Below are 115,343 nucleotides of genomic sequence, written 5' to 3' on the forward strand. Positions count from 1 at the left end.
CTCGGTGGGGCTCTCGGCTAAGTGTTCCTGGAGGTAGATCTGCTTGAGCCGCTCCCGGGCCCGGTACGCCAGCGCGGACACCCCGTTGGGGGTGAGCCCGAGCAGCGGGGCGACCTGAGCGGGGGACTCGCCCTCGACCTCGGTGTGCCAGAGGACCATCCGCCAGCGTTCGGGCAGCTTGGCGAAGGCGCGCGCGGCGTACGTCTGCTCGGCCCGGGTCACCACCGGGTCCTCGAACGTCTCACCGTGGTCGATGACGGCCATGTCGTCGGTGAGGAGCAGTTTCTTGTCGCGGCGGGCACGGTCGTAGCAGACGTGCCGGAGGCTGGTCAGCAGGTACGCCCGGAACGCGTCCTTGGGGCCACCGCCCCGGCGCAGCGCGGCGAGTACCTTCGCGAACGCCTCGGCGACGAGGTCCTCGGCGTCGGCGGTGTCGCGGACGAGCACCCGGGCGAGCCGGCGGGCGGCTCCCACGTGGCGGCTGTAGAGGTTGCTGTAGGCGGCGGCGTCACCCTTGCGGGCCGCGACGATGAGTTCCGCGTCGCTGACCGGAGTATCGACAGTCATGGTTAACTTTCGGCTCGGGGTCCGACCACACAACGCGACACTGGGACTACGGGATATGCCTCTGTCTAATTAGTCCCAAATGTCGACACGGCCGTCCGGGTGCCCCACCGGACGCCCCCCGAACGGCCACCGCCTACGCTGAGCAGCGATGGACGCGCGAACAGGACTCCCCGTGGTCGGCATGGTGGGCGGTGGCCAGTTGGCCCGCATGACCCACCAGGCGGCGATCGCCCTTGGTCAGTCACTCAAGGTGCTGGCGGCGGCACCCGACGACGGGGCCGCCCTCGTCGCCCCCGACACCGAGATCGGCCAGCACACCGACCTCGACGCCCTGCGCCGGTTCGCCAAGGGCTGCGACGTGGTGACGTTCGACCACGAGCACGTGCCCACGGAGTACATCCGGACGCTGGCCGCCGAGGGCGTCAAGGTCTTCCCCGGGGCCGACGCCCTGATCGCCGCCCAGGACAAGCAGGTGATGCGCGAGCGGCTCACCGCCCTGGGCGCGCCGATCCCGCTGTGGGCCCCCGTCGGCACGCTGGCCGACCTGACCGACTTCGCCCAGGGCGAGACCGTGATCGTGAAAACCGCCCGAGGGGGGTACGACGGCCGCGGCGTCTTCGTGGTCTCCGACCCCGCCGAGGTCGCGCCCATGATCGACGCGGGTACCCGGCTGATCGTCGAGGAGAAGGTCGACCTCGTCCGCGAGCTGTCCGCGCTGGTCGCGCGCTCGCCGTTCGGCCAGGTCGCCGCGTACCCCGTCGTGGAGACCGTGCAGCGCGACGGCATCTGCGTGGAGGTCATCGCCCCCGCCCCGGACCTGTCCGCCGAGCGCGCCCTGGAGGCCCAGCAGCTCGCCATCCGGATCGCCACCGAACTGGGCGTCGTCGGCCTGCTCGCCGTCGAACTGTTCGAGACCCCCACCGGCCTCGTCGTCAACGAACTCGCCATGCGCCCGCACAACTCCGGGCACTGGACCATCGAGGGCGCCCGGACCTCCCAGTTCGAACAGCACCTGCGCGCCGTCCTCGACTACCCGATGGGCGACACCACGCTCACCGCGCCGTGGGTCGTGATGGCCAACGTGCTCGGCGGCCCCGACGGCGGGATCTCCGTCGACGAGCGCATCCACCACCTGTTCGCCGAGGACCCCGCCGTCAAGATCCACCTGTACGGCAAGAAGGTCCGGCCCGGCCGCAAGATCGGACACGTGACCGCCTTCGGCTCCGACCTCGCCGACGTACGGGCCCGGGCCCGGCGCGCGGCACAGTGGCTGGAAGAGGGCAGATGAGCCCGGCGGCGGCGCGCGGACCACAGGCCGGCCGGGTAACCCGGCCCCTGACGTCCGCGGCCGTCGCACACCCGAGCGCCTCATGTCCCGCACCGACGCCGCTCCGCGCGGCCGGGACGCGATTCGGCGAGTTCCACGTCGATATGGCCGGCCCGGATCATGCCGTGGCCGTGGATGGGGCGCACGAGCGCTGGGCGGACCTGGGCGGCGCCTACCTGACCGTCGGCATCGCGACCGGGTCGGACCGCGTCGTGATCCGGGCGAGACGCACGAGCACCAGGGGGCAGGTGGATCCGCAACGGCGCGGGGTCCGCTGGCCCTCGCGAAACACCACGGCCCCGGCGGGGCATAGGGGGACACAGTGACTTCTGTTGGCGTGATCATGGGCAGCGACTCCGACTGGCCCACGATGAAGGCGGCCGGTGAGGCTCTCGACGAGTTCGGCGTCGGCTACGAGGTCTCCGTCGTGTCCGCGCACCGGACCCCCGACAAGATGCTCAGCTACGCCCGCGAGGCCGCCGACCGGGGCATCCGGGTCATCATCGCCGGGGCGGGCGGCGCGGCCCACCTGCCGGGCATGGTCGCGTCGCTGACCCCGCTGCCGGTGATCGGCGTACCCGTCCCGCTCCGGCACCTCGACGGCATGGACTCCCTGCTCTCGATCGTGCAGATGCCCGCCGGCATCCCGGTGGCCACCGTGTCGATCGGCAACGCCCGCAACGCCGGCCTGCTCGCGGTGCGGATCCTGGCCGTCGCGGACCCGACCCTGCTGAAGAAGATGCAGGACTTCCAGGTCGAGCTGCGCGAACTCGTGGAACGCAAGGACGCCGCTCTCCGCCAGTCCCTGCTCTAACGGCTCGGGCGGGCCAAGCCCGCCGGGGCTTCGATGCCCGGCCGGGCGGTCTCGCGTTCAACGCCCGGTTCGGCCGTCCCAAGTTCCGAGCCCCGGGGCCCACACATTTCCGCGCTCCTGGCCGGGCGGCGTCGCCACCTGACCGAGCCCGGAACACCGGGAGTCGCCGAACCCGGTGCGGTGGTGCCGGGCCGCACGGTGCGGGCCGGGTCGGGCAGTTCCGTCCGCCGGGTGCGGCACCCTCCGGAGAGAGCGCCGCACCGGGCTCACCGGAACGACGTGTACGTCTCCCGCAGCCTGCGCAGGTCCCGCCGCCGCTTCTCGTACGTCGCCCCGAACGCGATCAGCAGCACCCCGCCCAGCGCGAGCGGGATCCACTTCGGAGCCCAGCCCCAGATCAGGGTCAGCTCGTGCAGCGCGAGGACCAGCAGCGTGCCCGCGCCGATCACCAGTGGCGCGCGCAACCGGGCCCGGGCGCCGAACACGACGACGACCACGGCGGCGGCCCCGAGCGCGACCCGGCGGACCACCGAGGCGTCCGGCGGCAGGGACCAGGCCAGCGAGGGCAGCAGCGCGCCGAGCAGTCCGGGGCCGTACCCGATCCAGCTGCGCAGTTCCGGGCGTTTGCGGGCGGTCCACACGCCGAGGCCGAGGACGGCCAGCGCGGGCGGCAGCGTGTACGCCTCCGGCGTCCCCACCCGGGCGGCCCCCAGCAGCAGCCACCAGGCGAGGGTCTCGCTGAGCACGGCGGCCAGCGCGTACGCCCGGCCCCGGTCCCGGCGGAGCGCCGCCACGCCGAGCGCGGCCCCCCAGACGGCGCACCCGATCGCGGCGGACCGCAGCGTGGGCAGGCCGGCCACGGCGATCACGGCCCCGGCCCAGCCGAACACCTCGGGCAGCACGGCCAACTCCGGCCGCGCCGGCCCGGACAGCCTGGCTGCCAGTGCCGCGATCCCGAACAGTGCCACAGCGGCGCCGAGCAGCGAATACCCCTGCCACAGCCGCCCGGCGTCGGCCGCCGCGCACGCCACCGGCGGCAGCGCCAGGAACGCCACCGACCCGATCACCCACCCGGCGGCCCGACCCGCCACGGACCGCCCGCCGAGCACCGCCACGGCACCGGCCACGAGCAGGGCCCCGAGCGCGGACAACGTCCCGGCCCGGGTCGCCAGCAGGCTCGCCGCCCCGGCCCCGGTCGCGAGTGCCGCGACGACGACCAGTACGGCCGCGACGCCGTCGAACCGTTCGACCCGCAGCGCGGCGTACGACGCGCACCCGAGGCCCAGCGCGAGGGCGACCACCGCCGCGACCGGCCACGGCGTTTCGAGCGCCACCGGGGCCGTCAGGACCACCAGGGCGCCCAAGGGCAGCCCGAGGGCCGTGAGCGCCCGCCTGCCGAGCAGTCCGTACCCGGCCAGGGTCGTCGCCACGGCCACCGCCCCGAGCACGTACAGGTCCCGGGGGCCGACGCCCGTGCCGGGCGACACCGGCCCCTGCCACACCTCGCGCAGCTGCGCCCAGGGCCCGAACAGGGTGAGGGCCAGCGCCGGCAGGGTGCCGCCCGCCGCCCAGACCAGCGGGACGGCCGGCCGGAGGAGCAGCCACGGGTTGCGGACCGGCGGCAGCAGGCTCGCGGCGACGCTGAGGACGGCGGCGTAGGCGGCGTACAGCGTGGTCGGCTCGTCGGTGAAGACGGTGGCGAAGGTGACCGCGGTGCTGCCCACGGCGACGGCGATGGCGGCGGCCCGCACGTGGGGGGTGCCGCGCAGCGCGAACGCCCCGCCCAGGGCCACGGTCGCGGCGGCCAGGCCCGCGAGGCCCGCCCACCGGTCGGAGCTGCCGGCCGCGTGCGCGGTGACGGCGGCGAAACCGGGCAGGGTGCTCAGGGCGACACCGCAGGCCAGGGGCCCGACGAGCGGGGTCTTGAAGCCCAGGGCGGCGACGACCGCGGTGGTCACCACGACCCCGGCGAGGGCGGCGGCGGTCGCGGTCGGGGTACCCAGGCAGACGGCCACGGCGTGCAGGCCCAGCGGGACCGCGCCGAGCAGCCACAGCGGCTGGCGGAGCGCGCGCAGGCCGAGGCCGCCCGCCGCGAGCCCGGTGACGGCCGGCACCGTCCAGTAGGGAGCGCCGAGGACGGCCGGGGCGCACAGGGCCACCAGCGCGCCGCCGACGAGGAGCGAGTCCCGCCACCTGCTGACGACCAGCACGGCCGCCGTGCTGACGGCGAGCGCGGCCGGCAACTGCCAGTCGAGAGTACCCAGATCAAGGACTTTTGCCTGGTACGAGCCTGGAGCGCCCCGCCACACCGGCCACACCCCGACGATGGCGGCGGCGCCGGTGTACAGGGCCGAGGCGACCGTGGCGAGCCCCGCCGCGCCGGCGCCGACCCCGGTCGCGACCAGGGCTCCGGTGCGCGCCGGCCGGGGCAGCCGACCGGCCGCGAGCAGCAGGAGCGCGGCGACGGTGACGACGCCGATCAGCCGGTGGTCGGGCAGCCCGACCCAGATCAGCCGCGCGGCCACGACCACGACGGGTGCGGCCGCCAGCCCGGCGAACACGCCCCGCGCGACCCCCCGCCCGGCGAGGGTCGCGGCGGCGAGCACGGCCGCCACGGCGAGCCCGGCCCCCGCGCCCCGCAGCGTGCCGGTGGTGTCCCCGAACAGCAGCGGCGGCAGCGCGAACAGGCCGCCCAGGGTGAGCGCGAACCCACCGAGCCCGGCGGCGCACCAGCGCACCAGCCCCGGGAACCCACTTGCCCCGACTCCCGCGCTGGGCCCGGCCCCGCTTCCTGTGCCGGCCCCGGATTGTGTGCCAGCAATGGCATCCGTGCCGACTCCGGCGCCCGGTCCGGCCTGTGCCCCTACGCCGACCCGGCCTCCGGCGCCCGGGTCGGCCCCGGCCCCGGCTTGTGCGTTGGCCCCGGCCCTGGTTCCCGTGCCGGCCTCGGCTTGGGTGCTGCCCCCGAATCCGGTTCCAGCGCCGGCTCCAGCTCCCGGGCCGGCCCAGGTTCCGGCTGCTGGGCTGGATCCCTGTGCCCCGGTGGAGCCGAACAGGGGCCAGGCTACGGCCAGGTTGATGGCGGCGGTGAGGGTGAACGCGAGGGACCAGCCGGCGGCCGGCGCGTGCAGCTGGCCGGCGAGGAGCGGCGCGATCGGCTGGACGGCGAGCAGCGTGGCGATGGCGGGGGCGCGGAGCCGGGTGGCCGCCGCGTAGGCACCGGCGGCGCAGGCGGTCAGGGCGAACACTCCGGCCGCGTACCCGGCGGGGGGCCAGGGGGTGAAGCCGGCGATCCGGGCCGCGTACCCGTCGAGGGGTATCAACAGGAGTCCTACCGAGGCCAGGGTCTCAGCGGTGGCGGTGAGCTGGCGGCGGGCCAGCGGGACCGGCGCGATCAGGAACAGGGCCGTGACCCAGGCGAGCAGCAGCGCCCGCCCGGCCAGCCCGAACGTGCTCCACGCGACGACGACGAACACGATCGCCGCGATGCCGAGCAGGACCCCGCCGAGGATGAGCAGCACGTTCTGCGCGGAGACGGCCTTGACGGCGCCGGGCGCGACGGGCTGCGCGCCGGGCGCGCCGGGCCAACCGGGCTGGCCGAGGTGTCCGGGCTGGCCGGGCTGGCCGGGCTGGCCGGGCTGGCCGGGCTGGCCGGGCTGGCCGGGCTGGCCGGGGTGCCCGTGCGGACCGGCCGGTCCGAAGCCGCCGGGCCGACCGGTGACCGGACCCTGCCCGGGACCGCCGGCACCGGGACCGCCGAGGCCGAACGCCGGAGCCGTGCCCGGGCCGGTGACCGGGACCTCTCCGAAGCCGGGAGCCGCACCCGTGCCGGGCACGGTGCCGGAGCCCGGAGCCGTGCCGGAAACGGAGCCCGCACCACTGTCCGGCGCGGTGAAGGGACTGGTGCCCGGCCCGGTCGCGGGCTGAGTGCCAGAACCGGGAACCGGCACGCCGCCCGAACCCGGAACAGGCACGCCACCCGCCCCGGGAACAGGCACAACACCCGACCCGGGAACCGGATACGCCCCCGGCGCCGGCAGCGCCCCGGGCGCCCACGACCGCGCCCCCCGCTGCTCCGCCACCTGTCGGATCTTGAGCTGATGCAACAGCCGGGTATGCCGCTCCACCGCCGCGTTCCGTTCGGCCACCGCCCCGCCCAGCCGCCCCTGGAGATCGGCGATGGTCGCCGCGAGCCCTCGGATCCGGCCCGTCAGCTCGGTCAACTCCACGGCGAGCGGGTCGGCGGGGCGGCCGCAACCGGGGCAGCCGGCCACGCTGTCGGCCTCGGTGCCGCAACCTGGGCAGGGATAGGTACTCACCGGTTCATCGTCGTCTATCGGCGCAACCATTACGTCCACCATTCGGGCGTGGTGAACACAACGGGCACCTTGTTAATTTGAGGCGGTGACTTTAGCCCTCGAACTGCCGTCCGGCGACGTGCTCGCCCTTCTGGGGCTTTTGGTCACCATCGCCGCCGCCTTCATCGCGTACGTGCAGCTGAGGCGCACGCCCGCCGTGCCGAAATCCGCCGAGCAGGCCGACCTCGTGCACGCGTGGTGGGAGTCCTCCGCCGGGGGGGTCGGCGCGCGGGTGTTCGTCGGCAACACGTCCGAGCTGCCGATCTACCTGCCGAACGTCACCGTCAGCCACCGCCTGCACGGCTGGACGGAGAAGCATTCCTGGCCGAGTGTCGCCGGCGGGGCCCGGGTCAGCGCGCCGGTCCGGTCCTCGGTGAACCGGCTGGTGCCCGGCGAGCCCCGGCCCAGGTCCGACGACTACCGGGTCCGGGTGCTGTTCAAGGACGACCGGGACCGGTTCTGGCTGCGGGAGCAGGGCCGGCTGGAGCGGCTGAAGCCCGAGCTGGTGGTGTGGGCGGAGCGGCGCAGGGTGGAGGTGCTCCGGGCGCGGATCGAGCTGGACTTCAGCGGGATGTACGGCATCGAGGTCCGGTTCGAGAGCGGCTCGCCGGGCGGCAGGTTCGACGAGAACGTGGAGCAGTTGGCCGCGCAGTTCGAGGCCGCCGCGAGGGCCGGGCGCACGCCGGACGTGCTGGTCGGGCCGCACGACTGGCTGGGCCGGCTCGCCGGTCGGGGCCTGGTCGAGCCGATCGTGCTGACCGGCGAGCAGCGGAGCCGGTTCTCGGCCACGGCGCTCGCGGCGATGACCCACAACGGCGTGCTGTACGGGGTGCCGACGGACTTCGACACCGCCGTCCTGCTCCGCAACACCGACCTCGCCCCGGACGCGCCGGCCACTGTGGAGGAACTCCTCGCGCACGCCCGGAGCATCAACTCCGAGGTGCCCCTTGCCTTGCAGGTCGGCCCGGACGGCGACCCGTACCACGTGTGGCCGTTGGTCTCCAGCGCCGGCGCGGCCCTGTTCGGCCAGCACCCGGACGGCTCCTGGGACCCGTCGAAGGTGATGCCGGGCGACTGGCGGGGCGCGCTGGCCCGGCTGCGGGCCCTCGGCGACCGGGGCGAGCAGGTGCTGCGCAACACCGTGGACCGGGACCGGGCGATGCGGATGTTCGTGGAACGCCGGACCCCGTACCTGGTCTGCGCGTCCCGCAGCCTCAACGACGTGGACGAGGTCAACCGGGACCTGCCCTCCGACCGGCAGCTCCGGATCGGCGCGTCCCCGGTGCCCGGGTTCGCCAACGGCGCGCCGGCCCGCCCGTTCACCTCGGTGTACGGGGTGTACGTGCCGAAGGCCGCGCCCAACAAGGCACTCGCGGTCGACCTGGTGGGGGAGTACCTGGCCCGGGAGGACGTCGGGCTCACCCTGGCGGCCCTGGAACGCCGCCCGCCGGTGCTGCGCTCGGCCCTGGACACCTTCCGGCCGGACGACCCGGTCCGGGTGTACATCGAGGAGTGCCACCGGGGGCTGGTGATGCCGGCGTTCCCGTTCATGAAGGACGTCTGGCTGGCCGTCGGGGAGGCGGAGCGCAAGGCCATCGCCGGGGCCGCCCCGGTGAAGTTGGCCGACATCCTCCGGCGCGACGTGACCCGCCACGCCCGCCAGGTCCGGCACACGGGCACCAAGTAGCAGAAGAAGCCGCACCGCGCCGGTACCCGTCGAAAAAGGGGTGTCCCCGTGACGGGAACACCCCTTTCCGTGGAAAACTACGGCCGGCCCATGCCCCGGTAGTCCCAGCCCGCGGCCCGCCACTGGGCGGCGTCGAGGCAGTTCTTCCCGTCGATCACCTTGCGGCTCGCGGCGAGCGCGCCCAGGCTCTCCGGGTCGGCGTTGCGGAACTCGGCCCACTCGGTGAGCACGCACACCAGGTCGGCGTCGGTGACGGCCGCGTGCAGGTTCTCCGCGTACTCCACGTCGGGGAGGGCCTTGCGCGCGTTGTCCATGCCCTGCGGGTCGAACACGACGACCCGCGCGCCGGTCTTGTTCAGCATCGCGGCGACGGCCAGCGAGGGCGCGTCGCGGATGTCGTCGGTGTTGGCCTTGAACGTGGCCCCGAGCACCGCGACCTTGAGGCCGGTCAGGTTCGGGCCGGCGGGACCGGCGGGGCGGCCCAGCAGGTCGGCGGCCAGGGCGACGACCCGGGTCCGGCGGCGCAGGTTGATCAGGTCGACCTCGTGCAGGAAGCGCAGCGCCTCGCCGGCCCCCAGCTCCTGGGCGCGGGCCTGGAACGCCCGGATGTCCTTGGGCAGGCAGCCGCCGCCGAAGCCGAGGCCGGCCTGGAGGAACTTGTTCCCGATCCGCGGGTCGTGGCCGATCGCGCGGGCCAGGTGGGTCACGTCGGCCCCGGACACCTCGCAGACCTCGGCCATCGCGTTGATGAACGAGATCTTGGTGGCGAGGAACGCGTTCGCGGCGACCTTGACCAGCTCGGCGGTCGCGAAGTCGGTGGTGACCACCGGCACCTCGCGGTCCTCGGTGGCGGCCAGGTCGAAGACGCCCTTGTGCGCCGCGTACAGCATCGCGTCGGCCCACTCGGTCTTCACGCCGACGACGATCCGGTTCGGCCGGAGCACGTCCTCGACGGCGAAGCCCTCCTGGAGGAACTCCGGGCTCCAGGCGACCTCGACCTCGGAGGTCTCCGGCGCGGACTTGGCGACCAGCTCCTCGACCCAGGTGGCCGTACCGACCGGAACTGTCGACTTACCGACAATCAGCGCCTTACGGTTCAGGAACGGGGCGATTCCGGTCACGGCCGACTCGATGTACGACAGGTCCGCGCCCAGACCGCCCGCGCGCTGCGGGGTGCCGACGCAGATGAAGTGCACGTCACCGAACTCGGCGGTCTCCTCGTAGCTGGTGGAGAAGCGCAGCCGGCCCGAGGCCAGGTTCTTCCGGAGCAGCTCGTCCAGGCCGGGCTCGTGGAACGGCACCTTACCGTCGCTGAGCTTGGCGATCTTGTCCTCGTCGACGTCGAAGCCGATCACCTCGTAGCCGAGTTCGGCGTAGCAGACGGCGTAGGTCGCGCCGAGGTAACCCGTACCGAGGAAGGTCAGGCGGGGGCGCGGGGCGCCCGAAGGTGGTGTTACCTGGGCCTGCGGCGGAACGCTCGGGCTGCTGAGGTAAGGGACAGTCACGCCTTTTCTCCATTTCGCAGGCTGGCTATCCCGGTGAGAATAGTCGGTGAGGATGGGGAGTCGCCTAGCACTGATGGTTACCCGTCAGTATCCTCACATACGACAGGCCCGATCTGAACGGGCGTTCAGGAGGAGGAGCCGCGGTGGCGGACTTTGACGTGTACCAACTTCCCGAGGAGCACCGGGCGATCCGGGACGCCGTGCGCGAGGTCTGCGCCGCGCGGGTCGCCCCGCACGCCGCCTCGGCCGACGCGAACAGCGAGTTCCCCAAGGCCTCCTACGACGCGCTGCGCGCCAGCGACTTCCACGCCCCGCACATCCCCGTCGAGTTCGGCGGCGCGGGCGCGGACGCCCTGGCCACGGCCATCGTGATCGAGGAGGTCGCCCGGGTCTGCGCGTCCTCCTCACTGATCCCGGCCGTCAACAAGCTCGGCACCCTGCCGCTGCTGCTGGCGGGTTCGAAGGAGCTCCAGGCGAAGTACCTGACGCCGGTCGCCGCCGGGGACGCCATGTTCTCCTACTGCCTGTCCGAGCCCGAGGCCGGCAGCGACGCGGTCTCCATGAAGACCCGCGCCGTGCGCGACGGGGACCACTGGGTGCTCAACGGCGCGAAGCGGTGGATCACCAACGCGGGCGTGTCGGAGTACTACACGGTGTTCGCCGTGACCGATCCCACCCAACGCTCGAAGGGCATCTCCGCCTTCGTGGTCGAAAAGAGCGACGAGGGGGTCAGTTTCGGCGCGCCGGAGAAGAAACTCGGCATCAAGGGCTCCCCGACCCGCGAGGTCTATTTCGACAACGTCCGGATCCCGCTCGACCGGATGATCGGCGAGGAGGGCACCGGCTTCGGTACCGCGATGCGCACCCTCGACCACACCCGGGTCACCATCGCCGCCCAGGCCGTGGGGATCGCCCAGGGCGCGCTGGACCACGCGGCGGCGTACGTCAAGGAGCGCAAGCAGTTCGGCAAGGCCATCGCGGAGTTCCAGGGCATCCAGTTCATGCTCGCGGACATGGCGATGAAGCTGACCGCCGCGCGCGAGATGACCTACGTGGCGGCGGCCAAGTCCGAGCGGGGGGACGCCGACCTGACGTTCTTCGGCGCGGCGGCCAAGTGCTTCGCCTCGGACGCGGCCATGGAGATCACGACGGACGCGGTGCAGCTGCTGGGGGGCTACGGGTACACCGTCGACTTCCCGCTGGAGCGGATGATGCGCGACGCGAAGATCACGCAGATCTACGAGGGCACCAACCAGGTGCAGCGGATCGTGATGGCAAGGCAGCTGCTCAAGGGCTTGTAGGGGCATGTTTTCCCAGCTAGATGGCACTATCGAGCCGTTTTGGATCTTGAATTTGCCTTGACTTGATCTTGCCTGGTTTCGGTTGTCATCCTGGGGAAATCCTGGGCTCGTGGATCAATAATGTACATATATCGATTGTTGGGTTGAAGGGCGCGGGCTCGGCCGGGAGGCTGGCTGGATCAGATGTTCGTCCTGGTGAGGTGGCCTGTGGCCGGCCGTGGTGACCGGGATGCCCATCCCGGCGAAGCTGTGCTTGAAGCCCTGTGGACATAGAAAAGCGCCCGGACTGGCAGGCGACGGGAGTTCGTCGCGAGCTGGTCCGGGCGCTGTTTTGCGTTCCGGGGTCGTGCCCTAGTGGGCGGCAGAACTGGGGTTGAGGTGTCGAAGGTAGGCGGTGAGTTCTTCGGCGGTGGCGGAGCTGTGGAGGATCTGCCGGAGTTCGGCGAGTGGCCGGTGTCGGCGGTGGTGGGCCGGCGGGGTGGTGCTCGGCGGGGTCAGGCGGGTGAGGGCGGTGGCGCGTTGGGTGCGGGGTACGCGGGGCGGGGCGACCTTGGTGCACGGATTGGCGGCGATGATCTTGTTGTCTGCCGCCCAGTCGAGAGCTGCTCGTAGGACGCAGAAGTTCCGGCGGATCGTGGCGGGGCTGTAGCGGCGTTCGGTGTCGAGCCAGGTCAACCAGGCTCGGATCTGGCGGGGGCGTAGGTCGTCGGCCAGGATGGGCCCGAGCCGGGGGTCGATGAGTTCGTGGATGAGATGGTCGACGCGCTTGCGGGTGGCGCTGGCCCAGGCCCGCTGTGATGCCCAGTCGTGCAGGACGGTGCTCACGGACGAGGATTTCGGTGCCTGCGGCCGGGTGGCGCGGAAGGCGTCGGCGGTGGTACTGAAGGCGCGTCGGTGTCGGGCGCCGGTCTGGTTCCAGGTGACGTGGAAGCGTTCGGGGCGGGCGGTGGTCGTGAGCGTGCTCATGCGGGGTCTCCTTCGATTGTTCGGTTTGTGAGCGGGGCGTGCGGAAGCTGCCCCGTCGGCGTCATGCCGGGGCGCGGACTGGATCGGGTATGCGGCCTGGGCGGGAGGTCGCGAGGACGTGAGGCGCGTCTACAGCGGGCGGGGGCCGTGGTGTAGGTCAACGGGGCCGAGGATGGTCGGGTACCAGGACCACATCCGTCGTCCGCGATGGGCGCGGTGGCGCAGGGTCTGGAACGCCGACCAGGCGGCGATGTCGGCCATCTGGACCCATTGGTCGGCGGCGGCGTGCCGGAACACGGGCGCTTCGATGAGGTGCCGGCCTGGCGGGAGGGTCTGGTGGGCGGCGCGGTAGGAGGTGTCGCTGCCGTCGCCGTCCATGAACACGATCCCGGTCTGCCCGGTGGCGCGCAGGTCGGCGTCGAGGGCGTGTACGAGCGTCTCGTAGAGGCCCTTCTTGGCCGTAGCGTGCCCCGCGGCGCCGGCCCGGCGGTAGACGGTGGCGACGGCGACCTCGGGGATCGCGGCGACCACTTCGAGAGCTTCGCGGATGACGTCGACGCCGAGTGCTGCGACATCCCAGTTGGGGTCAAGTGAAGGGCTGCGTCGACCCGACGCCAGTTCGGTGGCGTGCAGCCGGGCGTGGGCCGGGATCGCGTGGCGTTCGGCCAGTTCGGCGCGGAATGTCGACCAGGCTTGCTCGGCGTCGACCCAGGCGGCCGGATGGAGCTGGAGCCACGTGAAGCTGGCGATGCCGGAGGCGGCGGAGCCAGAGTCGTCCATGTAGTGCAGGCGGAACCCTGCGACCGTGGTGTTCATCGGTCGGCGCACTGCGACTCAAGCCACGCGTCGACCTCGGCGGGCCGGTAGCGGCAGTACTTGCCGACCTTGTACCGACGGGGGCCGGTGCCCTTGTGGTTGAGGAAGTACAGCGTCTGCGGCTCGACGCCCAGGTAGGTGGCCGTCTCCTCGTGGGTCCACATCCGGTCTCGTGCTAGTTGCCGCATCGCTTACCTCGCTACTTGCCATTTTGATAAACAATTACTTGAATTGCTTACTTGGATGGGAAGTAGCATCGGCGTGGTAGCGTTCGCTCGTCAATGAAACAGCCTTATACTTGCGGAAATGACAAGTAGCCAGGTCGGAGGCGTGCGGTGAGTCGGACAGTGGGAGCGATAACCGGCGAGGCGATCCGCCGCGAGCGACGCCGGCTCAACCTGACCGCGGAAGACGCCGCCGCCCGCTACGACGACCCGGCGCTTAGCCACACCGTGCTGATGAACATCGAGTCAGGCCGGCGCAAGACCCCCACCACCGTGGAGGAGTGGTTACGCCTGGCCTACGTGCTCGGCGTCCCACCCGAGTCCCTCCTCCTGCCCGAGGGCGACGAAGGGATCGAGGTCGCACCCGGCGTCGTGCTCGACCGCAGCGTACTGCTGCGCTGGATCCGAGGTCAGGCCGTCCCTGATGGCATCGACGAACGCCACTTCCGGCAGATCGCCGCCATCACCCTGCCCGCCGAAGCGCAACGGTCCCTCGACGTGAAGCAGGAACTGCTACGCCGGGTCGGCGTCATGGTCGACACCATCGACACCGAGACCGAAGAAGTCGCCCGCAAGACTCGCAAGCAGACCTACGACCTGCTCTCCGAACTCCAAGAACTCGTCACCAGCGAAACCAGCAGGGAAGAGATCGGAGCCAAGATCGAGGGCTACAAGGACCGACTCGCGGGACTGATCTGACCCGGCCGGCCCGGGCGGGACGGCCCAGCACACTCCCGGCACGCGCCAGCGGCCGTCAAGGCGCGCTCACAGACTCCGACAACGGGGCAGACCGGCACCCGCGGGCCTTGACCGACGCCAGCGGGCCGGGAGGATGGGCCCGTCCCAACCGTGGCCGGCTGCAGGAGGGCGGAGCTGGCGAGTGGGTTGAACGCTTGCGGGGCGGCTCTGACTCGCATCCCGCCGTAGATCTGGAAGCGGCGGTTGAAGGCTTCCTCACCGCCTTCGAGAACCTGCCGGACGTGTTTGCGGATGTCGGGGGAGTCGATGGAGCCCTGTGCCAGGGTTTGGATCCGGCTACCGGTGGCGTCGAGGACGACGACGAGTTCGGCATCGCCGAGCACCGGGATGTTCGGGTTGTGAGTGGCGGCGATGATTTGCCGGGTGCCTCCGGGCAGAGTGGCCTTCTGCTCGCGGATCATCTGGACGACTTCATCGAAGATGAACCGGTTGTCGAGGTCGTCTTCAGGCTGGTCAAGAATCATGCACCTGTCGTCTACAGCGAAGATGAGCATAAGGATCGCGGTGGCCCGCTGACCCGCCGAGGCACGGTCCAGAGGGCGGTTTTCACCTTCGACATGGAGGACGATGTCGACCCTGTCGCGAGGCGCGATCAGCTCCAGTTCCGACAGCCGCCCGGTGGTCTCGTCGGCTAGCCACTGGCGGACCTTGGTTGCCTGGGCGAGCGAGATACCGAACCGCTCCATGAGGTCGTCCACGCCCTCGCGGACGGCGTTGGCGATCGAGGCGCCGTCGACCGCAGACTGGGCTATGGCCTCGATAGCCGCGCCCTGGGCACCGCAGCCGTGCAGGAGCTGTTTGAGATCGTCACCGAACTGGGCGATGTCGCCATGTGCGGTGACGACCACCTCCACCCGAGAGGACAGGCGCGCGTTAATTGTCCGGGCGGCCTCCAGCCGGATCTTGCTGGCCCGCCCGCGCTGCTTGACGACGTCGTCCAGCAACCCCTCGCGGGTGGCTTTCAGCGCCTCGAACTGCGGGACCTTGCGGTCGAGTGCATCTTTCTGCCGCTGCAGGGGTGCGAGGCGGCGCGACAACGACAGGGCGTGGTCGGCGTCCAGGCGCTCGGTGTTGAGGCTTTGCTTGATCTTGTTCAGTTCACCGGCTAGTTCCTTCGCGTCCAGATCGTGCTGGCCCACGAGCCCGAGCAGTTCGGCCTCAGCAGGCTGCAATGCGGCCAGGATCTGCTCCTGAGCGGATCGGACCGCCTGGCTGACCGTGGCGAGGATCCCGGCTGCAGCCGAAGCGTGTGCGCTGTCATGTCCTGACAGCGTGGTATGGGATTCGTCGAGCTGCATGGTCAGATGGCCGAGACCCTGCTGCCAATCCGCGTCGCTGTCCTGGGCGTCCCGGGAAAGGTCGTGTGCAGTGGTGAGGCCGTCGCGGAGGCGGAGCAGCGCGGTGTGCTGGGACAGCTTGTCCATCACGCCGTTGCTCTCGTACAGCTTGAGCTCGTGCTCGACCTTGCCGATATCCTGAAGGAGTTCGGGCAGGGATGCCTGGTCGGTCGCGTGTTTGAGGACGTCCAAGCCGTTTTGGCGTAGCGCTGCGCAGGCATCCTCCACCGCCTTCTCCGCCTGATGCACGTCGTCGCCGATGAGCCGGTCCAGCAGTAGGCGCCGGTAGGCCTGATCGCTACTAACCTTGTCGATCTCGCGCTGCAGCAGAATGATCGGCTCGTGGTCCGGGCCGAAGGTCTCTTTCGGCTCCAGGGTGAGGACATCCCCGGTTTCGTGGTCGGTCACAATCGGCGTGTCGCCGAAGATCCGGCTGATCCGGTAGCGCTGCGCCGGGCAGTTGTCGCTATGCCGTTCGACTTCCAGCTCGATCCTGCCGCCGCTACCCAGGGCGTGCTTGACAAGAGCATGGCGGCTCAGTTCATCACAGAATGCTTCGATGCCCAGGCAGTACCTGATGGTCTCGAGTATGGCCGACTTCCCGGTGCCGCGACCGCCGATGAGCGTGTTGAGGTTGGCGTCAAAGCCGTACGTGGTGTTGTGCAGGAACCCGGTGCCCTCGATGGACACCGAGACTATGCGCCCGTTGGACGGAGCCGTCGGCGCGGTGGTGCTCACGCGGGTCTGCGGGTCATGCAGGGCCAGCCGCATGGCGTCGATCTCCAGTGAGCTGAGCTTGAGCCACGTGGCCCGCAACCGCCCGTCGGGCATGGTCCGGGTGCCGATGTCGGCAAGGTTGCGAGGGTCGCTGAACTCCACCAGGGCCAAATGCAGCCAGCGGCCCGGCACCCGGGTGCTGCGGATCTTCTCCATCGAGGCGCTGCCGTGGTCGAGGCCGTCCAGATCCGCTTCCGCGATGACCGCTGCGGCGGGCTGCGGCCCGAGTGACGACACGATGCCTTTGCGGTCATCGGCGTGGGCGGGGATGAGTAGGCAGTCGAACCTGTCGCGCAAGCCCTTGAGCACGTCGACCAGCGGGTCGCGCAGGTTGAGATCGCGGTGCTGACGCCCCTCGAACAAGTTCTCGGCAGGCTTGCGGTCAAGCGAACGCAGGTACTCGTTGATGAGGGCCGGGTCGGTCTCAGGACCGAAGACCACCAGGATGTGTACGCCGTTCTTGCCCTCGGCCACGCTGAGCTCGACTCCCGGAAGCACGACGATGCCGTGCAGCGCGGCCTCCTCGCGGATCATGCTGAACCACGGCTCGCGAATCCCGTTGTAGTCGGTGATCGCAGCGATCTCGATGCCTGCGGCCTTCAGCCGGGCCGCGTAGTCCACGGCAAGCCGACGCTGGTCGGCCGGATCGTCGAAGTTGACGCCATCCAGGCCGGCGAAGCTATCCACCCCAGGAGTGTGCAGGTGAAAGTCCACTCGGTACCAGCGCGATCCACCCAGTGTCATCGCTATACATCCCTCGTCCTGGGCACACAGGTGCCCTACGTCGAAACCCTGCCGTGGCGGGTCGAGGGGTGGCCCCGGGTAACCCGGGAACGCCGTCGCGGCGATGTGGTGACCGTGCGTGAAGACACAGCCGATCGAGAAGCATAGACCCGTTGGTGCCTGTTACGAAAATCCATTCACGAAACGACAACTGGATTGGACCGCCAGGACCGTTGACCTTGTAGTGGAGGTACTCAGGTTCGCAACTGCCACACTGCCTCTCGTCGTGTGCGTGTTCGGCTCCTGCCGTCGAGGTGTAGCTCGGAAGCCGTCTGGAGGACAGGGTCGGCGGACTAGGGGAATTCAAGCGATGGAATCCAGCTACGATTCGGGATCGAGGCGCACCGAAGCCCCGGATCGGTCATCAGGTTTGGCCCATATTTGCGCCGCGTCTTGTGCCTCTGAAGTGGAGAGCTCGGCTCGGCTGGGCTCATAACCCAGAGGTCACAGGTTCAAATCCTGTCCCCGCTACTGATGAAAGTGCAGTTCATGGCCTAGATTCCATTGATTGAGATCTAGGCCCTGACTCGTTCTGGGAGCATTGGGGGAGCAAGCCATGCACCTCGATACGTCACGAGGTGACATGAGCTGGCAGGTGGCGATCCGATCTCTCTTGCGCGTTGAACTCGCGAAGTCCGCCCTGTTCGGCCGGCGGGAGTGGCATGCATGAGGTGAGATGGTGGCCGAATGGACCGCAAAGAGATGGTCCTCGCATGCTCGACACCATCGACACTGAGACCGAAGAGGTGGCTCGCAAGACCCGCAAGCAGATCTATGACCTGCTCGCCGAACTCCACGACCTCGTGACCAGCGAAGCCACTCGGGAAGAGATCGACAGCAAGATCGACAGTTACAAGGATCGACTCGCCGTCCTGATCTAGCCCGTCCATTCCGGCGGGACGGTCCATCAAAGGCCCGGCGCGTGCCAGGGGCTGTCAAGGCGCGCATCCACCCGTTCAGGGTCGGTCTCATTCGCGCGGCGCGGCTTGACGGCCCCCAGCGCGTCGGGACGATGGAGCCGGCCCGCCATGGCGGGCGCAGATCGGCATGGCGGAGCCATGGCCGACCTGAGCTCGGCGCGGACGCGTTCTAGTAGGTTCCGCAGTTCGTCGGGGCCGGTGGTCGCCATGGCCCACAGCGAGCTGATCTTGCGTGCGGCGGTCCAGGCTTGTGCGTCCTCGGGGCCGGGAGTGAGGAAGTGCTGCACCTGAAGTCCGAGCTGGTTGAAAGGCGTCGAGTCGAGGTAGCGGCTGCCGCCCGGCCCGCAGAGATACGTGTGTGCGCCGATCGTGGCGGAGAGGTCGGCCAGCCGTGTGGAGCGTCCGGTTCGCGTGGGTAGGGCACTGGCGTGGTGGACCTCGCCGCTCCAGCCGAGTAGACGGAGCAGGGCGAGGGTGGACACGGCGGAGATGGTCGACAGGTGCCCGGTCGCGCTGATGACGTCGCCGACCTGGCCGGCGAGGTCGCGCACGTGCGGCCAGTGCGGTGCGCTGGCGTAGTGGTGGGCGAGCAGGTTGTGGACCCGTCGCCGGCTGCCGGCCTGGTCGGTGAGCGTGAGGGCGTCGATCGCCGTCGCCCGACCGTCGGGGCGGTGCACCGGCAGCGTCAGCCACTGAGTCTCGGTGCCGTCGAGGTTCGCCAGGCGGGTGCGGTGCTGGTGGTCGCGGGCGGCGTGCTGCACGGTGTCCAGGACGATCCAGGCGTCGGCCGCGTACAGCTTGGCAAGGGTCGACAGACGGGGGAACAGGTTGGGTTGGTGGATCGCGGCCACCTCGGGTTGTCGGTTCATGGCAGCCGGGAGGTGTAGCCGGCGGCGATCAGCCGCAGGTGGGCGTCGAGGACGTCGGCGGGCACGTCCTGCTCGATGGCGTAGCCGAGCGCAGGGTAGTCGATGACCCTTTGTGTGTCCCCGACGAGGTTGGACAGCACGAGCTGGTGATCACCGATGCTGTCGAGGTAGTTCGGCCACGTCATCGTGGCCGACGAGCACAGCACCCGCACCTCGGGCCAGACCTTACGGCAGGTCGCGTACGCCCGTCGCTGCATCGAGGGCATGCACACGATGAGCACGGACCCGATCGACTCCAGTGCGGTGCCAGCGTCGGCGAGGACCTGTCGGGACAAGGTGATGTTGGCTCCCGTGTTCGTGGCGGCCGGCTCCAGCAGGATCGCCGTGCTGGGCACGCCGTTGCGCACGGCGATGTCGCGGAACTTCGCCGCCTCGCCGTTCGGGAATGCGTCCGGGGTGGTCGGGTTGGGGCCGCCGCTGATGACCACGCGGGGGACGAGTCCGCGGTGGTAGAGGTCTGCGGCGTGCTCGGGGACGGTGAGGTCGTGACCGCCGAGCACGATCGCCACAGAGCACGGCTCCAGGTCGTGTCCGAGCTGGTGGTAGTCGAGGAGAGTCGCGCCGTCCTTGAAGTCCTGGTCACTGATCATGATGTTCTCGCCGTCCGCCCACTGCCTGCCCGGATGCCCTGGATGGCCCGGACCTGATGGGATAGACCGTATCGACCCGCCGTGGCCTCGGCCGACGCGAGGACGCAATAGCCATGTTCGGCGGTCGCCGGGTCGGAGAGCAGAATGTGCCCGTGTGCGGTGTCGAGCCTGACCTGTTGGAGGGGCGAGTCGGTGGGCCGGTGTGCCAGGGCGATCTCGATGTGGCGGACGGCGGCACCTGTCTTGCCGGCTGCACGGTAGGCGAGCGCGAGTTTCTGGGTGGCGATCGACCACTCGTCGGGCTCGCCGAGGTCTTCGAGCACCCGGGTGGCGTCCTCGATCGCCGACACGGCTACCGGCAGCAGGTGCGGCTGCGGGTTCTTGGTCAGGGCGGTGCCGACCCATAGCCGGGCGTGCGCCCGGTCGAGCGCCCCGAGCCGGGGGTCGTTGGCCAGCTCCGCGTACCGGCGAGCGGCCAGGGCTAGGTGCCCGGTCATCTCCCGGGTCACCGTCAGGAGGAGATCGGCCTGTGCGACCCGGCGCGGCTGACCGAGCCGTGTGAACAACTCCTTCGCGGTGCGGTAGGCGTGCTCTGCCGACAGGGGGCCGGCGACGCGGCCCTGGTCGCGGCGCATGTGCCCGGACAGCAAAAGTGAGCGGGCGCGCAATTGAACGCCATGCTCTCCGAGGAGGTTCAGGTCGTGGTGGCCCAGCCACCGGTCCAGCAGCAGCCCGGCGCCCGACCAGTCCTGCCGGCCGACAGCGACATGGGCTCGGTCGAGATCATCGGCCCAGTCCTCCAGATCCAGCCCGGCCAGGACCGCTACCCCTGCGGGTCGGGCGGGGTCTCGTAGCAGGATCTCGACCAGCAGCGGATCCAGCAGTTGGCGTTCCAGCGTGCGTTGGATGGTGTCGGGCTCCCGTGCGTACTCGCGGGGGTGAAACGCCTGATCAGCCGCCCGACGCCGGTCGTCCAACGTCGGCGGCGTCGAGTAGTGGGCCGAGTGGAACAATATCTCCGCCGCATTCCGCAGCCGCGCATCCGGCAGTTCGCCCAGCACTGTCGACCACACCGCCGAGCAGTACGCCAGCCCACCGAGGAGATCCGCCGGCAGCGGCCCGGCCCGCCGTTCCAGCGCCGCAAGCAGGCGCGGGTACCGCTGGCGGCGATGCGCGAGATCTGCCAGCCCGACACGCCGCAGCCGCTGCAACTCCACCGTAAGGCTGCCGACCCCGCTATCACCCACTTGATCCTCCTGAGGCCGAACTGTGAAGTGCACCCACGGTAGAGGTCAGCGTCGATCCTCGGGGAAATCTCCGTGTTTTCTCCGTGTTTTACGGCAGTGGCTTGACATGTTGCGCATGACCGGCGAGTCGGCGAAAGGCTGCCTGATGCCGAATCGGGCCGCCCCCAAGCGGGCGTAAGCGTCGTGGGCCGGGTCGTCGCTCACCGACACTTTGGCTTCCCGTCCCGTTGTCAATGCTCAGCTGGTGGGGCGAACACAACTCGCGACGAGTTGGCGAGGTTGCAGGTGATCGGTACATCGGTCATAGAATCGTCCGATGAAGACCAAAGCCGAGCGGGAGGCGCTTCGGCGTGATCTGGTCGGTCGTGGCCATTCAACCGCGGATATCGCGCGGGTGTTCCAGGCCCGAACTCGGGCGCGCTGCCGTCTGGCGGCGCGGTGGGCGACGGGGATGACCTTGCAGGAGGTCGCCGACTCGTGGAATCGGTTGGAGACTTCGGGTCGTGCGCCGATGACGCCGCAGCGGGTCAGCGACTACGAACGCTGGCCTGATGGCGGGCGGCGGCCGACGCCGCATGCTCTGCGGATGCTGTCGCGGATCTACGACGTCGATGTTGACCGGTTGATCGACTCTGCGGACCTGGGGGCGTGTGACGACCGGCAGATGATGGAGATGATGGAGCTGGGCAGCTCGTCCTCCGCTGTCGAGCGTGCTGACGGTGGTGTGGTCGCGGGTGAGTTCGAGGAGTTCGTGGGGTCGGAGATCGCCAAGTTCGGCGCTTCCCTGGTCTACCCGACCTTCCGGTTGACCGATGAGGTACGCACTGCGGTCTCGGGGCTCAACGAACAGTTGCTCTACGAGAAGGAACAGAGCCCGTTCACCCGAATGCACCGGATCGACGTGCCGGTGGCCGCCGCGGTCAACGACATGCGGGCGCTCGTGTACGTGGTGGACCTGTTCCAGTCCCACCTGCGGGTCTCCTGGAGCCTGCAAACCGACACCGACGCGGTCCGCGACCCGGCGCGCAGCATCATCTCCTTCGGCCTGTCGAGCAACGACTGCACGCACATGTACCTGGAGACCGTCGACTCCCCACTGTTCTCCGTCGTGCCCGACGAGCAGGGCAGCGAGTTCCTGAGACTGGCGGACGGTTCGGAGTACCGCTCGACTGCTGGTGAGCAGTTCGGGATCGTGATGCGCGCCCGACCCTTCCCCGACACCCCCGACCGCGTGTGGTTCCTGGTCTCCGGGCTCGGCCCGCTCGGCACGCCGGGTGCGGCCTGGTACCTGGCCACCAACTGGAGCGAGCTGCACCGGCGAGCTGGGGCGGCCGACTTCGTCGCCGTGGTTCGGGTCCGGCGATACTCGGAGAAGAGTGCCCAGCTCCAGCACGTCTACGTCGCCGGACAGCCAAGGAGATCATCGTGACAAAGGGCCTGTTCGTCGGGTTGGCTACCGTCGACCTCGGATACCTGGTCGCCGACTACCCGGGTGAGGACACCAAAGCCACCGCGCTGGACCAGTTCACGGCGGCGGGCGGGCCGGCGACCAACGCGGCGGTCACGTTCGCCTACCTCGGCGGTTCGGCGCGCTTGGCGACGTCGCTCGGGCGGCACTGGCTGACCCGGGTGGTGCGCGAGGACCTGGAGCAGCACGGCGTGGAGGTCACCGACCTGACCCCGGACGCCGAGGGTGCCCCGCCGGCTTCGTCGATCATCGTCGCGCAGTCGACGGCGAGCCGGACCATCGTGTCCCTGGACGCCACCCGCACCCACGCGCCCACGCCCGCTGATCCCGTCGCGCTGCTGGGAGACGCCGGGGTCGTGCTGGTCGACGGGCACCTGACCGAACCCTGCGCGGCCCTTGCCGAGGCCGCCCGCACCGCCGGGGTCGCGGTCGTGTTCGACGGCGGGCGGTGGCGCGACAGCCACGCCGAACTGCTGCGCCACGTGAGCGTGGCGATCTGCTCGAACCGGTTCGCGCCCCCGGACGCCGCCGGTGACGTGCACGCCTACCTGCACGGCCTCGGCGTGCAGCACGTGGCGATCACCAACGGGGAGGCTCCGATCCGCTGGTCATCGGCCTCCGGTGGCTCGGACGTGATCAAGCCGCCGTCGATCCGGGCCGTCGACACGCTTGGGGCCGGCGACATCTTCCACGGCGCGGCGAGCTACTACCTGACGGCCGGGTACGAGTTCCCCGACGCCCTGCAAGCGGCCTCCGTGGTGGCCGCAGCATCGTGCGAGTCGTTCGGCACCAGATCCTGGATGACGACCCAGCGCGACCGGTACCCGGTCTAGCTAGAACTTCACCTGGTCCAACACGAGATCGGCGTTGCGGCGCGTGGCCGCGATCAGCTCGGCGTTGGGCAGGTCCGTACCCGCGATCTTGGCCGTCGCCTCCTCAGCGCTGCGCCCGATCGCCCGGTGCCGGTCGAGGAGCCGGCGCTCGACCAAGGAGACCGGCGCGTCCAGGTACCACACCTGGTTGAGCAGCGACCGAACCTGCGACCACGGCTGATCGTCCAGCAGCAGGTAGTTGCCCTCGGTGATCACGATGCCCGTCTGCGGGCCGATGAGGATCGCGTCCGGCACCGGCTCGTGGACCACCTGCCGGTCATAGACAGGCCACCCGACCTCTGGGACGTCGCGCAGCAACTTGAGCCTGTCTACGTACCCCTCGGCGTCGAAAGTGTGCGGCGCGCCCTTCACGGAACGCAACCCCGCCCGGTCCAACTCGTCGTTGGTCAGATGGAAGCCGTCCATCGGCGCGATCTGCGCGATGTCCTCACCGAGCTTGTTGTTGATCTCGTCGCGTAGCCGCTCGGCCAGGGTCGACTTGCCCGCCGCGGGAGGGCCCGCGATACCGAGCAGGTAGCGCCCACTGCGGGCCTGCCAGGCGTCGATCACCCGCGCCGCCAGACTGGCGACACCGTTGGCGGCGGACATGAAACCTCCTGAAGAGAACCGGCACGCCCAACGCTACAGCCCGATCGACACCAACCCGACCATGGGCGAAAAGCTCACCCATGCGAGGTAAATCACTCATGCGATGCTCGGAAAGTTGCAGCTCAGAGATCTGTCATCACTTTCTGTGTGCGGAAAGAAGCTCGCCCGCACAGGTCACGGAATCGGAAGGAAGTTCCCGGAGACTTCTCTCAGGACCTCACCAGCGCGGCCGGAGCGGTGGCGGTGAGTCCGGGAAATTTCCGTGTTTTCCCACGAGTTCGCTCCGCGTTTTCTGAGTTCTATGAAGACCAGGTTCATCGAGCACTGTCGAGTCACCGTCAGGGAGGTTCACGTGGAGCACACCACGCACTGCCCCTCGGCGGCCTGCGGGATCCTCCCGCCGCCACCGTCCACGCCACCGGCACCCCCCGTTGCCGGCGGCCCGGATGACGGTGATCCCCGGCCGTGGACGCGGCCGGCAATGGGCGGGGGACGGCCCGCCCACAAGCGCTCCGGGGGCCCGGCGGAGTGCACGTCCACGCGGGGTGGCCGCAGTTCCTCACAGACGCCTGCGGCCACCCGGCGTCACCTTCCCTCCCTCGCAGCCCCCGGCTGGCCGAACCTTCGACTATCTCCCCTGTCGGTTTACGGCCAGCCGGGTCTCTCAGCGGTGGTGATGTGGTGAGCGCTGATCTCGCGGTGCGAGCCGTCTACCTCGGCGCGCTGCACACCTACCGCGACCCCGACAGCGGCCTGTACGCGATCGTCGGCCTGTACCTGCAACCACCCAGCGGCGCGCTGGTGCCGGGGTGGCTGGATCCAGCCGCCGGGGCGGTGTGCTGGCAGCGCCTGCACGACTACGGGTGGTGCGCCATCGGCGGCGCGGCACTTGCGCACACCGTGATCGACGCCAGCGCGCCCCGGCTGGTCACGCCTGACGGCGCGGCGGCAACCGTGGTGCCGACCTCGCGCGGGCCGGTGGACCTGCTCGGCGCCCTGCTGTACGAGGCGCGCCCCGAGACCGAGGGCTGGTCGTTGTGGTCGCGGACCACGGCACCATCCTCCCTGCCGACACCTGGGGGGAGGTGATCACCGTGAGGGACCTGCTGCGCCGCTCCATCGGCTACTAGTGCCCGCCGGCCGGAAGGCCGGGCCTCACCCGGCCTTCCCACGCCCCTGTCCAGGAGGACGACATGACGATGACTTCGGCCGAACGGGTCTTGGCGACCGACGACGACCTCGGCGACGTCCTGTATCAGTTGATCATCAACTATCGGTCCGACGCCGACGTGATGGTGGTCGAGGACGCCGGCGGGCATCTGTCGATCGTGCAGGGCACGCAGGTGCCCGCTGACCGGGAGGGCTTGTGTCTGGTGGTCTCCCGCCGCCGGATGCAGGACCTCGCCTACTGTTACCCGTCCAACAATCTCGGGTTCGGCCTGTGGCGGCGCGAGTTGGCCGCGATGGTGCGCCGACAGGGACCGCTGTGACCACCCGGACCGGTCTCCGGCGCGCTCGCCGTACCGCGGCGGTGTCCGGCGTTCCTGCGGTCTCGGCCCGCGAGCTGGTCGTGACGTCGCAGTACCTCGGTTCGCTGTGCACTCGGCAGATCGGCGGGGACCGGTACCGGATCGTCGGGGTGCACCTGGAACCGCCGGGAGTGTCCGCACCCGTGGCGGAGTGGCTGGACCTCGCCGACGGGACGACCCGATTGGTCTGGATTCCGTGGCTGGGCTGGTGCGCCAGGAGCGGATCGGCTGCAAGGTACCCGAGCGGCAGTATCGATGCGCCCCGCCTGGTGACACTCGACGGTCAGCCGGCGCTGCGCCTGCCCACATCCAACGGGTCGATGCGGCTGATGCTCGGCAGGACGTATGAGGTGCGCCCCGACGGCACATGGGGGTGGTCGCTGTGGGCGATGACGTGACCCGCGAGCACCGGGGCCGGCGCGGTGTGCCGACCGATGATCTCGCCAGCCTGCTGTGGACCTTCGCAACCAGGTACGTGCCGAACGCCGACGCGATGATCGTGCAGGACCGGGACGGAGGAATGCGGATCACCCCCGGCACCGTCGTGGCCTCGGGGACGGCGGTGGTGTTGACCCGCCGCCGGTTGGCGGAGTTCATGCACAACACGGCGACCAGCTCGGACTGCCTGCGGGAGTGGGACAACGCGCTGGTGTTGGCCGTGGCGATCTGGTCGATGCGATGAGCAGGGCGATCGGACGCGCCACGGTGCCGGGCCGGCTGACCGTTCCGGGTGAACGTCTTCCTCGGCGGGTACCGCGACGGGTCGGGGCGGAGGAGGATCTGCGCCGACGCCCCGATGGTTCCGTGGTCGAGTGGGCGGCACCGCCGGCTGAGCGGCCCCGGTGTGTGCATCCGGACGTGGTGTCGGTGCCGGCGAGTTGGGCGGCGGTGCGGGCCGGGCGCCACACCCGCCTGGAGGACCGGGCCTGCCTGGGATGCGGGCGGCACTTCCTCGTGCAGATCGCCAGCCATCGGAGCCGGACATGACACGGTCCGGGACCAGCTGGGGCACGAACGGCTCACGGCACGTGTTGACGGTCGTGCTGGCCGTCTCGGTGATCTTGATGGCCGTCGCCTGCCGGCTGTCTGACCTGTGGGACCTGTTCGGGTGGGTGTTGACCGCGCACTAGCTCCGCCTGCCGCGTTCGGCCATGCACATCCGGCCGTCGAGAGCCGGGCGGGTTGAAGTTCGATGACGAAGGAAGGACGGGAGATGTCGAGAAGTATCACCACCGATTCCCAGCGGCGCTGGCGGGCGTTCTTCGTGGCGGTGTTCCTCCTCTTGCTGTGCGCCGCCTGCGTGGCGGCGGTTTACTGGGCGGTCACGAGCCGGGCGCACATCGGGGCACTGCGGTGAACGCCGGGCACGCGGCGAGGATCGCGGCGACCATCACGGTGCTGACCAACCCGGTGGATCTGGGCCGCCCGGCCAGCCGGCTCCGACTTCTCACCGACGGCGACCGCGAACCGCCGAACCACCGTCCGGGCGCACAGACTTCGACACCTCGGGCTCCGGCATGAAGCGCCTCAAGTCGGTGGTGCTCACCGATGCCGAGCGGCACAGGAACGCGCAGATCGCCGCGACCGGACTGCACCAGATCGCACGGCAGACCGATCACGCCCGGCACGGCCCGGGGCCTGGCGGCTGGTGCGTGGGCTGCCAGCACAACGGGTTGGCGAGGAAGTACGAGTCGAAGTGCCGACACCGGGCATGAGCGGGTAGCTGCGGGGGCTGCCTGCCCACCCCTTGATCTGGAGGAACCGATGAACGACCTGCTGACCTACACCGACGCTGACGGCGACCCGTTCGACCTGGACGTGACGGTCGTGCTCGACGGCCCGCCGGCCGCCGCGCGGCTGAGCGCGACGGACGACAACTGCGACACCAAGAAGCCCGGCGACTGCTAGTGGGGCTCGGCCGGCTTCAGTCACCGCCTGGAGCCGGCCGCACCAAAGAATCGTGACCAGGAAAGAGGTTGCTGTGCCACGCACCGGTTCGTTCACACACGTGGATGCGGTGACGCTGCGGGCCGGGCTGCTGCCCGACAGCCTGTTGCTGGATCAGTGGCAGTCCCTGCCGGAGCAGATGACCACCTGGATCCGGAGGGTGTGGCGAAATCCTCAACTGGCCGGGGCCGTGTGGCTGGCCAGCCCGCACCTCGCCTCCCGCTTGGACGCGGTCTGCGAGGGCGTGCCCATCGATGGAGACGGGTTGCGGCGCCTCGCGTTGGCGCTGGCCCGCTACGCCGTGCGGGCCGAGCGGCGAGCGACCCCGTTCGGAGCGTTCGCCGGGGTCGCCGCCGTGCGTTTCGGGCCGCACCTGTCGGTGGACAACGCCGCGGAGGGCATCTGGCGGATTCGACCCGATGCCGCATGGCTGGCGGCGGTCATCGGACGATTGGAGACCGATGTCGACTTGGTGATGAGCCTGACCGTCCAGACCAACAACCTGGCGTTCGCACGTGCCGCGCACCTGGTGGTGCCCTGGCAGCCGCACCTGAAGCACTCGGACGCCGGGCCTGTGGCGGAGGTGGTCGTACGCCGCACGGAGGCGGTGGTGCTGGCGCTGCGGTTGGCCACGTCGCCGGTCCTGGCCGGCGACCTCGCCGACAAGATCAAAGCCGAGTTCTCCGCCCCCCAGGGCAGCGCCGAGCACCTGGTCTGCGAGCTGGTGGCGCACGGCGCGCTGGTCACCGCCCTTCGTGCCCCATCGACCAGCACCGACCCCCTCGCGCACCTCCTGGACCACCTGCCCACGCTGCTCGCTTCCTCGCCGGACTCCGCCCTGTTGGTGCCTGACCTGCGCTTGGTACACCGCAGACTCGGGGACCTTGAACGTGCCGGTTCGCTGCCCGGTGACGAGGACGCCCGTGCAGTGGCGACGTCGATGCGTGCTTTGGCTCCGGCAGATCAGCCCCTGATGGTGGCTGGCAGGCTGGGTTCCCGAGTGGTGTTGCCCGAGCAGGTCGCCGCTGAGGCCGCCGTCGCCGCCGACGTGCTGCACCGGCTGTCGCCGTACCCGGGTGGTCGGCCGGAATGGCTCGCCTACTGCGAGGCGTTCGTGCACCGCTACGGCGAAGGGACCGCCGTGCCCTTGGCCCGGCTGCTGGATCCGGTGACAGGGCTGGGCTACCCGTCGCACTACACCCTGCCCGACGACGCGCCCCGCACGATGACCGACCGCGACGAACGCCTGTTCCAGCTCGTGCAGCGGGCACTGGTGGACGGGGCGCGGGAGGTGCGGCTGGACGATGAGGCCGTGGCCGCCCTCGCCGACGGGCCACCGGCGCCGCCCGGCGCGCACGTGGATCTGTGCGCCGAAGTGCGCGCCACCTCCGCCCACGCGCTCGACGCCGGGCTGTTCACCCTGGCGGTGGTGGGGATGGGCCGCAGTGCGATGGCCACCTCCGGCAGGTTCCTGCCCGTGCTCGACGCCGCCGACGCCGAGCGGGCGAAGGCCGCGTTCGCTGGGCTGCCGGTGTCGGTGGACGGGGCGTTGGCGGTGCAGGTGTCGTTCCCGTCGAAGGCGATCCGCACCGACAACGTCACTCGTACGCCGCAGATCCTGCCAGCGTTGATCGGTGTGGCGGAACACCGCGACGGCGGGGGCGTCATCGCGCTGGACGACCTGGCGGTGCTCGCCGACCGGGGCCGGCTGCTGCTGGTGTCGCTGTCGCGGCGGCGGGTGCTGGAGCCGACGATCAGTCACGCCGCCGCCCCGCACACCATGCCGCCGCTCGTCCGGTTCCTTCTCGACCTGCCCCGGGCCACGGCCGGCGGGGTCCGGCCGTTTGACTGGGGCCTGGCCCGGCATCTGCCGTTCCGCCCAGCGCTGCGCTACGGGCGGGTGCTGCTGTGCGCGGCCCGGTGGAGGGTCAGCCCCGAACACCTGCCCGGCCCCGACGCGACGGAGAAAGAATGGTCGGCGGTCTGGCGGCTGCTGGTGCGGCGGCTGCGCCTGCCGGAGACGGTGCAGATCGGCACCGGCGATCAGCGGCTACGGCTGTACCTGAACCGAGCGGTTGACCGGGCTGTGTTGCGCGCCCATCTCGATGCGGCGGCGGGACCGGTGACGGTGGTGGAGGCCGCCGGGTCAGGACTGTTCGGGTGGCTGGACGGGCGGATCAGCGAGATCGTCTTCCCGCTGGCCACCACCGCACCGCCCGGCCCCGCGCCGGCCGCGCTCGCCCCCGGCACGAGTTGGCCGCCGCCGGGACCTGCCGGGGCAAAGATGCCGGGCTCCGGGGTGTTGTCGGCGCGGTTGGTGTGCGACCCGGGCGTGATGGCGCTGCTGGTGACCCGGGCGCTGCCGGTACTGCTGACCGCGTGGGACGAACCGCCGCCCGTGTGGTGGCTGCGGATGCGCCACCCCGCCCCGCACCTGCGGATCCGCCTGCACACCCGAGACTACGGGCGGGCCGCCGAGAGGATCGGCCGGTGGGTCGCCACCCTGCGGGAACAGGGCCTGGCCGGTGACCTGACGCTGGACACCTACCACCCCGAGACAGGCCGCTACGGCGGCGGGGAGGTTATGGCCCGCGCTGAAGAGTTGTTCGTGGCCGACTCCGCCGCAGCCGCCGCCCAACTGGCGCTCGTGGCCGGCAACCCCGCTCTGCCGTCGCGGGCGCTGACGGCCGTCAGCATGGTCGCCCTCGCCTGCGACCTGCTCGGCGGACAGGCCGCCGGCCGTGAGTGGCTGATCGGCCACCGCGCCTTCACCGGCACCGCACCCGTCGACCGGGAGGCGCTGCGGCAGGCCGTGCGCCTCGACGCGCCGGATACCTGGAGCGGGCTGCGCGGCGGCCCGGCGCTGGCGGACGCCTGGCAGCGCCGGCACCTCGCCGCCACCGGCTACGCCGCCTCAGTCCGTGACGACACCGCTGTCACCCTCGACTCGGTCGTGGCGAGCCTGCTGCACCTGCACTACGTGCGTGCTGAAGGGCCCGACCCGGCGGGCGAAGCGTCAACCTTCCGGCTGGCCCGGTCGATCGTCCTAGCCACCGCCCGCCGCCGCGAACGGAAGGTGAGCGCCCGATGAGCGCGATGCCGCTGCTGGACCACAGCCCGCGCCTGCTCGCCGCCGCGAGCATGGCCGACTGCATCACCGACAACCTCGCCACCCCACCGGCACCCGACTACCCACCCGACGACTACTCGCCCAACAGCCCGCGCTGGAACGCCCAATCGTTGTCACGGGGCGCGGCCGGGGTGGCAATCCTGCACGGCGTGCGGGCCCAGACCGGACACGGCGACTGGGACCGGGTACGCGCCTGGCTGACCCGCGCCGCGGCCGACGACATCAACGCCTCCGAGACCGCGAGCCTGTGGATCGGAGCCCCGGCCCTCGCCCACGCCATCGCCGTCTCCGCCCCCGGGATGCTCCCCGGCCCGTTCGCCACCCTGGACCGCGCAGTCGACCAGTTGACCGCCCGCCGGCTGCACACCGCCCACGCCCGCATCGACCGCCAGGACCGGCCCGCCCTCGCCGAGTTCGACCTCGTGCACGGCCTGTCCGGGCTCGGTGCCTACCAACTGCGCCACCACCCGGACGGCGCGCTGCTGCGGCAGGTGCTGGAGTACCTGGTCCGGCTCACCGAACCACTCACCGGGCGGGCCGTGCCGGGCTGGTGGAGCTGCGACCCGCCGAGCAACCAGCCCCGCATCCTCGGCGGGCACGGCAATCTGGGCATGGCCCACGGCATCGCCGGCCCCCTGGCCCTGCTGGCGCTCGCCCACCGGGCCGGGGTCAGCGTCGACGGGCACGACACCGCGATGACCCGGATCTGTACCTGGCTGGACCGCTGGCGGCAGACCGGGCCTGCGGGCCCGTGGTGGCCCCAGCGCATCACCTGGGCGGAGAACCGCACCGGAACACCACTCGAGGCGGGTCCGGCGCGGCCGTCGTGGTGCTACGGCACCCCCGGGCTGGCCCGCGCGCTCCAGCTCGCCGGCATCGCCCTCGGCGACCCGGCCCGCCAACAAGCGGCCGAAGACGCCCTCACTCGCTGCCTGGCAGACCCGCACCAGCTCGGCCAGATCACCGATCCGGCGATCTGTCACGGCTGGGCGGGACTGGCAGCCACCGTCTGGTACGCCGCCCTCGACGCCCGATCCAGTGCACTGCGCTCCCACGTGAACCCGGTCCTGCACCGGCTCCTGCGCCACGCCACCGCAGCGGTCGAACAGCGCGACGGGCTGCTGGAAGGCCGCGCCGGGGTGGCCCTGGTGCTGCACTCCCTTGCCACAGGAACCGACATCCGCTGGGCGACCAGCCTCTGCATCGACTAACCGGAGAAGACCATGGACACCGGACTCGACCCGGACATCGACCTGGACGACCTGCCAGCCGGGCAGCCCGCCGGCAGGTGGCGGCAGATCAACCTGACGTTCACCGACCGCGAGGCCGCCGAGCGCTACGCCGCCCACCTCGGCCCGGTGCTCGCCGCCGGGCAGGACTCGGGCGTGGCGGCGTTGAGCTGGTTCATCCGGAAGGGCCGCACGTGGCGGCTGCGGCTGTTGCCGGGCGAGTACCTGGGGGCGTTCTACGCGCTGCTGGCCCGTGTCGCCGATCACGACCTGGTTCGCGCGGTCGCCGAGCCCGTCTACGCGCCGGAGACCGACGCGTTCGGCGGCGCCGAGAGCATGACGATCGCCCACACCCTGTTCGCCGCCGACACCCGCCACATCCTCGCCCATGTCGCCGCCGGGGGCGACCAGCGCCGCGAACTGGGCGTGCGCCTGGCGACCCGGCTCATGCAGGCCGCTGGGCTGGACTTCTACGAGCAGGGCGACGTGTGGGCCCGCGTTGCCGCTCACCGCCAGACCGAGGGACAGTCCCCCGCAAGCGCTAAGCTCACCGCCGCCGTCTACCGCATGATCATCGCCATGGGCGAGGCGGCAGGCAGTCCACTGGAGCGCACTCCAGACTGGCCCGAGGCGCACGAACGCGCGGGCCGGGCGCTGGGCTTCCTCAACGAACACGGAGTCCTGACCCGCGACCTGCGGGCGGTGCTCACCCACCACGTTCTGTTCACGTTCAACCGGCTCGGTATCAGCGCCGTCGACGCCCGACTCCTGGCCGCCGCGGCGGCCACGGCGGTGTTTCACGCCGATCCCACCGACACCCCGCACAACGCCCGGCCCGGCACCCGCCAGGCCGGTCCCGCCGAACCTAGGATGCCCGTGGTGAACGACTCAACCGACACCATCACGCCCGACGCCGACCAGCTCCGCGACAAGCTCGCCGACATCCTCCAAGAGCGCGGATACCTCACCGACCCCCGAGTCGAGCAGGTGTTTCGCACCGTTCCCCGGGAACACTTCCTTCCCGGAGTGCCCCTGGACAACGTCTACGCCCCCACCCACTGGGTCACCAAGCGCGACGACACCGGGGCGGCACTGTCCTCGGCCAGCGCGCCGAGCCTCGTGGCGGACATGCTCGAACAACTCGACGCCCAACCCGGGCAGAAGATCCTGGAGATCGGGGCGGCCACCGGCGTCAACGCCGCCTACCTCGCCGAACTCACCGCACCCGACGGGCACGTGGTCACCATCGAGGTCGACCAGGACCTCACCGACGGGGCACTCGCCAACGTCGCCCGCGCCGGCTACACCGACCGCATCACCGTGCTGTGCGGCGACGGCGCTCTCGGTCACGCCGACGCCGCGCCCTACGACGGGATTATCGTCACCGCCGGAGCGTGGGACATCTCCGCCGCCTGGTGGGCCCAACTGCGCGTCGGTGGCCGGCTGGTCGTGCCGCTGCGCCTGCACGAGTGCGGCCTGACCCGCTCGTTCGCCTTCACCAAGACCAGCGACAACGAGATGGTGGCCGACTCCGCGCTGGTGTGCGGGTTCGTGCCGATGCGCGGCTCCTCCGAACACGCGGATGCGCACCTGACCCTGGCCGGGGACGTCGTGCTCAAGTACGACCCCGCCGACCTGCCCGACGTCACCGGCATGACCGGCGTCCTGGACAACCCGCGCCACGAGACCTGGACCACCATCTCCGTCGATGACTCCTCCGAGATCGGGCACTTCGACCTGTACATGATGGTCCACGGCCGGATGCCGTTCGGGCGGCTCGGCGTCGGGTCCGTCGCCCGCGAAACGGGCCTGGTCAAGCCCGCCTACCGGTGGAACGGCGCGGTCCTGTTCACCGCCGACACCATCGCCTACCCGGCGTTCCGACAGACCGGAGAGACCAGCTACGACCTCGGCGTCATCGCCCACGGCCCCAACGCCACGACGCTGGCCGCCGACCTGACCGACCTGGTGTACCGATGGCAGGAGGCCGGGCAGCCCAACAGCCCGACCGCCACGGCCCGCCGCCCCGACACCGGCCCGGTCAAGCCGGACGAGATCACCCGGCCCGACAGCATCATCGCCGTCGACATCTAGCCCGACCAGCCGGAGCGGCACGGTGTGCCGCTCCGGCACCTCGAAGCATGGCCCACCCTCCACCTCTCCTGGGGCAGTCATGACCCTGACCATCCTCCCGGCCCGCGCCATCACCCGCTTTCCCCTCACCGCCAACACCCGCCCCACCGCCAGGCCGCTGCACGAGCGACTCCGCCGCCTCACCGCGAAGGCCACCGCCGCCCGCGCCGACGGCGACGCCACCCGCGCATCCCAAGTCCTCAACGGGGCCGCGCTCCTGGCATCCGACTGCCGAGACGCGATCCTGGCCCGCGAGTGGTGCCACCGGCACGCCATTCTGTACCTCGACCAAGCGCCCCTGGACGGTCCCGCCGCCCGCGCCGCCCTCGAACCAGTCGTCAACATCGCCCGCCTCGCCATCCGAACCGGCGACAGCCAACACGCCCACGAGCTGCTGACCAACCTGCATCACGCGGTCGCCAACCGGTCCGCCGTCACCATCGACGGCCTCGCCATCACGCCCGCGCACATGCCCACCGACCCGGCGGAGCACGCTCACCTGTGCGGCTGGCTCCGCGAGGTGCTGTGCTCGGACGGCACCCGCGCGCTCACCACCGCCGGCAGATGGGCCGACGCGCACCGGCACCTCCAGCGATACCGGGGCGTCGGCGCCCGACTCTTCGTCGGTCGGCAGGTCGCCATCATCTGCTCCCTGCTCGACGGCGACAACGCCGGAGCCGGCGCACTGCTGCAACACACGCTGCGCGGAGAACCGTGGGAACAGGCGGTGCGCAGCGTGCTCGCCGGCCTGCACCGGCACACCACCCAGCCACTGAGTTCGAACGAACACCGGGTGCTTCTCGACGCGCCCCTCAACCTCCAGATGACCGAAGGACTCGGGCACACCCTGTTCCGCACCCGCCTCACCCTCGCGGCCGTCGACATCACCGGCGGCGCCCTCACTGAGGTCCTGACCCGCCTCGGCGTCGACATTCTCGCGGAAGAAGACGCCCACGCCGCCCGCGAACTCCTGACCCACCCCGCCGCCACTATGCGCCCTGACCAGCGTCACGCAATGACCGAGCTCATCGCCGCCAGAGGCATCAACGGTCCGACCATCCCCGACGACATCCTCGACCAACTCCTGCCGGCCCTGGACTACGCCACGTTCACCATCCGCCAGCGCCGGTAACGACCAGCCGCGCCACCACGAACACCTGCACTCCCCGACAGGACACATACCCGCCGGGCAGTCCGGCCTGCCCAAACACAGTCACCTTCACGGTGACTTGCTCGCAACGCTCGCCCCGGTCACGCCCACCGCGATCCGATCCGGCCGCGAACCGACCCCCTACACGCAGGAGAAACCCCGTTGAACGCCACGGCCACCACCCGCACGACCCGCCGCAGATGGCCCTGGATCATCGGAGGTTGCCTCGGTGCGTTGGTGATCCTCGCCGGGACCGTCCTGGCACTGACCGAGCGCCCACACCCGACGCTCCCGGCCCCGGTCGCCCAGTCCGCGTACGACCAGGCCGGTGTCACCGAGATGCGGGTCATCACTGACCCGGACCGTGTCCATGCACAGTTCCACCTCCACAACTCGGGCGACGCCGAGACGACCCGCCAGGTCCTCGACAACATCGTGCAGATCCTGTGGCGCACGCACCCAGGCCCGGTACCCGCCGTGACCTTGATCGTGTACGCCGAGCACCCGCACCGCACCATCACCCGGGAGTACACCGCCGCCGACCTCCGCCACGCCTACGGTCCGCGACCCCAGCACCCGGGCGCGCCCGCGCCGTCGAGACGGCCCCCAGAGTCGGACATTTCTGCCGACAGCACGCTGGCCGCTGACGAGAGGGTCGCCGCCCTGACCGGCCTGCTGAACGACACCGTCACCGGGCCACTGCACGCGGGCGCGGCCTCCGACGGCACGGTCACAGGGGAGGAACCGGGCTGTGTCGGCCACCGGATGAGCGCCGTCAAGGTCGTGACGTTTCCCAGCGACATCAACCCGCGGTCACTGCTGCCCGACCTGGAAGCCTTCTGGGCCGGGCGGGGACACGCCGTCGCCGGTGAACTCGATCGAGGCATGCCCGCCACCGGCGCCGTCATCAAGGCCGAGGGAACCGAGATCGGCCACATCAGCGCCTACGCATTCGACAACCGCCTGTCCGTGACCGTCGGCGTGCGATGCCCGCGCACGGCATGACCCCGCCACTAGGAGGACCACCAGGTGACCAGCCCCCGACCAGTCCCCGTCCTCTCGATCCCGATGTCCCAGCTGGGACCGGGGGTGCTGGCGCTGGCGGCCGACGATCAGGTGGTCGCCGGCACCACCCGCGCCACCGGGCACTGGTGGTCAACGCCGGCCAGCGCCGACCCGGGCACAAGACTGCGTTTCGCGTGGTCCCTGGCCCGTGTGCCTGGAGTCCTCGCCGCGCTCGCCCACACGACCCCGCCCGGACGCGACCAGCTCCACCACGCGGGGCGGCTCGGAGCGATCCGCGTACGCAGCATGGCGTTGCCCTGCGCGCCGATCCTGACCACCGGGCCGCCACCGACGCCACCTGCGGGGATGATCCGCGTCCCGCACCTGGCCGGCAGCCAAGTGCTGTGGGAGATCGTGGCCGAGCAGAGCGCGGCACGGCTCCTCGGACATTCGGTCCCCGACCTCGACGCGCGCCGGCAGGTCGAGAGGGCAGCGGACCAGATCCTGATTCTCGCCTCCGCCCTTGCGGCCGGGACGCTACCGGTCGCCATCACCGACCTGGTCCTGATCGGCTGGGCCGCTGAACGGATGGTCCTGGACATCGGGCTGGTGTACCGACACTGGTCGCGAGTTCAAGCAGTACTGCCGTTGGTCCGGCACGCCCCAGGCCAGATGCGGCGTCGTGGCCCAGATACCGGGGAACGTGCCGGCCTGCGCCTGGTTTGTTCTGGCTGAACGACGCTTCTTGTAGGTTGCCGATCTCGATCACCATTCTGGGACGCTGGGAGCTGGGCATCCCTGAAGTTGGCCGCTAGGCGGACCGCGGCGCTATCCCAGGTCGGCGACCAGTTCCAATTACCACACCGCGCCCAATCCACCTGTCGACCGCCCCGGGTCGCCGAACCCGGCGGCGCGTGACGCGCCGGAAGCACGGCCCGCGCCACGCAGAACCCTCCGAACCGCGCCGGCGCACACCCACCGGTGCCCGGTCTGGCTGCAGGTGGCGGGGCCAGGGGTGGTAAGGCTGGAAGATGTCGGTCCAACGAATATGAGTCGGGCCGTGGGCACCGCCAGGCGCGCGGCCGCCTCGGCGCGGTCGATCGCGGCGGCGACGTTGCGGCCAAGAATCTGCTGGGAGGTTATGGTCCGGCAGCATCTCGTAGTGCCATCTCGATGGCCGCTTGGAAACGAGGCCAGCCTTGATCGAGATTAGTGGCCCACTCCCACTCGTACCGGCCAGCGCGAAACTCGGACTGTTCAGGATTTCGGCCGAGCGCTTCGGATAGTTGTAGGTAGTAGAGGCTACCGGAAGCGAGCCTCGAGATCTGACGGAAGCGGTCGGCGGTCGGGTAGTCGGTGATACGAAGATCGTTGCTGTAACGCTGGCCCCCGAGGGCTGTGTAAACAGCGTGTACGAAGTGGTGCGTACTGGTGGGGAGGAGGTCTATGCGGCGCGGTGTGACTGGGGCCTTTTCGCCGATGGCTGTGTACAGACCGGCTAGGTCGCCGTTGAACCAATGGTTAGCGGCGTTTGTTGCGAACTTGGCAAACTGGCGAAAAGTAGGGGGCTTGCTTTTGACTGCGATATGGCGGTGGAGTTCGCGAGCTACAGTGCTGAGCTGCTGTTGCCATCGGTGGCGAAGGTAGTCGGTCAGATATCTGCGAGCCCATCCTTGACGGTGGCGGGTGATGACATCACGCAGGATCTCGAACCCGTCGCGACGCTGTCCACCGCCCGAGAAGCGGACACCTATCCTGCCATCAGGTAGTTGTAGCTCATAGGCGTTGGATTCGAGACTTTGGAGTGGGCCTAGGCGCTGCTCGGCGTGGACCAGCTCGTCGAAGAGACTGGGATGGATCGGAGTACCTGCCTCGGCCAGCACGGCCAGGTCACGCTCGTGGTACGCCTTTAGTTCAGTTAGTGATGTGCGGGAGTAAGGTCCTTCGCAGACATACCAGGCGGTGAGGGCGACGTTGTGCCAGAACGTGCCAGCGGGGCCAAAGGTCTCCGCCATGATCCGGTGTGGGAACGGCTCGCTGACGATTACTTCTGGCCAGCGTGGAAGGGTAGTGCCGTCCCACAGCTGGTCGATCTTCGTTACGAGGTCGGCGGTCAGAAGTTCGCGATAGAGCGGTTGTGTTGGGCCCATCTCGGGGTCGACGAAGCCCTCTTCCAATAGGCCCGATAGGCTTGCCATGCCTGCAGTATGCCGTGTATGGATCGCGTCGAACTGTGCCCACCAGCCTGAAAGAACGCCTAGGCGTTGCTCCACAGGCGATACGGATGTCTGCTGGCCCATAAAAGCCGCAAGCATGGCGTGTACTTCACCGATGGGAAGGCCGTGTTCAGCGGCTACTGTCGCGGCTTTGGTTGATCCGCCTACGTACAGCTTGGGTTGAGGCAACGCGGTAACGATTTCCTCATTCGAGTTGGGTTGAACACCGAGGTAGTCCAGGAATGACAGCCAATCGCCACCGAAGTATGCGGAGAGCACGGGCTGAAGTGGCCGGGTGAGTACCTGGCGGGCCAGCGGAGTGCCGCGCCTGGCCTTTTTCATTGTTGCGGCAGCCAGGGCTTGGACGCGCTTAGCCCTGTACCGGCTGGCGATCTGCAGAGGGTTGTGTCGGGCGAGTGCGTCAAGCAACGCGAGCCTGGCGTCTGATTGCGCTGCGCGGTCCAACGTGCTCCACCCACCTCGGTAGGCAAACACTGCCAATGCCTGTTCGTTCTGGAGACCGAGGTGTTGGTATGACTGGAGAATACTGGACCAGGTCTGTTGCTGCTCGTCGGGTGAAGCGGTTGATCCTGCTGCTCGTGTGGTGACCGGAGCAAGGAGCGTATCGAAGAGCGGGATGAGTAGTGCCCAGGCGACCATGCTATCCGCCGTGGACGCCGTCTGCACCCGCGCCACATCGTCGGCAGCCATCGTGATGGCGTGCCACGGGTGATGCCGGATGTAGCTGGGTAGGTTCGTGGATCCTACCTTCAGCGAGACATGTTCAGGGAGTAGCCACGCGCCCCGAGCTTGTTGGCCGGGCAGCGCGAAAGTCTGATTGACGAATGAACGGTCCGCGACCGGAATGAGTCTTAGGGTATCGGCGTTCTTGATTCCGCGGATCCCGTGTCGAATTTGGAACACCTTGTTGCCGGCTAGTGCGGTGGTGATCGCGTCGGCTGCGAGGTGATCGACAGCGGTGAACCTGTGGCTATGTCCTGCGTCGCGTTCGAGGATAAGCAGCTGGTCGGGAGTCGCGTTGACGATTTCATTGGCAAAGCTGACATCAGCCATGGATGCTCCGAATGACGGACACGAACTCGTCGAATGTCCTCGGGTTGGAAGTCGACTCGGCGTAGGCGGCGTATCGCTGGGCTAGTGCGTGCAGCTCGCGTTCGTCGCGGCGGGCTTCGACCTTGGCAATATCGTGTAGGAACTGCTGGTTGGTGTCGCCGTACTCGGCGAGCACGATCGCATCGGGATTCGCTGCGTCCGGCGGGCCGGCACCGTTGGCGGCAGCCGTCGATGCTTTGTCCGGGATGGGCGCGTCACCGAAGGTGTCGGCGTCGGCTGGGTGGGGGTCCATGTCGTTCTCGAGCCGGAGTGTCTCAAGGTGATCATCTAGGCCGAGTTCGCCGTGGTAGATGACGTCGAGGTGTTGCGGTGTGTCAGTGAGGGCTGGGTGCTGGATGACGCGGATGCCACGGCCGATGAACTGGTAGAACTCTCCGAAGCTACCGTAGGGGCGCATAGGGACGATGAGGCTGATAGCGGGAAGATCGTAGCCTTGCCCGAGCATCTTCAGCTGTACGATGCCTTGAAGATTCCCGGACTCGGATTCGAAGCGAGCCCGAGTCGCCGCGATAGTTGATTCGGTCATCGTGTGGTGAAGGACGCCGCAGGCGATGCCGTGTGCATTGGCTACGCGGGCGATCTGTTCGGCGTGGCTCTGCCCCAGTGCGGCGAATAGTATTCTGGGACGAATCGGCGACAGTGCTGTTGTTTGATCATCCAGGCATCGACGAGCGATCGTCATGATCCTATGTATCGGCTCCTCGGACATGGCTGTGATACGTGCGAGCTTGCGCTCGTTCCGCATGACGTCAAGCAGAGCCGACTTGCTGACGATCACTTCACGGTTGCCGTCTGGCCATATGATCTCGTAGGTGGTCTGTTCGACGTCAGGGGTGAAGCGGTGGGCGCGGAGGTGCTTGGCGTGACCGTCTGCGATCGAATCGATGAGTCGGTAACGGTAGACCACATCGGCGCTGATGGTCTTGCCGTCAGCCCGCGTGAAGCAGGCCGACATGAGTAGCCGGCGGGCGTTAGGAAATCGGGCGAACAATCGTTGGTAAGACTCGGCGGCAGCAATGTGGGCCTCGTCTACAACGATGAAGTCGATCTCGTCCGGACCGAGTTTGGACAGCAGGTCGTCGACGCCACCGGTGCCGAGGGCGTGGAAGTTGGTCACGATGATCTCGGCAGCAAGGAGCGTGTCGCGGCTGACTTCTCGAATGGGTCCGCCATCGCTGTCGAGCACATTGACTCTCGGCGGTCGGCAGCCTGCGATCAGAGGACCGCCTCGGAGGGTATAGAGGGCGTTGCCAGCCATAGTCGGGTCGAGCGCGGTGGCGAAGGTTCCCCGGATGACTCGCCCAGGTGTCACGATGAGAGCCCGCCGACGGGTGAACGCTAGTGCGGCAGCCACGCCCAGCGCCGTCTTGCCTGCGCCGACCGACATGACACACGCGGCGTTGATCCCGCCGCGGCGATAGTAGTTGACCAGAGCGATCATTGCCTCATGCTGGCAGGCGCGAAGAGGGCTAAGGTCAACATGCTGGCGGACAAGGTGGAAATAGTCGTCGCGCCCTAGCGAGGTCCGCTCGGGCGGCGTGGCAAGCCAGAGTGGATTTGGCGCCATGTCGTTCGGGATGGGGACAAGGGGATCGTCGACGACGTAGTGCGCCAGTGTCGGGTCGCGGCGAAGTACGGCCTGCAACTGGGCGACGCACCGTCTCGTGTCGTCCCGGATTGCGTCGTAGGAGAACCGGAGGATAGCAAAGCCTAGGCTCGTCAAGTCGTTCTGGCGGACCCTGTCGTACACAAAAGCGGCTTTGCTGCTGTGGAACGCGAACCCATCCAATTCGACTGCGACCCTAAGCCGCGATCCGGTCAGCAAGAAGTCCAGACGGTAGGTGCGGTCATCCGCCACGACAGATTGCTGACTGATCACATGCTCGCCGAATGCTTCTGTGACAGCCGGAGCCAGCACCCATCGGACGAACGCATTCTCCAGGAACGATCGGCCAACGACTCGATCGACTAGCCGACTTCCGGTCACCGCAGTTCGCCGTCCAGGGAGGCAACTTTGGCCTCCAAGTCCTCGCGATGGTAGTGGTCGCCGAATCGCATAGCCCGGTGACTTAGCGCCAGTGCTTCGCGCAGAGCGCCTTCACGTTCCAGTAGGGTCAGCAACCGTTCAAGACTGGTGATGCGCAGGTATCCGCCATGCGGATTGGTTGCGTCAATCCTGACGGCCTGGGGTGCGGCCTCGATCAGGGCAAGATCCAAGTAGGCGAAGGTCTCCACGAGGCGAAGGCTGCTCGGATCTTCGCGGCGTAGGCTCCACAGCCGCTCGACTCCGCCCTGAAGTAGGAAGTGGTAGTCGCTGGGCTCGCCGGGTAGTTCCAAGCCTTCCCAGACCTGGCGCACCAGTGTGCCACCGTCCAGCTCGGACAGGTCACCGAATGCTCGACGGTGCGCTGGGGAGGCTGAAGTACTTCCGTCGACAGTCGGCCAAGACAGGTACCCATACTCAGTATGAGGGCGGATGCTGGACTCGGCAAGATCGGCGCGGACCACCCCGGGACTACCTGTGAACTGGATGCCCGGAATATCGGCCATCCGTGCATACCAGACTGTCACAGTAGCTCCCTACCAAGTCATGAACCCCGTTCTCAGGGTGAATCACAGGAGACCTCACAGAGGCTGCCATGGCCGGTATGACCCACACTATCCACCCTTCAGGTTGAGAATGTGAAGATCGACGCTAGTCGAGTCGCTCATCCGGTTCGACCAGTCCAATCGCTCTTGGGTCATTCCCTCGAACTGCCGGCGCCGCACCACTCCTAGGGCCGCAGGTAGGGGCTGCGAGACGGCTAAGTCAAGATCGAAAGAGGACACCGGCTGATTAGCTCGCTGAGTAGGCGGAGACGGCACTACGCCACCTGGGTCGCGGCCGGGGAACAGCTGGATGCAGGCGCACCGGGTGTTCCGGTTCACCGACGCCGGCCTGGCCACCGCGCACCGGAGCGTCGCCGGCTGGGGTACGGGAAGCCAGACCAGGTGCGCGGCCTCGACTAGCAAGCGGCGGCGCCGCTCCCCCCAGCGGGCCGGATGGGTCAACCGGACCTGCCCGGGCGGGGCCACCGATCAACGACGGGCCTCGGGATCACCCGCTCCAGACGCATTGGTCGGACAGTGGTCATTGGAACTGGGAATTGGTCACGGCAACCGGGAACCTACACTTCTCTGAGTTCAGAGGCTCACGCCTCGCTGAGCGAGGAAGAGTCGGGGGTCGACGGAATTCTGGTTGGTTCCCGGGTTGCCGAGGTGGGTTTCGAAGTGCAGGTGTGGCCCGCTGGAGTTTCCGGAGCTTCCTGAGAGTCCGATGATCTGGCCTGCGGCGACTGCTTGTCCGACACGGACAGCGGGTCGTTGGACCATGTGGCAGTAGCGTGTGACGGTCTTGTCGGCGTGGAGAAGGTCGACGTACCAGCCGCAACCGCCGATGGTCTCGCTGCCGTCGACGTCGCAAGAGTAGGGGGCTCCGCCGGCGTTGGCGTTGCAGGTGGAGACCAGCACGATGCCGTTGGACGCGGCGCGAATGGGGGTGCCTTTGGGGGCGCCGAAGTCGATGCCGGCGTGTAGGACGCCGCCGCGGTCGCCGTATCCGGAGTTGATGGGGCCGGTGATCGGTTTGGTCCAGCCTCCGGCGGAGATGGCGCCGCCGGTGCAGGTGAGACTGCCGCCGGTGACGGCGTTGACTATGGCGGTGGCGAGGGGTTCGTGTTTGGCGTAGGCGTCGGGGAACGCTGAGACCTGGACGGCCTGGGCGACCTGCGAGACGGGCAGGGTCTGCCAGCCGGAGACGGTGACCATCTTGTTGTAGAACTTCGACGCCGACACCGTCGGGGTCATGAGCTCCAGTACCGTCCCCCAACTTCCCGCGCCAGCAGGGGGGAGAGGGCGCTGCTGGAAGAGGCCGACGCTGTCGTGGTCCGCGCCGACGCCTTCGTGAGGGATGGCGAGGGACTCGGGGACGGACGAGTTCGCCATGTTCTTCAGGCCGGTCTCTTGCAGCGCTGTGGAGATCGCGATGACAGCGGCCTTAGGTGGCAGCCTCAGCTGGACGGACACGTCGTAGATCGTCTTGGCGTGTCCGAGTTGCGGGGGTGACAGGCTTGACAGGCCAGAATTCGGGCCCGCCGAGGGCAGGCAGTTCAACTGGTTGGAGGCAGGGGTGAGCGCCCCGCTGCCGGACGCGGCGACGGCCACGCCCAAGGTGACGATGACTGGTGCGGCCAGCGCTGCGGCGATCAGGCGTTTCATCGGGCGGCCGGTCGCGGTGAACGCGTGCTGGTCACGGGGAGCCTCGTCTCGATCCAAGCTTGTCTGCTATCGCATACAGATGGTGGCGAGACTACAGGCCAACCTCCCTAGGTTGTCAACTATTGCAAACGCGCTGAGGGTCACGCGGCCAGCGCGTAGACCGTCCCGGCGATGACCGCCCCGAGGAACGCTCCGGCGATGACCTGGGCGCGGGTGTGGTCGCGGAGTGCGACCCGAGACCAGGCGACGACGCCAACGATCACGGCGAGAGGGATGGCGACGGGCCAGCCGAGGGCGTGGCCGGCCATGGCGGTGGCTCCGGCAGACACGGCGGCGTGCACGGAGATCTTCCAGCGGGTGGTGATCGAGGCCAGCAGGGCGAGGGTGGCGAACATCGCGAGCGTGACGGCGACGATCGGGCGGGGCGCGTCGGCGGTCACCATGACGGTAATGCCGGCGGCGACGGACGCCAGGATCATGATCATGACAACGAGCCGGTGGGTGCGGGCTCCGAGGTGTCGGTCACTCCAGCGGCCGGCGCGGATGCCCTTCTTGATGATGAGGGTGGGAATCACTGCGGCGACGAGGGCGCTGAACGCTCCCCAGGCCAGGCCGGTCCAGCCGGCGGTGGTGACGCCGACGCCCAGGGTGAGGGCGATGATCCAGTTCTTAGGCTCCAGGTGGTCGGTGACCGCGCGGGCCCAGCGCCGCTCGGGTACGGCGGCGGTCGGGGTGGTCACGCGACCTGCCCGGCGGGGTCGTCGAGACGGGCGACGGCGAGCTGGTGGACCGTGGGGCTGTCCCAGACGGCGGCGACGCGCAGCATCCAGTGCAGCTCGGAATTGGTACTGGCGAACGTGGGCAGCACGAACGCGTCGGTGCGTGTCGCGGTTACCGGTCCGGAGCGCGCTTCTACCGCGAGGCGCAGCACGGCGGCGCACGCGGTCGCTGTCCGATCGGCGTCGGGCGGTCCGTGCTCGGCGACGTCGGTCAGCGCGGCCTCGTACTGCCGTTGGGTGATGCGGTGGCGCAGGAGGAGCATCGCATCGTGGATCTCGACCTGGCGGCGCGCGAGCTGGTCGGTGAGGCTGAGCCCGGGACGGTCGATCTTCTGGCCGGGTAGAGCCAGGGCGAGCCAGAGGGGTTGGAGCCTGCGGAGTCTGCGGCGGGCCCGGTTCTTGACGATGAGGCCGGGGAGACCGGCGACGGCGAGTCCGGTGGCGATGAGCACCATGGCGAGGTATTTGAAGGCGTCGGAGAGGTTGACGAAGAACCCGTCGCCGGCCGCCGGTTCAGCGGCCACCAGCCGGTAGGTGAAAAAGCCGAACCGGTAGGCGGCGTACACCGCGCCCAGGGTGGTGCCGAGGGTCAGCAGGAGTTGACCTGTACGCACGAGGCGATGGCGGGCTGCGGCGCGGGCGCGGTGGAACAGCCACGCGCTGACGGCGGTGGCCGCGCCCAGGTACAGCGACCAGACGAGGATGTAGCCGGTAGCGAGTGGGTCGCCGGCGGCATGGTCGGCGAAGTCTTCCGATCCGGTGCGGTCCATCACCGCGAACAGGATCACCATCGCCCCGGTGGTCGCCGCGAAAGCCGCCACCGGCAGGCGGGTGCGCCGCAGGCTCCCGTTGCCGGCGAGCACGGCCAGGTCGAACAGCGCCGCGACCGCCAGAAGCCCGGCCACGTGCTTGAGGAGAACCCCTGCGGCGCTGACGCCCGTGGCGTTGTCGATGGCGGTGGAGACGGGCGCGATCCGCAAGGTCATCGACGCTGCCAGCGCGGTGATCGCCACCCACAGTGCCCGGTGCACGGGTCCGGAGCGCAGGGTGTGGGCGCGGACGATCGCCGTCAGCCACAGCAGGGCGACGATCGCGATCTCGGTGTCGATCTCAGGCATGGTCGAGCGACAGCGCGGCGGCGACACGGTTGGCCCCGCGGTCGGGGCAATCCTTGACTAACCTGCGTCCGGCCTTGGCGAGGATGGCGGTCGCCATGACCTCGGCCTCCTGCTCCTGCATGCTGGAGTAGTCGTGTCGGCCGAGCATCGACAGGACCATCGCCGGGTCTAGGTCGGGGATCACCGTCTGGTCGAGTTCGGTGTCGGAGGCGGTGTGACCCCAGAGCATGTGCCCGATCTCGTGGCACACCACGTGATCCTGGTGCCAGTCGCTGGTGGTGGGGTCGATGTATATGAAGTCGGCGTCGGGGGCTGCGACCCACACCCCGAAGGGGGTGTCGGGGCCCGCCGGGACGGCCAGCGGACGCAGCAGGATTGGCCGTCCGCGCAGGCCCGCGATCGTGGCGACGAACGTGTCCCGGTCAAACGGTGCCGGCACGTCGATGGACGCGAGCTTCCTGTCGCACGCCGCCCGGAGCCTGCGAAGTTCCGGCATGACCAACCTCCCCCGACACACAAAATTCAGGCATCGCTGCCTGAAAGCTGTGTAAGCCTCATGTAAGACAATTCGAGATTACGGTTAGTCGATCAACCCTGCATCATCCGGAACTCCATTGGGTTCAGGCTCACAGTCTCGAAGCGGTCACCAAGGGGGATCGGGGACGTTGGTCGTGTTCGGGCTGGACGTTACTCGAGGATCTCGGGGAGTCCTTCTCGTCGACGCGCATCTCGCAGGTATTCCTTGGCCTGTTCCTGGGCGGCGGGCGACAGGCCGGTGGCGAGGAGTCGATAGGCGTCGAGCCCGGCGTCGCGCCACTCGGTGACGGCGCGCAGCTGCTGGTCGACGCGCTTGGCGACCTCGTCCTGGCTGAAGTAGGCGACTGGGACACCGAAGAACGCCGCGATCCACGCCAGCTTCTCGTGCGCGGGGCTGGGGCGCTTGCCGCTGCGGATCTGCTGCAAGTACGGCGCGGAGATCACGTTGTGTCCGGCCAGTTCGTTGATCTTCGCCGCCGCGCCGCGATAGGTGTAGGGCTTTTCCCCTGCCGGGTGGACGGTCTGGAAGAGGTGGTCGAGACGGCGGGCGACCGTGCCCAGCTCGTCGTGGTGCTCGTTGCCGGCGCTCATTGACGCTGGGAACCTCCTCGGTCGCTGACTGGTCAAGTTTGCCTTGTTAGCAATCGCAAACGCAAGTGACGAGTGAAGAATGCCACCCGATCGGGGGTTGCTACGGAGCGTGATGTGTGTGTTTACTGACCATCGTTGTTTGCAATCGCAGACACAGCAGGTCAGGGCGTTGGTTCGGCTCCGCGCCCCTCGTAAGGAGCTCCCCATGCAGTCACTCCATGTCGCTACGGGTGTCGCGGCGATCCTCGCTGAAGTGCCCAACCCCGCGCCGAAGGACCCGACCGGCGGCAGCAATGGCATCTCGCTGCTGCTCAGCTACGTCAAGTGGGGCGCCCTGATCGCCTGCGCGATCGCGGCCCTGGCCTCCGGCGGGCTGATGGCGGTCGGCAAGCTGTCCAACCGGCCTGACACCGCGGAGAAGGGCAAGTCCGCGTTCATCTGGTCCCTCGGCGGCGTCATCGCCACGGCCATCGCGATTCCGCTGGTCAACAGCGTTTTCAGTGCCGCGAACTGACCGCAGGCTAGTTGACTGTCGCTATGAACTCATTCCTGGACCAAAGCAACCGAACCCGGCGAAACGTGATCGTCGCGGCGGTGGTGCTCGTGCTGCTCGTCGGTGCCGGCCTCGGCTGGTTCCTGACCCGCCCAGGCTCCACGCGAGACACCGTTGAGCCGCCAACTCCGACGAAACAGCCCTCGGCAACCCCGGTCCAGACTCCGACCGGGCCCATGAAACGGATCAAGGGCGAGCGGACCGTCGAGGGCATCTCGGTCGGTTACCCGCACAGCACCGCCGGAGCGGTGTCGGCGGCGGCGGAGTACATGGCGCAGATCGGCTCCACGCTCGACCCCGAACGTGCCAAGACCATCGCCCGAGTCGTCGCAGACCCGAGCTTTGCCGGCGCTGTCGACTACTTCGCCAAGGGCCCAGTCAACACTCGCACGAGCCTGGGACTGCCTGCGGAAGGCCCACTGCCTGCTGGAGCGAGCGTTGTGCTGGGTCCGGCGGCGTACCAGCTACGGAACCTCGCTGAGGACTCAGCGGTCGTGCTGCTCCTCGGATTCCACACCGCGTCTACCCCCGACGGCGGAGTAAAGCCGAAGGTCGGCGTCTACCCGCTCGAAATGCACTGGGACGGCAGCGACTGGAAGATCCTTCAACCCAAGATCGCCCTGCAAAACGACTACAGCTCACTTGCCGCGCAGCCGGGGACCTCAGAGGCTGCCGCAAAGGGCTGGCTGGAGCTATCACCATGAGAACGGCCTGTGATCCCCTCACCAGTCCATGGACCTGCGACCCGACCGACGTCATCGGTGGTGTTGTCGGGGGCGCGGCGAAGGACGCCTGGGATTCGGTGTGCAAGTCCTTTGGCGAGGCCGCAGTCTCGCTGTTGAAGGCGTTCGCGGACGCTTTCGTGGCGTTCCCGCCGGTGGACCTGTCGTCCGGGGGGGTGCGCACCTCCTACGCCATCAGCCTGGGGATCGCCGGGGTCGTGGCCGCGCTGATGCTGCTGTTCCAGGTCGTGCGCACCGCCGTGACGCACGACGGGTCGGCCGTCGCCCACGGTGTGGTCGGCCTGGGTAAGGCGGCGTTGGCGTTCATGCTGACGCTGACGATCGCCGGGACCAGCCTGATCGCCTCGGACGAGTTGACGAGCTGGATCGTGAACCAGACGTTCGGCAGCGCCGACGGACTGAAGCAGAAGCTGACGAAGGTGTTCACGCTCAGCCCGAACATGGGCGGCTCGCTGCTGCTGATCATGGCGATCATCGGGATCATTCTCGTGGTCGTGCTGTGGTTCGAGCTGCTGCTGCGCAACGCCGCGATCGCCGTGCTGATCGCCACGTCGCCGATCGCGGCGGCGGGGCAGGTGTCGGAGTCGACGAAGTCGTGGTGGTCGAAACTGACCTCCGTCACGATCCAGTTGGTCATCCTCAAGCCGACCGTGGCGTTGGTGTTCGCGCTCGGGTTCACGATGACGGGCGAGTCCAACGCCAGCCCGAAGGCGTCGGACATCTCCACGCTGCTGTCGGGGATGCTGATCCTGCTGTTGGCGGTGCTCGCGTGGCCGGCGATCGGCCGGTTCTTCACCTTCGCCGGTTCGCACATGGGCGGCTCCACCGGCCTGGCCGGAGTTCTCGGCTTCGCCGCCGGCCGCATGGGCGGCGCGGGCGGTGGCGGCGGGTCGACCGGTGGTGTCGACCCCGCACAGTTCTCCCAGGCCACCGAGGCCCAGACCATGGCCGGCGTCGAGTCGGGAGCGGCCAGCGGCGGGGTCGCATCCAGCGGCGCGGCCGGAGGTGCCGCTGGTGGTGCAGCGGGTGGCGCGGCGGCAGGTGCCGCAGGCGCGGTCGCCGCTCCGGTGATGATCGCCAAGGCCGGCGTCGACATGGCCCAGAAGGCAGCCAACAGCCTGGTCGGGCGGATGGAGCAGATGGCCGGGCACGCCGGCTACGACGACGCCCGCCCCTACGCCCAGCCCGCCGGGCAAGCCCGCCACATGCCGCAACAACGGCACGAACAGACCGGGGAACAGGCCCCGGGCACACCGCCTCCGCCTCCGGAGCGCCAGGACATGGCCCCGCCGTCGGCCAGCCAGCCGGCAGCACCGGTGCCCGATGACCAGGTGCGGCACATGCAGGACACGATCGTGGACAGGAATGAGCGATGAGCAGCACTCGGGAAGAACTCCAGGTCCGAACCTATTTCGGCTGGCAGCAGGACAAGGTCGCGTTCCTGTTCGGACTGTCCGCGCAGCGTGCGGTGATGCTCGGTGGTGCCGTCCTGATCGCCGTGTGGCCGCTGGCGGTGTCGAAGATCGCCCTCGGCGCGTTGTGCTGGCCGCTGGCGGCGATCCTCGCTGGCCTGGTGTTCCTGCGTCTCGGCGGCCGGACCGTCGATGAGTGGCTGGCGGCGTTCGTGTCGTTTCACAGCAACAAGTTCCGCAACCGGCACAAGTTCCTCTCCGCAGCCTTCGCTCCGGAACAGACCGCCGACAAGACCGCACCGAAGCCGATGGACCTGCCCGGGGTTCTCGCCCCGCTGACGATCCTGGAAGCCCAGATGCCCGGCGGCGGGCCCCTCGCAGTGGCGCACCACCGCCTCGACCGGACGTTCACCGCCGTCGCCCGGGTCCGCTACCCCGGGATCGGCCTGGTCGACTCCGGCCGTCGGGACCAGCGGGTGGCCGGCTGGGGAGCGGTGCTGGCGGGACTGTGCACCGAAGGCAACCCGATCGTGCGCGTCCAGGCGCTGCAAAGGATCGTCCCGGAGTCCTGTGCCGCGCTGCGCCGCTGGCACCGCGACCACGTCTCCCTCGATGCCCCGGCGTCGGCGGTCGCGATCACCGAGGGGCTGCTGTCGTCGGCGACCCTGGCGACCAGCCAGCGCGAGTCGTACCTGGCGTTCACCCTCGACGCCCGCAAAGCCGCCGGCGCGATCAAGACCGCCGGCGGCGGCACGGCTGCCGCGGCCACGGTCCTCACCCGGCACCTGCGGTCCCTGGCCGCCTCGATCTCCGGCGCGGACCTTCAGATCGAGACGTGGCTGGGCCCGCGTGACCTGGCCGAGGTGCTGCGCACGACGTTCGACCCGCACTCCAGCCGCCACCTCGCCGAGCGCCGCGCCAACGGCACCGTGTACTCCAGCGCCACCGCGAAGACCGCCGGCGACGACGGCCCGGGGCTCGCACCCGGTGTGGACCCGGCACTCGCCGGCCCCGCCGCCGCTGAGGCGCAGCCCGGCGTGTACGCCCACGACGGCGCGCACTCGGTCACGTACTGGGTGCACGACTGGCCCCGCAACCAGGTCTACGCCACCGTCCTAGCCCCGCTGCTCGGTGAGGGCTCGCACCGGCGGACGTTCTCCATGCACATCGAGCCCCTCGGGCCGCGGGAGGCCGAACGTGACGTGATGCGCGAGCGCACCGCCCGTTCGGTCGCGGTGCGGATGCGGCAGAAGACCGGCCAGATCGTCCCCGAGCACGAGCAGATCGCCCTGGACCGGGCCCGCTCCCAGGACCAGGAACGCGCCGCCGGCCACGGCCTGGTCCGGTTCACCGGGTTCCTGACGGTGACGGGTGACCGACCCGGAGCAAATCGACGACGCGTGCGCTGCCCTGGAGGCCGACGCCGCAGCCGCCCGGGTCGAGGTGCGCCGGATGTGGTACGCCCAGGACCTCGGGTTCGCCATGTCGGCGCTGCCGCTCGGGTTCACCCTGCCGAAGAAGCGCTGGTAGCCGCCGTGAGCCTGTTACGACGCACGAAGTCCGCCGACCTGCCGGTGGCCGACCTCGGCCAGTTCCTCGCCGGCCCGACGCCGACCGCACCGCCCACCACCAAGGCGGGCCGCGGGGAACGCCGCCGCGAGCCGCGTGAGATCGTCCCGCCCCGCCGGGGCTGGGCCCGCCCCTTCGCGGGCCGGGCGCCGAAATGCCCGCCGATCCCGGAGTTCCGGGGCTCCACCGGCCAGGTCCAGGGCCTGTACCCGTGGCTGTACGGGCAGTCCGTGCCCCCGGTCGGCGCCTACCTGGGCGTGGACACCCAGTCCGGGGGTTCGTTCTCCTGCCACCCGATCGAGTGGTTGCAGCGCGGGATGATCACCAACCCCAACATGATCGTCACCGGGGTCCCGGGGACGGGGAAGTCCGCCACGATCAAGGCAATCGCCCTGCGCCTGATCGGCTACGGGGTCAAGGCGTTCGTCCTCGGCGACATCAAGAACGAGTACGCGCCCCTGGCTCGCTACCTCGGCGTCGAGCCCGTCGAACTCGGCCTTGGACTGCGCGCCCGCCTCAACCCGCTGGACTCCGGCCCGCTCGGCGACAACCTGCCCAGCGACCCGGAGGACCTGCGCGAGCGGCTGGAGGAGATCCACCGCCGCCGCATCAGCCTGCTTTCCTCGTTGCTGGTGATGCGCCTCGGCCGCAACCTCACCCCGACCGAGGAAGCCGCGCTGTCCCTCGCGATCCAGGAAGCCTCCGGCGAGACGGTCGGCAACACCCGCCTGGTGGATCCGACGATCCCGCAGGTCTGGGCGCTGCTGCGCGACCCGACCCCGGACATGGCCCGCGAACTGCGGGTACGCGGCGAGGACATCGCCGAGCTCCGCGAGATGATCCGCCCCGCCGCCGACGCCCTCGGCAACATGGTCCAAGGCTCGCTGTCCGGCCTGTTCGACGGTCCGACCACCGTCCGGCCCGACTTCAACGCCCCGATCCAGACCGTCGACCTGTCTCGCATCGACGGCCGGGGCGATGAGACCGTAGCCATGACCCTGGCCTGCGTGTCCTCATGGGGACAGGCCGCGATCTCCATGCCCGGCGGACCGCTGCGGCTGATGATCCGCGACGAGCTATGGCGGGCCATGCGCATCCCCGCCATGGTCCGCAAACTCGACTCGGACCTACGGCTGTCCCGCAACGACGGCAAGATCGAACTGCTGTCCACCCACCGCCTGTCGGACTTCGAAGCGGTCGGCGCCGCCGGGTCTGAGGAGGTCACGATCGCCTCCAACCTGATCGCGTCCTGCGACGTGCGCGTCCTGCTGCGCCAGGACACCGCCCCATTGCAGATGACCAAGGAAGCGATCGGGCTCACCGACACCGAGTGCGCACACATCGCCTCCTGGTCCGGCGGGCAGGTCGGCCGCGCGCTATGGAAGATCGGCCGCTCTGAGAGCCAGATCGTGCAGACCGTGCTCTCACCCGTCGAGCGCCAGCTGTACTACACCAACGAGCGCATGGCGCTGGCCAGATGAGCACCAACACCACCCGGATCGGAGCCGGCGGGTTCAACAACGGCTCCGACATGGCCGTGGTCGCCATCATCGCCGGAGCCGCGTTCGTGTCCCTGGGCACGTGGCTGTCCGGGCAGCTCGCCGGGGTCTTGTTCAAGTTCACCTGGCCGGACGCGTCGTTCGGCGAGGCGTTCACCATCGCCTTCGCCCTCCCGAATCACCTCGCAGATCCGCGCCAGGCGTGGCCGGCCGCAGCCCGCGACCAGCTTCCGGGCCCGATCGGGTTCTACACGGCGATGCTGCTCGTGCTCGCCGCGATGACCGTCCTCGGGGTGTTCGCCGGCAGGCGGGCCGCCAGCGCCCGCCAGGCCCGGGGCATGGCCTCCAAGAAGCAGCTCGGCAAGACCATGACCGCCTCGGCGGTGCTGGGGAAGGCGGGCCGGCTGCGGCCCGGCCTGGAGTGTAAGGCCGTGAAGCTCACCGACGTGGCGGTGGAGCTCGGCCGGGCGATCGGATCCGGAGCGGCCAGGCTCTACGCGACGCTGGAGACGTCGGTCCTGCTGCTGGCCCCGCCGCGGCAGGGCAAGACCTCGCAGGTGATCATCCCGTGGCTGCGTTCCTTCCCCGGGCCGGCCCTGGTCACGAGCGTGCGGCACGACGTGTTCACCGCGACGGCGACCCTGCGGCCGGGCACGCCGCTGGTCATGGACCTGACCGGCGACTTGAAGTCCTGGCCGCACCGGGTGAGCTGGTCACCGGTTGTCGGCTGCGCCGACTTCGACATCGCCCGCCGCCGTGCGGACGTGATGGTCCAGGTCGGCAAGAACGGCCCCGGCGACGCCAGCAACTCCTCGTTCTTCGGGCTGACCGCCACGAACCTCCTCGCGTGCTGGCTGCACACCGCCGCCCTCACCGGGCGGAGCATGGGCGAGGTCGTCACCTGGTCGCTGGCCGACTCCAACGACGAACCGGTCAAGCTCCTGCGCGACGCGACCGGCGCTGAGCCCGGGGTTCTGGAGCTGTTGGACTCGTTCTACCGCCAGCCCGGCCCGACTCGGTCGAACCTGTGGACGACGGTCCAGACGGCGACGGCGTCGCTGCTCGGGAAGGTCGCCCGGCAGGTGTTCTGCGGCCCGACCGAGGCGAGCATGGACCTCGGAGCGTTCCTCGCCTCCGGCCAGGGCACCATCTACCTCCTCGTCGATGAGAACCAGGTCGAAGCCCTCGCCCCGCTCGTCACGGCGTTCGTCCGCGAGATGCTGCTGACCGCGACCCGGATGGCGGTGCAGAACCCGGCAGGGCGGCTGGATCCTCCGCTCGGGCTGATCCTGGACGAGGTGACCCAGGTAGTTCCGCTGCCGGACCTTCCGAAAATCATGGCCTCGGCGGCCGGTTTCGGGATCTTCATCGCCGCCGTCGCCCAGAACCTGGCCGCGATCGACGAACGCTGGGGAGAGGTCGGCCGGCGGATCCTGTGGGGCAACTCCGGCATCAAGATCGCACTCGGTGGTCTGGCCGGCGAGGATCTGGAGGAGTTCTCCCAGCTCGCCGGCAACTACCGCGAGACCCTGCTCGTCCCGCAGCGCAACCGTGACGGGATCTCGACCCAGGCGACGGTCATCGACCGCAAAACCATGTCCCCGGAAGCGATCCGGACCCTCGACGAGGCCGACCGCGAGGGACTGGTCATCCACGCGACAACACCTGCGGTGAAGGTCCGCATGACCCGGCACTACGAAGGACCGCACGCCGCTGACCACACCCGCGCCGAGGGCGAGGCCCGTGCCGTGCTGTACCCGACCGAACAGGTAGGAACGCCATGACCAGGCCCGTCATCCGTCCGAAACCCAACCCGGGCGGTGACAAGCCCGCGGGCAAGGCCGGCAAACCCAGTCCGGTCGGGCCGCCGCTGATTCGGGAGTGGCACAGCCTCACCGTCGCCGACCAGGCCGCCGAGTGGAAGGCGCTGGTCGCGTGGGTGGTCTGGATCCACGACCTCTACGAACTCGACCGCGAGGAACGCCTGCCGCTGTGCTGGGTCGAGCACCCCGGCCTCGTGGAGGAACTCCGCGCGCTCAAAGCCTGGCGCGACTTCGTCTACGACCAGCCCGGCTCCAGCTCGGCCGCCCACAGCGCCCGGTCCTGGCACGGCGAACTCCGCCAGACCATCGCCGCGATCAGTGGCTTCTGGGCACCGGTCTGCCGCTCCGGACACAAACCCGCCGCCTACCTCACCGACCGCGCACCCGAGCAGGTGGAGCGGTGGCAGGACGCGAGCCCGCCCGTGATGGCCTCGGCCCCTCCGGCATCAGCACGACGAACAGGAGCCGACGGTATGCAACTCAGCCACGACGAGATGCGCGAAGCACTCCAGGCCGGCAAGGCCGTGCAGCACAGCCGGGCCAGCCCGCACTACGTGCAGTACGCCGAAGCCTGGTGGATCCGGGGCGAGGACGGCGGGACCTGGCTGCGGTGCACAGACCAGCAGCACCAAGCGGAAATCGAGGCGTCCGCCGCTCGGATGCGCGCGGCAGACCAGGCCCTCACCCAGTACCGGCAGCAGTAGCTAAGGAATCCTGATGTCTGACCTGATCATGCGCGCCGAGCAGGGCGTCCTCGGAGCCCTGCTCGCCAACACCGAACGGTCGGAGGCGCTGTACGCGGAGCTGTCCGCCGACGACTTCGCCCACCCCGCACACCAGGCGATCTACATCGCCCTGGCCGACCTGCAATACACCGCCCACACCGTCGACGAGCTGACCGTGAAGGTCGCCGTCCTCACCGACCGGACTGACGTCGAAGCGACCTGGCTCGCCGGGCTGGCAGCGGCAGCCCCGGAGGGCCCGCACGTTCTCGCCTACGCCCGGATCGTCATCGCCGCCTCCTGCGACCGGGACCTGGCCGGGTTCGCGCAGCCGTACCTCGCTGCCGCCGAAGCCACCGTCGACGCCGAGGCCCGCGCTCACCTGCTGCGCACCGCCAGCGCTCTGGCGGCCCAGGACGTGTTCGCCGAGATGAACGCCGTCAACACGGACCGCACGGTGGTCATCACCACGGCGCACGTCGACGTGACGATCGAGCTGTCCCGCGAGGAACAGGTCATCGCCGACGTGATCCAGCATCCCGAGCAGGCCCGCAACATCGGTGCCTGGCTGGAGCCGGACGTGTTCACCACCGACCAGACCCGCACGTGCTTCGAACTCGCCGTCTCCCTCGCCTACGACGGCGACCTCGTCGACCCGGTCGTCTTGGCCTGGGATCTGGAACGTGCCCGCCAGATCAGCGCCCTCTACGGCCACGACAGCCACTTCGAGCACCGCGCCACCGAGCCGGACTACAAGTTCATCGCCCGGCTGCACGCCACCACGGTCGTCGCCGGTACCGCGGTCGTCGTCGGGCACGCGCTCATGGCCGACCACACGACCCTGGCCTTGGACGTCAGCGCGACCGCCGCCGCTGAACGCGCCCTCACGCAGACGGCCCCTGAGCCGCCGTTGGAAGCGCAGGCGACCGTGACCATCGACCGCCGCATCGAGCTATGACGGGAGGCAGCGTCATGCATCAGCGACCCGCGACCAGCACCGCGCCGGCCGTTCCGCGCACCATGCCCGGCACCCAGATGACCGCGCTCCTGGAAACCCAGGATGCCGTCGCTCTGTCACCGCAGGAACGCCACCGGATGTTCGTCCGCTACGGCGCCTCGTGGTGGATCGCCTCCGGTGACGTCTACTGCGAGATCACTGTTCCCGACCAGATCGTCAAACTCGACAGGTGGCGCCGCCGGCTCACCGAAGGGGCGCTGTGGGGGTAACGGTGAGGTCTAGGCGGTCTGAGCACGGGGAAAAACGGGACGACAAACGGAAACCGCCGCGCCTACGCTGGGGAATGGCCGACGACGCGCGCGATGAAGAAAAGCCTGACGGCAAGTTCGGCAACGCCCTGACACACCTGGGCCAGTTGCTCGTACTCGCGACTCCCGTGGCGTACTTTCTCGCCAACTCGCCGCAGAGGGCGTTCTACGGCCGGTTGGGCATCCTGCCGGCCGAGGTGGGCGCTGAGGGGGTGTCCGCGTTTTATCACCTGTCGATAATGATCGTGGTGGTGCTGTTCTTCGGTAGCTTGCTGGTGCTGACAGTTCTTGCCGGACTGCACTTCATACAATCGCGGGTGGACCGTCTACCGGAGGCATGGACCAAACGGATTCCATGGCTTCGAAAGCCCGCGGTGGTAGCACTGGTCGCCATCACTATCTTCCTGGCTCTGACCATACTCGCGTTGGGCGTGCAGCCGTCCAGCGTGCAATCGGGGCACGATCAACGCTTCGGCTCGTGGATCACGGCGGGCGCGGCCAACGGCCTGGTGCTGATTTTGGTCGGCATGGGCCTCTGGATTCCCGCGAAACGTTACCTTGGCCGGCGATGGTCGGTCGCGTTTATCATGGCCTGGCTCATGGGATTCATGACATTCCAACTGGGTGTCGCGGCCGAGGACGCCGGCGACAAGGTGCGGTCGGAGTGTAGGGGCGGGTATGCGGCCAGCATCATGGGATTCAACGCCCGCTCGGTGCAGGTGACCTGGCTGGACAAGAGCAAGATGCCTCCGCAGTTGGCCTCGTCTGCTCAAGGCTCGGATGGAACTGCGACGACCCGCCCGATGCTGCTTCTCGGCCAGGTCGGCGACCAGCTCAGCCTCTATGACTGCTCGACAGCACAGGCGTACAACGTCGAGCGAGCCGGGGCGTCGATCGCTATCACGGTGCGCTAGAGCGACCCCACCGGCGAGAGCGGCTTCCGGAGTTGACCTGTGCTGAGTACGCCGGTGATAAGGTGCGGGCTCAGTGCGGCAGTGGATAGGCCGCCAGTGCCCTGGAATTCAACGCGAGGCCGGTGCAGGTGACCTGGCTGGACAAGGGCAAGGCACCCCCACAGCTTGCTGCTGCCGCCCTAACCTCGGACACCGCAGCGACGACCCGACCGATGTTGCTTCTCGGTGAGGCTGTGCAGCCAACTCAGTCTTTATGACTGTTCAACAGCGCATACCTACACCGTCGAGCGAGCTCGAGCGTCGATCGCGATTACGGCGCGATAGCCCGATGCTTTCGAAGCCGGTAGGAACCGAGTGTGTTGAAACCAATTCTAGCGATCTGAAAACCTACGGCATCTTCAGCTCCTAGCTGGCGCAGAGGAGAGGGTTCGGTCGAGCTCGCTGTGGCCGGCTAGTCCGCCGTCTCGGACAGCTCGACATCTTAGGTGTTTTCCGAATGACTGGAAAATTGATCGAGAGTCAGCAGGGCACATTCTTGAGCGCGTTCAGGAGCGCTTGCAGGGCGGGTTGATCGAACCCAGATTCCTTGATCTGAAATCTCAACGGGGGTGGCGGGTTTTCTGCATCAAATCCGCGAAGGCCGCCGGTCGGTCGGCGGTATGATGCGGGGCCCCATGATTCAAGGATGCCTGCTTTCTCTAGTAGCAGGTGAGAGCGGTAGGCGTCGGCACCGAGGCCGTAATAGCGAACGCGATGAGAACCAGCGACATACACTGAACTCCTTCCCGCCCGGGTGCCGACTACTGAATGATGCGCATATAGCATTATCAGCAAGGCGATCTCGGACGACTCAAGCGCATGGACCCAACCATTGATGAAGAAGTCGGATGGAAGGGAGAAGGCGTCTTCATCTTCGAATGGGCCACGAGGTCGGTATTGTCGATCACCGATGGGTCTCGCCGACTCGCCTAGTAGGCGAAACTGCGCGTAGCGATCACGTCGGACCTCGGGGCCGGGAAGGTCGATCAGCCCGAGATCCGCCAATGTCGAGAGGGCTTCACGGATCTGGCGCAGTCTGCGATCGGTGCGACTGATTGCCCTGATGGTCTGGTGATCTGGAGGTCCATTTCGAGCGTTAGTGGGTGCCAGCACGAGGTCGGTCCAGGAAGGCATCCGCGCATCCGATGTGGGGGCTAGTGGACGTGTGTTCTGACCTGTGTGGGTCCACGGGCGCGGAGAACATTGGGCTTCGAAGATCAGCGTCAGCATGAGCTGTTGGGCCACGCCCTTTGAGCGGATTAGCTGAGCGGATGGAGGTCGCAGAGTCCTCGGTGGTAGCCGCCGGTCGGAGTAGAGATCCTCTGGTAGTGGCTCCTCCAGCCGAGCGAAGGTCCTGGCAATCGAGATCCGCCCCGGCTTCAGGCCGTCCCGATGGATCAGATCGAGCGCGGTTCGGGCGCGTTGATCTTCTGCCCGCAGACCCTCCAGGTGTCGAATCCGATGAGAGATCCGGTCCTCACGCTGCACGAGTGCGCCCTTTCAGTCGCGACGGATCAACCTGTCTCCGCAGGTCATTCTCCCTCAGAAGAGGGACAGGTGTAGTGGCAGGTTGATCCGTCACGAGCATGCGGGAGAGCAAGTGGACGGCCCTGACATCCGCACCGCACAGTGAGACGTCGAGGCAGGCGCGAACACTCGGTCAATCCCAGCATGACGAGAGTTCAGCTCAGCCTTTGCACAACATAGATGGAATATGCGGCTTCGCCAGGATGGTGAACCGAGGAGTTGAGGAGACATGTTCGTGCAGGATCATGCTGATGTTGAGACCGGCGGAGCTGCTGATGGCTCTGAGGTTGCTCCGCGCCAACACGCATCGACCTCGGCGTTACCTACGAGAGGCTCCCGGCTTCGTTCACTAGCCAGAAGTACCAGCGTCGTAGCTGGTCTCGTCACTGCTGTCTCGGGACTGCTTACAGCCGTCGCCGCACTCATTGCTGTGTTGCGCTAGGGTCTCGCGCTGGACAGGCACTACCAAGTGATCTGGATGCCGGGTTCGGGCGGTAGCTGGTGTTCCATGGGCGCACCGGTGTCGAGCTGGCGGATGATGATCTGGTCGTCGTAGCGGCCCGCGTCGACTGTCTGGCTGGGATCGCAGATCGCGTCGAGTAGGCCCTGCTCGATGAGCTCATGATGCAGGTGCGCGGCGTAAGCCGGAGCGGTGAGCAGGGTGTCGGCGTCGCCGTGCAGCGGGCCGAGCCAGGTGTCGCCGAGGCGTTCGGCTGTGGCGCGAGTGACGGCGGTGCGCTGGTCGTCGGGGAGCGATGAGAATACGTCGGCGCTGATGCGGGCGTTGACTGGGTCTGCGGGTTCGAGGTCGAGGTGGTAGGCGGTGAGTACGGCGTCGGCGGCGCGTAGGTACGCCTCGTGCATGGCGGAGTCGGTGGGCACGTAGGCGCCGAGAGGCTGGTCGGCCTTGTCGACGGTGATCTGGTGCTGGTCCCGGAACGCCGCGACGATCTCGACCTGGCGGTGCCAGACGGCATACTCATCGGCCTGCGCCGGGGCCGGACCGAGCGCGGTGACCCACGCCGGCTGGCCGTCGACGGCGCGACGGGTGAGGTCGGCCAGCCGGTCGGCGATGTGCTGTTCGGTGGTGGTGAGGTGCTCGACGGACGCGGCGGGTGTCGGCTGGGGGAGCGGGTTCTCCCACGGGAGGACGCCCTGTTGGGGTGCGGGGGCGGTGAGGTGGTGGACGTGCTGGCGGAGGGCATGCAGGTCACCGCCCGGCTGGACGGTGGCGAGCAGGGTGTTGGCGTCGATGCCGTTGTTCTCGGCGGCCTTGAGGGTCCAGGCCAGGGCACGCCACGCGTCGGAGTCGGGTTCGGTGACTGGTACCGGTTGTTCGGTGAGGGTGTGCCCGAGCCGGTAGGCGAGTACCTGGGAGAGGGAGCGGGCGTCGTCGAGGGGGCGCTGCATGACGGCTTGGGCGAGGGCGGACAGGGGTTCGTGGCCGGCGTGCTCGGCGCGGCGGACGGCGGCGGTGAGTGCGGGCCACGCGGGTTCTGCTGCGGCACGCTGGGCGTCGTCGTCACCGATGATGAGCGCGAGGAGGGCCTGGTGGTCGGTGGTGCCGGTGATCGGGTCGGTGCTCAGTATCCGGGGCGCGCTGGTGGCCGTGTTCGGGTCGAAGGTGGTGTCGGTGGAGACGAGCGGGCGTAGGAGCGCGGCGTAGCGCTCGGCGTCAGTGGTGCTGGGGCGGGCGAGTTCGGGGGTGGGGGTGCGGCCGTCGACGACGTCACGGACCCGCCAGGCCAGCAGGCGGGCGGGGTTGTCGGCGTCGGCGAGCGGGCCGCGGCGGGCGGTACCGGCGAGAACCTGCTTCAGGTCCCAGCCCTGTGCCTCCACCGAGCGCAGCGCCCGCTGGGCGGTGGTCCACTCGGGGTCTGCGGCGAGCACTGCGGCATCGCCCGGCAGCACGGCGGAGACGAGGGCGCGCAGGCGCTCGCCGTCGGCGATCTCGGCGGAGTACCGCAGTCGGGGCGCGAGCGTGGCGAGGCTACGGGCGTCGTCCTCGGCCTTGGCGATCGCCTCGGTGGCCGACAGTTCCGCGCCCTCGCGCCCGAGGACGGTCTCCAGGACCTCGCGGGCTGCGCGGGAGTGGCGGTCGTAGGTGGTGCGGTCGACGCGCTGGTCCTCATCCAGGGGCAGGACCTGGTGGGTGACCGCGTACAGGGTGGTGCTGGTCTTGGCTCGGGTGGCGGCGACGTAGAGGTTCTCGCGGGTCATGTCGTCGGTGACGAGTGCGTGGGTGGTGTCGACGGTCGCGCCCTGGGCGCGGTGGACGGTGGTGGCGTACAGCAGCTCGACCTGGGTGGCGACGTAGTCGGCGGGCAGGGTCAGGGTGCCGCCGTGCCCGGTGTGCCGGACCTTTAGCGAGCCGTCGGAGTGACGGGCGGTGACGGTCCAGGCGTCGCCGTTGCGGACCCAGTCCTTGCCCCGGTTGCAGGTGAGCTGGCGGTGGTTGTCGCGGGTGACGATCCAGTCGCCGCGTCCGGCCTTGTTGCCGTCGTGCAGGTCGGCGCCGTCGGCCTCGACTTGGCCGGCGGCGATGCGGTCGGCGCGGGCGCGGGCGGACAGGGCGGTGGTGCCGTGCAGGGTGGAGGCCAGCATGAGGGTGCGCTGGCCGGTGCTCATGTCGGCCTGCCAGGCGTTGTACGCCTGCTCGATCATCGCCTCAGCCGACCCGCCCCGGATCCGGGAGTGGTCGGCGTAGAAGTCCAAGGCTGCGTTATCGCCGTCGCGCAGCGCGAGGGTCGCGGTGGCCTCGGCCGGGTCGGTGAACCGGTGCAGGACGGTGAGCTCGACCGCGCCGGCCTCGTGGGCGAGGAGACGCAGGGCACCGCCGGACTCGACCGCGCCGAGCTGGCGGTGATCGCCCAGGAGGCGGATGGTGGCGCCGTGGCGGTCGGCGATCTCGCGGATGGTGTCGAGGTTGCGGGTACCGGCCAGGCCCGCCTCGTCGACGAGGATCACGTCACCGGGACCGACCTGAAAGAACGCGCCGAGCGGCCGGGCGGCGGAGCTGTTCGGGCCGGTCGAGGGCTGCTGGTGCTGGAGGTGTTCGTAGACGAACTTGTGCGTGTTCTCCGCCGCGACACCCAGGTCCGCCGACAGGACGGCGGCTGCCGCCGCCGACGTGGCGAGGGGGATGAGGCGGACGCCGTGGGCGGCGAGCACGTGCTGGTAGGCGTGCATCGTCGTGGTCTTGCCCGCGCCAGCCGGGCCGAGGCCGACGGCGATCTGACGGGCATCGGTGGCAAACGACAGCACCATGTGCCGCTGGCCGGCGTCGAGCGTCGTGCCGTGGACGGCCTCGTAGCCGTCGAGAGCGGCCCGCACCGACAGGGGGTTCAGACCCGTGGTGACGGGGGTGGACGCGGCGTGCAGGAGACGCTGTTCGGCGTCGAGGATCTCCCGGCTGGTGAACCGGGCGCCCCGGTGCGCGGTGAACACCGATTCGCCGTCCGAGCGGCGGAGCGCGGCGGGCTCGCGCAGGTCCGGTTCGACGGTGACGGGCAGGCACACCGTGTGCACGGCCTCGGTCACGACGCGTTCGAGGACCTGAACGCGCTCGGCGCGGGTGGCGAAGACGATGCCGTCGGGGAACAGGTTCTTCGACGGGTCGCGCAGGATCCGGTCGGCCTCGGTCCGCAGGTTCCAGGCGGTCCAGGTGGAGCGGGACTGCTCGGCGTGCCCGACGGTCTGCTGGGCGAGTGCGCTGATATCGGCTGTGGACAGGGCTGTGGACAACCGGGCCGGGCGCTGCTCAGGGCCGGTGACGGTGACGAGGGAGGCCAGCTTCTTCCACGCCGAACGGCCATGCCCGGCGGTGAACCGGTCGGCCCACTCGGCGCGCAGCTCGGCCAGGGAACGCGGCGAGGGCTTGGGGCCGCGGGTGTCGAGGTTGGCGCGCTCGGCGAGGGAGAACGCGGCCCGGCCCTCGGGGTCACGGCCGTGCGCGCGGCGGAAGTCGACGATCAGCTGCTCGTAGCGGGCCTCGATCTGGGCCCGGCGCTGCGAGAAGCCCCGGATCCACTCCACCGGCAGACCGATCACCTCACGGACCGGGTGGCGCTTGTGCGCGGTGTCGGCGCGGACCCCGAACTCCAGCCCCAGCGACTCGGTGGCCAGGAGCTCGACCTGGGTGTTGTAGTGCTCCGAAGCCGTGACCGCGAGGCGGTAGAGCGCGGATCCGTCGAGGGAACGCCACTTGCCGTCGACGCCGCAGATCTTGTTGCTGACAGGTACATGGGTGTGCAGGTTCGGGTCGCCGTCGCGGGAGTCGAAGTGGTCGAACACCGTGTAGATCAGGCCCCGGGTCTCGATCTGCGCCTGGCCGACGTCGCCGGTCCGGGTGTAGGCGGCGTGCTCCTCCAGGAGTGCGAGAGCGGAGTCGCGGGCCCGCTCGTGGGCGTCGAGTACGGCGTCGCGGACCCATTGGCGCTCATCCAGCGCCCAGAGCAGCACCAGACTCTTCTGCGGGGTGAACACCAGGTCGTAGCCGGCGACGGCGGCTCGGGCGCGCCGTGCCTCGGTGGCGCCGGTCTTGCCGACCTCGGCCTGGGTGGGCTCACGTCCGGTCTCGGTGCGGATCACGGCGAGCTGGCGTTCGACCCGGGTCTCGAAGGCGTCGAGGGTGGCGTACACCGGGAACCGCCGGCCGAGGGCGGCGGCCCCGGCGGCCTTCTGCGACAGCACTTCGAGCTGCTCGTCGCTCATCCCGGGCTTCGTGTTCGCCGCGAGGTAGGCGGCGATGATCGACTCCGCCTCCGGATGCAGGCCCTCCCCGAATAGGTTGCGCATCTGGGTCTCGGTCACGGTGCCCGACAGGCCGAGCTGGTCGAGGCCGCGTCCGCCCCAGCGGCCGGGCGGGTTGCCGCGGGCGTTGTAGTAGTCGGCCGCGGACTGGCCGGTCTGCCAGTCGACGTCGCCGCCGGCGATGTGGCGGGTGAGGTAGGTGTAGCCGTCGCCGGCGGTCAGCTTCTTCAACGTCATCACGGCGCACACCACCCCCATTCCCGACTCCGAATTGCGCCTGCGTTCCGTGCCCGCGTGTGGGCTTGAATTGCTTTTCGGGCGCTCGTTGTGTGAGCACGGTACCGGGCGGGTTTTATCGGTGGCAAGAGCATCTGCAAGAGGTGTGTCTGCGATCTCTTGGGCTCTTGGCTCTAGGTGTTTGTGCTGCTCAGGGTGCTTGTATGGCTGGCTTTCGGGGGTTTTGGAATTTGCTTGTTTTCACTTGCTTTAATCTGGCTTGAATTTGGGATCTGGGCTTGCGGGAATTGTTTTTCGGCGGCTACGGTCTGTGTCATGGCTAAGCGAATGAATGGTGCTGGTGTTAATCGTTCTGCGGCGCGGAAGGCGTCGGAGGTGCGGGCGCTGCGGGAGGCGAAGCGTCTGGCGCACGAGAAGGACGTGGCGGAGGCGGTCGGGGTGTTCTTCGACCGGATCGGCAGGGCCGAGAAGGTGCGGGGCGAGGCTCGGGAGCGGGCGGAGCGGATCGTGTCGGAGGCCGAGGTGGTGGCGGTGGCCTACGCCGGTGAGGCGGACGCGTCGGTGTCGCGGCTGCGAGCGCTCGGCGAGCCGGTCGTGGAGATCGCGGAGATGACCGGGCTGCCGGTCAGTGGCGTCCGCGCGGCGATGGCGCGGGCGGGGGCGGTGCCGGGAGGCTGATCCCACCGGCAGCGCCCGACGCGGCCCGGCGGCGAACGCGAGTTCGCCGCCGGGCCGCCGTCGTCAGCGGCGAGCACGCGGTGAGGGGCCGGACCCGAGTGGGTCCGGCCCCGTGCGGCGGGTCGGGCTAGCGGCGGCTGTAGTTGACGACGGTGTAGTACTCGGCGAGGTCGGCGGCGGAGTTCCAGTCGTAGTGGTCCTTCTGGCCGGCCAGGACGTAGCGGCTGCCTGCGGGCTTGGTGCCGGTGCCGGTGCGGCGGTAGCGGACCGGGTTGTTGTGCTGGCTCATGGCGGGCTCCTTCTGCGGGTTGCGCGGTGCGGCCGGTGCGCCGGCTCGTGGGCCGGGTGCCGCGCTGACGGCGGATGAGCTGCCAGGCCCATGGCCGCTGACGGGCCAGCCGAACCGCAGAAAAGATCTTGGAAGCGCAGCGGCCGGAGCGCAGCGACGGGCCAAGACTGTTTTCGCGGTGGCTTGCCCGGCGAGGACGGGTCTGGCGAGATCGACGCGGGCAGCCGCGCACCGGCCGCGAGACGGCCCGGCCGCCGCGAGGCCCGCGAGAGCCCGCAGCCAGCACCGGCCCGGCCTGCCCGCCGTCCCGACCGGCGCCGACCGCAGGCGACGCGGAGGCGGACGGCGCGAAGGCCACGCGAACACCCCGCCGACCGACAGGCTCCGCTGGCGGGCGGACGGCCCGCCCGACCCCGAGAGGGGGACCTGTGGGAACCGGGCCTGAGGTGGGGAGCCGGTGGGGGTGCCGCTGAGCTGGCATGATGGGTGTCGTGGTGGCTTGGCTGAGGTTCGTGCTCGTGCTCGTGGTGGTGTTGGCGCTCGTGGTGGGCATGGCGAGCTGGGCGCTCCTGGGGTTGGACCTGAAGGCGCAGCGGTACCTGCTGCACCCGCGCCGGTGGAACGGGCGGGGACTGGCCGACGCACAGGAGATGACCGCGTTGCGGGGCAGAGCGGCGGGCGCCCGGTACCTGGGACGCAAGTACGGCGCTGAGGCCAAGGGCATCGCCACGGCGGAGAAGACTGAGGCGTTCCTGGCCGAGTGGGAACGCACAGGCGTGCGCCCGCTGGGCTGGCCGCACCCCTGGTAGACGCCCGCCCCTCGGGCCAAGACCCCGTGCCTTGGATGCCCGAGCGCCGTTAGCGCAGGTTCCCGGGGCAGAAGACGGTGCAGTCCTCGCCGGGCCGTGCTTCGCAGTCCTCGCAGGCGCGGGCAAGGCCGACCGGGCAGCCGATGTCGTGCAGGTCCGGGTCGGTGAACGTGCAGCAGACCGGGGAGTTCGCGAGGCTGGCGATGGCGGTCGGTAGCGCGAGGGCGGCGGCGAGGAGGTGGCGGCGGGTGATCACGGCATGGCCTTCGGGGTTCGGGGTGGCGGGCTGCCGGGGAAGTGGCAGCCCGCCACCGGTCAGCGGGTGTGGTGGACGAGCTGGAGGTCGGCGACGATCTCGGGGTAGACCTCGGCGGCGTACTGCTCGCCGTCCGGGGTGGTGACGACATCGCCGCGCCGCTGGCGGGCGGGCCGGCTGCCGGCGTAGGCGTCGTCGAAGCGCATCGAGACGCTGACGTTGCGGGCCCACAGTTTGAGTACCGGCTGGCCGCACCGCTCGTGGGTGGCGTAGCCGGACTCTCCGGGGCGGCGGTCGTGGTCGACGTAGGCGAGGAGTTTGCCGGCCTCGACGGTGACGAGATCCCCGCGACGCAGGCCACGGACCCGGGCGGCGAGGTCTCCCCAGCACAGGACCTCGAAGTGCGAGGCGTCGGATGGCTGGTTGCCGTTCTTGCAGAACTCGCGGTGGGCCATCTCGAACTGGGTGTACTCGCGGCCGTTGCGGGTGGTGCCCTGCTCGGGCGAGGTGGTCAGGCGGCCTTCGATGGTGACGTTGAACAACACGACGTGCTCCTTGCTAGATCCGGAAACGGTGAGCGGGGCACCGGGTCGGGCCGCGCTGCGGCGGCCCGACCCGGGCGGGGGGATCTAGAAGGGGGGCTCGTCGTTGGTGAAACCGCTGGCCGAGCTGTGCTGCGGCAGGGGCGCCTGGGAGACGGCGGGCCGGAACCGGAAGCTGAGGTGCACGTTGGCGGCGGTGACCTGGAGGGACGCGGCGGGCTTCTCGTCTTCCTTGGACATGTAGGCCCGCGCGGTGAGGTCGTTGCGGCCCTCGACGAGGACGGTGTCGCCGCGGCGGAGTCCTTCGGCGACGCGCTCGGCGAGCTTCTCCCAGCAGGACACGTTGATCCAGACGGTCGGGCCGTCGGCCCACTCGTTCTTGGCCTTGTCGAAGCGGCGGGTGTTGTGCGCGACGCGCAGGTTGCACACGGCCTTGCCGCTCGGGGTGAACCGCAGTTCCGGGTTGTCGGCGAGGTTGCCTTCGAACTTGAAGTCGAACAGCATGATGGGGCTCCCGTCAGGGGTTGAGGAGCGGCCCGTTCGCCCGGTGCCGGATCGGTGATCCGGGCGGTGGGTGCCGCGTTGACGGGGCCGTTCAGAGCCCGCCGGGGTGTGGGGCCGCAAGCCCAACAGCGCAAAAGGATCTTGGCGGCGAGCGCAGCGAGCCTGCTCGCCAAGATGCTTTTGCGCGGGCTTGCAGGGCCCCGCGCCCGGTGGGCTGAACTAAGTCCCTTCAGAGCGGAACCACACGCCCTGGATGCATCCGAACTCCGGCCTGGGCAGGGCCGCACCACCCCTGACCTGCCCGGAAATGTTCGGCCTTCCGCTCGACGCCCTGGCCGATCACGGCAGTGCGGTCGCCGCAGGCGCCACCGACGCAGCGTGTCCGTGCCGGCCCCGGGGCCGGCACGGAGAGTGGTCCGAGGCCACAGCCGCTGCGGTTGTCGCCGACGGACGGGGCGCCGGACACGACGCCCCTCTCCCCGCGCCGGTGCTTCCTCGGGGCGGGGGTCTTACTGGTTGGGCGCCTGCTCGTCGAGGAGACGCGTCTCCTCCAGCGCGGTCCTGCTCACCGCAGGCGCGGTGTCGGGCGTGGTCGCCAGGATGACCAGCGCCAGACCACGGGCGTCGTGGCGGTCGAGGACGGAGGCCTCCCGTTGGAGGATCTCGATCAGGTCGCGGAGCCGGACCGTGATCGGTGTCGCGAGATCCATCACGATTCCCCTGTCGTGCGTGCAGGGGCGGCCGGGATCTCCGGCCGCCCCGATGCCTGCCTATCTGCTGGAGGTGCCTGCCGTCGGTGCCGGCACCCTCCGGCAGCACTGTTCCTGCACCCGGACGTGTCAGGGCCCGGAGCGGCGGGGATGGCGAAGCCCTGCCCGCCATCCTGACGCGATGGTCCGCCCGGCCTCGGCCTGGCCGAGTCCCGCCGCGCGGGCGGCGTCGGTCAGTGCCGGCCACACGACGTGGCGGTCCAGGCCGGTGCGCTCGGAGAGCTGTCCGAGCTTGAACGCGGCGATGTTGAGCGCGTCGTTCCTGCCGCCGGCCCTCACCCGCCGCCCGTCGCGGTAGAGCGGGCGCGGCGCGTCCCGGACACGGCGTACCTCGCCGTCAAGTGCCGCCAGCCCGTAGGCGTCCACGTCCCCGATCCCCGACACCGCAGGCGTCCAGACGTCGACCTGTGCTGCGGGTCGGTGCAGCACCAGCTCACGCAGCCGGTCCGGGGGCTCCGGTAGCGGAAGGCCGTGCCGGAACGGCTGGGTGAACGTGTACCGGGCACCGGTCGCGTGTACCGACGGCGGGGCCACGACGAGACCGCCCTGCCCCCGCCAGTCGACGTTGAGGACGAACCCGACCCGCGACGGCAGCCCGCTCGGGGCGAACCACAGGTGCCAGCCCTGCCCGGTGCGCACCACCGGCCCGTCCGGGCGGATGACGTCGAGAACGTCGAGGACCGTCGCGAGGCCCGCACCGGTGTCCGCGTCACACACGTCCAGCACGCTCCCGGTCACCAGCCCGACGTTCGCGTCCGGCCACCGCCGCCACCACGCGGCGACCTGCCCCGGGTCGGCGGAAGCATCGCGCAGGCCGTGCCGCAGCCGGGGGTGCTTGCCCGGCGACGGGCAGCCCGGCCCCGTTCGGCACGAGCACACCCCCTGCTCGGGGGTGTGCAGCGGAACGACGGGGATCCCGGCGGCGGCGTAGCCGACCGCCGCGTCCGCCACGAGGCCCACCGTCACCTCCCTGGCCCTCGGGCCCGGCCCCTGGTCCCGGTCACGGGGCGGTGCTCGTGAGCCGGTGGGCGGACAGCCATGTGGAGGTGGTCATGTCCTTGCTGGTCCCGTCGGTGAGGGTGACCCGGGTCCAGGTCCGGTAGTCCTCGCTCTTGAGCGGGGTGACGGCGGCGACCGGGCCGCAGAAGGTGGTGTAGATCGTCTTGTGGTCGTTCTCCCACACCCCGGCCACGACATCGCCCACCCGTACCCGGTCCGAGCGCACGGTCTCTGGCTCACCGTCCGGCATCCGCCACACCGGCTCGACCACATCCGGCGCGAGGGAAGCGGCGATGTCGGGCACCCGCTCGCCGGCCTTCAACCGGTCGAACACCGCCAGGTACTCCACGGCCAGCCGGCGGCGGTCATCGACTGCGGCGTCGTCCTTGCCGGTGGGCCAGAACGCGGTGACCTCCGCGTCAGCGGCACCGATGTCCAGGCCGTGCACGAGGCGCCGGGCGTAGGCGACGTACCGGCGGTCCCACTCGTCGCCGCTGGGCAGCTTGGCGGAGTGGGCGAGTCCCTGCCAGCGGGCGACGTCGCGGGCGGTCTGCACCGGCCACGGCCGGCCGTTCGGGGTGTCGAGCTGCATCCCGTCACGGCGCCGGCCGTAGATCTCATCCCACGGGGCCTTCGTCGGCCAGCTCGTGCTGTCCAGGCTCACCGACTTCTTGTTCACCCGCGTGATCCGGTACCAGCCGAACCCGCTCACCTGCACCAGATCCCCCTTGGCGAGGTTGTCTGCGCTCCAGGCCACGAACTCGCCCGCCGCCGCGCGCTCGGCGAGCTTGCTCTCCTGATGGGCGATGTCCTCGGTCAGTTGCTCGACCCGGCCCTGGACCCGCTGGAAGTAGTTGTCGGACGCGCCGACCTTCTCGGCCTCTGCCAACTCGCGCTCCTCGCGCCGCAGGTCCGCCTGCAACCGCTCGATCCGGCGCATGATGACCCGCGAGTTCTCCTTCCGGGCGGCGTGAGCGCGGACCCCGTCGGCTCGCCCGGCCAGGTGGTCGGCGCGCTTGTCGGCGTCGATGGCCCGGTCCTGGCTCGCGAGGGCCTTCTCGCGCCGGGCTGTGTCCGCGCGGTAGGAGTGGTGTCCGACCAGCCGGGGCTGTCCCGGGGGAATCATGTTGAACACCCGGTCGGCACGCCACTGATGGGTGTCGCGCTCATCCACCGCCCGCGACGCGGCTTGATCGAGTCGTTCGGCGCGCTCGACGGCGCGCTCGGTACGGGCTTCCTCGCGGACTGCCGCCGGACGCCATCCCTCATCGACGGAGACATCGACCTGGAAACCGGCCGCGCGCAGGGCCTCGGCCGCGCCGTCGATCGCGTACCTGCGCGGGGCCTTGTCCCGCGAGCCGCGAATGTAGATCCCGACCTGACGGTGGAAACGGAACCCGAACGGCTTGACCAGGTCGAACGCGCCGTCTCCTTTGCGGGAGCCGGTCAGGGTCGTGCCGTCTTCGGGGGTGTGGGTGATGGTGATCAAGGTGGTGCCTTCCGTACGAGGGGTCCGTTAAAACGCCGGTAGGCCGCCCGCGAACGCGGACGGCCTACCGGCGGAGGGAAGAAGAGTTAGGACGCGGAGATGGCAAGCGCCCCCGATGGACGGGGCGGGGTGCGGCAGGTGGTCGATGAGCTGGTCGCGATGGTCGCGGAGCGGTTCTGGCCCCGCCGCGTCACGTCAGATGATCTGGACGTGTTCGCCCACGGCGAGGTCGAACACGGGGGCGTCGGCCAGTCGCTGGATGCTGGTGTCGGCGATCAGGAGAACCCCGGGGCGCTCCGGGGCCAGCAGGAACAGGTACTGGCCGTGCAGGATCTCGTCGCAGCCGGGCAAGTAGGTGATGGGCTCGGCGGTCATAGGCGGGATGGCCCGGCCGACTCCGGGGATCAGGGTCTGGTCGCCCCAGACGTCGTCGGGTGTGGCGGTGGGGTCGATGGCGGCCCAGTCGTGGGCGAGGACGGCCTGTGCGGTCGCGTCGGCGTTCTGGCCGAGGGTCCACCACAGGCGGGCGAGCGCCAGCGGTAGGTAGTCGAGGGTCGCGTCGTGGTGCACGTACCGCAGTAGTGCGGTGCCGTCGGGGCGAAGAAGCCCGACGTAGCCACGGCTTGCCATGGCAACCTCGCAATCGTTGAGGGGGAACCGAGGCGCGGGATTCCGCGCTGGCGAGGACCGGATGCGGCGGCGCGGTGGTCGGAGAGCGGCACGCCAGCCCCGGCGGGCTGTTCACGCGACCGGCGGGTCCGGGCGGGCGCGGCGGAACACCGCTATCTGTCCGGCGGGTGTGAAGACGGCGCGGACGGTGTCCTGGAACAGCAAGGTGGCGTGCACCCGGTCGTCGAACGCTTCGAGAGGGATGTGGTGCTCGCGGAACAGGGCGGTCCAGCCGAGGACGTCGCGTTCGTGACGGGCGAAGGCGACCTTTGAGGTGAACGTGGCGACGTAGGCCGCGGTCACCGCGGTCCGGATCTGCTGCGCGGTCAGGTCCGCGCTGGTGGCGCCTTCGACGTGCAGCCAGTCACCGATCACCGACGCCGGCAGCGTGTGCTCGACGGCGCTGGCCTCGATCGCGCACAACAGCTCCAGGTCGAGGACCCGCCGGTCGCGTCCGTGGTCGCCGTAGCCGAACGCGTCCACGATCAGCGGCTGGAGCTGCGTGTCGGCCACCGCGCGCAGGTGGGCGCGGCTGGAGTTGGGGTGGGCGGTGAGCCGGGTCCAGAACGTCAGGGTCGGATCGGTGGGGCAGCTGACCAGGACCCGGGTGTCGGTGTCGCGGGCGGTCGGGGCCTGCGGCGTGAGTCGCTGTTCGCGCACGTCGCGCAGGGCCGCGAGTTCACGGATCGCCCGCCGGTCCAGCGACGACAGCACCGCCACGGCCTTGGCCTGCTGGGCACGCTGGTAGTCGGTGAGTTCGGCGTCGGGTGCGGTGACGTGGGCGTGGTAGTCGACCCACGCCACGGGCGTGCCGTCAGCGGAGACGACGTAGCAGATCATGTGCCGTTCCGGCGGGACGCCGGGCGTGCGGTAGACGCTGTCGTGCAGCAGCCGGGCGGGGGCGGTGGCGAGGGTGCCGGGCTCGACCGGTGTGCACAGGTCGATCAGGCGGCGTCCGACGAGGCGACCGGCGTCGGCGTCGGCCAGGTGCCGGAACCGGCGCAGCGCCTCGCCCTGCGTGCAGCGGCTCACCGGCCCGTCTCCGTCGCCTCGGGGAAGCTGATGGCGTACGTCTCGGCCGTGACGGTCAGCGCGAGGTGCGGTCGGCCGATGCGGTGCGCGGCGCGGATGGCCCGCAGCAGGGTGGGGGTGCGCCCGTGCGGCTCGGTGAGGTCGATCGGTTCGGCGAAGTCGTCGCCGCCCAACTCGCCCGGGTCGGGGATTTCGAGCCGACCGTCCTTGTCGAAGACGAGGTCTGCGGCGGCGACGGACTCCCGCGGGCTGCGACACGGGCCGTAGCCTTCGGCGTGGACGTGGTCGAACGCTCCGGGCTGATCCGGCGGGTCCATCTTGGAGCCCGGTATCCCGTTGCTCATCAGATAGGTCCCGGAGTCATGCACCCACACCAGGCACGGGCTCGGGGGCTGGCCGTCGATGACCTGGGTGGGGAAGTGCTCGTGCTCGGGGGCGGCTGCGGCGTGCTCGGCCAGCCGGAGCACGGCGTCAAGCGGGAACAGCAGGATCGTCGTCATGGCTGGTTCTCCTCGGTGGGGTGGGATCGGGCGGTGGGTGCGGTGCCTGGCGGGTGGCCGGTGACCTCGTGGGCGGACTGCCCGTTGATGACGACTAGGAGCCGGTCGTGGATGTCGCCGGGGCTGGTGATGGTCACGCGCACCCCGCCGGAGGGGGTCTGACCGGCCGTGACGGCGTAGTCGCCGACCTGGATCCGCCCGTGCTGAACGCCACACACGCCCGTGACGACCTGGGACTGGACGTGCCAGGCGTCGTCGAGCAGGAACCGGCCGCTGCGCACGATCAGCTCGGACAGCACCTCGACGGCGTCGGCGCCGGACACGTCGCCGGGCGCGTTGAGGAACGCGGTCAGCCGGTCGACCACGTCACGGTCGGTGAGGAATTCGTGGCCGCTCACCGGGCGCCGACCAGGTCACGCTCGCGGCCGAGGTCGACGGCCCGGCCGTCGAACGTCGGCGTCTGGCCGGTGATCGCCTCGGCGAGTGCCGCGATCAAATCCCTGGCGGCCGGCGGCGTGACCGCGTTTCCGGCCTGGCGGACGCGTTCCCTGCGGGTGCCGAGGATCTCGTAGCGGGGGTCGAACGCCATCGCGAGCTGGATCTCCGACGGCTCCAGCATCCGGAAATGGCAGTCGAGGGGATCCAGAGAGGTGGCGACCCCGGAGGTGAGGAACGCGTACCGGTCCCGGGTGGTGAGGGCTCCCATCGGCTGGGAGGCGGTACGGGCCACGCCGGTGCCGTAGTAGGGCACCAGCAGGTCCGGCCAGCCCACCGCCCCGTCCCCGGCCTGCACGTGGCCGGGGACCACGAGGGCGTCCTGGTGGCGACCGGTCTGCACACGCATCGGCGCGTCGACGGGCCGTACATGGTCTCCGCGACCTTCTAGCCCCACCAGCAGCGGCGTCGCCGCGCGCCCCGGCAGGGGCTGGGGATGCACGAGCGCGTGCCCGGAGCCGTCGGAGACGATCGTGGCGAGCGGTTCGTCGATGCCGATCGTGCGGGCCCGGTCACTGCGCAGCAGCGCCAGGAACGGCGGAACGCCGACGCCGTCGTTCTCGCGGGTCGTGCGGGCCGGCATCGGCTGATCCAGCGGGACCGCGTCGGTGCGCCACGTCCCGCCGGTCGGCACCATCACGGGCCGTGCGTACCGTTGCAGGCCAGCGCGGATGCGGGCCATGGTCTTGTCCGCCAGGGGCGTCGGGCGGTCGCCGACCCGGGTGCCGGTCAGCGACCAGTCGATCGCCGCCGCCGCGGGCAGCACCGTGGGGTGTACCCGGTTGCCCCGGCACGCGGTGGTCGGGCACGCCCACACGTACTGCCCGTGCGAGCCGTAGCGGCCCCACTGCTTGCGCGGGTTCTTCCACGCCTGCACCGGACGCTGCGTGACCCCGCACCGGTCACACGTGGCGAGGGGCCTCGTCCAGGTCCGCAGGTCCGGGCAGCGGCCGGTGGTCTTGAGGTGCCCGACCGCGTACCACCGGTCCCTCGACTGCGGAGCCCCGTCGCCACCGGCCTGGGCGAACATCGAGTTGAGGTAGGTGGAGTGCAGGCAGTAGCCGTAGTTCTCCAGCGCCGTCCGCCACGCGCCGTAGGGCAGCCACTTGACGACCTCGACCACGTTCTCGACGACGAACCCGCCGTACGGCCGCCCGGCCAGCCACTTGGCCTCAATGAACCTCACGACGTCCCACATCGTGGCTCTGCTGCGCTCGGCGGCATCCGACGGCAGGACCTGGTCGAACAGGTCCGGGACCTTGTCTGCGTCACGCACGCCCTTGGCCTGGGAATGGTTGGTGCACTCGGGGCTGGCCCACAAGATGTCGGTCGCCGGGTACCGGCGCGGATCGACCTGGGAGATGTCCGCGCAGTCGTGGGCGGCGTGCGGCAGGTTGTGGTTGTGGGTCGCGATCGCGCGGTCCCAGTGATTGGCCGCCATCACCGTCCGGACCCCGTCGACCCGCTCCGCCCCGGACGAACTCCCACCGGCACCGCAGAACAGATCCGTCAACGTCAAAGTCATACAAACCGCTCCAGAAACAGAAAAAGGGCGGTGGCCCGACACCACACGGGTGCCGGGCCACCGCCCGAGAAGGAACTAGGAGAGAAGGGAAGACGCGGTCGCGTCAGCTCAGGACGGGCTCGGCCTCCAGCACCAGTTCCAGGTCGTCGAGCCGGTCGTCGTCGGCCGCCTCGGTGCCGTCGTCCCCGGCGACTTCGACCTCGGTCTCGCCGGCGGCGCTGGCGCGCAGGGTCGCCTCGGCATCGGAGAGGCTGTAGCCGTCGGCGACGAGCTGATCGAGCCACCAGCAGGCCGCGTCGGTGTTGAGGTCCCACGTGTGGTCACGGGACGCCACGGCCAGGTTGGTCTCCTGCGCGCACACCCACCGGGCCACCAGGGCGCGCCGTAGCCGGTCCTCCCCGGCGGAGGCGAGAACGTCGTCGTCGGCACCGCCGAGCGCGGTGTAGAGCGCGTCGGGGTCGGCGTACAGCGGCAGGTCGGCGTCGCTGGCGAAGGCGCGCAGAGCCTCCACGAACAGCTTCTTCGCGGCCTTGGCCGTGCCGTAGGTGGCCTGGTAGAACTCGCGGCGGACCTCTTCGGCCCGGGTGAGCGCGGCCAGGTACTCGGCGCGAGCGCTGGCCTCGACCTCGCGACGGGCCTGCTCGCCAGGCGACATGCCGGCGGGGCCGGTGAACATCTTGCACTGCTGGTAGCCGTACTTGTCGGGATCCGTGCAGTAGACCACCGGATTGGCGGCGACACCGTTCTTCTCGATGAACACGGCGAACCCGGGCAGCGTCTTGGCGACCTCGGGATCGAGGCGGTTGTTGTCGGAGTCGGCCAGCGACGTCGCCGAGCGGGCCGGCCCGTCGTAGGGGTAGCCCTTCGGTTTGGCGGTGACCTTGACCCCGTCGAGGACGAGGCGGGCCTTGAGCTGCTCGCGGGCGGAGGCGTAGGTCTTCTTGTCACGCTCGGCGGACATCGCGTGCCGCATCCCCCAGCCGCTGGAGGCGGACTTGAGGATCCGGGCGAGGGCGGCGGGTTCGTCGGCGAACTCCTCCAGCCGGGCGGCGTCGTCGAGCGTGAGTCTGCCGTTGTCGGCTGCCTCGCGCACGTCGGTGGGGAGCTGGCCGAGCGTGAGGGACTGGGCGACCTGCTTGGCGGTGACCCCGCGGGCGGAGGCGATACGTTCGGGCGTCCAGTCCAGGAGAGTGAGCTGGAGATACGCCTCGGCCTCCTCGGAAGGCGTCAGGCCGACGCGGTCGCCGTTCTCGGCGAGCTGGGCGAGGATCTGCATCGCGGCGTCCTCGTTCTCCGCGATCCAGCACGGCACCTCCGCCAGCCCCAGGTCCAGGGCCGCCTTCTTACGCCGGTGACCGATGATCAGCTGGAACCGCTGCCCGTCCTCGGCGGGGATCACGATCAGCGGGCACAGGATGCCCACCTCCCGGATCGACGTCTTGAGGTCTTCGACGTCACCGACGTCCTTGCGCAGATTGCGCGGGTTGTCGAGCAGCTCGGCCGGGTGCAGGTACACAGCACGGCGCATCGCCGCGAGCAACTCGTTGGGGCTGGTGGGAACAACAGCAACAGACACGGGAAGCCCTTTCGGGAAGAACATCCACCGCCCGACCTCCGGGGCGAAACGCGTCCCGGGGCCGGAGCGGTGCTGGCCCGATCCGTCAGGCCGACCGATCGGCGCCGCCCCGCAAGCACCCGCCCACACACACCCCACGATGAACACCGCTGCGGCGGGCGGGTGCTAGCGGGGCAAGCCGCGGTCGGCCAGGATCACGGGCCAGCAACCGCGCCGCCCGGGACCGCCGCCCCGGAGACCGGTCGTCGGCGATGCTGCTCGGTGATCGGAAGCCTGCGTCCAAACCGACATTTCTAGAGGATCCGGCTAGGAAGGTGTTCCTAGGCTGAGGCGGCCCGTCGACGGCCGTGAGTCGAAACCGCCTCAGCCCTGATCCATGGGGAGCCGATGGGACGCTCGCCGAGCCTGCAACAACGAACGGATCTGGCTGTCCGTCGGAGGGCTGTCGAAACACTCGTCAATGGTGAGATCGACACCCGCCGCGTCGGTGACCTCGAACGACAGCCCGCCGTCGCTCCACACCAACTTGGTCACCGTCACCGGTTCGGAGTCGACGATTCGGGCCGCGTACTCGGTTCTCTTGACGATCTTCATGTTGTCCTCGGGCCCGGGGTCACGCGACGGCCAGGGTCGGCGCGAGGCTGCGGGCTGGCTGCCAGTGGGCTTGGGCGCGGGCGAGGCCGGCCCGGTAGAGGTCACCGTCGTTGGCGCACATGGTGCACAGCCCGATCGACGGCCCGGCCTGCTCGTAGTCGTCGGCGTCGAGGCTGAACCCGGAGGAGAAGTCACCGAGCACGCCGCGCGGGTCGTTCTCCCCGTCGTCGAAGCCCCACAGCAGCCAGCCGCACAACACACATCGGGCCCGGTACCGCAGGACGCGGTCGCGTCGGCGCCAGGAGTCCCACCACACCTGTACGGGTGCGTCGGTCACGGCCTCGGCCGTCATGCGGGGGTCGGCGACCCGGACTGGTGGGTCGGTCGGCGCGCTGAAGGCCGTGTCGAGCCCGACGTCGCTGAACGCCTTGACCATCCGTACGACCCGGGTGTTGACGGGAGATCCCGACGCGGCGAAGGAGGCGGGTGGAAGCCGGCGGTGGAAGCCGTTGTGTTCGATCAGGGTCCGGATGCCCCGATGGGCGGCGTCGCCGCGGTGGGCGAGGCTTTCGGGGACGACGGAGACGAGGCTCGCGCCGGGGCGCAGTAGATGCCAGGCGTGGCGGAGGTGGTCCATCCACAGTGTGGGTTCGCCGGGGATCGCGAAGGGAGGGTTCATCACGATCGCGTCGAAGGCGTCCCCGGCCCGGATCGCGCGGGTGGCGAACTCCTCCAGGGTCATGTTGTGGACGTCGACGCGTTCGCCGAGGGTGGCGCAGGCCGCGGCCCGGCCTGGGTGGGGCTCGACGGCGGTGACGTGCACGCCGGGGTTGGCGCGCAGCATCGCCGCGGTCAGCGCCCCGTATCCGGCGGCCGGGTCGAGAACCCGGGCTCCTTCGGGCAACCACGCGAGGTCGGTGTACGGGTACGCGCACAGGTCATCGGCGAGGTCATCGGGGGTCGGCACGAACGCTTCCCGGGTGCGGGCCGGCAACGGGGCGATGCCGGATTCCAGGACCTGGTCGATGAGCCGACGCGGGTCGACATCTGAGGGGAAGACGATGGCCTGCGCCGACCGCGACCAGCAGCCACCGAGCGTGTCCAGGATGGCACCGATCGGCGCGTACTCGGCCGAGGTGACCTGCTCGGTGAGTCGGGCGAACGCGCCTTCGACGTTGACGGCCGCGAGAAGTTCACGGGTACGGGGATCGAGCGTCCGAGACGCGGCGGAACGAGGGGGCATAGCGGTTGGCTCCGTTCGGGAACGAAAAATGGCCGCCCCGCCAGGAGCGTCCGCGGTAAGCGGGACTCCGGCGGGGCGGCCGAGAGGAGAAGCGGGATTCGAGGTCGGTCAGCCGGGACAGATGAGCAGGTGTCCGGCGGCGACGCGCAGCAGCACAGCGAGGCTGTCGCCGTCATCGACAGCGCACAGAGCGATGTCGCAGACGACGCACGTCAGCTCGTCGTCGATGCGGGCGAGTTCCGCTGGCGGCTGGATGGCGAACCTGTTCAGGTCGACGGCGTCGATCAGATTGAGTACGCCACGGTTGGCCGCGACGGCGGACGCCGGGGGTTCGCCTACAGAAGGCTGGGTGCTCACAGCAGCACCACCGCCGGATCGCCGCCGACGTGGGCGAGGACCTGTGCCAGGGTCTCATCGAGGGTGGCGGCGGTACCCCAGCAGCCGGCGTCGCGTCCGTCGCGGATGATCGAGACGATCCGGCCGCCGGGTTGGGCGTGGATGAGGTGGATGCATGACGCGTAGTCGGCGCTGCCGCCGATCACGACGATCGGCCGGTCGCAGAGCGCGTTGAGAGTATCGACGATCATGCTCTGTAGCTGGGACTGCGCGCCGGCGGAGCTGGCGGAGCTGGCGGTGAACCGGCTGCCCAATGATCGGTCGGTCGTCATTTCGGCGGTCCACCCGGGCCCGAACGGCCCCGTCGAGGTGAGGGTGACGGGGATACGGACCGATGTGTTCTTCACCGTCCGGGACGTCACGCGCCCACCTGCCCCGTGTCGGCCCGCCAGGAGTTCTGGTACCGCCACAGGTCTACCTTCGCCGAGAAGCGGCTCCACGCCAGGGCGAGTAGGAGCGGGAATCCTTCGGCGATGACCGCGTAGCGAGGCCCTGGGCGCTTGCCGGTGGGCAGGACGCTGATCGTGAAGGCCGGGGCGGGGCGGAACGTACGGCGGAACTCGGCCATGAGCCGGGCGGCGAACGGCCCGGCGAGACGATCGAGGTCCCAGCCGACGTGCAGGCCGTCGTGTTCAGGCCACGCGTCGAGGCCGCGCACGACTTCCCACCACAGTTCCTCCAGACGCTCAGCCGACAGCGCCACCCACACATCCTGGGCGCGCTCGCCGAGATGGCTATACAGGTCGCTCGACACCCAACTCGACCAGGAAGCGTGAATCTCGTCGTGTTCGAGGTCGCTGTGGTCGGACTCGTCGTAGAGCGGGTACTGCTCCTTCAACCCGATCAGCGTGTCGACCAGGTCCGGGGACAGGTCGCTCACCCACGCGCCGAGGCCGTTGACGTTGGTGTAGGACAGGTCGGTGAAGGTGTCCTTGTGGTCGCGGCGCAGGGACCGGTAGTTGGACCGTTCGGTGAGGCTGGACTGGCCGTAGGCGCATTCGTCGCGGGCGACGTCCTCCAGCGACACGAACGGGCACACCGCGCCCCGGTAGGCGTAGGACACCTCGTACAGATCAGTGCTGGACAGGTACCCGAACTCCTCGGCGTCGGCGGGGTCGGCGTAGCCGACCCGGAAACCGGCCCGCAGCAGCGCCTGCACAGGGTGGTCGTTGACGGCGGCGAGCTGGCCGGTGAGCCAGGCGGTGGCGACGGGCAGGACCGCGACGTAGGTGGCGCCGATCTCCTCGGCCGCCTTCCAGGGCAGGCTCGCGGCCTCCTCCTCACTGACCTCGGGGTCGAGCGGGGCTGTGGTGAGCAACGACAGCGGCGCGACGACGTTGACGCGGTCGGCCTTCGGCAGGACGTAGTCGAGGGCTTCGGTGAGCCGGTCGGCTCCGAGGAGCACGAGCTCGGCTCCGTTCCAGTCGTCGAGGGCGTCGTCGACGTCGGCGTGGACGGTGACGTGCGTGCCGGCCCGGCGGGCGCACAGGTCGACCTGTCCGCGCAGTTCCTGGTCGGCGGTGACCAGCAGGACCCCGCTCACAGCGACACCTCCGGCCCGGTCGTGCCGGTGGTGTCGGTGGGCGGCCAGGTGCCGACCACGTCGGTGACCGACGCCCCGGCTGCGATCGCCGTGATCAGGCCCCGGGCGATCGGGTCGGCGGGAAAGACCTGGTGGACGCGGTGGGCCACCGCGAGTGCGAGGGCGGTCTCGTCGCGGGTCCACGCGCACAGCGCGGCGAGGATGCCGGCGGGGCGCAGGTAGGCGTCGGGGAGCCGGCGGGTCAGGTGCAGCCACAGGTCCCGCTGCCACCGGGCGTCGGACACCCCGTGCAGCGCGAGGTCGCGGGCGGCGTGGTCGGTGAGCAGGACCGCGATGCGGGCGGCCTGGTCATCGGTGAGGGTGAGGCCGTCGGCGGCCCCGTCGAGGAGGTAGCGCATCGCCACGGCCGGGTCGTCGGGCATGACGGTATGGGCGAGAGCGGCGGCGGTGCGGGCTTGCAGCACCGGGTCCGGCGCGGCCAACCCTTCGGGCGTGGCCGGGGTCGGGGAGGCGACCAGCCCGGCGACGGTGGCCTCGCACGCCGCGGCCGTGGCCTGCGGATCGAACTCGACGCCGTCGGTTGCCTCGGGGCACGGGCAGGTCAAGCAGTAGGAGCGCCCGGAGTCGGCGAGGAACGCGGCGCGGACGAGTGCGTGCCCGGACAGGTGCGCGACGAACGCGCCGAGGCGGGGGCGGGTCGGCTGGGGACCGTAGGCGGCGACGGCGACCTCGGTGGCCCCGAGGCGGTCGATCGTCGCGGTGATCCGCTCGGCGAGACGCTCGGGGTCGGCGTCGATCGGGGCGGTGGCGACGTGCACCTGGCCCGGGGCGCCGCCGTAGAGGAGCACGGCGACGGTGTCGGTGAGCCGGTGGCCGACCAGGTACGGCACGGCCGCCAGCAGGTCGGGCCCGGAACGCAGGGTGATCAACGGGGTGGTGGTCATGCGGACTCCCGGAAACGAGAAAAGCCCCGCACACCAGGCGGTGTGCGGGGCACGGAACGAGACGAGGGGACGGTCGGGGTCAGGCGTCGGGCGTGACCTCCTTCCAGGTGAGCTGGTGGGCGCCGAGGAGGTACATGCCGTTGGGGTGGCAGGGGGCCCAGCCCATCTGCACCATGTCTCCGCCAGGCTCTCCGGGCGCGGTGCTCAGGAGCTGGACGCTGTCGCCGATGGCCTGCACCGATACCGCCCCGGCCCGTTCGGGGTCGAGGGCGCTGATGGTGACCATCGCGCCGACCGTGTCGCGGTCGAAGCGGGCGAGCAGTGCTCCCGATCCGGAGAGCACGCCGTCGGCGATCTCGCCGGCGTAGACGCCGGCGAACTCCGCGCAGCTCAGCAGTGCCGGCCGCCAGGTGACCGAGCCGGGGTCGAGGTCGTCGCGCTGGTAGGACTGGCCGGTGACGACCAGCGGAACACCTCCCAGACCGGGCTGGTCGAACCACACGTCCAGCACCAGCCACCCCGCGCACCGGTCGATACCCCGTCCGGCGAGGGAACGGATGTCGACGGCGGGGATCAGCACTGCGTGGGTGTCGTGCTCGGGTGCCGGCTGGTCGGGGAGGCGCAGCGGCCGGTCGGTGATCGTATGCTCGTCGCTTGGCGGCGCGTGCGGGCTGGTGTGGCCGGTGGAGGTGAGGGTCGCGGTGGCGGGCGTGATGTTCAGGACCAGTCCCGGCTCGCTGCTGGAGGCACCGGCGGGATACTCGACGGTGGCCTGGTCGGAGGAGGCCAGGGCGTGTTCGGCTGCCGCGCGGGCCGGCCGCCACGGGAACCACAGCCGCAGGTCTGCGGGTGCGAGATCTGGCAGCGTGGGGGTTGTGTTGATCGACCAGCACCACGACCATGCCCCGAGTCCGTAGAGGCCGTCGGCGTCGGGTTCGATGACGGTCCGGTGCTCGTGAGCGGTGCCGGCCTCCTCGACCAGCGTCACGGTCGCGTCGTCGCCGATCTCCACGACGGTGACGAGGTCGGGGCCGGCGGCCTGTCCGGCGATCGCCTGCCCGATGGCCCGGACGGTGGGCAGGTCGAAGGCGGGGATCGCCCAGCCGTTCCAGCTGTACCCCTTGAGGATCTGCCCGTCGAAGGGCCCGAGGACGTCGAGGTCCAGGGTCGCCGGCACGTGGCCGGCGTCGGCGTGGGCGTGATGGGAGGGCAGGGTGGCGAACGTGTCGACGTCCAGCCCCCCACTGGGGCGGTCGGACAGGGTCAGCCAGTTATGGCCGTAGACCAGACCCCGGTACACGGCGGCGATGAAGCTGCGGGTCGGGTCGCATGGGTCGGTCAGCGGCAGCGGCACCGGCTCGCTCACCATGAGGACGCGTTGCGGGTCCGGGGAGTGCCCGGCCACGGCCGCGTTGCGCGTGTCGGGCGGGTTCGGGCTGGTCAGCGACGGCACCGGGCCGGGCAGGAGGGTCAGGACGTGGTTGCCGGGGTCCGGGTCGGTGAGGGCGTGGCGGGCCAGGACGTAGACGTCGTGCAGGTCGAACACGACGAACGGCGGACGCGGATTGTCGGTGCGGGTCATGGTGCTCCTGATCGAGGGCATGAAAAAGGCCCGCCCCGGCGGATGCCGGAACGGGCCTGGAGCGGGTCACCGCGCCCGGACGGGCGCGGCGGAAGGGGTTAGGCGCAGGGGCGCGAGCGGACGGTGAGGACGTAGGCGATCGCGACAGCGGTGTTGAACAGGATCTGGTCGGAGACGTCGACCCCGGCCGCCCTGCCGACGACGGCGGCGACCACGCCCAGCGCGACGACGAACGCGCCGACCGCGATGGCGAGAATCGTCACCTCCCGGGAAGCCGGTCGATCCGGGCGGGGCTTCGCGCCGGTGCGAGCGACGCCGGAGAGCAGGAGCGCGCCGACGGCCTCGGCGGTCAGCCGCGTCCAGCGCACGGCCGTTGGGGCGTCGGTGTCGGTCACCGCGACGGCGACCGCGCCGACGAACCACACCACCGCCAGGATCGTCAGGATCACGCACAACCACCGCGGCAGACGCCGCGACGGCGAAGACTCGCTGCTCATCAGGGGGTTCCTCTCACGTGACGGTCGATCGTAGAACCCGCCGGCGGATGTCGGTGGGCGGGTGTTCGGTGAGCAGCTTCGACCTCCACGCCAAGGCATAGAACAGGCAATTGCCGCAATGACCGCGATGGGTGCAGTCGGTGAGACGGGTGCGTTCCATGCGTGCCGCGTAGCTCCAGGCAGGAATAATCTGCGCTATAAATCTGAGGGATGAGTAGTGCTTGAAGGGCGAGGCGTGATAGTGTGGCCTCACTGGCAGCGCGGCACTCGGGAAGGGCGGTGGGCACATGGAAGCGAACGGCCCGATGCTCGCCCAGGCGCGCGAGACTCGCGGGCTGCCGCAGGGCGTGGTGGCGAAGATGATGTCCGACGCTCTCGGCGAACCCGTGTCGCAGGGGTACGTGAGCCGGGCCGAGAGTGGGCGGATCGCGGTCACCGGCGACCGCCTGGAGGCATTTTCCGCAGTCTTGGGGTATCCGATCCCCACCCTGTGCGAGGTTCCGGACCCCGCGAGCGCCGTCGGGCTGATTCACCACCGCAAGAAAGCATCGCTGGGCGCTCCCGCATTGCGGGTGATCCACGCGAATCTGTCCCAGCAGCGCGGGCAGGTCGAGCGCATGATGAGGGTGGCGGCCAACCGCGAGCACGACTTCTTCCGCCACCCGGTCTCCCTTGAGGATTCGCCCGGCGAGATCGCCGTGATTCTGCGGGAGAAGCTGGGGCTCGGCGACGGGCCGATTTCCGATCTGGTTGGCGTGGTCGAGAACGCCGGCGGGGTAGTCGTGCGCAGGGCACTGGGCACCCGCGAGCTGGACGCGGCAAGCTTGTGGCCGGAGGGCGCGTACCCGTTCTTCCTCCTCAACGAGCTGGCGCCTGGCGACCGCGCCCGATTCAGCCTCGCCCACGAGCTGGGGCACATGGTCATGCACGAGAAGCCGGGCACGACGTCGGTTCAGGAGAAGGAAGCCGACCAGTTCGCGGCTGAGTTTCTGATGCCCAGGTCGGGGATTCGAAACTCACTGCGCGACCGGCTGGATCTCGCCGCGCTGGAGAAGTTGAAGGCCACCTGGGGCGTTTCGATGGCCGCGCTGACGCGTCGCGCCCGTGACCTCGGCGTCCTCAGTGACTGGCAGTACCGCAACCTGGTCATCGAGATGAGCACTTTGGGCTACAAGCTCCAGGAGCCCGTGCACATCCATCCCGAGTTTCCATCCACAGTCGCTAATGTTGTCTCGGACCTCATCCACGACCGAGGCATGACCGTCGAACAAGTCGCCGCTACCGCGGGACTCTTCCCGGCGGAGTTCGAGCAGTTGTACCTCGCACAGCCGTCACAGTAACGCCCGCAAGGGCACACCCTTATGAGGTGATATGACGCACAACCCCCCGCTTCCGCCGCAGCGGCGACCGGAGCAGGAGTTCAAGGTCGCGGTGCCTTCCGTGGATGACCACGTGTTAGCCGGCAGGGTGCTGCACCTGGTGTCGGCACACAACCACCCCGTTGTCCCGCAGAGCCTCGACCCCGTTCGCACCGGCTACGCCTTGTGCGGTCCGAGGGCCGGTATCCGCGTAGCCGAGGTGCGTGGCGTCAGCCAGGTGCCAGTCGTGGCCGACTTCGCCATGCACGATCGACACCTCGCCAGCCAGGATGAGCCGCTGCGTTACCCCGACGAGGTGTATCAGACGCTGTTCGGCGAGGCCGGCTTCTACGACGACCTGCGCGCACAGGGCGCGAACGTGATCATGACCCCCACCGGCTTCATCGCCGGAGGCGATATCGCCGCGCTGAAAGCGGTCCGCGACGCGGTCCGTAGCCTCGGAAGCTCCGATGTGGTCGCGCTGGTGCCGATCGATGTCGCGTTCCTGCGCAAGGATTCCGTGGACCAGGTGATCGCCATCCTCCAGTCGATCGGCATCCCGATCGCGCTAGCGCTCGGCGGTCAGCTCAATCCCACGGACCGCTACGCCGACATCGTGGTCAACCTTCGCAGGATCTGCCGCGAGGTTCCTCGGCTCGGGGTGTGGCGCACCGACATGATCACGGGCTTCGACTGCATGGGGCACGGTGCCATGTTCGCGGGGATCGGGGCTTCGACCACTCTTCGCCACGCCCCGCCTCCGGACGAGAAGACCGCGCACTTCAACCAGACGGGCAGGCCGTCGGTTCTCGTGTCCGACTTGTGGGGCTATTTCAAGGGTGACACCCTTGCTCGTCGGTGGGCGAACTCCGAGCCCCTGCCCTGCTTCTGCGCGATCTGCCACGGACGCGGTCTGGACCGCTTCGATAGCACCGAGCCCGAGGTTAAGGAGGAAGCCCTCGCGCATAACGTGGCGTCGTGGAGCCTCTTCTGGTCGCGGATGCAGCCGTTGTCGCTGGTTGACCGGCAGGCATGGCTGATGGACCAGGTTCAACGGGCCGCACGGGCCTACCCGGCGGAGAATGAGCGCATCCAACAGCCAGACGCCTTCAAGCCGGATAAAACCCTGGCCAAGATGGCGAAGTTGGCGACGCTACTGCCGTCGCTCCCCTGACGCGACCTGCTCGTATAGCTTCTCGGCGAACAACCAGCCCGAGGGCGTGAACCGTTTGCGGACGTACGGTGCCGGAGGTATCACTATCTCCGGCCGTCCGGCGAACCCGGTCAACACCCCGATGCCGAAGCGCTCGGCGTCGCAGAACAGGTCATCCTGGTCGCCAGGAAGTTCGGGGAGCCACATGGCTCGAGCACTGAACGGGGCATAACGTCCTGCTACCTGTAGACCTACACGCCAGTTGCGGACAGGAACCACCACGAGGTCTATCCGGACGGGGTTCTGCGCCCATCTGACGATCTCGCCGCCCTTGACCTCGGCGACCCCTGCTGGCAGCCGCTTGACCATTCTTTGCTGGCGACTGGACAGCGACGAGATCGGCACCGGAAGCCCTGCGGGAAGGGATAGCAGCAGGTCCAAGATATCGGTGGTGTTCAGTGCGGCGAGGCCCGCCCGTGTCCTGCGGTGGTGTTCATGACTGTCGAGTTGGTGTCCTGCGAAGGCCCGGGCCCCCCACATGCGGATCGACGCCCATCGAGATCCTTCTGGCACGAAATCTTCGAGCGACTTCTGGTTCCACCTCGACAAGGTCGCTTCGGCGAAGGTGCTGCTTGGCGAACCCGTCACGTGATCACCTGATCCTGTTGTGTCTTGACCGGTGGCCAGCTCGGGTTCGCGTGGCTGCGTCGCAGTCGTCTCGCCCGAGGCGGCGTCTTGATCGCTTGTCTTTCTACCATCGCACTCACCCGGACAGAAACCCCCCTTCGGAGCCTTGTTCGAAAATGAGTTCGAGTAGTGATGATTATTAGAGCAAATCAACGTCGCTCGTCCCGAGTTGGGTGAAATTGGGGTGAGATTTGTCCTGACTGGGCCGATACACGGCGGCATCGCCGAGGAGTCGTAGAGCTGGAGAATGCCTGGTAGAGGCATGGTTCAAGGCTGGGGAGTCGCCCGCAGGCTCATCGCCCACGCACGGGCAGCCTCGATGTGGCTGGGCTGGATCCCTCGATGATGGTCTGGCTGGATGAGCCGGGTTGGCACGCCGCTCTGCGTGCGTCGGTTCGCCCATCGGTGGTCGAGGTCGGTGAAGTCGTCGTCGATCCAGACGCGCGGTTCCCCGTTGGTCTAGGGGCTCACGACGTCACGCTTCCACAGGTAGCCGGCGGGCGGGATGACTGGTGGTGATGTCGAGGCGTGGCAGGTCGATGACCTCGAGGTTCGGGACGCCGAGCAGCGGGCGAAGAGCCGGTTGGCGTCATGTCGCCAGCTTGTGCACCAGGCCGCGTGAAACAGCAGTTCTGCGAGCAACCCGGTGATCATGTGGCCGTGGTCGGGGTTGACCCAGATCGGAACTGGACCGTCCGGGTCGTGGCCAGTGGGAACGACAAGGTGGCGGATGTGGCTGGCGGGTGGCCGTCCGTCGGAGTCCGGGTAGGGGATGAAGACTCCGTCGATGTCGAGCAGGAGCCATGGCAGGGGCATGGGGGTTCCTCCGGTCGGTCAGGGCCGAACAGCCACGACGATGAGGCAACCGGAGCTGATCGCGATGTGGGTCGGGGCAGGATACGAGAGCGTTTCGGTGACGAACAGACCGGCTTGGCGGGCCAGGTTGCGGTTGCTCAGCAGCCGCTTCGGTCGGCCCGGGTGCTCGGGGGCGGCCGGGCTGGTCATTCGCGTGCCGGCCGCAGCAGCGACCGGTCGGTGACGTGCCGGCGCGTCTCCGGATCCTCCACGACCTGGACCTCGACCCCGAGCGCGCCCCAGTCGCCGAGCACCCGCCACACGAACGGCCGATCGGCGCACCGGACCAGATCGCCTACCGCGTACTCGGCACCCGGCAGCGGATCTGGCGGCCGGGTGTCGGCGGCGGGCAGCAGGGTGTGGCCGCCGCGTTCGTCCAGCAGCCAGGCGTCCGGGATGTAGCCGTCGCGGTGCATGGCGCGGTCCAACTCGTACTCGGCGATCTCCCGGGTGGGGTAGACGCCGACGAGTTCGCAGTTCAGCCGGAGCTCGTAGCCGTTCAGGGCTGGAGCCACGAAGGCGTCGTACGGGTCGGGGGACGGTTCCCAGTTCTCGATGAGCGCGTCGACACTGCCCGCGAGTTCGCGCAGGTCTTCGGCGACGCGGGCCGCGTCGTCCCGCAGCGTGGTCATGACCAGGGTGATGGTGGTGCCGTCGGCGTCCAGCCGAATCTGCAACCGGCCCTCGTCGCTGCGGAAGGCGAAGAAGTCCGGGCGGTCTGCGCGAACGGTGACATCATCAGACACGAAAACCTCCAAAATAGACAAGGGGACAGTGGTGGCTGGTCAGCCGATGCTGATCTGGATCGGGCGGTAGGAGCCGTCCGGCGAGCGAACGGCGGCGTCGAGCACAGCTGGTTCGCGTCGGCCGCCGAACAGGAGGTCGAAGACGACATCGGCGGCGCGCTCGGCGTTGTCGGCGAGGACGTGGACGGTCGGAACCTTCCGACTCCGCCACCGGCCGTCATCCCAGGACGCCAATCCCGTCACCTCGAACAACACCGGCCCACCGGGTGCCACAGGCGGTCCGGACGCGCCGTGGGCTGCGGCGATGTCGTCGACGTCGCGGACCAGCCGGGCCCCACCCGTGGACAGGAGGCGGTCCCCGCCGTCGGAGTGATCCCAGCCGAACCGGCCCGCGACCGCGCACACGGTGCGGCCGAGCTCGGCGGCGAACGCCGCGACCTGCATCGCGCCACTGTCGGCGGAAGCCTCCGGGATCACCGTCACCGGACTCAGACTCGCCAGGAGCCGCTGCGCGATCGCCCGCCGGGGCTGCGACGGAGGGATCCCGGGTGGAAACGGGCTGACCACCCCGAAGCCCCCCGCGTCGGCGCGTTCCTCGCGTAGCCGCCCGGACACCGAAACCAACGGCTCGCCCGCGCCGACGACCACCACCGGCCCGCCGTGCTCGACGGCGGCGCGCACCGCCAGGTCGTCGACGCCGGAGCTCGCGAGCGCGACCACCGTGTATCCGACCTGAGCCAAGCCTGCGGCGAGCTGCTTGGTGGCACCCGCCCCGTACACCGAACAGTCACGTGACCCGGTCACGGTCACCGACGCCCGCAGCAGCTGTCCCAGGTCGACGTTCCCCGCGACCCACAGGCACGGCAGCTCGTCGGCGGCGGTGCCCGCCGGCCAACCGGTGTCCCCGGGGACCAGCATCCGCAGTCCGGACCCCGCCGCCGCAGCCAGCAGGTCTTGGCCGCGGTGGAGCAGCCGGTCCGCGTCGAACCAGCTCAGCGGCTCCGGTTCGGTGATGTAGCTAGGAAACACCCACCCACGCGGGGTGAGCCCGACCGCCTCGGCGACCGCCATCAACGGCTCAGGCAGCGCTTGGCCGGCGAACAGGGACAGGCCAGCCCGGACTGCGCGGACATCAGGATCAGCGAACGGATGAACGACCACGGCGACCTCCACCAGCGGCACGGACCCGGGCGTGGCCGATCGCGGCGCCGCCCGGGAGGGACGAGCGCGAAGGGCCAGGCGGGCCGGCCAGCCGTCAAGCCCACCCGCACAGGCCGAGCAGTCGGATGATCGTCGGACGGGGTGGGCTTGACGGCGGACGTAGACCGCCTGGCACCGTGCTTAGTCCCGACCGGTCGGCACCGTGCTCCGCGCGGCGAGCGGCCCGGAACGCTCGACGGGGCTTCTGCCGGGAGCGCCGCCCAGGCAATTGGTTTGGCTTGTCCTGTTCAGTAGGAAAGAAGATCCGTTGAGAACGGTGGGTGATACAGCGTCCGATTCAAGCCGATTACGCTGCCGCTCTGGAGAAACGGGGGTGCCGTCGCCGTGCTGTTTCAGATACGTTGGGCAGACGCCCATCGGCCCGTTCCCCCGTGCGAGCCGATGGGCTTCATGCTGCTCAGACCGTCGCAGCCTCCGGAAGGACGGCACGAGCGTCCTCGGGATCGCGCTGGGCCGGAGCCCGGCCGATGACTGCCTCGGCCACTACAGCTACGGCAGGGGATTCGAGACCTTCGGTCCTAACCGCGCTGGGTCCCGCCTGAGCCGTCTGCGGTGCGAGCGAGGCCATCGCGAGGTCGATCGCTGCTCGTCCGCGCTCGGGAGCGTCAGGCGTGAGGTGCCCGTAGTACTCGTAGGTGATCTCGATGGAGGAGTGCCCGAGCCATTCGCTGAGGTCGGTGATCGGCACGCCGTTGCTGAGCATGGAGGCGGCGAAGAAGTGCCGCAGCGCGTGGGTCTTGTGGAACGACGCCTTCGAGGCTTTGATCGCCGGGTGCCAGATCTGGTACCGGATGTAGTACTGGTAGACCAGACCGGTGCGGCTGGCGTTCGGGAACAGCAGCTTGTGCGGGCCGACGGTGCCGTACTTCTTGAGGTGCGCCTTGAGGACCGCCGCGACGATCGCCGGCAGCGGCACGGTGCGGCCGGGAGTCTCGACATCGCGGTGCTTGGTGTAGGGCTTGAGGCGCAGACCGGCGTTCTTGCCGCTGTCGGTCTCGCCGTCCTCGGTGACCTGCCGGTCCACGTGCAGAAGGCCCTTGCGGAAGTCGATCTGTTCCAGGCACAGGCCCATCGCCTCGGCGATGCGGAGGCCGCAGCCGGCCATCAGCCAGACCATCGCCACGTACCGGGGGTCGAAACAGGCGATCAGCGCTTCGATCTCCGCGAGGGTCGGCACCACGATCGTGCCCTTGGCCTTGCGCCGGACGTTGGCCCGCTTGCCGGGCAGCTTCGCGCGCTTGGCCGGGTTGCGGCCGAGCTCCTCGTTGTCGACGGCCCACTGTAGGGCGGAGGACAGGTACCCGAACCGGATCTGGATCGTGGTGGCGCTGTACTTCTTGGTGTCGCGCATCCACAAGATCCACGCCTGGACGTCCGCCGTCTTCAGCGGCCCGATCGTCCGGGTCTTGAAGTACGGCTTGATCGTCGTGTTGAGCATGCTGAGGTACTGCCGCACGCTGGAGCTCTCCAGGCCGCGGGTGGTCGCCCACCGCTCGAACAGCGACGTGACGAGTTCGGCGCCGAGCTTGGGCTCGATGTAGGTGCCGGTGTCGAGTTCGCGGGCCTTCTTCGTGCTGAAAGCCTCAGCGTCGACCTTCTTGAAGAACGACCGCTGACGCTGGCGCTTGGCCGGGTCGATCCAGTAGACGGTGTAACCGACACCTCCATCCGCCTGCGGGGTGATCCATGAACGGGCCATCGGGATGTTCCTTTCGTGCCCACACCGCTGGGGCGGTCGGGCGCGAGGAATCGCCCCGACCGCCATCGGCGACGGTGGGTTGAGCGGGTTAGAAGGGTGAGTTCGCCTGGGCCGCACAGCCCAGTTCATTTGCTGATATCGCGAGTATTGATGACGGATTCGGTAATCAGCAAGGATTGAACACGTTCGCTTACTGATTTGGCAATCAGCCCCCCCGTGGCGCTAAGTGAAGATCGGATAATGCGTGCAATCCGGTATGTTCTGGGTCAGTGTTGGGGCACTGATCCCGCTGGGTGGTAATTCCGGATTTGGCAGGTGACCCACATGGTGAGCTCGACGCGGCTGTACGCCTGGGCCGATATCGACAGCGAGGACTGGAAATCCTTACTGCTCGGGAACGGGTTCTCGATGAACATCTGCTCCGGCTTCGGATACCGGAAGCTGGTCGACAAGGCCCCGCTGAGGCCCTCGGCGAAGCAGATGTTCGACAGTTTCGACACCACGAACTTCGAGTTGGTGCTGGAGCGGATCCACTACGCGATCCAGGTCATCAACGCCCTCGGAACCTCGGCAAGTGATGCGGCGTTGTTGGCCGCCGAGTACAACGCCATCCGAGAGGCCCTCTTCGCCGCAGTCGGTGACACCCACATCGCACACGGGGAGATCCCTGACGAGACGCTCGATCTCTTCGCGCAGCAGTTGCTCCGGTACACGACGGTCTTCACCACCAACTACGACCTGCTGCCGTACTGGGCCTTGATGAACCTGACCGGAGGGCAGGGGTTCACCGACTTGTTCCGGTCCTCGGGCAACGATCTGGTCTTCGACTCGACCGTCGCCAACTGGAACTCGGGCTGGACCACCGTCCTCTATCTGCACGGAGGTCTGCACCTGTGGCGCGACGAGTGGACCGGCATCACCGGCAAATGGCGGGCCAACCGCGAAGCCGCGGCCCGGCTCCTCGATGGCCTGGAGGGGCGCTACGCCGACCGACCTGACCGGCAGCCCTTGCTGGTCAGCGAGGGCACGTCCTCGCACAAGAACGCGGCGATCCAACGCAGCGGCTACCTGTCGTTCGCCCTCCAGAGGCTGATCTCGGACACCGCGCCTCTCGTGGTGCTCGGGTTCAGCTTCAGCAACTCCGACAAGCACATCGTGGACGCGATCAAGGCCGGCGCGTCCGGTGGATGGATCGCCATCGGGCTGCACGTGGCCGACAGCACCTCGGGCGAGATCGCGCGAGACATGGCCGCCCTGGAGGTCGACTGTGCGGGCCGCACGGTCGTGTTCTTCGACGCCGCCACCCACCCGCTGACGGCGTCAAGCCTCAGAGTGAAATGATCATATTCGGGAGCCTCGCGCCTGAAATCGGATGGCTCATCACGCGTGTCTGGATATACTCTCGGTAACCATGACAAGCCCCGCTGATGATCGTGCGCCCCGCGCGTTCGGGCTCGCCCGGATGAAGCCGGGCCAGGCCGACTGTGGCCTGTGCGGCCTCTCCGCCCCGATGACCAAGGCCCACGTGCCAGCGCAGATGGCAGGCAACGGTCCGACGGTCCGACGAGCGCGCTACGTCAGCAAGCTCCGCTCGACGGAGGGCAAGGAGCGCTTCGTCGAGCTCGGTCGGGCGGCCGATGGGGGCCTGTGGGTGTACGGGCTGTGCGACCCCTGCAACAGGGTGATCCAGGCCCCCTTCGAGATCCGCTACAAGGAGCTCGCCGCCATGTTCAAGGGGCTGTGGAACCGCGACCTGACGCTCTCTGTTCCCTCGCCGGTGACCGTCCCCGACGTGATCTTCCATCCGGGTGCCGTCGCTCGGGCCGTGGTAATCGGCATGTACGCGATGAACCCGGCTCTGCGCGGACTGTACCCGCAGCTGGCCGACACCTTGGGGAACGGCGACGCCAAGATCGTCCTTCCTCCCGATCTGAAGCTGCGCCTTGCGATCGCACGGGGCCGAGGAGCACGTATCGCCGGAGGTGGAGGCGGGCTCGTCATCGGGCAGACGACTGCCGGCAAGCCCGTCGGGATCATCAGCTTCGGTTCCATCTACTTCCCGCCGCTGGCCTGGCAGTTCGTCGCGTCCGACGCGGCACCACTTCTCGACCGGCAAGGATGGGCGGACGTCTCAAATTGGCTGGAGATCGACCCGGCCGACGAGCGCCTGTTCTCCACCGTGTGCACCACCAGCCTGCCGCTCGCGATGCACCCGACCCATGACCCCGCCTTCCGCCACACGTGGATCGAATTGGGAGTGCCCGGCAGCTCCGAGTCTGTGGAGTGCGCCAACCTGCCCAGCAACCTGCTCGGTAAACTTTGAGCGCCGTTAGCGGGCTTCATCTGCGTTGAGTGCGGGGAGCGAACTGTCGGAATTCGCGATCCTGGGTAAATCCTGGGGAGCGGCTTCCCTGTACAGTGTTTTCCCAGCTCAGAGGCAACCTTGCCTAAGATCACCCAGATCTACGAGGGTACGAACCAGGTGCAGCGGATCGTGATGGCCCGCCAGCTCCTGAAGGACTAGGACCGCGAGGGGCGGGCATACCGGCAGGTGTGCCCGCCACCGGTTCAGCGGTTCGCCGCGAACACGTGCCCCGGGTCGAGCGCGTCCTTGAGCCGCTGGTGCAGGGGCGTCCTGGGCGTCGGGTGGTCGACATCGGTCCGGTACGGCGCGAAGCCGTGCGCCGTGAACGTCCCGTGCAGCAGGTCCAGGGTGCGGTGCGCGTCCGTGACGGCACCGGGGTCCTCGGGCGCGAACCGGAGGCTGACCAGGTGGTCGATGGTGTCGGCGTCGAGCACGTTCAGGATGAGGGCCGCCGGTGCGGTCCCGCCGTGCCGGGCGCGGTCGGCCAGGTCGGCGGCGAGGGTCACCGCTCCGCCGTCGAACGGGACGAGGGGCAGGAACATCAGCAGTCCCCGCGCGGCGTCCATCTCCCGGGCCGGGTGGCCGGTCTTGTGGACGAAGAGGGCGTCGGCGGGGTCCGACAGCCCGGCGTAGGCGTCGTGCACCAGGTGCTGGCCGGCGCGGGTGACAGGGGTGTTCCGTACGCGGCCCGGGTCACCAGGTGGCTCAGGGTGCTGACGAGGTCGCGGGTACCGGTCAGGCAGACGTGCACGAGGTGCTGGTCGGCGATGCCGTGGGCGCGGGCCGCGACCGGGTTGAAGATCTTGGTGTTCGGCGGGACGAGGCCCTGCGCGGTCCAGGTGCGGAGCAGGTCGACGGCCTCACCGAGCGCTTCGGCGCGGAAGGTGAACGGCAGGATCCGGATCGCCTCCGGCCGGGGGAGCAGCCGGATCGTCGCGGCGGTCACCACGGCCAGGTCGGACTGCGTGAACAGCTGGTTGAGCGCCGGGCCGCGGCCGTGGGGCCAGACGGCGGCGGGCTGACCGGCGTCGGGCCACCAGCCGGTGCGGACCTGGCTGCCGTCGGCGAGGACGAGTTCGAGGCCGGCGAGGTCGTCGACGCGGGGCCGGTGCAGCCCGACGCCGCGGTCGAGGATGTTGCCGATGACGCTGGTGTGCTGGGACGCGCCAGTGAGGTTGAGCATCCGGTCGGTGCCGTCGAGGCGGCGGGCGAGCGCGCCCTGGATGACGCCCGGCTCGATGACGGCGTAGCCGCGCCGGGTGTCCACGGCCCGGATCCGGTTCAGGCCGGCGAGGTCGAGGACCGTGACGCCGTCCTCGACGGGCTGGCGCGAGCCCAGGCCCCAGTTGTACCCGGTGCTGACCGGGTGGAACCGGCGCCCGTTCGCGGACCGGATCAGCTCGGCGACCCGCTCGGGGGTGTCGGGGCGCAGGACGTCGGCGATGATCCGCTGCCGGAACCGGCCCGCGTCGGGCCGCGCGGTCGGCGGCGTGCCGGGCTCCTGGCGGAGGTGGGTGAGGCGCTGCCGGGCGAGCTTGACCGCCGAGGCGACCCCGCTCTCCTGCTTGCCGGCGCTCGTGTGTTCCATGAGCAGGCTCAGTCCGCTGCCGCCGCCGAACCGGTCGCAGACCCAGATGTGCGCGTCGTACATCTCCCGCACGGCTGCGTGCAGGGCGGTCGCGGACTCCGGGGCGAGCCGGTCGACGGTCCCACTGCGCTTGAGGGTCCGGAACTGGGCCACGAGTTCGTTGTGGTCGCGGGTCTGCAGGCCGCTGAAGCCGACGTTCACGGTGGGCGGGACCATCGTCACCCGGATCTCGTCGTACAGCTCGGCGGGGAAGTCCGCCGCGTACCGCATCGCGTGCGCGCTGCTGCGGCACAGCCAGGCGAACAGCCGCACCGCCTCGTTCTCCCCGGCGACGTCGGTGGCGCGCCGCACCTGCCGGACGGCGACGGCGAGCAGTTGCAGCATGACGAAGAACCGCTGGTGGCCGACCTGCCAGCGGTGGTGGGCGGCGGCGACCGGGTCGGCGGGGGCCCAGGGCACGTCGAGGACGGGCGGCTGCTTGCCGTCGGTCAGGTAGCTGGTGACGCCGAGCAGCATGCTCTCGGGGTCGGCGTCGAGGGTGGAGCCGTGTCGGACGAGGTCGTCCTGGACTAAGAGGTCGCTGGCCAGCAGGGCCCCGGCGAGCAGCGCGGCACTGTCGCCGGTCGCGCGCCGCACCGCGAAGTACCGGTCGTGGACGTCGCTGTTGGGTGCCGTGGTGGGCTCCGCGGCGGCGCCCCGGTCGAGGTGCGGCCCGCACCAGGCGAGCAGGTCGGCGCGGGCCGCCCCGGCGTCCGCCCCGGTGTCGAGGGCCACGGCGTGGTCGCGGGGCATGCGCCTCAGGATCTTCTCCAGGTGGGCCACGACCGTGGTGGTGGTCTGCGGCAGTTCGCTCGGCAGGGGCAACACCAGGGTGGCCCGGCTGATGTCGGTCGACATCGACGCTCTCCTCGGGATGGGCAGTTCGACTGCCTCGGAACAAGTTCCCGATAAGATACCCTCAAATCGGACATTAGTTCCTTTTTCAGGCACATGTGAGGCGGAGGTCATCGCGTTGACGATCGAACTGGTCGAGGAGAGTTCCACGCTCACCCCGGCGCCCCTGTTGGAGCTGACCACGGGCTTCTGGAGGTTCAAGACCCTCGCGGCGGCCGTCGAGCTGGGGCTGTTCGCCACCCTGTCCCGGCGCGGCACCGCCGACACCGCCGAGATCGCCGCCGACCTGGGCCTGCTGCCCCGGCCGGTCCGGGGCCTGCTGAGTTCCTGCGTGGCGCTCGGCCTGCTCGACCGGCGCGACGGCCGGTACCGCAACTCCGAGCTCGCCGAGCGGTTCCTCGTCCCCGGCCGGCCGCACTACTTCGGCGGCTTCGTCGAGTACTCCGACAAGCACGCCTACCCCGCCTGGCACCGGTTGCAGGAGGCGCTGCGGGACGACCGGCCCACCACCTGGGACTCCGGGGCCCAGGCGACCCCGTTCGTGACCACCGACCCGGCGATCCTGGCGGGATTCTGGGAGGCGATGTTCACCATCTCCGCGTTCACCGCCGACGCCCTGGCCGACGCGTACGACTTCACCGCCCACACCCGGCTGCTGGACGTCGGGGGCGGCACCGGGCCGTTCCCGGTGGGGCTGTGCCGGCGCTACCCGCACCTGCGCGCCACGGTCCTCGACCTGCCGCACATCACCCGGATGACCCGCCAACGGATGGTCGACCTCGGCATGTCCGACGTCGTCGCGGCCCACGACGGGGACTTCCTCGCCGACCCGGAGCTGCCCGCCGGGCACGACGTGATCCTGCTCAGCATGATCCTGCACGACTGGGGCCCCGACACCGGGCGCGAGCTCCTGGCCAAGTGCCACGCCGCCCTGCCGCCCGGCGGCGCCGTCATCATCTGCGAGCTCGTCCTCGACGACGACGAGTCCGGGCCCGCCCCGGCCGCGCTGATGGGCCTGAACATGCTGGTGGAGACGCGCGCCGGGTTCAACTACACCTACGCGGAGTACCGCGACTGGCTGCTCGGCGCCGGATTCGTCGACGTCCGCTCCGTCCCGCTGGCGGCGGCCGGGGCGAACGCGGCCATCGTCGCCCGCAGACCCTGACAGCCAGAACCCAGATCAAGAACCCTTCGACGGGTACGAGTGGGGCGGTCGCCGGTGCGCGCGGACGGGGGCCTCGCATGTCGTCCCGGGCACCGGCGGGACCGCCGCGGTGATCGAGATCATCGAGCGGACCCGCTTCCCAGGATGCGAGACTCCGGGCATGACAGGTGTACCGACGTCCTACTCCCGCGTGACCCTCAGCCGGATCATGGTCCAGACGGACGTGAACCTCTACGGCACGGTGCACGGCGGCGCGATCATGAAGTTCATCGACGACGCCGCCGGGGCGGCCGCGGCCCGGCACGCCGGGGGCAACGCCGTCACCGCCTCGATCGACGAGATCGTACTGTCCACGCCCGTCCGGGTCGGCGACCTCGTCCACGCCCAGGCGCAGGTCAACTGGGTCGGCCGGACGAGCATGGAGATCGGCGTCCGGGTACTCGCCGAGCGCTGGAACGAGGCCGGCACCGAACCCCTACCGGTCGCGACGGCCTACCTGGTGTTCGTACACGTCGACGCCGACGGCAAGCCCCGGCCGATCCGCCCCGTGGTCCCCGAGACCCCGGAGGACAAGCAGCGGCTGCACGAGGCGGAGATCCGCCGGGAGCACCGCCTGGCCCGCCGCCAGGCCATCCTGGCCTCCCGCGACCGCACCTGACCCCCAGCCAGGAGCGGCGCTCCGCACCGCCCCCACCCTCGACGCGCAGCTGACGCGGGATAGGTCGGCGGGCTCGGCTTTGAAGGGAGAAGAGCCTTTGACTCTCCCCAACCGAACCCGCCACGGACGTCCCCACGACGACCACGTCCCGGTAAGGCCCCTACAACGCCCGCGTGACCTTCTCCGAAGCCGCCCGGGACTCCAACTTCGACTCGTCCGCGTCCTTGCACAATACGATCGACGCCCCCGCCGCCAACGGCGCCAACAACCAGTCCAACGGCCGGCTCGGCGCCGCGACCAGCACCCGGTCGTCCCCGGTCAACCCCAGCTCCGCCGCCCGGTCGCGGGCCCGCTCGACCAGCCCCGCATGGGTCACCTCCGCGCCCCCCGGCAGGTGCACGAGCCCTGGCGCGTCGGGATCGGCCGCCGGGCCGCCGTAGAAGTCGCCGAAGTTGCGGACCTCCAGGACGTAGTCGAGGACACCCTCGGGCGGGTTGCGCAGCGGCATGGCCATCGGGGCCAGCGAGAGCCCGTACACCTCAGGGCTGTTCTGTTCCTCGAACCTGTCCGCCGCGCTGAACGCGATGTCGACCTGCTCGCCCACGTGGTGGCTGACCGACAGGCCGGCCCGCCAGCAGCCGAGGAGCACCGCCGCCGTCTGCCAGTGCGGGGGCAGCGCGACGGCCGCCGTGTCGCCGTGGCCCAGGCCGTGCCCGTCCACCAGCAGGTTCGCCGTCTTGGACACCCAGTTGTCGAGGGTGACCGCCGACAGTTCGGTCCGCTCGCCGGTCGAGTCGTCGTAGAAGGTGAGCAGCGGCCGGGCGGGGTCTGCGGCGAGTGCGGCGGCGAGCAGCCCCGCCGGGGTGCGGATCGTCATGCCACCCAGCCTACGACCAGCCCCGCGGGCCCCCGCCAGCCCGCGCGCCGGCGCTGGCGGCGGCGGGTTCGGCCGGTGCGACGAGCCCGGCGGGAAGGTGTGGGTCTGACGCACACCGACACGGGCCACCGGCTTCTGTAACGTGTGCCCTCGATGCTGCCGTCTCACTGAGGAGAACGCACACCATGGACAAGACTGTCGCCACCGCGGCGGAGGCCGTGGCCGACATCCCGGACGGCGCGTCGATCGCCGTCGGTGGATTCGGCCTGTGTGGCATTCCGAGCGGCCTGATCCGGGCACTGCTGGACACCGGGGTCTCCGGCCTGCGGACCGTGTCCAACAACTGCGGCGTCGACGACTGGGGCCTCGGGCAACTGCTCGCCGAGCACCGGATCGCCCGCACCACCGGCTCGTACGTGGGGGAGAACAAGGAGTTCGCCCGGCAGTACCTGTCCGGTGAGCTGGAGGTCGAGCTGGTTCCGCAGGGCACCCTCGCCGAGCGGCTGCGCGCCGGTGGGGCCGGCATCCCCGGGTTCTACACCCCGGCCGGGGTCGGCACCCAGGTGGCGGACGGCGGGCTGCCGTGGCGGTACAACACCGACGGGTCGGTGGCCGTGGCCTCCCCGCCGAAGGAGGTCCGCGAGTTCGCCGGGCGCGACTACGTCCTGGAAGAGGGCATCGTCACCGACTTCGCGCTGGTCCGGGCCACGAAGGGCGACAGGCACGGGAACCTGGTGTTCCACTCCAGTACCCGCAACTTCAACCCGCTCTGCGCGATGGCCGGCAAGATCACGATCGCCGAGGTCGAGGAGCTGGTCGAGCCGGGTCAGCTGGACCCCGACGAGGTGCACCTCCCCGGCATCTTCGTCCAGCGCGTCGTCGCCGTGGGCGTCGGCGAGAAGCGCATCGAGCGCGTCACGACCCGGAAGAAGGGCTGATCACCATGGCACTCACCCGTGACGAGATGGCCGCCCGCGCGGCGCAGGAACTGACCGACGGCCAGTACGTCAACCTGGGCATCGGCCTGCCGACCCTGATCCCGAACTACCTGCCCGAGGGCATCCACGTCGTCCTGCACTCCGAGAACGGCATCCTCGGCACCGGCCCCTACCCGTACGAGGGCGAGGAGGACCCGGACCTGATCAACGCCGGCAAGGAGACGGTCACGGTGAACCCCGGGGCCGCGTACTTCGACTCGGCGCTGTCCTTCGGCATGATCCGCGGCGGGCACATCGACGTCGCGGTCCTCGGCGCGATGCAGGTCTCGGCGGCCGGCGACCTGGCCAACTGGACCGTGCCCGGCAAGATGGTCAAGGGCATGGGCGGCGCGATGGACCTCGTGCACGGCGCGCGCAAGGTGATCGTCCTGATGGAGCACGTCGCCAAGGACGGCTCGCACAAGATCGTGGCCGAGTGCACCCTGCCGTACACCGGGCTGAAGGTCGTCGACCGGATCATCACCGACCTCGCTGTGGTCGACGTCACTCCCGACGGCCTGCGGCTCGTGGAGACGGCTCCCGGCGTGTCGGTGGACGACGTCCGGGCCGCGACAGGCCCTGAGCTGCTCGTCTCCTAGGTTCCGGAGCTGCGGTCCCGCAGTTGCCCGATGGGGTCGGCGCGCCCACCCCATCGGGCAACCACCGGGCCCCGGGGTCGCCAGCGGGTGTCTGATGAGTGTCGACTTGGCGACGGCTGGACCGGCGGTGCCGACTCGGGCGATGACCGGCGTAGGCTTCGTGACGAAAGCCACACGCGAAGGAGGGTGTTGCTGTGCCCCGGGTCCTCGTCGACGCGACCAGTGTTCCGGCTGACAGAGGTGGGGTCGGTCGTTACCTTGACGGCCTGCTCGGTGCTCTGTCCAGCCTTCCGGTCGATCTCATGGTGGTGTCACAACGCAGTGACGCCGAGCGGTACGCCCGGCTCCTGCCGCGTGCCGAGGTGATCGCGGCCCCTGGGGCGGTGAACCACCGGCCGACAAGACTGGCCTGGGAGCAGACCGGCCTGCCGCTGCTCGCCCAGCAGGTCAAGGCGAACGTGCTGCACGCGCCGTTCTACACCTGCCCGCTTCGCGCACCCTGTCCGGTCACCGTGACGGTGCACGACGCGACGTTCTTCACCGAGCCGGAGCACTACGACAAGTCCCGGCGCACCTTCTTCCGCAGCGCGATCAAGACGTCGATGCGGCGCGCCAGCCGGGTGATCGTGCCCAGCAAGGCCACCCGCGATGAGCTGATCCGGCTGCTGGACGCCGACCCGACGAAGATCGACGTGGCGTACCACGGGGTGGACACCCTCGCGTTCTACCCGCCGTCGGAGGACGAGAAGGCCCGGGTCCGGGCGCGGCTCGGGCTCGGCGACACGCCGTACATCGCGTTCCTCGGGGCCAAGGAGCCGCGCAAGAACGTACCGAACCTGATCCGGGGCTGGATCGCGGCCGTCACCGACCGGACCGACCCGCCGGTGCTGGTCATCGCGGGCGGCTCCGGCCACGACGACGACATCGACAAGGCCGCCTCCGAGGTCCCCGGACACCTGCGCCTGCTGCGCCCCGGCTACCTGCGGTACGCGGACCTGCCCGGTTACCTGGGCGGCGCCGTCATCGCGGCGTACCCGTCGCATGGTGAGGGTTTCGGCCTGCCGATCCTGGAGGCCATGGCCTGCGGGGCACCCGTGCTGACCACGCCCCGGCTGTCGCTGCCGGAGGTCGGGGGCGACGCGGTGGCCTACACCGGGGAGGAGTCCGACGTGATCGGCGCCGACCTGGCCTCGCTGCTCGACGACGCGCCCCGCCGGGCCCAGCTGTCGGTGGCCGGCCAGACCCGGGCCAAGGAGTTCACCTGGGCGTCCAGCGCCGAGGTGCACGTGGCCGCGTGGAACCGGGCGGCGGGCCTGTGAGCCGCCGGTTGGGGCCAGCCCCCTTCTCCCGGGCATAATGCACCAATGCTGTACTCGGTCATTCCCGCTGGCGGCAGCGGCACCCGGCTCTGGCCGCTGTCCCGCGCCGGTCACCCGAAGTTCCTGCACCCGCTGACCGGCTCCGACCGGTCGCTCCTGCAGGCCACGGTCGAACGCCTGGCGCCGCTGTCCCCGGGCGACCGGGTCTACGTGGTGACGGGCGTCTCGCACGCCGTCGCCGTGTCCCGGCAGCTCCCCGACATCCCCGAGGCGAACATCCTCGTGGAGCCCTCGCAGCGCGACTCGTGCGCGGCGATCGGCCTCGCGGCGGCCGTGATCGCCGGGCGCGACCCGGGCGCGATCATGGGCGTGTTCTCCGCAGACCACCTGATCGGCGACGAGCCCCGGTTCGTCGAGGTGATCCGCGAGGCGATGGCCGCCGCCGCCGCCGGGTACCTGGCGACGCTGGGCATCACCCCCACCCGGCCCGAGACCGGCTTCGGCTACCTCAAGCTCGGCGCGCCGGTGCACGGGGCCGCGCGCCAGGTCGAGGAGTTCAAGGAGAAGCCGGCCCACGCGCTGGCGGTGCAGTACACGGATTCCGGCGAGTACCTGTGGAACGCCGGCATGTTCGTCTTCCAGGTCGAGACGTTCCTGGCCGAGCTGGCCCGGCAGAAGCCCGAGCTGCACGCGGGCGTCGTCGCCATCGCCGCAGCCTGGGACACCGACGACCGGGACACCGTCCTCGCGGACCTGTGGCCCGGCCTGGAGAAGATCTCCATCGACTACGCGGTGATGGAGGGCGCGGCCGCCGCAGGCCGGGTCGTCACCGTCCCGGGCGACTTCCCGTGGAGCGACGTCGGCGACTTCCACGCCCTCGGCGAGTCGCTGCCCGCCGACGAGTCCGGCAACCTGATCCTCGGCGGGGAGAGCGCCACCGTCCTCACCCGCGACGTCAAGGACTCGGTGATCGTCTCCGGCTCCGGGCGGGTCGTGGCGGCGATCGGGGTGGACAACCTCGTGATCGTCGACACCCCCGACGCTCTGATGGTGGTACCGCGCGGGCGGGCGCAGGAGGTCAAGCAGATCGTGGACGAGTTGAAGGCGCGGGGCGAGGACCGGTACGTCTGACGGGTGGGCCGGGCCCGGTGAGCTGACTTGGACATGGGCTCGGCTGGGCGGTCGGCCCGGTGGGGTCCGAGCTGGCGGTGGGCCGCGCAGGGCGGGTGCGCGGCCGTGGTGTTCAGCTCAGGCGCCAGATCCGCCAGTCGCCGGACTCGTCGACCTGGAGCTGGTAGCCGAACGCGGGATCCAGGGGCAGCGGGCCGTTCGGGGTCGGCAGGGCCTCCAACGGCCGGTCGTCGTCCACCAGGCGGTAGGTGTGGCCGAACTCCGTCCACACCCCGCCCGAGACGGTCCACGTGTCCCCGTCGTGGATGACGCCGTACGCGTCGCCGGGGGTCATCCAGTAGCAGTACATGCCGTCGCCGTCGTCGGCTCCGTCGTCGTGCAACTGGTACCCGACGACCCGGGCCAGGCCCTCCGCCGAACTCGTGTCGAGGGTGCCGAGGATCGTCGCCGTGTGCGGGGTCATGCTGCGCCTCCCAGGAAAGCTCCAGTGGTCCGGATTCGCGTCCAGCCCGACGGAGGATGGCCCCCGCCGGGTTGGACGCGTTCTCTCCTGGTGAGACTTCGGGCGTGTCCGGGCGTGACGCGACTTTTCGCCGCGCTGTGCCCACATATTTCGGGTGGGGCCGACCCGGGCTCCAGGTGGCGCCTGGTTCGTCACGGGGCGCACGGGGCCGTTCACGCGGTGCGACGAGTACCCGTCAGGGTGCCGCCGGGCGGCCAGGCCAAGGAGCGCGCGGGCTGCGTCAGGCGTGGCGGACGGCCGCCAGGGCCGGGGCGATCAGGCACTCCGTCGCGTCGGCCAGCGGGGACGGCAACGAGCCCACCGGGAACCAGCCCAGCTCGTCGGACTCCTCGCTCACCGTGAACACGGCGCCCTCGGGGGCCACCGCCACGTAGCGCACGTCGTGGTGCGCCGAGCCGCCGCCGCACCCCACCGGGTGCACGTCGAAGTGGATCGGCTCCGGGTGCAGTACCAGGTCGGGGATGCCGCTCTCCTCGACGGCCTCCCGCAGGGCCGCGTCCGCGAGGGTGGCGTCGCCCGGTTCGAGGTGGCCGCCGAGTTGTACCCATCTGCTGAATTTGGGGTGCAGGGTGAGGAGCACCTCGGCGTGGTCGTGCGAGAGGACCAGGGTCGAGGCGGTGACATGGCCGGCCAGGTGCGCGCGGGTGAGCGCGACGGGGCCGGCGGTGAGGAGTTCGGCGGTGCGGGGGACGTCGCGGAAGACGCGGACGGCGTCGTCGTACAGCGGGTTCATCGGGCCTGCCAGCGGGTCGGAGGAGTGGTGGTCGTGCCGGGGCGCGCCGTCGGCGGAGCGGGTCGCGGCGGGCGCGCGGAACCGGGCGGTTCGGCGTGCCGCGTGGGGTGCCCGGGGCGGTCGGCGGCGCGGCGGCCGCGCGGTCGGCGGGTCACCGGGTGAGCAGGTAGTCGGACGGGTCGCGGGGTGGGCGGTGGCCCGGCGGGTCCAGCGGGTAGCCGATCGCCACCGCGCCCATCGGCTGCCAGTCGGCCGGCAGGTCCAGGGTCGCGCGCACCACGTCGGGACAGAACATCGTGGACGACACCCAGCAGGAGCCGAGGCCGTACGTCCCCAGGCTGACCAGCAGGTTCTGCACCCCGGCACCCATGGCGACGTGGAACATGGTCCGCTCGGCGTCGGAGCGGCGCGGGTCGGGGTAGGGGTGCGCGGCGTCGGCGACCAGGCAGGGCACGACGAGTTCGGGGGCGGCGCGCAGCAGGTCGCCCCGGCGCAGGCGGCGCTCGACCTGTTCGGCGGTGAACCCGTCGCCGCGCAGGTCGGCGGCCCACGCGTCGCGCATCGCGTCGAGCAGCGCGGTCCGGGCCGCGCGGACGTGCACGAACCGCCACGGCACGCTGTGGTGCGGGGCCGGCGCGGTCAGCGCGTCCGCCACCGCCGCCCGGATCAGCTCGTCGGGGACCGGCTCCTTGTCGAAGGTCCGGGTGGAGCGCCGCCCGGACACGGCCGTCCGGCGCGCTTCGGCGGTCCCGAGGCTGAACAGGTCGGACGCGGCGTCCCGGACCAGCGTCTCCGCCACCCCGGGCCCGTCCGCGAGGCCGGACCCTCCGGGCTGTCGCGAAGCCCCGGCGTCGCCGCCCTCGTGCGCCGCGAACGTCGGGCGGCCGCTGACCGCCCCGTGCGCGCGCCCGGCCGGGGAGCCGGTGTCGGGCTCGCCCGGAACAGTGGCCGGCCGGCCGGTCGGGACAAGACCCCGGACCACAGCGACGGGTACCTGGTCGATCTTGCCCTTGACCAGCTCGCCGGCCGCCGCCAGCTCGTCGACCACGGCCATCCGCGTGACGAACAGGTCGTTGCCGTACGCGTCCGTCTCGCCCCGGTGGTCGCGCAGCGGGTGCACGCCGGCCGCGCCGATCGCGAAGTCGACCAGCCCGTCCCGCCACGGCCGGCCCATGGTGTCCGTGACGACCACGCCGACGTCGAGTCCCCGGTCCGCGAGGGCCGCCCGGAGCGCGCGGGCCGAGGCGTCGGGGTCGACGGGCAGCAGCACCATCCGGGTCGGGTCGACGTTGGACTCGTCGATGCCGGCGTTGTTCATGACGTACCCGTGATGCGTCTGGACGATCTTGACCTTGCCCCGGACGGCCACCGTGCGCGCGGTCTCGGCGGCCAGGATCGCGGCCTTGGCCTCCTCGCGGGCCGGGCCCTCGGCGGGCACGTCGACCAGCCGGCCCTCCGCCTTCGACACGATCTTGCTGGTCACGATGAGGATGTCGCCGTCGGCCAGCCACGGGGCGGCCTCAGCGATCAGGGCCGCGAGGTCGTCGCCGGGGGCCACGTCGCCGATCCCGGCCACCGGGAGAATGGTCAGCACCCCCTGGCGGGGCACCCCGGCCGCCGAGGCCCCGGGCCCGACCTGCGCCCCGGCCCCGGCCCGCGCGGCTCCGCCCTGCCCGCCCGGCTCCTGGTTCAGCACGCGAGTGCCGCCCCGACCATCGCGACCGTCGCGGCCTCGTCCGTCATCCACAGCGGCGCCCGCACCACCTTGACCCCGTCGATCACCGCCGTGTCCGCGCTGTCGACCAGCCACCCGGTGAGGAAGTCCGCGTAGAGCGCGCCGACGGCCTCGGCGGTCACCGGCACCCCGAGCACGGCCAGGCACCTGTCGGCCATGCCCCGGACCGGCGCGCCGCCGATGATCGGGGAGATGCCGACGACCCGGCGGCCGACCAGCGCCGACCGGATCCCCGGAACCGCCAGAATCGGGGCGATCGAGACGACCGGGTTGGAAGGTGCGACAAGGATCACATCAGCATTTTCCAGGGCTTCCAGGACGCCGGGCGCGGGAGTGGACTCGGCGGCGCCCAGGAAGACGAAGGTCTCGGTGGGGATGTCCGCGCGGTACCGGATCCACCACTCCTGGAAGTGCACCGCGCGCTGTGCCCCGCGAGCACCCGGGTCGCCCTCCGCCGAAGGCTCGAGCGGGTCGGACTGCGCGACGACGGCGTGCGTCTCCAGCTTGTGGTCGGTCGCCGGCAGCATCGTGATCCCCGGCTGCCAGCGTTCGCACAGGTTGCGGGTGATCTGTGACAGCGGGAGGCCCGCCGACAGCTGCCGGGTCCGGACCAGGTGGGTGGCGATGTCCTTGTCGCCGAGCCCGAACCAGGTCGGCTCGGCCCCGTACCGGGCCAGCTCCTCCTTGACCGTCCAGCTCTCGCCGGCCCGGCCCCAGCCGCGCTCCGTGTCGGACCCACCACCCAGCGTGTACATGATGGAGTCGAGGTCCGGGCAGATCCGTAGCCCGTGCAGGGTCACGTCGTCGCCCACGTTGACGATCGCGGTGACCTCGGCGTCGTGGGCGCGGGCCCAGGCCCGTACCCCGAGGAGGAACCGCGCGCCGCCGATGCCACCGGCCAGTACCGCAATACGCATCAGAGCATCCTCGCATCGGGGTACCCGCCGGGTGGCGCGCGCCCACTAGGGTGCGGCTGAAACTCCCGCGGACGGGGTAGGAAACGGGAGTGCGCATCGGTTCGTGCCGACCCGTACGGACTATGGTGATCGGCAACAAAGCTTCAAGGAGGCGCTGTGTCCACCCCGACAAAGGCCGATGAGAAGTCGGCGGCCGACTTCACCACGCCCTACCGGCCCCTGGCTGCCCTCGCGCTGGTCGCGGTGGCCGGCCTGCTGCTCGTCATCAACGTCTTTCAACTCCTACTGGTCACGGAGAACTGGGCCGAGGGCTTCACGTCCCGGGCCAACGCGAACTTCAGCGGGTTCGTCGGCCTCCAGGCCACGATCCTCCCGCTGCTCGCGGTCCTGATCGTCACCCACATCAAGCCGGTCGCCCAGAACGCGAAGACGATCACGCTGATCGCCCTCGTGGAGTACGGGGTCGGGGCGCTCTTCGGCCTGATCACGCTCATCGCCGGCACGCTGGCGAAGTTCGACTCGGTCGAGGTCTCCAGCGGCGCGTACAGCACGCTCGACGTCGTCTACGACATCTTCGTCGACATCGGCACGTTCGCGCTGTTCGGCCTGGCCGCGTTCCTCGTGTTCCGGGTCTTCGCCGGCGTCTACGTCACCCCCCGGCCGCCGAAGCCGGTCGCCCAGCCGTACCCGCAGCAGCAGCAGCAGGGCTACCCGCAGCAGGGTTACCCGCAGGGCGGCCAGCCCCAGGCCGGCTACGGCCAGCCGCAGCAGCAGGGCTACCCGGCCCAGCAGCAGTACGGGCAGCCGGCATACGGCCAGCAGCAGCCGCAGTACGGCCAGCCCGCCCCCGCGTCGGCCCCGCCGGCGTACGGGCAGCAGCCGCAGTACGGCCAGCCGGCCACGCCGCCCTACGGCCAGCAGCCGCAGTACGGGCAGCAGCAGCCGCAGCAGCAGTACGGCGAGCAGACCCAGGTCGTCGGTCAGCAGCCGCCGCAGGCGCAGACCTCCACGCCGCCCGCCAGCTCGCCGTTCCCGAGCTACGCGGCCCCGACGTCGGCCCCGCCCGCCCCGCCGGCCCAGAGCCCGCAGCAGGCCGCTGACCGGACCTGGCCGCCGACCAACGCGCCGGGCCAGCCCGCCGCGCCGCCGGTTCCGCCCGGTGGGGTGTTCCCGGCCCAGGAAGAGGCCCAGCGCACCCAGCTGATCCAGCCGGGCCAGATCCCGCCGGCACAGCAGCAGTAACGATCCGTTGGAGGGGCCCCGCCGTGTGGTGGGGCCCCTCCTTCCGTTTGCGTCCACGGCCTCGGGCGGCACCGTGCCCACGGCCTCGGGCGGCACCGTGCCCACGGCCTCGGGCCGCACCGTGCCCACGGCCTCGGGCGGCACCGTGCCTGCGGCCTCGGGCGGCACCGTGCCCACGGCCTCGGGCCGCACCGTGCCCACGGGCACGGCACCGCACGGCCACGGACCAAGCCGGCCCCGCCGGACCGTCCCCGGTCGACGGAACCGGCCCCGCCGCGCACCCTGGGGCTGGTTCCTACTTCGGAGTAGGGTGGCCGGGTGAATGACGGGATGCGCAGAGCCCTGCGGCGGGCCCGGGACGGCCGGACCGTGGACCGGGCCGAGGCGGCGGTGCTGCTCGGCGCGCGCGGCGAGGCCCTCGACGAGCTGATCGCCGTGGCCGGCGCGGTGCGGGACGCGGGACTGCTGGAGGCCGGCCGGCCGGGCGTGGTCACGTACTCGAAGAAGGTCTTCATCCCCCTCACCCGGCTCTGCCGGGACCGCTGCCACTACTGCACCTTCGCGACCGTGCCGCACCGCCTGGAGTCCCTCTACCTGGAGAAGGACGAGGTGCTGGCCATCGCGCGCCAGGGTGCGGCGTTGGGCTGCAAGGAGGCCCTGTTCACCCTGGGCGACGCCCCGGAGGACCGCTGGCCGCAGGCGAAGACCTGGCTGGACGAGCGCGGCTACGACTCCACCCTCGACTATGTCCGGGCGTGCGCGATCGCCGTCCTGGAGGAGACCGGGCTCCTGCCACACCTCAATCCGGGGGTACTGAGCTGGGCCGACCTCCAGCGCCTCAAGCCCGTCGCGCCGAGCATGGGCATGATGCTGGAGACCACGGCGACCCGGCTGTGGTCGGAGCCCGGCGGCCCGCACTACGGTTCCCCGGACAAGGAGCCGGCGGTCCGGCTGCGGGTGCTGGAGGACGCGGGCCGCGTCGGGGTGCCGTTCACCACGGGCGTGCTGATCGGGATCGGCGAGGACCTGGCCGAGCGGGCCGACGCGCTGTTCGAGATCCGGCGGATCTCCCGGGAGTACGGGCACATCCAGGAGGTGATCGTCCAGAACTTCCGCGCGAAGCCGGACACCGCGATGCGCGCGATGCCCGACGCGGAACTGGGCGAGTTGGCCGCGACGATCGCCGTCGCCCGCCTGGTGCTCGGCCCGAACGCGCGGATCCAGGCCCCGCCGAACCTGGTGGACGGCGAGTTCGCGCTGCTCCTGCGGGCCGGGATCGACGACTGGGGCGGGGTGTCCCCGCTGACCCCGGACCATGTGAACCCCGAGCGCCCGTGGCCGCACCTGGACGAGCTGGCGGCCCGGTCCCGGGAGGCCGGGTTCACGCTGACGGAGCGCCTGACGATCTACCCGCCGTACCTGTCGGGGAGCTGGCTCGACCCCCGGCTGGCCGGGCACGTCGCGGCGCTGGCCGACCCGAAGTCCGGGCTGGCCGACCCGGACGCGCTCCCGGTGGGCCGGACCTGGCAGGAGCCGGACGGCGGCTGGGAGTCCTCGGGCCGCACGGACCTGCACGTGGCCGTCGACACCACGGGCCGCACCGCCGACCGCCGCACGGACTTCGACGAGATCTACGGGGACTGGGCGGCGGTGGGAGCGTCGGCCCGCGACGGCATGGCACCCGACGTGGGCACCGTCCCCGACCCCGGCACCCTTCCCGGGCCCGGCGCCCCTGCCACCCGCCTCGGCGACCTCAGCGCCGCCCTGGCCCTCGCGGCCACCGACCCCGCCGCCCTCCTGACCCGCGACGACCTGGCCCTCGCCCTGTTCACGGCGGACGGCCCGGCCCTCGACGAGCTGTGCCGCACCGCCGACGCCGTCCGCCGCGACACCGTCGGCGACGACGTCACCTACGTCGTCAACCGCAACATCAACTTCTCGAACGTCTGCTACGTGGGCTGCCGGTTCTGCGCCTTCGCCCAGCGCGAGCGGGACGCCGACGCGTTCCGGCTCAGCGTGGCCGAGGTGGCGGCCCGCGCGGTCGAGGCGGCGGCGGACGGGGCGACCGAGGTCTGCGTCCAGGGCGGTATCGACCCGAAGTTACCGGTATCGGTCTACGCTGACCTGGTCCGGGGCATCAAGGCCGCGGTACCGGGGATGCACGTGCACGCGTTCAGTCCGATGGAGATCGTGACGGGCGCGTCGAAGGCCGGCGTGCCGGTCCGCGACTGGCTGGCCGGGTTGCGGGCGGCCGGGCTGGACACGATCCCGGGTACGGCGGCGGAGATCCTCGACGACGAGGTGCGCTGGGTGCTGACGAAGGGAAAGTTGCCGGCGTCCGCGTGGGTCGAGGTGGTTTCGACCGCGCACGACCTGGGTATCCGGAGTTCGTGCACGATGATGTACGGGCACGTCGACCACCCGGGCCACTGGCTCGGGCATTTCCGGGTGCTCGCGGGCATCCAGGACCGTACCGGCGGCTTCACGGAGTTCGTCGCTCTTCCTTTCGTGCACCAGAACGCGCCGCTCTATCTCGCGGGCATCTCCCGACCGGGTCCGACGATGCGCGACAACCGCGCCGTGCACGCGATGGCACGCCTACTCCTGCACGGTCGTATTCCGAACATCCAGACGTCGTGGGTGAAGCTCGGGGACGTCGGAACAGTGGCTATGTTGAATGGCGGCTGCAACGATCTCGGGGGCACCCTGATGGAGGAGACGATCAGTCGGATGGCGGGTTCGGCGCACGGCTCGGCCAGGACGGTTGCCCAGTTGAGAGCGGTCGCGGAGCTCGCCGGACGCCCGGCGCGGCAAAGGACAACTTTTTACGGTTCCCCCGTAACCCCCTGACGACTGTCTCGTTTCCTACAGTGACGCCGGCCCGCCGGTCTGTTCGCCGTGCCCACTGGTGGTTTGCCCCTTTTCTTGGTACCCCGAAGTTGCGCCTATTTATCAGGTTCGGCTTGACGACGCACGCATTACACGCGTGTAATTTCACGGGGGACACACAATCGTGATGCGGGCCAGGCCTGGCAATTAGGATCAACTACACAAAGACCTTCCGCGTGGGGGGTACGCACCGACCGAAACGTCGGCAGCGAGGAAGGGGGCACGCTGATGGAGGACCAAGAGGTTGTCGCAGACCTCCTGGGGGACGCACCGGAGTGGCAGGAGCACGCACTCTGTGCCCAGACCGACCCGGAGGCGTTCTTTCCAGAAAAGGGTGGCTCGACCAGGGAGGCGAAGCGCATCTGTGGGCGCTGCGAGGTCAAGTCCGACTGCTTGGAGTACGCGTTGTCGAAGGACGAACGTTTCGGGATCTGGGGGGGTCTGTCGGAACGGGAGCGCCGGAAGCTGAAGCGTCAGGCCGTCTAGAACACCGGCGGGCGCGCGGGGGTGTCCCGGCGCCCGGGACCGTACACCTATGAGAGTTCTTCGGGGTCTATCCCGAGCAGGTTCGCCAACTGCTCGATCACCACGTTGTTGATCAGGTCGGCGAGGTCGTCCCGGTCCACGGCGCGGAACTCGAGCGGGCGGCGGTAGAGGACGATCCGGGGCGGCACGGCCTGTCGCCCCGGGCGGCCCGGCAGCAGGCGCGCCAGGGGCACCTCGCCGTCCTCCAGGACGTCGGTGTCGTAGACGTTGAGGTCCGGGGGGACGTCCTCCACGGCGAACTCGACGCCGGCCAGCTCGTCGGCCCAGCGCCGCTCCAGCCCCTCGACCGCGTCGAGGATCAGATCGTCGAAAATGTCCCGCCGGGTCCGGAACAGTGGGACCGAGGCCGGCACCAGCCGACCTCGGAGCCCGCGTCCTCTCCGGTCCCGATGGTGCCGGGGTGCGCGGGGTGTCTCGTTACTCGGCGGGGGACTACTCACGCCGCCCACACTAGCCCTCCGGAGGCCCGGGGCGGCCCCCTGCCGGCGTGTCGTGGGGGTATCGAGATGACGGGAGCCTGAGAGAGGGGTACCGTGCCGCCGTGAGGTCACCACGGCTGTGTTCCCGTAACGGCTGCCGCGTTCAGGCGGTGGCCACGCTGACCTACGTGTACGCCGATTCGACGGCCGTCGTCGGCCCGCTCGCAGGTGCGGCTGAGCCCCATTCGTACGACCTGTGTGAGCAGCACGCCCGGAGCCTCACCGCGCCCCGGGGCTGGGACCTGGTCCGGCACGAGGGCGACTTCGACCTGCCGCCGCCCACCCCCGACGACCTGGTGGCGCTGGCGGACGCGGTGCGCGAGGCCGGCCGCTCCGACCCCGCCCCGCCCCGACCGGATCCGCCGCGCGAGGCCGCCGGTCGTGGCGTCGGCCGGCGCGGGCACCTGAGAGTTATCCCGCCGTCCTGAGGAAGTTCACCTCGGAGGACAACTCTTGACCCGTGGGTAACGGGTGGCTCGACGCGGTGGAGACCTATGTGGCGGACACGGACGATCCGCGTCCGCTGCGCGACTGGCTGCACGGCCGCGGGCTGGAACCCGCCCGGCTGGACCGGCTGCCACAGTGGAGCACCATCGAGACGGCGGCCGTCGGCCGGGCCGACGGTGAGCGTCCGGACGTGACGCACGTGGACCGCTGGGTGGCCGACGCGGTGCGCGGGGCCGCCCGGTTCGAGGGCGGGGTGGTCGTCCTCGCGCTGTACGTGGCCGCCATCTGCGTCGAGGCCTGGGGCCGCAGCTCGCACTACGACCGGATCGTCGGCGTGATCACGGCCGCCCAGCGCGCCACCGCCGCCGACGGTGACCCCGTGACGGCCGCCGTGCTCCGCCAGCTCGACTCGCTCCGGCACGAGATCGACGTGGCCCGGGCGCTGGTGTGCACCGCCCCGATGGCCATGGTCCCGCCCGCCGAGCGGGTGCTGATCGTGGCCCGGCGGGCCGGGGAGGATGCGGCGGCGCTGGCGGAGGTGTGCCCGCCGATCGCGCGGTACCTGGCCCGGCTGGCCGTCGCCAAGACCGCGTACTACCGGGGCATCGTGGCCGCCGCCCGCGCGGTGGGGGAGTACGAGGCGACCGGCCGGGCCGCGCTGCCCAAGATGCGCCGGGCGATCGAGCTGCTCCGCGAGGCCGAGTCGTCCGGGGCGACCGGGGACACGTTCGACACCACGGAGCTGCGGGCGCACCGGCGGAGCCTGCAACTGCTCGCCGACGCGGCCGACGACGACTGGCTCGTGGTGGAGGCCGGCAGGATCGTCTACGTGTACCCGTTCGCGCTGCGCGGAGCGCCCGACGCGCTCGTGGTCCGCGCGGCCCGCAAGCACGGGCGGGACTGGCGGCTCGGCGGGCACCCGGTGCGCTGGATGCGCGACTTCCTGCCGGTCGGGGACACCTGGGAGGGCGCCACGGACCGCCGGTACGAGGGCGTGGTCCTCGAACTGCCCGACCTGACGATCACGACGGCAGACGGCCGGCCCCGGGGCCCGTACCGGGTGGAGCTGCGGTTCTCCCAGCTCGGCAACCACTACCTGCGGGTCGAGTCGGCCCTGCGCGACGCCCGCGCCGGCAACGTTTACGAGGCCCTGCACCGGGCGGCCCCCGAGCACGGCCTGGAGACCATCTCCGGCAAGGACGGCGCGTCGAACCTGGGGGAGCACGTCCGGCAGATCCTGGCCGACCTGGGCCGGCGGATCGTGCACTCGGTGTCGCACGACCCGGTGCTCCGCCAGCCGCTGGAGGACGCGGGCCGGCCGCTGAGCCGGGTGGAGGTGAAGGCGCGCCCGGACCTGTACCACGTGGTGCTCTCCATCCAGGACGCCGCGCTGGCCGCCGGCCCCGGACGCGGCGCGGCCCGGCGGCGGGTCAACTCGGTGGGGGAGCTGCGCGGGGCCATGGGCTGGCAGATCCTGGGCCATCCGGTGTCGGAGGCGACGTACGCGCTGGCGGAGTGGGCCCGGTACACGCCGGCCGCCCGGCGGAACCCGCTGGCCGGCCTGACCCTGGCGCACGAGCACGTGATCGCCACCCTGAACACGACGGTGCTGGTCATGCTGGGCACCCCGGACGTGATGGTCGAGCCCCTGGCGGCGATGGCCGAGTTCACCGCCTCGCTGGAGGGGCTGATCGGGGCGTGGCGGGAGAAGATCGTCGAGTACCGGCTGCGGCTGGTCGACAGCATGGACGAGGCCGAGAAGGCGCTGGCCGGCGGCCGGATGACCGGGGTCGGCGACACCCTGGCCCAGTTGCAGAACCAGCAGCTGGTGCTCCAGCGGCTGGTCGCCGAGGCCCAGTCGCTGCTGATGCACCTGTTCGGCCCGGCCCTGGTCAGCGCCGAGGTGGAGCGCGCCATCCTGGACCGGCTCGCCGAGGCCTCCGGGGTCAACCGGCTCCGCGCGGACCTCTACGAGCAGCTCGACCAGGCCAGCAGCGGCCGGGCGGAGGCCGTGATCGACGCCCTGGCCCGGCTCAGCGAGCAGCGGTCCCGGGAGAGCCAGCAGCGCCGCGACGCCCGGCAGCGGATCCTGGTGGAGGCGTTCGCGTGGCTGTTCGGCGCGGCCAGCATCAGCGGGGTGCTCCAGGTGCTCCAGGACGCGCGCTGGATGTCCGGCGGGCTCGCGGCGCGGTGGGCGCTGGCGGTGCTGGCGCTCGGCGGGGTGGGCTGCGGGTGGGCGCTGCTGCGGCTGTGGCGGCGGAAGTAGCGGGTGGCGCGAAGCCCGGGCGGGCGGCACGATGGCGCGCGTCTGCGGGCCGAGACGTGGCATCGGAGGTCGGTGCGAGGCCCGGCACCGAGGGGCGGAATGACGGTAACGTGACCGGATGCGCATCCTCGCCGTCTCCGGCCCGCATCCCCTGCTCGCCGAGTTCCACGCGGACGTCCTGACCCCCTCCTTCCCGCCGTCGGAGCTGGGCCCGCTCGACGAGCTGGACGGCGCGCACGTGCGCCTCGCCCTCGACGACGACGGCCGGGTGCTGGGCGGCGCCGTCGGCGACTGGGACCCGGAGCTGCGGGTCATGCTCCTGGGCTACCTGGCGCTGCGGCCCGGGATCCGGGGCGGCGGGATCGGCGGCGCGCTGCTCGACGACACCCTGGCCGCCTGGCGGACCGAGCACGACCCGTGCCTGGTGCTCGCGGAGGTGGAGGACCCGGCGGCGCACGCGGGCGCGGTCGCCGAGCACGGCGACCCGGCGGCCCGGCTGCGGTTCTACCGCAAACGCGGCGCGCGCGCCCTGGACATCCCCTACTTCCAGCCGGCCCTGAGCCCCGAGACCGGCCGGGTGCCGGGGCTGTTCCTGATGGTGCTGCACGCGGCGGCGGAGTTCCGGGCGGGGGAGGACGCGGTGCCGTCCGCCCCGGTCCGGTCCTTCATGGAGGGCTACTTCCTGGAGACCGAGGGCACGGTCCCGACCGACCCGGAGGCGCGGGCCCTGTGGGACGCCCTCGCCGGCCCCACGGTCGCGCTCCTCTAGAAAACCGCAGATCAACACCACCATCCGGTTACGAGTGGGGGTCCGACCCGCCGCGCATCGGCTCGGCCCCGCCCGGTCCAGGGGGAACCCGGGCGATCCGGCCCCGCCCGGTCCACGGGGAACCCGGGCGATCCGGCCCCGCCCGGCCCGGTCAGGACCAGCCGACGGTCCAGCCCGCAGGCCCCGCGTCCCCGGGTCCGCGCGGCCCACGCCGGAGGGGCTCCAGCGGGCCCGCGCGGCCGACTACGGTAGGGGGCGTGGACGCTTACTGTTTCGTCGCCGGCACCCGGGAGAGCACGCCTGAGGCCCTGGAGGTGCGCGCCCCGGGCGACGGCCGCCTGGTCGGCGTCGCCGGCGTCCCCGACGAGGGCCAGGTCGAACGGGCCGTCAGCGCGGCGGCAGCGGCGGCCGGGGCCTGCGCGGACCTGCCCGCCCACGCCCGGGCGGCGGCGCTGGACCACGTGTCCCGCCGGCTCGCCGAGCGTGCCGAGGAGGTCGCGGCCCTGATCAGCGCCGAGAACGGCAAGCCGGTCAAGTGGGCGACCGTCGAGGTGGCCCGGGCGGTGTCCACGTTCCGGTGGGCGGCCGAGGAGGCCCGGCGGTTCGGCGGCGACCTGCAACGCCTGGACACGGATCCGGCGGCGACGGGGCGGGCGGCGCTCGTCCGGCGGTTCCCGCGCGGCCCGGTGCTGGGGATCGCGCCGTTCAACTTCCCGCTCAACCTGGTCGCGCACAAGGTCGCGCCGGCGATCGCGGTGGGCGCGCCGATCCTCGTGAAGCCGGCCCCCGGTACCCCTCTGACGGCTCTGCTGCTCGGTGAGCTGCTCGCGGAGACCGACCTGCCGGCCGGGGCGTGGTCGGTGCTGCCGGTGCCGAACGACCGGATGTCGGCCCTGGTCGCCGACC

Annotated in this window: 104 protein-coding genes (2 of these 104 cut by a window edge); 50 read left to right on the forward strand and 54 right to left on the reverse strand. The window is 70.2% G+C overall.

Annotated features, from left to right (window positions below):
• Positions 1-567, reverse strand: the beginning of a protein-coding gene (locus AB0M43_RS34630) for a sigma-70 family RNA polymerase sigma factor (protein WP_363730857.1). The gene continues 2,199 nt to the left of window position 1, outside the view; the window shows 567 of its 2,766 coding nt (coding positions 1-567); the start codon lies at positions 565-567; the stop codon falls past the left edge of the window.
• 148 nt (positions 568-715) lie between these two features.
• On the opposite strand from AB0M43_RS34630, the gene AB0M43_RS34635 reads away from it, so the two are divergent.
• Entirely contained in the window at positions 716-1,855 is a 1,140-nt protein-coding gene (locus AB0M43_RS34635) for a 5-(carboxyamino)imidazole ribonucleotide synthase (RefSeq protein ID WP_363730860.1), read from the forward strand.
• 361 nt (positions 1,856-2,216) lie between these two features.
• Positions 2,217-2,708 (forward strand): 5-(carboxyamino)imidazole ribonucleotide mutase, encoded by a 492-nt coding sequence (gene purE / locus AB0M43_RS34640; protein ID WP_363730862.1) that lies wholly within the window; start codon positions 2,217-2,219, stop codon positions 2,706-2,708.
• Positions 2,709-2,974: 266 nt separating this feature from the next.
• Here the strand turns inward: purE and AB0M43_RS34645 are convergent, their stop codons facing one another.
• A complete protein-coding gene (locus AB0M43_RS34645; protein ID WP_363730865.1) occupies positions 2,975-7,027 on the reverse strand; it encodes a hypothetical protein in 4,053 nt (1,350 codons plus the stop codon).
• Positions 7,028-7,112: 85 nt separating this feature from the next.
• Here AB0M43_RS34645 and AB0M43_RS34650 point away from each other — a divergent pair, with 85 nt between their 5' ends.
• The gene (locus AB0M43_RS34650; protein WP_363730868.1) at positions 7,113-8,753 is read left to right on the forward strand and encodes an extracellular solute-binding protein; all 1,641 of its coding nucleotides are present in this window, start codon (positions 7,113-7,115) and stop codon (positions 8,751-8,753) included.
• A 77-nt stretch (positions 8,754-8,830) separates the two neighbouring features.
• Here the strand turns inward: AB0M43_RS34650 and AB0M43_RS34655 are convergent, their stop codons facing one another.
• Positions 8,831-10,258, reverse strand: a complete 1,428-nt coding sequence (locus AB0M43_RS34655; RefSeq protein ID WP_363730870.1) for a UDP-glucose/GDP-mannose dehydrogenase family protein — start codon at positions 10,256-10,258, stop codon at positions 8,831-8,833.
• 143 nt (positions 10,259-10,401) lie between these two features.
• Between AB0M43_RS34655 and AB0M43_RS34660 the strand changes: the two genes are divergently transcribed.
• Complete coding sequence (locus tag AB0M43_RS34660) at positions 10,402-11,559, forward strand: acyl-CoA dehydrogenase family protein (protein ID WP_363730873.1); 1,158 nt, start codon at positions 10,402-10,404, stop codon at positions 11,557-11,559.
• Positions 11,560-11,910: 351 nt separating this feature from the next.
• Here AB0M43_RS34660 and AB0M43_RS34665 read toward each other — a convergent pair whose 3' ends face one another.
• The 3 genes from AB0M43_RS34665 to AB0M43_RS34675 form a co-directional block, all read right to left on the reverse strand.
• Positions 11,911-12,525 carry a phage integrase SAM-like domain-containing protein gene (locus tag AB0M43_RS34665; RefSeq protein WP_363730876.1) on the reverse strand — a complete coding sequence of 205 codons (615 nt, stop codon included), beginning with the start codon at positions 12,523-12,525 and terminating at the stop codon, positions 11,911-11,913.
• 129 nt (positions 12,526-12,654) lie between these two features.
• Positions 12,655-13,341, reverse strand: coding sequence for a hypothetical protein (locus AB0M43_RS34670; protein ID WP_363730878.1), 687 nt, complete (start codon positions 13,339-13,341; stop codon positions 12,655-12,657).
• Complete coding sequence (locus AB0M43_RS34675; protein ID WP_363730879.1) at positions 13,338-13,505, reverse strand: helix-turn-helix domain-containing protein; 168 nt, start codon at positions 13,503-13,505, stop codon at positions 13,338-13,340. Before AB0M43_RS34675 ends, AB0M43_RS34670 begins: the two co-directional genes overlap by 4 nt.
• A gap of 183 nt (positions 13,506-13,688) precedes the next feature.
• Between AB0M43_RS34675 and AB0M43_RS34680 the strand changes: the two genes are divergently transcribed.
• A complete protein-coding gene (locus tag AB0M43_RS34680; RefSeq protein WP_363730881.1) occupies positions 13,689-14,264 on the forward strand; it encodes a helix-turn-helix transcriptional regulator in 576 nt (191 codons plus the stop codon).
• Here the strand turns inward: AB0M43_RS34680 and AB0M43_RS34685 are convergent.
• A complete protein-coding gene (locus AB0M43_RS34685; RefSeq protein ID WP_363730884.1) occupies positions 14,234-17,182 on the reverse strand; it encodes a TrlF family AAA-like ATPase in 2,949 nt (982 codons plus the stop codon). The genes AB0M43_RS34680 and AB0M43_RS34685 overlap by 31 nt on opposite strands.
• 752 nt (positions 17,183-17,934) lie before the next feature.
• On the opposite strand from AB0M43_RS34685, the gene AB0M43_RS34690 reads away from it, so the two are divergent.
• Positions 17,935-18,102 carry a hypothetical protein gene (locus AB0M43_RS34690; RefSeq protein ID WP_363730886.1) on the forward strand — a complete coding sequence of 56 codons (168 nt, stop codon included), beginning with the start codon at positions 17,935-17,937 and terminating at the stop codon, positions 18,100-18,102.
• A gap of 26 nt (positions 18,103-18,128) precedes the next feature.
• On the opposite strand, the gene AB0M43_RS34695 is transcribed toward AB0M43_RS34690, so the two are convergent.
• Genes AB0M43_RS34695 through AB0M43_RS34705 form a run of 3 tightly spaced genes read right to left on the reverse strand, consistent with a single transcriptional unit; the run spans position 18,129 to position 20,877 of the window.
• On the reverse strand, positions 18,129-18,992 hold the full coding sequence (locus AB0M43_RS34695) for a WbqC family protein (protein ID WP_363730888.1): 864 nt from the start codon (positions 18,990-18,992) through the stop codon (positions 18,129-18,131).
• A gap of 14 nt (positions 18,993-19,006) precedes the next feature.
• Entirely contained in the window at positions 19,007-19,660 is a 654-nt protein-coding gene (locus AB0M43_RS34700; protein ID WP_363730889.1) for a YdcF family protein, read from the reverse strand.
• Positions 19,657-20,877: a hypothetical protein gene (locus AB0M43_RS34705; protein ID WP_363730892.1), complete on the reverse strand. Its 1,221-nt coding sequence runs from the start codon at positions 20,875-20,877 to the stop codon at positions 19,657-19,659. The genes AB0M43_RS34700 and AB0M43_RS34705 overlap by 4 nt, the downstream gene beginning before the upstream one ends.
• A gap of 346 nt (positions 20,878-21,223) precedes the next feature.
• Here AB0M43_RS34705 and AB0M43_RS34710 point away from each other — a divergent pair, with 346 nt between their 5' ends.
• Both AB0M43_RS34710 and AB0M43_RS34715 read left to right on the forward strand, forming a co-directional pair.
• Positions 21,224-22,336, forward strand: coding sequence for a hypothetical protein (locus AB0M43_RS34710; RefSeq protein WP_363730894.1), 1,113 nt, complete (start codon positions 21,224-21,226; stop codon positions 22,334-22,336).
• Complete coding sequence (locus tag AB0M43_RS34715) at positions 22,333-23,208, forward strand: PfkB family carbohydrate kinase (RefSeq protein ID WP_363730896.1); 876 nt, start codon at positions 22,333-22,335, stop codon at positions 23,206-23,208. The genes AB0M43_RS34710 and AB0M43_RS34715 overlap by 4 nt, the downstream gene beginning before the upstream one ends.
• Here AB0M43_RS34715 and AB0M43_RS34720 read toward each other — a convergent pair whose 3' ends face one another.
• Positions 23,209-23,856 (reverse strand): nucleoside/nucleotide kinase family protein, encoded by a 648-nt coding sequence (locus AB0M43_RS34720; RefSeq protein ID WP_363730898.1) that lies wholly within the window; start codon positions 23,854-23,856, stop codon positions 23,209-23,211. It abuts the gene before it with no gap.
• A gap of 681 nt (positions 23,857-24,537) precedes the next feature.
• Between AB0M43_RS34720 and AB0M43_RS34725 the strand changes: the two genes are divergently transcribed.
• The 14 genes from AB0M43_RS34725 (at position 24,538) to AB0M43_RS34790 (ending at position 36,714) form a co-directional block, all read left to right on the forward strand.
• Positions 24,538-24,945 (forward strand): hypothetical protein, encoded by a 408-nt coding sequence (locus AB0M43_RS34725; RefSeq protein ID WP_363730899.1) that lies wholly within the window; start codon positions 24,538-24,540, stop codon positions 24,943-24,945.
• 104 nt (positions 24,946-25,049) lie between these two features.
• Positions 25,050-25,346 (forward strand): hypothetical protein, encoded by a 297-nt coding sequence (locus tag AB0M43_RS34730; RefSeq protein ID WP_363730901.1) that lies wholly within the window; start codon positions 25,050-25,052, stop codon positions 25,344-25,346.
• Positions 25,343-25,783, forward strand: coding sequence for a hypothetical protein (locus AB0M43_RS34735; protein ID WP_363730904.1), 441 nt, complete (start codon positions 25,343-25,345; stop codon positions 25,781-25,783). The genes AB0M43_RS34730 and AB0M43_RS34735 overlap by 4 nt, the downstream gene beginning before the upstream one ends.
• A complete protein-coding gene (locus tag AB0M43_RS34740) occupies positions 25,768-26,067 on the forward strand; it encodes a hypothetical protein (protein ID WP_363730907.1) in 300 nt (99 codons plus the stop codon). The genes AB0M43_RS34735 and AB0M43_RS34740 overlap by 16 nt, the downstream gene beginning before the upstream one ends.
• Positions 26,068-26,368: 301 nt before the next feature.
• Positions 26,369-26,515 (forward strand): hypothetical protein, encoded by a 147-nt coding sequence (locus AB0M43_RS34745; protein WP_363730909.1) that lies wholly within the window; start codon positions 26,369-26,371, stop codon positions 26,513-26,515.
• Between the two features lie 83 nt (positions 26,516-26,598).
• On the forward strand, positions 26,599-26,742 hold the full coding sequence (locus AB0M43_RS34750) for a hypothetical protein (protein WP_363730912.1): 144 nt from the start codon (positions 26,599-26,601) through the stop codon (positions 26,740-26,742).
• A gap of 160 nt (positions 26,743-26,902) precedes the next feature.
• Positions 26,903-27,100, forward strand: a complete 198-nt coding sequence (locus AB0M43_RS34755; RefSeq protein WP_363730913.1) for a hypothetical protein — start codon at positions 26,903-26,905, stop codon at positions 27,098-27,100.
• Positions 27,101-27,149: 49 nt separating this feature from the next.
• Positions 27,150-27,293 (forward strand): FxLD family lanthipeptide, encoded by a 144-nt coding sequence (locus AB0M43_RS34760; RefSeq protein WP_363730915.1) that lies wholly within the window; start codon positions 27,150-27,152, stop codon positions 27,291-27,293.
• Positions 27,294-27,393: 100 nt separating this feature from the next.
• Positions 27,394-30,423 (forward strand): lantibiotic dehydratase, encoded by a 3,030-nt coding sequence (locus AB0M43_RS34765; RefSeq protein WP_363730918.1) that lies wholly within the window; start codon positions 27,394-27,396, stop codon positions 30,421-30,423.
• Complete coding sequence (locus tag AB0M43_RS34770) at positions 30,420-31,673, forward strand: lanthionine synthetase C family protein (RefSeq protein WP_363730921.1); 1,254 nt, start codon at positions 30,420-30,422, stop codon at positions 31,671-31,673. Before AB0M43_RS34765 ends, AB0M43_RS34770 begins: the two co-directional genes overlap by 4 nt.
• A gap of 12 nt (positions 31,674-31,685) precedes the next feature.
• Positions 31,686-33,785 (forward strand): methyltransferase, FxLD system, encoded by a 2,100-nt coding sequence (gene fxlM / locus AB0M43_RS34775; RefSeq protein WP_363730922.1) that lies wholly within the window; start codon positions 31,686-31,688, stop codon positions 33,783-33,785.
• Between the two features lie 79 nt (positions 33,786-33,864).
• A complete protein-coding gene (locus AB0M43_RS34780) occupies positions 33,865-34,956 on the forward strand; it encodes a hypothetical protein (RefSeq protein WP_363730924.1) in 1,092 nt (363 codons plus the stop codon).
• A gap of 255 nt (positions 34,957-35,211) precedes the next feature.
• A complete protein-coding gene (locus AB0M43_RS34785; protein WP_363730926.1) occupies positions 35,212-35,979 on the forward strand; it encodes a hypothetical protein in 768 nt (255 codons plus the stop codon).
• Positions 35,980-36,063: 84 nt separating this feature from the next.
• Entirely contained in the window at positions 36,064-36,714 is a 651-nt protein-coding gene (locus tag AB0M43_RS34790) for a hypothetical protein (RefSeq protein WP_363730927.1), read from the forward strand.
• Between the two features lie 404 nt (positions 36,715-37,118).
• On the opposite strand, the gene AB0M43_RS34795 is transcribed toward AB0M43_RS34790, so the two are convergent.
• The 8 genes from AB0M43_RS34795 to AB0M43_RS34830 all read right to left on the reverse strand — a co-directional run bounded on the left by AB0M43_RS34795 (position 37,119) and on the right by AB0M43_RS34830 (position 46,611).
• Complete coding sequence (locus tag AB0M43_RS34795) at positions 37,119-39,269, reverse strand: hypothetical protein (RefSeq protein ID WP_363730929.1); 2,151 nt, start codon at positions 39,267-39,269, stop codon at positions 37,119-37,121.
• Entirely contained in the window at positions 39,262-41,247 is a 1,986-nt protein-coding gene (locus tag AB0M43_RS34800; RefSeq protein WP_363730930.1) for a DEAD/DEAH box helicase family protein, read from the reverse strand. Before AB0M43_RS34800 ends, AB0M43_RS34795 begins: the two co-directional genes overlap by 8 nt.
• Before the next feature lie 65 nt (positions 41,248-41,312).
• Complete coding sequence (locus AB0M43_RS34805) at positions 41,313-41,900, reverse strand: hypothetical protein (RefSeq protein WP_363730932.1); 588 nt, start codon at positions 41,898-41,900, stop codon at positions 41,313-41,315.
• A gap of 612 nt (positions 41,901-42,512) precedes the next feature.
• A complete protein-coding gene (locus AB0M43_RS34810) occupies positions 42,513-43,586 on the reverse strand; it encodes a M23 family metallopeptidase (RefSeq protein WP_363730935.1) in 1,074 nt (357 codons plus the stop codon).
• Between the two features lie 140 nt (positions 43,587-43,726).
• The gene (locus tag AB0M43_RS34815) at positions 43,727-44,326 is read right to left on the reverse strand and encodes a phosphoesterase PA-phosphatase (protein WP_363730938.1); all 600 of its coding nucleotides are present in this window, start codon (positions 44,324-44,326) and stop codon (positions 43,727-43,729) included.
• A complete protein-coding gene (locus AB0M43_RS34820; RefSeq protein WP_363730940.1) occupies positions 44,323-45,483 on the reverse strand; it encodes an MAB_1171c family putative transporter in 1,161 nt (386 codons plus the stop codon). Before AB0M43_RS34820 ends, AB0M43_RS34815 begins: the two co-directional genes overlap by 4 nt.
• Entirely contained in the window at positions 45,476-45,979 is a 504-nt protein-coding gene (locus tag AB0M43_RS34825; RefSeq protein ID WP_363730941.1) for a hypothetical protein, read from the reverse strand. The genes AB0M43_RS34820 and AB0M43_RS34825 overlap by 8 nt, the downstream gene beginning before the upstream one ends.
• A 191-nt stretch (positions 45,980-46,170) precedes the next feature.
• Complete coding sequence (locus tag AB0M43_RS34830) at positions 46,171-46,611, reverse strand: helix-turn-helix domain-containing protein (protein WP_363730942.1); 441 nt, start codon at positions 46,609-46,611, stop codon at positions 46,171-46,173.
• Positions 46,612-46,816: 205 nt separating this feature from the next.
• On the opposite strand from AB0M43_RS34830, the gene AB0M43_RS34835 reads away from it, so the two are divergent.
• The 9 genes from AB0M43_RS34835 (at position 46,817) to AB0M43_RS34875 (ending at position 57,112) form a co-directional block, all read left to right on the forward strand.
• Positions 46,817-47,125 carry a hypothetical protein gene (locus AB0M43_RS34835; protein ID WP_363730945.1) on the forward strand — a complete coding sequence of 103 codons (309 nt, stop codon included), beginning with the start codon at positions 46,817-46,819 and terminating at the stop codon, positions 47,123-47,125.
• A 23-nt stretch (positions 47,126-47,148) separates the two neighbouring features.
• Positions 47,149-47,868 (forward strand): hypothetical protein, encoded by a 720-nt coding sequence (locus AB0M43_RS34840; protein ID WP_363730948.1) that lies wholly within the window; start codon positions 47,149-47,151, stop codon positions 47,866-47,868.
• Entirely contained in the window at positions 47,865-49,283 is a 1,419-nt protein-coding gene (locus AB0M43_RS34845; protein WP_363730950.1) for a conjugal transfer protein TrbL family protein, read from the forward strand. Before AB0M43_RS34840 ends, AB0M43_RS34845 begins: the two co-directional genes overlap by 4 nt.
• The gene (locus tag AB0M43_RS34850) at positions 49,280-52,369 is read left to right on the forward strand and encodes an SCO6880 family protein (protein WP_363730952.1); all 3,090 of its coding nucleotides are present in this window, start codon (positions 49,280-49,282) and stop codon (positions 52,367-52,369) included. Before AB0M43_RS34845 ends, AB0M43_RS34850 begins: the two co-directional genes overlap by 4 nt.
• Positions 52,366-54,171 (forward strand): TraM recognition domain-containing protein, encoded by a 1,806-nt coding sequence (locus tag AB0M43_RS34855; protein WP_363730955.1) that lies wholly within the window; start codon positions 52,366-52,368, stop codon positions 54,169-54,171. The genes AB0M43_RS34850 and AB0M43_RS34855 overlap by 4 nt, the downstream gene beginning before the upstream one ends.
• Entirely contained in the window at positions 54,168-54,914 is a 747-nt protein-coding gene (locus tag AB0M43_RS34860) for a hypothetical protein (protein WP_363730956.1), read from the forward strand. The genes AB0M43_RS34855 and AB0M43_RS34860 overlap by 4 nt, the downstream gene beginning before the upstream one ends.
• Positions 54,915-54,927: 13 nt before the next feature.
• A complete protein-coding gene (locus AB0M43_RS34865; RefSeq protein WP_363730959.1) occupies positions 54,928-55,890 on the forward strand; it encodes a DnaB-like helicase N-terminal domain-containing protein in 963 nt (320 codons plus the stop codon).
• 14 nt (positions 55,891-55,904) lie between these two features.
• Positions 55,905-56,159 carry a hypothetical protein gene (locus AB0M43_RS34870; RefSeq protein ID WP_363730961.1) on the forward strand — a complete coding sequence of 85 codons (255 nt, stop codon included), beginning with the start codon at positions 55,905-55,907 and terminating at the stop codon, positions 56,157-56,159.
• Between the two features lie 74 nt (positions 56,160-56,233).
• On the forward strand, positions 56,234-57,112 hold the full coding sequence (locus tag AB0M43_RS34875; RefSeq protein ID WP_363730963.1) for a hypothetical protein: 879 nt from the start codon (positions 56,234-56,236) through the stop codon (positions 57,110-57,112).
• Positions 57,113-57,631: 519 nt separating this feature from the next.
• Here the strand turns inward: AB0M43_RS34875 and AB0M43_RS34880 are convergent.
• Positions 57,632-58,285 (reverse strand): hypothetical protein, encoded by a 654-nt coding sequence (locus tag AB0M43_RS34880; protein WP_363730966.1) that lies wholly within the window; start codon positions 58,283-58,285, stop codon positions 57,632-57,634.
• A gap of 855 nt (positions 58,286-59,140) precedes the next feature.
• Positions 59,141-63,667, reverse strand: a complete 4,527-nt coding sequence (mobF, locus tag AB0M43_RS34885; RefSeq protein ID WP_363730968.1) for a MobF family relaxase — start codon at positions 63,665-63,667, stop codon at positions 59,141-59,143.
• 315 nt (positions 63,668-63,982) lie between these two features.
• On the opposite strand from mobF, the gene AB0M43_RS34890 reads away from it, so the two are divergent.
• Entirely contained in the window at positions 63,983-64,345 is a 363-nt protein-coding gene (locus AB0M43_RS34890; protein ID WP_363730971.1) for a hypothetical protein, read from the forward strand.
• Positions 64,346-64,472: 127 nt separating this feature from the next.
• On the opposite strand, the gene AB0M43_RS34895 is transcribed toward AB0M43_RS34890, so the two are convergent.
• On the reverse strand, positions 64,473-64,634 hold the full coding sequence (locus AB0M43_RS34895; protein WP_363730973.1) for a hypothetical protein: 162 nt from the start codon (positions 64,632-64,634) through the stop codon (positions 64,473-64,475).
• A gap of 491 nt (positions 64,635-65,125) precedes the next feature.
• Here AB0M43_RS34895 and AB0M43_RS34900 point away from each other — a divergent pair, with 491 nt between their 5' ends.
• Complete coding sequence (locus AB0M43_RS34900) at positions 65,126-65,443, forward strand: hypothetical protein (protein WP_363730975.1); 318 nt, start codon at positions 65,126-65,128, stop codon at positions 65,441-65,443.
• A gap of 49 nt (positions 65,444-65,492) precedes the next feature.
• Here the strand turns inward: AB0M43_RS34900 and AB0M43_RS34905 are convergent, their stop codons facing one another.
• The 20 genes from AB0M43_RS34905 to AB0M43_RS35000 all read right to left on the reverse strand — a co-directional run bounded on the left by AB0M43_RS34905 (position 65,493) and on the right by AB0M43_RS35000 (position 82,551).
• Positions 65,493-65,699: a hypothetical protein gene (locus tag AB0M43_RS34905; RefSeq protein WP_363730978.1), complete on the reverse strand. Its 207-nt coding sequence runs from the start codon at positions 65,697-65,699 to the stop codon at positions 65,493-65,495.
• A gap of 59 nt (positions 65,700-65,758) precedes the next feature.
• On the reverse strand, positions 65,759-66,244 hold the full coding sequence (locus tag AB0M43_RS34910; protein ID WP_363730981.1) for a single-stranded DNA-binding protein: 486 nt from the start codon (positions 66,242-66,244) through the stop codon (positions 65,759-65,761).
• A gap of 84 nt (positions 66,245-66,328) precedes the next feature.
• Positions 66,329-66,745 (reverse strand): single-stranded DNA-binding protein, encoded by a 417-nt coding sequence (ssb, locus tag AB0M43_RS34915; protein WP_363730984.1) that lies wholly within the window; start codon positions 66,743-66,745, stop codon positions 66,329-66,331.
• A 509-nt stretch (positions 66,746-67,254) separates the two neighbouring features.
• Positions 67,255-67,455, reverse strand: a complete 201-nt coding sequence (locus tag AB0M43_RS34920) for a hypothetical protein (RefSeq protein WP_363730987.1) — start codon at positions 67,453-67,455, stop codon at positions 67,255-67,257.
• A gap of 129 nt (positions 67,456-67,584) precedes the next feature.
• On the reverse strand, positions 67,585-68,475 hold the full coding sequence (locus AB0M43_RS34925; protein ID WP_363730989.1) for a bifunctional DNA primase/polymerase: 891 nt from the start codon (positions 68,473-68,475) through the stop codon (positions 67,585-67,587).
• A 40-nt stretch (positions 68,476-68,515) separates the two neighbouring features.
• Positions 68,516-70,003 (reverse strand): DUF3560 domain-containing protein, encoded by a 1,488-nt coding sequence (locus AB0M43_RS34930; protein ID WP_363730992.1) that lies wholly within the window; start codon positions 70,001-70,003, stop codon positions 68,516-68,518.
• A gap of 195 nt (positions 70,004-70,198) precedes the next feature.
• Positions 70,199-70,633: a hypothetical protein gene (locus AB0M43_RS34935; RefSeq protein ID WP_363730994.1), complete on the reverse strand. Its 435-nt coding sequence runs from the start codon at positions 70,631-70,633 to the stop codon at positions 70,199-70,201.
• A 111-nt stretch (positions 70,634-70,744) separates the two neighbouring features.
• A complete protein-coding gene (locus AB0M43_RS34940; protein WP_363730997.1) occupies positions 70,745-71,704 on the reverse strand; it encodes a hypothetical protein in 960 nt (319 codons plus the stop codon).
• A complete protein-coding gene (locus AB0M43_RS34945; RefSeq protein WP_363731000.1) occupies positions 71,701-72,204 on the reverse strand; it encodes a hypothetical protein in 504 nt (167 codons plus the stop codon). Before AB0M43_RS34945 ends, AB0M43_RS34940 begins: the two co-directional genes overlap by 4 nt.
• Positions 72,201-72,602, reverse strand: coding sequence for a hypothetical protein (locus tag AB0M43_RS34950; protein WP_363731003.1), 402 nt, complete (start codon positions 72,600-72,602; stop codon positions 72,201-72,203). The genes AB0M43_RS34945 and AB0M43_RS34950 overlap by 4 nt, the downstream gene beginning before the upstream one ends.
• Positions 72,599-74,224 (reverse strand): DNA cytosine methyltransferase, encoded by a 1,626-nt coding sequence (locus AB0M43_RS34955; RefSeq protein ID WP_363731005.1) that lies wholly within the window; start codon positions 74,222-74,224, stop codon positions 72,599-72,601. The genes AB0M43_RS34950 and AB0M43_RS34955 overlap by 4 nt, the downstream gene beginning before the upstream one ends.
• A 103-nt stretch (positions 74,225-74,327) precedes the next feature.
• Complete coding sequence (locus AB0M43_RS34960) at positions 74,328-75,800, reverse strand: ParB/RepB/Spo0J family partition protein (RefSeq protein WP_363731008.1); 1,473 nt, start codon at positions 75,798-75,800, stop codon at positions 74,328-74,330.
• A 363-nt stretch (positions 75,801-76,163) separates the two neighbouring features.
• Positions 76,164-76,394: a hypothetical protein gene (locus AB0M43_RS34965; protein ID WP_363731011.1), complete on the reverse strand. Its 231-nt coding sequence runs from the start codon at positions 76,392-76,394 to the stop codon at positions 76,164-76,166.
• Positions 76,395-76,413: 19 nt separating this feature from the next.
• On the reverse strand, positions 76,414-77,637 hold the full coding sequence (locus AB0M43_RS34970; RefSeq protein ID WP_363731013.1) for a class I SAM-dependent methyltransferase: 1,224 nt from the start codon (positions 77,635-77,637) through the stop codon (positions 76,414-76,416).
• 108 nt (positions 77,638-77,745) lie between these two features.
• Positions 77,746-77,994 carry a hypothetical protein gene (locus AB0M43_RS34975; protein ID WP_363731015.1) on the reverse strand — a complete coding sequence of 83 codons (249 nt, stop codon included), beginning with the start codon at positions 77,992-77,994 and terminating at the stop codon, positions 77,746-77,748.
• Positions 77,991-78,305, reverse strand: coding sequence for a hypothetical protein (locus AB0M43_RS34980; protein ID WP_363731017.1), 315 nt, complete (start codon positions 78,303-78,305; stop codon positions 77,991-77,993). Before AB0M43_RS34980 ends, AB0M43_RS34975 begins: the two co-directional genes overlap by 4 nt.
• Before the next feature lie 86 nt (positions 78,306-78,391).
• Positions 78,392-79,576 carry a hypothetical protein gene (locus AB0M43_RS34985; protein WP_363731020.1) on the reverse strand — a complete coding sequence of 395 codons (1,185 nt, stop codon included), beginning with the start codon at positions 79,574-79,576 and terminating at the stop codon, positions 78,392-78,394.
• Positions 79,573-80,520, reverse strand: a complete 948-nt coding sequence (locus AB0M43_RS34990) for a DUF4192 domain-containing protein (RefSeq protein WP_363731023.1) — start codon at positions 80,518-80,520, stop codon at positions 79,573-79,575. Before AB0M43_RS34990 ends, AB0M43_RS34985 begins: the two co-directional genes overlap by 4 nt.
• Positions 80,521-80,599: 79 nt before the next feature.
• The gene (locus AB0M43_RS34995; protein ID WP_363731025.1) at positions 80,600-82,102 is read right to left on the reverse strand and encodes a hypothetical protein; all 1,503 of its coding nucleotides are present in this window, start codon (positions 82,100-82,102) and stop codon (positions 80,600-80,602) included.
• Positions 82,103-82,200: 98 nt separating this feature from the next.
• The gene (locus tag AB0M43_RS35000; protein WP_363731028.1) at positions 82,201-82,551 is read right to left on the reverse strand and encodes a hypothetical protein; all 351 of its coding nucleotides are present in this window, start codon (positions 82,549-82,551) and stop codon (positions 82,201-82,203) included.
• Positions 82,552-82,886: 335 nt separating this feature from the next.
• Here AB0M43_RS35000 and AB0M43_RS35005 point away from each other — a divergent pair, with 335 nt between their 5' ends.
• The gene (locus AB0M43_RS35005; protein ID WP_363731031.1) at positions 82,887-83,939 is read left to right on the forward strand and encodes an XRE family transcriptional regulator; all 1,053 of its coding nucleotides are present in this window, start codon (positions 82,887-82,889) and stop codon (positions 83,937-83,939) included.
• 31 nt (positions 83,940-83,970) lie between these two features.
• A complete protein-coding gene (locus AB0M43_RS35010; RefSeq protein WP_363731032.1) occupies positions 83,971-85,131 on the forward strand; it encodes a hypothetical protein in 1,161 nt (386 codons plus the stop codon).
• Here the strand turns inward: AB0M43_RS35010 and AB0M43_RS35015 are convergent.
• The 4 genes from AB0M43_RS35015 to AB0M43_RS35030 all read right to left on the reverse strand — a co-directional run bounded on the left by AB0M43_RS35015 (position 85,111) and on the right by AB0M43_RS35030 (position 90,318).
• Positions 85,111-85,758 carry a hypothetical protein gene (locus AB0M43_RS35015; protein ID WP_363731035.1) on the reverse strand — a complete coding sequence of 216 codons (648 nt, stop codon included), beginning with the start codon at positions 85,756-85,758 and terminating at the stop codon, positions 85,111-85,113. The two genes, AB0M43_RS35010 and AB0M43_RS35015, sit on opposite strands and share 21 nt — an antisense overlap.
• 1,040 nt (positions 85,759-86,798) lie before the next feature.
• Positions 86,799-87,398 carry a hypothetical protein gene (locus AB0M43_RS35020; RefSeq protein ID WP_363731037.1) on the reverse strand — a complete coding sequence of 200 codons (600 nt, stop codon included), beginning with the start codon at positions 87,396-87,398 and terminating at the stop codon, positions 86,799-86,801.
• Between the two features lie 39 nt (positions 87,399-87,437).
• The gene (locus tag AB0M43_RS35025) at positions 87,438-88,559 is read right to left on the reverse strand and encodes a DNA-processing protein DprA (RefSeq protein WP_363731040.1); all 1,122 of its coding nucleotides are present in this window, start codon (positions 88,557-88,559) and stop codon (positions 87,438-87,440) included.
• 457 nt (positions 88,560-89,016) lie between these two features.
• Positions 89,017-90,318 carry a site-specific integrase gene (locus AB0M43_RS35030; RefSeq protein ID WP_363731042.1) on the reverse strand — a complete coding sequence of 434 codons (1,302 nt, stop codon included), beginning with the start codon at positions 90,316-90,318 and terminating at the stop codon, positions 89,017-89,019.
• Positions 90,319-90,642: 324 nt separating this feature from the next.
• Here AB0M43_RS35030 and AB0M43_RS35035 point away from each other — a divergent pair, with 324 nt between their 5' ends.
• Positions 90,643-91,659, forward strand: a complete 1,017-nt coding sequence (locus tag AB0M43_RS35035; RefSeq protein WP_363731044.1) for a DUF4917 family protein — start codon at positions 90,643-90,645, stop codon at positions 91,657-91,659.
• A 70-nt stretch (positions 91,660-91,729) separates the two neighbouring features.
• Positions 91,730-92,641, forward strand: coding sequence for a hypothetical protein (locus tag AB0M43_RS35040; RefSeq protein ID WP_363731046.1), 912 nt, complete (start codon positions 91,730-91,732; stop codon positions 92,639-92,641).
• A gap of 245 nt (positions 92,642-92,886) precedes the next feature.
• Here AB0M43_RS35040 and AB0M43_RS35045 read toward each other — a convergent pair whose 3' ends face one another.
• Positions 92,887-93,225, reverse strand: coding sequence for a hypothetical protein (locus AB0M43_RS35045; protein WP_363731048.1), 339 nt, complete (start codon positions 93,223-93,225; stop codon positions 92,887-92,889).
• Complete coding sequence (locus AB0M43_RS35050) at positions 93,225-95,168, reverse strand: FAD-dependent oxidoreductase (RefSeq protein WP_363731051.1); 1,944 nt, start codon at positions 95,166-95,168, stop codon at positions 93,225-93,227. Before AB0M43_RS35050 ends, AB0M43_RS35045 begins: the two co-directional genes overlap by 1 nt.
• 115 nt (positions 95,169-95,283) lie before the next feature.
• Here AB0M43_RS35050 and AB0M43_RS35055 point away from each other — a divergent pair, with 115 nt between their 5' ends.
• Together AB0M43_RS35055 and AB0M43_RS35060 are read left to right on the forward strand one after the other, a co-directional pair.
• Positions 95,284-96,330, forward strand: a complete 1,047-nt coding sequence (locus tag AB0M43_RS35055) for a methyltransferase (RefSeq protein WP_363731053.1) — start codon at positions 95,284-95,286, stop codon at positions 96,328-96,330.
• Positions 96,331-96,490: 160 nt separating this feature from the next.
• Positions 96,491-96,988, forward strand: coding sequence for an acyl-CoA thioesterase (locus AB0M43_RS35060; RefSeq protein ID WP_363731056.1), 498 nt, complete (start codon positions 96,491-96,493; stop codon positions 96,986-96,988).
• A 160-nt stretch (positions 96,989-97,148) separates the two neighbouring features.
• Here the strand turns inward: AB0M43_RS35060 and AB0M43_RS35065 are convergent, their stop codons facing one another.
• Positions 97,149-97,865 (reverse strand): TIGR03089 family protein, encoded by a 717-nt coding sequence (locus tag AB0M43_RS35065; protein WP_363731059.1) that lies wholly within the window; start codon positions 97,863-97,865, stop codon positions 97,149-97,151.
• 185 nt (positions 97,866-98,050) lie between these two features.
• Between AB0M43_RS35065 and AB0M43_RS35070 the strand changes: the two genes are divergently transcribed.
• The 4 genes from AB0M43_RS35070 to AB0M43_RS35085 all read left to right on the forward strand — a co-directional run bounded on the left by AB0M43_RS35070 (position 98,051) and on the right by AB0M43_RS35085 (position 101,891).
• A complete protein-coding gene (locus AB0M43_RS35070; RefSeq protein ID WP_363731062.1) occupies positions 98,051-98,803 on the forward strand; it encodes a CoA transferase subunit A in 753 nt (250 codons plus the stop codon).
• A 5-nt stretch (positions 98,804-98,808) separates the two neighbouring features.
• Entirely contained in the window at positions 98,809-99,441 is a 633-nt protein-coding gene (locus AB0M43_RS35075; protein ID WP_363731065.1) for a CoA transferase subunit B, read from the forward strand.
• Positions 99,442-99,635: 194 nt separating this feature from the next.
• The gene (locus tag AB0M43_RS35080; protein WP_363731067.1) at positions 99,636-100,760 is read left to right on the forward strand and encodes a glycosyltransferase family 1 protein; all 1,125 of its coding nucleotides are present in this window, start codon (positions 99,636-99,638) and stop codon (positions 100,758-100,760) included.
• A 45-nt stretch (positions 100,761-100,805) separates the two neighbouring features.
• Positions 100,806-101,891 carry a mannose-1-phosphate guanylyltransferase gene (locus AB0M43_RS35085; protein ID WP_363731069.1) on the forward strand — a complete coding sequence of 362 codons (1,086 nt, stop codon included), beginning with the start codon at positions 100,806-100,808 and terminating at the stop codon, positions 101,889-101,891.
• 112 nt (positions 101,892-102,003) lie between these two features.
• Here the strand turns inward: AB0M43_RS35085 and AB0M43_RS35090 are convergent, their stop codons facing one another.
• The 4 genes from AB0M43_RS35090 to cofD all read right to left on the reverse strand — a co-directional run bounded on the left by AB0M43_RS35090 (position 102,004) and on the right by cofD (position 105,799).
• Positions 102,004-102,354: a hypothetical protein gene (locus tag AB0M43_RS35090; protein WP_363731070.1), complete on the reverse strand. Its 351-nt coding sequence runs from the start codon at positions 102,352-102,354 to the stop codon at positions 102,004-102,006.
• A gap of 280 nt (positions 102,355-102,634) precedes the next feature.
• Complete coding sequence (locus AB0M43_RS35095) at positions 102,635-103,147, reverse strand: NUDIX domain-containing protein (protein WP_363731073.1); 513 nt, start codon at positions 103,145-103,147, stop codon at positions 102,635-102,637.
• A 151-nt stretch (positions 103,148-103,298) separates the two neighbouring features.
• Positions 103,299-104,741: a coenzyme F420-0:L-glutamate ligase gene (locus AB0M43_RS35100; RefSeq protein WP_363731157.1), complete on the reverse strand. Its 1,443-nt coding sequence runs from the start codon at positions 104,739-104,741 to the stop codon at positions 103,299-103,301.
• A 95-nt stretch (positions 104,742-104,836) separates the two neighbouring features.
• Entirely contained in the window at positions 104,837-105,799 is a 963-nt protein-coding gene (gene cofD, locus AB0M43_RS35105) for a 2-phospho-L-lactate transferase (RefSeq protein WP_363731075.1), read from the reverse strand.
• A gap of 156 nt (positions 105,800-105,955) precedes the next feature.
• Here cofD and AB0M43_RS35110 point away from each other — a divergent pair, with 156 nt between their 5' ends.
• The 3 genes from AB0M43_RS35110 to AB0M43_RS35120 all read left to right on the forward strand — a co-directional run bounded on the left by AB0M43_RS35110 (position 105,956) and on the right by AB0M43_RS35120 (position 110,416).
• The gene (locus AB0M43_RS35110) at positions 105,956-107,041 is read left to right on the forward strand and encodes a hypothetical protein (protein WP_363731078.1); all 1,086 of its coding nucleotides are present in this window, start codon (positions 105,956-105,958) and stop codon (positions 107,039-107,041) included.
• Between the two features lie 330 nt (positions 107,042-107,371).
• A complete protein-coding gene (locus tag AB0M43_RS35115; RefSeq protein ID WP_363731160.1) occupies positions 107,372-109,891 on the forward strand; it encodes a bifunctional FO biosynthesis protein CofGH in 2,520 nt (839 codons plus the stop codon).
• A 267-nt stretch (positions 109,892-110,158) separates the two neighbouring features.
• On the forward strand, positions 110,159-110,416 hold the full coding sequence (locus tag AB0M43_RS35120; RefSeq protein WP_197006922.1) for a WhiB family transcriptional regulator: 258 nt from the start codon (positions 110,159-110,161) through the stop codon (positions 110,414-110,416).
• 47 nt (positions 110,417-110,463) lie between these two features.
• Here the strand turns inward: AB0M43_RS35120 and AB0M43_RS35125 are convergent, their stop codons facing one another.
• On the reverse strand, positions 110,464-110,829 hold the full coding sequence (locus tag AB0M43_RS35125; RefSeq protein ID WP_233472728.1) for a metallopeptidase family protein: 366 nt from the start codon (positions 110,827-110,829) through the stop codon (positions 110,464-110,466).
• Between the two features lie 188 nt (positions 110,830-111,017).
• Between AB0M43_RS35125 and AB0M43_RS35130 the strand changes: the two genes are divergently transcribed.
• The 4 genes from AB0M43_RS35130 to AB0M43_RS35145 all read left to right on the forward strand — a co-directional run.
• The gene (locus AB0M43_RS35130; RefSeq protein WP_363731082.1) at positions 111,018-111,383 is read left to right on the forward strand and encodes a DUF3499 domain-containing protein; all 366 of its coding nucleotides are present in this window, start codon (positions 111,018-111,020) and stop codon (positions 111,381-111,383) included.
• A gap of 32 nt (positions 111,384-111,415) precedes the next feature.
• Positions 111,416-113,668 (forward strand): hypothetical protein, encoded by a 2,253-nt coding sequence (locus AB0M43_RS35135; protein WP_363731085.1) that lies wholly within the window; start codon positions 111,416-111,418, stop codon positions 113,666-113,668.
• A gap of 118 nt (positions 113,669-113,786) precedes the next feature.
• Complete coding sequence (locus tag AB0M43_RS35140) at positions 113,787-114,437, forward strand: GNAT family N-acetyltransferase (RefSeq protein WP_363731088.1); 651 nt, start codon at positions 113,787-113,789, stop codon at positions 114,435-114,437.
• Between the two features lie 257 nt (positions 114,438-114,694).
• On the forward strand, positions 114,695-115,343 hold the beginning of the coding sequence (locus AB0M43_RS35145) for an aldehyde dehydrogenase family protein (protein WP_363731091.1). Its footprint extends 746 nt past the window's final position; 649 of the gene's 1,395 nt are visible here — the first part of the coding sequence; its start codon is at positions 114,695-114,697; its stop codon lies off the right edge, out of view.

This window comes from Longispora sp. NPDC051575, from assembly GCF_040681875.1.
Lineage (GTDB): Bacteria > Actinomycetota > Actinomycetes > Mycobacteriales > Micromonosporaceae > Longispora.

Bases quoted from the DNA above. Each gene is read 5' to 3' on its own strand.
- AB0M43_RS34635 (WP_363730860.1), top strand. From the start codon at position 716: ATGGACGCGCGAACAGGACTCCCCGTGGTCGGCATGGTGGGCGGTGGC.
- AB0M43_RS34665 (WP_363730876.1), bottom strand. From the start codon at position 12,525: ATGAGCACGCTCACGACCACCGCCCGCCCCGAACGCTTCCACGTCACC.
- AB0M43_RS34670 (WP_363730878.1), bottom strand. From the start codon at position 13,341: ATGAACACCACGGTCGCAGGGTTCCGCCTGCACTACATGGACGACTCT.
- AB0M43_RS34675 (WP_363730879.1), bottom strand. From the start codon at position 13,505: ATGTGGACCCACGAGGAGACGGCCACCTACCTGGGCGTCGAGCCGCAG.
- AB0M43_RS34685 (WP_363730884.1), bottom strand. From the start codon at position 17,182: ATGACACTGGGTGGATCGCGCTGGTACCGAGTGGACTTTCACCTGCAC.
- AB0M43_RS34690 (WP_363730886.1), top strand. From the start codon at position 17,935: ATGCTCGACACCATCGACACTGAGACCGAAGAGGTGGCTCGCAAGACC.
- AB0M43_RS34700 (WP_363730889.1), bottom strand. From the start codon at position 19,660: ATGATCAGTGACCAGGACTTCAAGGACGGCGCGACTCTCCTCGACTAC.
- AB0M43_RS34710 (WP_363730894.1), top strand. From the start codon at position 21,224: ATGAAGACCAAAGCCGAGCGGGAGGCGCTTCGGCGTGATCTGGTCGGT.
- AB0M43_RS34720 (WP_363730898.1), bottom strand. From the start codon at position 23,856: ATGTCCGCCGCCAACGGTGTCGCCAGTCTGGCGGCGCGGGTGATCGAC.
- AB0M43_RS34730 (WP_363730901.1), top strand. From the start codon at position 25,050: ATGACGATGACTTCGGCCGAACGGGTCTTGGCGACCGACGACGACCTC.
- AB0M43_RS34745 (WP_363730909.1), top strand. From the start codon at position 26,369: ATGACACGGTCCGGGACCAGCTGGGGCACGAACGGCTCACGGCACGTG.
- AB0M43_RS34750 (WP_363730912.1), top strand. From the start codon at position 26,599: ATGTCGAGAAGTATCACCACCGATTCCCAGCGGCGCTGGCGGGCGTTC.
- AB0M43_RS34755 (WP_363730913.1), top strand. From the start codon at position 26,903: ATGAAGCGCCTCAAGTCGGTGGTGCTCACCGATGCCGAGCGGCACAGG.
- AB0M43_RS34760 (WP_363730915.1), top strand. From the start codon at position 27,150: ATGAACGACCTGCTGACCTACACCGACGCTGACGGCGACCCGTTCGAC.
- AB0M43_RS34770 (WP_363730921.1), top strand. From the start codon at position 30,420: ATGAGCGCGATGCCGCTGCTGGACCACAGCCCGCGCCTGCTCGCCGCC.
- fxlM (WP_363730922.1), top strand. From the start codon at position 31,686: ATGGACACCGGACTCGACCCGGACATCGACCTGGACGACCTGCCAGCC.
- AB0M43_RS34780 (WP_363730924.1), top strand. From the start codon at position 33,865: ATGACCCTGACCATCCTCCCGGCCCGCGCCATCACCCGCTTTCCCCTC.
- AB0M43_RS34795 (WP_363730929.1), bottom strand. From the start codon at position 39,269: ATGGCTGATGTCAGCTTTGCCAATGAAATCGTCAACGCGACTCCCGAC.
- AB0M43_RS34810 (WP_363730935.1), bottom strand. From the start codon at position 43,586: ATGAAACGCCTGATCGCCGCAGCGCTGGCCGCACCAGTCATCGTCACC.
- AB0M43_RS34820 (WP_363730940.1), bottom strand. From the start codon at position 45,483: ATGCCTGAGATCGACACCGAGATCGCGATCGTCGCCCTGCTGTGGCTG.
- AB0M43_RS34825 (WP_363730941.1), bottom strand. From the start codon at position 45,979: ATGCCGGAACTTCGCAGGCTCCGGGCGGCGTGCGACAGGAAGCTCGCG.
- AB0M43_RS34830 (WP_363730942.1), bottom strand. From the start codon at position 46,611: ATGAGCGCCGGCAACGAGCACCACGACGAGCTGGGCACGGTCGCCCGC.
- AB0M43_RS34835 (WP_363730945.1), top strand. From the start codon at position 46,817: ATGCAGTCACTCCATGTCGCTACGGGTGTCGCGGCGATCCTCGCTGAA.
- AB0M43_RS34840 (WP_363730948.1), top strand. From the start codon at position 47,149: ATGAACTCATTCCTGGACCAAAGCAACCGAACCCGGCGAAACGTGATC.
- AB0M43_RS34845 (WP_363730950.1), top strand. From the start codon at position 47,865: ATGAGAACGGCCTGTGATCCCCTCACCAGTCCATGGACCTGCGACCCG.
- AB0M43_RS34850 (WP_363730952.1), top strand. From the start codon at position 49,280: ATGAGCAGCACTCGGGAAGAACTCCAGGTCCGAACCTATTTCGGCTGG.
- AB0M43_RS34855 (WP_363730955.1), top strand. From the start codon at position 52,366: ATGAGCACCAACACCACCCGGATCGGAGCCGGCGGGTTCAACAACGGC.
- AB0M43_RS34860 (WP_363730956.1), top strand. From the start codon at position 54,168: ATGACCAGGCCCGTCATCCGTCCGAAACCCAACCCGGGCGGTGACAAG.
- AB0M43_RS34865 (WP_363730959.1), top strand. From the start codon at position 54,928: ATGTCTGACCTGATCATGCGCGCCGAGCAGGGCGTCCTCGGAGCCCTG.
- AB0M43_RS34870 (WP_363730961.1), top strand. From the start codon at position 55,905: ATGCATCAGCGACCCGCGACCAGCACCGCGCCGGCCGTTCCGCGCACC.
- AB0M43_RS34875 (WP_363730963.1), top strand. From the start codon at position 56,234: ATGGCCGACGACGCGCGCGATGAAGAAAAGCCTGACGGCAAGTTCGGC.
- AB0M43_RS34880 (WP_363730966.1), bottom strand. From the start codon at position 58,285: ATGCCTTCCTGGACCGACCTCGTGCTGGCACCCACTAACGCTCGAAAT.
- mobF (WP_363730968.1), bottom strand. From the start codon at position 63,667: ATGACGTTGAAGAAGCTGACCGCCGGCGACGGCTACACCTACCTCACC.
- AB0M43_RS34890 (WP_363730971.1), top strand. From the start codon at position 63,983: ATGGCTAAGCGAATGAATGGTGCTGGTGTTAATCGTTCTGCGGCGCGG.
- AB0M43_RS34895 (WP_363730973.1), bottom strand. From the start codon at position 64,634: ATGAGCCAGCACAACAACCCGGTCCGCTACCGCCGCACCGGCACCGGC.
- ssb (WP_363730984.1), bottom strand. From the start codon at position 66,745: ATGCTGTTCGACTTCAAGTTCGAAGGCAACCTCGCCGACAACCCGGAA.
- AB0M43_RS34920 (WP_363730987.1), bottom strand. From the start codon at position 67,455: ATGGATCTCGCGACACCGATCACGGTCCGGCTCCGCGACCTGATCGAG.
- AB0M43_RS34935 (WP_363730994.1), bottom strand. From the start codon at position 70,633: ATGGCAAGCCGTGGCTACGTCGGGCTTCTTCGCCCCGACGGCACCGCA.
- AB0M43_RS34945 (WP_363731000.1), bottom strand. From the start codon at position 72,204: ATGACGACGATCCTGCTGTTCCCGCTTGACGCCGTGCTCCGGCTGGCC.
- AB0M43_RS34955 (WP_363731005.1), bottom strand. From the start codon at position 74,224: ATGACTTTGACGTTGACGGATCTGTTCTGCGGTGCCGGTGGGAGTTCG.
- AB0M43_RS34965 (WP_363731011.1), bottom strand. From the start codon at position 76,394: ATGAAGATCGTCAAGAGAACCGAGTACGCGGCCCGAATCGTCGACTCC.
- AB0M43_RS34970 (WP_363731013.1), bottom strand. From the start codon at position 77,637: ATGCCCCCTCGTTCCGCCGCGTCTCGGACGCTCGATCCCCGTACCCGT.
- AB0M43_RS34980 (WP_363731017.1), bottom strand. From the start codon at position 78,305: ATGACGACCGACCGATCATTGGGCAGCCGGTTCACCGCCAGCTCCGCC.
- AB0M43_RS34990 (WP_363731023.1), bottom strand. From the start codon at position 80,520: ATGACCACCACCCCGTTGATCACCCTGCGTTCCGGGCCCGACCTGCTG.
- AB0M43_RS34995 (WP_363731025.1), bottom strand. From the start codon at position 82,102: ATGACCCGCACCGACAATCCGCGTCCGCCGTTCGTCGTGTTCGACCTG.
- AB0M43_RS35005 (WP_363731031.1), top strand. From the start codon at position 82,887: ATGGAAGCGAACGGCCCGATGCTCGCCCAGGCGCGCGAGACTCGCGGG.
- AB0M43_RS35010 (WP_363731032.1), top strand. From the start codon at position 83,971: ATGACGCACAACCCCCCGCTTCCGCCGCAGCGGCGACCGGAGCAGGAG.
- AB0M43_RS35030 (WP_363731042.1), bottom strand. From the start codon at position 90,318: ATGGCCCGTTCATGGATCACCCCGCAGGCGGATGGAGGTGTCGGTTAC.
- AB0M43_RS35035 (WP_363731044.1), top strand. From the start codon at position 90,643: ATGGTGAGCTCGACGCGGCTGTACGCCTGGGCCGATATCGACAGCGAG.
- AB0M43_RS35040 (WP_363731046.1), top strand. From the start codon at position 91,730: ATGACAAGCCCCGCTGATGATCGTGCGCCCCGCGCGTTCGGGCTCGCC.
- AB0M43_RS35045 (WP_363731048.1), bottom strand. From the start codon at position 93,225: ATGTTCCTGCCCCTCGTCCCGTTCGACGGCGGAGCGGTGACCCTCGCC.
- AB0M43_RS35050 (WP_363731051.1), bottom strand. From the start codon at position 95,168: ATGTCGACCGACATCAGCCGGGCCACCCTGGTGTTGCCCCTGCCGAGC.
- AB0M43_RS35060 (WP_363731056.1), top strand. From the start codon at position 96,491: ATGACAGGTGTACCGACGTCCTACTCCCGCGTGACCCTCAGCCGGATC.
- AB0M43_RS35065 (WP_363731059.1), bottom strand. From the start codon at position 97,865: ATGACGATCCGCACCCCGGCGGGGCTGCTCGCCGCCGCACTCGCCGCA.
- AB0M43_RS35070 (WP_363731062.1), top strand. From the start codon at position 98,051: ATGGACAAGACTGTCGCCACCGCGGCGGAGGCCGTGGCCGACATCCCG.
- AB0M43_RS35075 (WP_363731065.1), top strand. From the start codon at position 98,809: ATGGCACTCACCCGTGACGAGATGGCCGCCCGCGCGGCGCAGGAACTG.
- AB0M43_RS35085 (WP_363731069.1), top strand. From the start codon at position 100,806: ATGCTGTACTCGGTCATTCCCGCTGGCGGCAGCGGCACCCGGCTCTGG.
- AB0M43_RS35090 (WP_363731070.1), bottom strand. From the start codon at position 102,354: ATGACCCCGCACACGGCGACGATCCTCGGCACCCTCGACACGAGTTCG.
- AB0M43_RS35095 (WP_363731073.1), bottom strand. From the start codon at position 103,147: ATGAACCCGCTGTACGACGACGCCGTCCGCGTCTTCCGCGACGTCCCC.
- cofD (WP_363731075.1), bottom strand. From the start codon at position 105,799: ATGCGTATTGCGGTACTGGCCGGTGGCATCGGCGGCGCGCGGTTCCTC.
- AB0M43_RS35115 (WP_363731160.1), top strand. From the start codon at position 107,372: ATGCGCAGAGCCCTGCGGCGGGCCCGGGACGGCCGGACCGTGGACCGG.
- AB0M43_RS35120 (WP_197006922.1), top strand. From the start codon at position 110,159: ATGGAGGACCAAGAGGTTGTCGCAGACCTCCTGGGGGACGCACCGGAG.
- AB0M43_RS35140 (WP_363731088.1), top strand. From the start codon at position 113,787: ATGCGCATCCTCGCCGTCTCCGGCCCGCATCCCCTGCTCGCCGAGTTC.